The following is a 113,024-nucleotide window of genomic DNA, read 5'->3' on the forward strand; positions in this document are numbered from 1 at the left end:
TTGAACCTCCGGCCCGAACTGTACGTCGGCTTCTCCGTGTCGGCGCTGTGGAACTACTGGGGCATCATGTTCACTCATCTGGGGTTCGTCATCGAGGCGTTCCTCATCCCCCACTACGGGAAGACGACCCGCGGGGCGCTCGCGTTCGCGCTCGTCGCGCTCCTCGCGAACGACGTCTTCGACTACGGCTTCGGCTACTACCCGCCGCTTCGGTACGAACCGGGCCTCGTCCTCCCCGCGCTCACGGTCGCGCTGTCGGTCCTCGCCGTCGCGCTCGCGTCGCGGGTCTTCGACAGACTCGACCCGGTCTGAGCCCCACCGACCCGCCCGTTGTCGGCCGTCGCACAGTGACGCCGATTGAGTCAACCTTTTCAGCTTCAGTCGCCTAGCACGCGCCAATGGACTCCGCGGTTCTTCTAGACCTCTTGGGCAACGAGAACCGACGGCGTATCCTCCAGCTGCTGGCCCACAAGCCGTGTTACGTCACCGAGATCAGCGAGTATCTCGGCGTCTCGCCGAAGGCGGTCATCGACCACCTCCGCAAGCTCGAAGAGGCCGGCCTCGTCGAATCGCGGACGGACGACCAGCGGCGGAAGTACTTCCACATCTCCCGAGATATCCGCCTCGAGGTGAACGTCTCTCGCTACGGCTTCGGCGCCAAGAGCGCCTATCCGGCGAGTCCGAGCCTCGACATGTCGGGGCGGTGCCCACACGTCTCCATCGACGTGCCGACGGAGTCGGACGGCTCGCTCAGCACCCTCGCCGGCGAACTGGCGACGCTCGAAGACCTCGAGAACGAACTCTCGCTCGCGCAGCGATACGTCCACGGCCGGCTGACGGACGTCCTCGACCGGCTCAACGACCGCATCGGCGCGGACTCGGACTCGCGCTTCTACGCGGAGGTGCTCGCGGCCGTCGCCACGGGCGACAGGACGGCAGACAGCGTCGCGAGCGAAGTCGACGCCCCGCCCGCAGCCGTCGAACGCGCGCTCGGAGCCCTCGCGGAGCGAGGCCTGGTCGAAGAGCGAAGCGGCGAGTGGTTCATCACCGAGTGAGCTCAGAGGTCGCGGGTGAACCCGTCGCGGAGGTCACGACCGAAGTAGTGTCCGGCGAGCGCCGCGAGCGCGCCGACACCGGCACCGACACCCGCGATGGCGATGCCGTACTCAGAAAGCAACCGGACGGCGAAGGGGAAGAACGCCGCGGTGAGGGTGCTCACGACGAAGCCCGCTCCGGAGGCGAGCGCGCCCGCGAGGCCGACTTCGACGTAGTGGCGGTCGCTCGCGAGCACCCCGACGGCGAACAGCCCGACGAGACGGCCGACGAACCCGACGAGCGGAATCGCGCCGCCGGCGACGACCGCGACGAGCGAGAGGACGAGCGCGACGAGGAACGTCCGGACCGAGAAGAGCCCGCCGAGGCGGCCGCGGCCCGAGGAGTTCGACGCGTCGCGCGAGGCGGTGGGAGCCGACTGACGGCGGTCCGTGGACTCGTCGGTGTCGTCACCGGTCAACCGGTCGACGTCGGCGAGCAGGTCGTCGACCGACTGTTCGGCCTCGTCTGACCGTTGCATACGTGTGGGTGGGTGCGCGGGGGGTATGGCTCTTGTGTCGGTCGCGAGGTGGTGCGGTCGGGACGGGGGAGACGCCGTGGACGGGACACGGACGCAGTGACCCACGGCCTCGAACCTCCCCAGCCGGGTGCTCGCGCGAGTCGCTCACTCGCGCCCGCGCGCCATCCGCGAGGTGGTGACACGTGGCGTCGACGCGCTCGTCCCGCACCGTCGCTCGTTCGTGTTCGCGTCGTCGTGTCGTCGTGTCGTCGCTGGCCCTCACGACGGTCTCTCGCCCCCACACTGACGACCCGTGAGCGCAAACGCTGGGATTCAAGTCCGCCGCCGCGAAACCCCGGCGTATGAACCCCGGAGACCGCGTCCGCGTCACGCGCGCGGGCACCACGAACGAGGGCGTCCTCCTGCCCTCCTCGACCGCGGAGCACCTCGTCGTCAAGCTCGACGGCGGGTACAACGTCGGCATCAGTCGCGAGGAGAGCGACGTCGAGATACTCGAACGCGGCGTCTACGACATCGAGAGTGCACAGGACGGCGACTCGGTATCCGAAATCGGGTTCGACGAGGACCTCCCCACCATCTCGCTCATCTCGACGGGGGGCACCATCGCGTCGACCGTCGACTACCGGACGGGCGCGGTGACGGCGCAGTTCGACGCCGAGGACGTGCTTCGAGCGGTGCCGGACCTCGCGGGGCGGGCGAACTACCGCGGGCGTGTCGTGGCGAACATCCTCTCGGAGAACATGGAGCCGAGCATCTGGCAGCAGCTCGCGCGCGCCATCCACGACGAGGTCGAAGCCGGTGCCGACGGCGTCGTCGTGATGCACGGCACCGACACGATGCAGTTCTCCGCGGCGGCGGTGGCGCTGATGCTCGACACCCCGGTCCCCATCGTCTTCACGGGGAGCCAGCGGTCGGCCGACCGACCCTCCTCCGACAACGTGATGAACGCGGTCTGTGCGGTCGAGGCGGCCAAGAGCGACTGCGCGGAGGTACTCGTCTGCATGCACGCCTCCCAGTCGGACACGACGTGTGCGCTCCATCTGGGGACGAGGGTCCGCAAGAACCACACCTCGCGGCGTGACGCCTTCGAGACGGTCGGGGCGAAGCCGCTCGGCGAGATCGACTACGAGACCGAGGCGATCGAGTGGCGGCGCTCGTACACCGCCCGCGGCGACCGGGACCTCGCGCTCGCCGAGGCGCTGAACGAGAACGTCGAGTTGCTGAAGTTCACGCCGGGGATGGACCTCGACCGATACGCGGGGTTCCTCCGCGAGTCGGCCCTCGACGGGCTCGTCGTCGAGGGGACGGGGCTCGGACACGTCCACACGGACCTCATCCCCGCGCTCGGCGACCTGGTCGACGACGGCACCGTCGTGACGATGACGAGCCAGTGTCTCGAAGGCCGGGTCTGTGACCGCGTCTACGATACCGGGCGCGACCTCCTCGACGCCGGCGTCGTCGAGGCCGGCGACACCCTCCCCGGTACCGCGAAGGTGAAGCTGATGTGGGCGCTGGCGAACCACGAGAACCCCCGAACGGCGATGGGCGAGGACCTCGTCGGCGAACTCCAGGAACGGTCGGTCCCCTGGGAGTAGCGACGAGGACGAAGGCGTCAGAACTTTTTGCTCGTCTCTCTCAGAGGTCACATGGGACACCTCGAAGACGTCTCGCTCTCGGACCTCCAGCGGGCGCTCGAGCGCGTCGAGGGGAGGAAGCCGACCCAGCGGCTCATCACCGCCATCGCGTACAAACACGGGGTGACGCAGACCGAACTCGCCGAGTGGTACGGCGTCCAACGGCGGACCATCTACAACTGGCTCACCCGGTTCGACGACCAGCCCATCGAGGCGGCCGTCCGCGACGACGACCGGCCGGGTCGGCCGCGGAAGCTCGACGACGTACAGCGTCGTGCCCTGTACGAGACCCTCCGTGAGCCCCCCACGCGTGCGGGCTTCGACGAGGAGGCGTGGACGCCGGTACTCGTCCGCCAGTACGTCCGCGACCGCTTCGGCGTGACGTACTCGCTGTCGAGTTGTCGCCGCCTGCTACACGAGGCCGAGTGACCGACGTGTATGAGAACTCACTTCTCCCGCTCGGGGCGAGAATCGGACCCAACTGTCACCGGGGTCACGCGACGACAACCGATATACGGTTCGGCGTGAACGCACACACGATGCTGCACTGTGCCCGCGACGCTCGTCTCCGCCCCGCTCGACCAGCCCCGCGCACCGACCCTCGGACCCGACAGTCCCTCCGCTGATGTCGTCACCACCGACCCTCAGACAGGCACGGGCGAGCGACGACGAGGCCGTCGCGTCGTTCACGCGCGAGACGTGGGCCGAGCGAGCCGTGTCCGACTACATCCCCGACGTCTTCGCGGAGTGGGTCGCGAGCGACGGCGACGACCAGCGGACGTTCGTCGTCGACGTGCGCGACGACCCGTCGCCACCGGCCGAACCGGGCGACGTCGCGGCGATTGCACAGGGGCACCGGCTCACCTCGTGGGAGGCGTGGGCCTCGGGGATGCGGGTCGCCCCCGACCACCGAGGACGGGGATTCTCGGAGGCACTCTGCGACGCCATCTTCGAGTGGGCACGCGAGCGGGGCTGTGTCGTCTGTCGAAACATGACGTTCTCGTGGAACGGGGCGGGGCTGGGCTCCTCGCGTCGGCTGGGGTTCGACCCCTGCACCGAGATTCGGTGGGCGCATCCGACACCCGACGCTGACGGCTCGGGTGACTCGGCCGCGGTCGATTCGAGCCCGCACCCGGACGGGGCGTGGGCGTTCTGGTCCGACAGCGTCGCCCGCGACCGGTTGCGCGGGCTGGTGATGGACCGCGACGAGTCGTGGGCGCTGGCGACACTCACCCGTGACCGACTGCACCGCGCGGCCGACGAGGGCCGACTGGTGACCGTCGGGGCGGGAACGCGAGGGTTCACGGAGCGGATTCGGACGTTCGAGCGCGAAGAGGACGGCGAGCCCGTCGAGTACGCCGAGTACGCCATCGCCGCCTGGCCCGACGGTGACACCGAGGCGGCGGCGGCTGTCCTCGCGGGGGCCGCACGCGACGCCGCGGCGCTCGGCGTGGACCGAACCCGGGTGATGCTGCCCGAGGACGTCACGTGGGTCTCGGACGTGGCGGCGGCGCGCGTGGAAATCGCGGACGAACCGGCGTTCGTGCTCGCGGCACGGCTCTAACCTAGTCGACGACCGTACAGGTGCACGAGCGAAGCCCCACGGGCGTGTCGGCGAAGACCCGAACCACCTGGTCGTCGGGGTCCGCCGTCCAGAACAGGTCGGCGGCGTCGACGCCGAGGAGCCTCACCGCCGGACCGAGCGGCGAGTCGAGGACGGTGTCGAGGACGTCTTCGTTCGTCCACTCCCGACTCGCGGCGTCCGACGGGATGCCCGCGTCCCCGAGGACGCCGTACCCGAACTCGACGGAGCGCCCGCCGGTCAGCACGCCGCAGTCGACCGCGAACGTCGCGTCGCGAAGGTCCGCCGGAGCGACGGCCGTCGGCGGTTCGTCGGCGGGAACGTGCGGGGTGGCCAGCGGGTGCTGGTCGACGTTCCCCTCGAAGAGTTCGAGCGGGGCGTCACAGAGCGTGTCGACGTCGACGTCGGCGCAGGTCTCACTGAAGCCGTCACCGTCGGGCGAGGCGTAGTAGTTGCCGCCCACGAAGGCCCCCTCGACGACGTTCAGTTCGGGCCGCGGGTCGACGTTCCAGGCGATCTCGAGCGCCGGGTCGAGGGGGTCACCCGGGTCGACGACGGGGTCGTAGGACGGGTCGAAGAGGACGTTCTGGCGGTTCGAGAGGTGGTTGTCGAACACGACGGTCTGGCCGAATCGCTCGCCGACGACGAGACCGGCGTCGGCGTTGTCGACGACGCGGTTCCCCACGAGGGTGACGTCGGTCGACCCGGTGCGGAGCCAGATACCGACCTCGTTGTCCGCGACGTGGTTCGATGCGAACCGCGACCAGAGCATGTCGCTCACGGCGATGCCGCTCCTCGCGTTCCCCGAGAAGTCGCTGTCGACGACCGTGACGGTGTCGGAGACGCCGGCGCTCATCCCGTGCCGTCCGTTGTCCGCGGCGACGACGTTCCTGAACTCGAAGCTCCCGGAGATGACGAATCCCACCCCGTTCGCGCCGTTCCGAGAGAACTCGCTGTCGACGACGGTCCCGCTCGTCTGCGCCATCTCGAGCCCGCTCCGGTCGCTGTCGGTGACCGAGAGGCCGACGAACTCGACGACGGTCTCCTCGGTGAGGACTCCGGCACCGTTGTTCGAGAACGCACTGTCGGTGACGACGACCCGCCGAGCGCCGTCCGCGACGACCACGACGCCGTTGTCCGTGGCGACCACGTTCGACAGTTCCAGGGCGTCGACACCGCCGAGACGCGCCCCCTGCTTCTCGTCCGCCTCGAACGCCTGGGCCCAGCCGCTGACCGTGAGGTCGGTCACGACCGTCGTTCCGTCCTCACCGACCGAGACGGCGGTGTCCGACCGGTCCGACGAGCGAAGCGCGTGGCCGTCGCCGTCGATGCGGACCGTCGCGTCGGGGTCGTCGACGACGACGCGGAGACAGGCGAAGTCGGCCGGCGTCCCCGACGGGTCCGAGACGACGTCCCGTGTCAGGACGTACTCGCCCGGCTGGTCGATGACGCGGCAGCTATCGACCGGGGTCGGCGCGGACCGACTGGGGACGCCGAGAGCCGCGTCGCGACTGGCCGTCCCGGCCCCGACCGCGGTGTCGCCGGCTGCCGCCTGCCCCGGCGCGGGGGACTGACCCGGAACGGCGAGCGACGAGTCGACGACGAGGACGGACGCCGACGTGACGAGGAGGAAGACGACGACGGCGACGAGGAACGGTGGTGACATGCGAGGGTGAGGAGGACGGGCCACCCGATATCTATGCAGGTCCTGTTCCGGGTTAATTGACAGTTTCTGCGGCCGGTTCGACGTGCAGCGGCGGCGAGCGCGGCTGCTGGCGAGTGAGTAGGAGAGAGAAGCCGTCGCAGTCGCGGGCGCTCAGTCGGCCAGCGCGGGCTTCTTTGTCTCGGCGGCCAGCGCGAGCACGTCGTCGAAGAAGCCGAGCGAGTCGTGTGGACCGGGGTTAGCCTCGGGGTGGTACTGCCGAGTGATGACGTTCATCGCCTCGTGTTCGAGTCCCTCGGCGGTGTCGTCGTTGACGTTCACCTGCGTCACCTCGAGGTCACCGGGGTCCGCGACGGTGTAGCCGTGGTTCTGTGTGGTCATGACGACCTGCTGCGTGTCGAGGTCGAGGACCGGTTGGTTGACGCCGCGGTGGCCGAACGTCATCTTCTCGGTCGCGCCGCCGAAGGCGTTGGCGACGACCTGCTGACCGAGACAGATACCGGCGATGGGGAGTTCGCCCGCGAAGGCCTCGACGAGCGCCTGCGCTGCCTCGAAGTTCTCGGGGTCGCCCGGGCCGTTCGAGATGAACAGGACGTCCGCACCGGTCTCCTCGACGTCCTCCACAGTCGCGTCGTACGGGAGGAGGTGGACGTCCGCCCCACGAGCGGTGAGCGACGAGGCGATAGAGCCCTTCGCGCCGCAGTCGACGAGCGCGACCGTCACGTCGGAGCCGCCGTCGTCACCCGCGAAGAACTTCGGCTCGGGCGTGCTGACCTGCTTGCCGATGTCGACGTGTTCGGACATGCCCTTGCACTGTTTCAGCTCGGCCTTGGCGTCTTCGGGCGTGACGTCGTCGCCGACGGCGATTCCACACTTCATCGCGCCCTGGTCGCGGACGCTCGTGACGATGTCACGCGTGTCGAGATGGTCGATGGCGGGGACGTCCTCTGCGGCGAGCCACTCGACGACGTCGTCGGTGAACTCGCGTGCGATGGCGGCGCGGGGGTGGACCCGCGAGGACTCGAACCGCTCGTCTCGGACGCCGTAGTTTCCGATGAGCGGGTACGAGAACGTGAGGACCTGCTCCTCGTAGGAGGGGTCGGTCAGGCTCTCTTCGTAGCCGGTGTATGCGGTTGTGAACACTAGTTCGCCACGTGTGCGCCCCGGAACACGGCCACGCGCCTCGAAGACGCGGCCATCCTCCAGTGCCAGGTAGGCGTCCGACATTACGAGAATCACATGTACAACAGGGTAATAAGCCTTGCTTTCGAAGCCGAGTTACGAAATTCGTAATCGGTAAGGGGTGACACGCACTCTCCTCCCGTATGGACGACCTCGACCACCAGATCCTGTCGATACTGCGACGGGACGCGCGGACCCCCTACACCGAGATCGCCGACCGCGTCGGGACGTCGGAAGGGACCGTCAGGAACCGAGTCGATCGGATGACGCAAGACGGCGTCATCGAGCGGTTCACCGTCGCCACCCGGACGGGGAACATCAAAGCGATGGTGGAGGTCTCGGTGGCCGTGGACGTGAACACGAGTGAGGTCTCGAAGCAGATGGCCGAGTGGGACGACGTCGACTTCGTCTGGCAGGTCTCGGGCGAGCAGGACATCGTCCTCATCGTCGACACGGCGGACACGGCCGCCGTGAACGACCTCATCACGCGTGCGCGCGAACTGGACGAGGTGAAGAGTACGAAGACGCGACTGATCCTCGACGAGCGTCTCGGCTGAGAACCGACGTCGGCCTTACACTTACAGCGAGAACAGGAGGCCGGTCGCGAGGAGACTCGCGAGCACCAGTCCGACGATGGCGATTCCCGCCCGCGTTCGCGCGCGGGCGTCGTAATCCTTCGACGGGGTCGTCGTGTCGGGACGCCGCCGCCCCGTCAGCGTGTAGCGATCCCTGGCGTACTCCTGGCCGTACGGGTGCTTGACCAGTCCCCAGCGGACCAAGAGGCCGGTGAGTCGGTAAACAGCGCGGTGTCGGAGTACCATAGTGGAGAGGTCGGTTTTACAGTAATAAACGTTCGCCCCCAGATATCGGATTTGATATCCTACGAGAGTGATGGGAGGGACGCTCGCGTCGAGGCGGTCTCGACAGACCCACAGAGCCGTCACGCACCGAAGAGGCCTTGACCCCCCTCGCCGCACAACACGTGTATGAGTACGGACGAGGGTCGGTCCGCCTCCACGGAGTCGGACCCCGAGACCGATTCCGCCGAATCCGCCGCCGGTGCGCAGGGCGAAGTTCCCCACAAGAACGCACGACAGGACGTCATCGCCGTCGACGAGAACGACGAGGAGCAGGGTCTCGTCAACCGACTCGAGGCCCACACGGGCGACGGCATCCGCCACCGCGCGTTCACGTGCCTCGTCTTCGACGGGGACGGACGCATCCTCCTGGCGCAGCGCGCCCCCAACAAGCGCCTCTGGGACACCCACTGGGACGGGACGGTCGCCTCTCACCCCGTCGAGGGACAGAGTCAGAAGGACGCGACGAGACAGCGTCTCGAGGAGGAACTCGGCATCACCCCCGACCAGTACAGCGACCTGCGCGTCACGGACAAGTTCGAGTACAAGCGCTACTACGAGAACGCCGGTCTCGAGTGGGAGGTGTGCGCCGTCCTGAAGGTGACGCTCGACGACGCCACACTCGACCCCGACGAGGAGGAGATCGCGGGCATGCTCTGGGTCGACTACGACCACCTGCACGACCACCCCTCGTGGTACCGCCAACTCCGGCTGTGCCCGTGGTTCGAGATCGCGATGCGGCGTGACTTCGCCTGACCTTGTCTTCGAGACGGCGCTCGCCGAGCGCCTGCTCGACCACGCACGAGCCGGTGCGCCCGCGGAGGTGTGTGGCGTCCTCGGCGGGAGTGAGGGCACGGTGACACACGCCGAGCCCGTTTCGAATATCGCATCGACTCCGCGGACCAGATACGAACTCGACCCCGCAGAGACCGTCGAGGCCATCGAACGCGTCGAAGCGGGGGCCGAACACCTCGGCTTCTACCACTCACACCCGCAGGGACCGCCACGGCCCAGCGCGACTGACGAGGCAGAGGCGACCTGGCCCGACGCCGTCTACTGCATCGTCTCGCTCCCCGAGTCGCGGATTCGGGCGTGGCGGTGGACCGGTGACCGGTTCGACGAGTTGCGCGTCGAGACGGGGTAGTCAGGGCGAAGCCGAGCGGAGAGTGAAACGCCTTTTGCCGCCGACTGCCACCTCGCGAGTATGACGACAGGTGCCGGAGACGACGAGCACGAACCCGAACTGTACGACTCGCTCGGCGGGCAGGTCGCACTGGTGACGGGCGCGAACAGAGGCATCGGCGCGGAGGTCGCCCGCCGACTCCGCGACCTCGGGGCCACGGTCTACGCGGGGACGCGGAGCATGAGCAACGACGTCCCGGAGGGAACCGAACGCGTGCTGCTCGACGTGACCCAGGAGGGAGACGTCGAGGCGGCCGTCGACGGCATCTTCGAGGAGGTGGGTCGGCTCGACGTCCTCGTCAACAACGCGGGCGTCATCGGCCCGGACGGGGACATCGTCGCCGCCCCCACGTCGGAACTCGACAGGACACTCGCGGTCAACCTCCGCGGCCCGATGCTCCTCTGTAAGCACGCTGTGCCCCTCCTCCTCCAGCACGACGGCGGCCGCGTCGTCAACGTCTCGTCGGGGATGGGAGCCATCGGGGACGGACAGAGCGGCGGCACCTCGGCGTACCGAATCTCGAAGACCGGTCTGAACGGGCTCACCGCCTACCTCGAAGGCGAGTACGGCGACGACGGCCTCATCGCCAACTCGGTCTGTCCCGGCTGGGTCCGGACGGAGTTGGGTGGCGAGGACGCCCCCAGATCCGTCGAGGAGGGGGCCGAGACGCCGGTGTGGCTCTGTCGGTTCCGCCCGGGTGCCCCGTCGGGGAAGTTCTGGCGCGAGAAGCGAGTCATCGACTGGTGAACGCCGGACGCGACGGTCGCCGACGTCACGTCACGCCGCCACGCTGGTCACCGACCCGTTCGTACGCACGCTCGTCGATGATGTCGCGGAGTCGGTCGACGACGTGCCAGACGTCTTCGAAGCGGGTGTACAGCGGGGCCGGGCAGACCCGAACGACGTTCGGCGGTCGGTAGTCGACGACGACGCCGCGCTCGCGGAGCACTTCGGAGATGCGTGCCGCTTCGGGGTGCTCGACGGCGACGTGACCGCCCCGCTCCTCCCGGGCGCGCGGGGTGCCAACCTCGCACTCGGGGAGTCGCTCGTCGACGAGGTCGATGAGGTAGTCGGTGAGCGCCAGTGATTTCTCGCGGGCGACTGCGACTCCGCCCGCATCGTCGAGGACGTCGAGCGCACCGTCGAGCGGGGCCGCGGAGAGAATCGGGACCGTCCCGATCTGGAACGCGCCGGCGGTCGCAGCCGGTTCGTACGTGAGCCGCATCTCGAACATCGTCTCCTTGTCGTTGCCCCACCACCCCGCGAGCGCGGGTGTCGCACCGAAGTGCCGCTCGTTGACGTACAGCCCGGCGATAGCGCCCGGCCCGGCGTTGAGATACTTGTAGTGACACCAGACGGCGAAGTCGACGCCGGCGTCGGCGAGCTGATGTGGCACCACCCCGACGGAGTGGGCGAGGTCGAAGCCGGCGAGCGCCCCGGCGTCGTGTGCGGCTTCGGTGATCGCCTCGATGTCGAACAGCTGCCCCGAACGGTAGAGGACGGAGGGCAGAAAGACCATCCCGACGTCGTCGTCGACCGCGTCGAGGACGTCCTCGCGGGCGATGGTGCGTCCGTCACGGCTCTCGACGATACGGAGGGCGTCGTCGGGGTCGACGCCCCGACTTCGGAGCTGCGCGCGGATCGCGTAGTGGTCCGTCGGGAAGTCGAGGTCGTCGACGACGATTTTCGGCCCCCGTTCGGGGTCGTAGAAGGTCCCGACGAGCGTGTGGATGTTCACCGTGGTGGAGTTGGCGACGACGACCTCGTCCTCGCGAGCGCCGACGAGTGACGCGAGCCGTCGGCCGAGTCGCTCGCCGTAGGTGAACCAGTCCGGGTCGGCGTCGGTCCACCCGCGGATGGCGAGGTCGCGCCACTCCTCGACGGCCCTGTCGAGTGCCGCCTCGGCGTCCGCCGAGAGCGGGCCGAGCGAGTTACCGTCCATGTACAGGTCGTCCGGGAGGAAGAAGCGGTCCCGCAGGTGCGAGAGCGGGTCCTCGTCGTCGCGCTCGCGGGCACGGCCGAGCGCGGACTCGTCAGCGGTCATGGTCGTGGCACGAGCGGGTCGCGCAAGTAGCTTGGTGTTGGACGGGACGTCACCGTCGGTGAGGCCCGTTCGGAAGGCGAACAGCCGGCACTCCCCTCGCCACACGGTGTCGTGCCGGACAGCCGCGACCCACCGTGCGACGACGGGACGCTCGAGGTGGCGACGACGCCGTGGCTGTTTTGTTCGTCCGCCGCGCCCACCACGTATGACAGACGACACCGCCACGGGTGAGGCCCACGCGGCCGACGAACTCGACCCACAGGTACGACCGGTCGTCGACGAGGCCGCACGGCTGGGGCTCCCCGAGTGGTCCGCCCTCTCGGTCGAGAGCGCCCGCCGCATCGAAGACGAGCTGTTCGGGCCGACCGACCCGCCGACGGTGGCGCGAGTCTCGGAGGTCGCCATCGACGGCCCCGCCGGCGAGATGCCGCTTCGGGTCTACCACCCCGCCCCCGACCGGGAGCTTCCGGCGCTCTGTTTCTTCCACGGCGGGCTCTGGGCGCTGGGGACGCTCGACTCCATCGACGAGGTCTGTCGTCGACTCGCTCGGCGCGCGAACCGCGTCGTCGTGAGCGTCGACTACCGCCTCGCGCCCGAACACCCGTTTCCGGCGGGGCTCGAAGACTGCGTGGCCGCCGTGGAGTGGGTCGGCGAACACGGCGCGGGGGTCGGTGCCGACCCGACCCGGCTGGCAGTCGGCGGCACGAGTGCGGGCGGCAACCTCGCCGCGGCGACCTGTCTCTACACCCGGGCGTTCGGTGGTCCCTCCCTCGAGGGACAGCTCCTGTTGTATCCGATGCTCGACAGCAGGCTCGACGCACCCTCGCTCGACGAACGGGCCGACGGGCCGTTGCTCACCCGGCGCGACGTGGTCTGGGCGTACGACACCTACCTCCGCTCGCCGGTCGACCGGCACAACCCGTTCGTCTCGCCCCTCCGTGCGGACTCCCTCGCGGGGGTGCCCCCCGCGCTCGTCGTGACCGCGGGCTTCGACCCGCTCCGGGACGAGGGGGCCGCCTACGCGAGGGCACTCGCCGAGGCCGGCGTCCCCACGCGGCACGACCACGAACCGGCGATGCCGCACGGGTTTCTGAGCCTCGCCGACGACGTCGACGTCGCCGACGAGGCGTTCGACCGGGTCGCCGCGGTGCTGCGGGACGGCTTCGAGTACTGAGCACACTCACTGGTCGGCCGCCCGCTCGGCGAGCGCGGCGTACACCGGCCACGAGGAGTCCCCTCGCGGCTTCGTCGCCCGCTCACCGTCGAGGGTGACTCCCTCGCCGTCGGCGACGGTCCCCACGACGCCGACGGGCGTCCCCTGTCGGTCGAGTGCGTCGACCACGTCGTCGGTGTGTGTGGGGTCGACGGCGACGACGAGCGTTCCTGCGGTGGTTGCCGTCCAGGGGTCGAAGCCGAGTGCGTCGGCCGCCTCCCGCACACCGGGGCGCCACGGCACCTGCGAGGTGTCGACGTCGAACCGGACGCCGGCGGCACCAGCCATCTCGAAGAACGCGCCCAGGAGACCACCCTCGGTGGCGTCGTGCATCGCGTGGACACCGCCGTGTGTGGCCGCGCTGATGGCCCGTGCGTCGCGGACCGCCCCCGCCTCGTCGAGGCGGGCCTGCGCGGTGTCGAGGGCGTCGTCCGAGAGCGGCACCTCGTCGGGGAACAGTGACGTGAGCAGGCCCGTCGCCTCCACGGCCGGTCCCTTCGTGACGAGGACGTCGTCGCCGGAACGAGCGCCGTCGGGGCGGACCACGTCGTCGTGGTCGCCGACCGCGAGGGCGGTTGCGGCGCCGACCCAGGGGAACGAACAGTCCGAGTAGCGGGCGGTGTGTCCCGCCGCGATGGAGACACCCAGCGCTCGCGCCTCGTCGCTCCACGCCTCCCAGAAGGTGGCGAAGTCGTCGTCCCCGAAGTCGGGGGGGAGCGACAGCGAGACGGTGAGATGCGTCGGGGCGAGGCCCGAGACGGCGACGTCGGCGAGGACGATGTCGAGCGCGAAGCGTGCGGCCCGGTCGAACCCGAGTCGTGGGAGGACGGAGACGGGGTCGGTGGCGACGACCAGCGCCGTGCCGGCGACGTCGAGGACGCCGAAGTCGACGCCGTGAGTCGGTCCGAGCGTCACGTCGTCGCGGTCGGCCCCGAGGTTCGGATACAGGTACTCGGAGAAGAACGCCTGGTCGACTTTGCCGAGGTCCGCGTCGATGCCCTCGTCCATGCGCTCATTGACGCGGCGGCGCTCAAAGACGTGGCGTTCTGGCCGTCGACTCCGTCGGCGCTGAAAGGAGATGGCCGCGGCGAAGAGTGTCTCGCCGCGGCCGACTTCGCTCATGAAGGGCGCAGGTCTCCTGGTATCCCCGTGGACCAACCGATGGGTATCCGTCTCCTACGCCATCTCGAACTCTTCACTCGGGGGATATGAATCTCACTAAGTTCTCTCAGTACGCGACTCGAGACGAATATAGCAGGTAGGAGCGGCCGTCGAGCGCCGAGCGTCGTCAGTCGGCGGCGTCCGCATCTGCGTCGGCGTCGGCGTCGGTATCGCTGGCACAGCACTCGACGAGTTCCGCCGTGACGGCGTCGGCCTCCTCGTGTTGGACCCAGTGGGTGGCCGCCTCGAAGTACCGGAGCGACCCGTCGTCGCAGAAGTCGAGGCTCTCCTCGGCCATCTCCCGCTCGAGGAACTGGTCGCCGGCACCCCACAGGATGCGAGTGGGAACGCGCACCTGCGTCTCCCTTGGTTCGGGGCGTTCGCGGACGATGGCGCGGTACCAGTTCAGCATGGCCGTGTACGCGCCGGGCTGAGACCACGCGGTCCGGTAACGCTCGAAGTCCGTCGCCGAGAACGTCTCCGGGCGGGCGGAGTCCCGGAGGGCTCGGGTGGGAATCGCCCAGTCGTCGAGACGGGCCAGCCGTTCCGGCAGTGCGGGTAACTGGAAGAAGAGGACGTACCACGATTTCAACTGCTGACGGGGGTTGCGGGTGAGGGTGCGCCGGAACACCGTGGGGTGGGGGACGTTCATCGCGACGAGTCGGGTGAGCCTGTCGGGGTGATGGAGCGCCGTCCACCACGCGACGGCGGCCCCCCAGTCGTGACCGACGACGGCGGCCTTGTCGTACCCGAACGCGGAGAGCAAGCCGACCACGTCGCCCGCGAGGTAGTCGATGCCGTAGGCGTCGACGCCACTCGGTTTGGAGCTCAGGTTGTAGCCGCGCTGGTCCGGGGCGATGACCCGGAAGCCGGCGTCGGCGAGCGGTTCGATCTGTTCGCGCCAGCCGTACCAGCACTCGGGGAACCCGTGGAGGAGGACGACAGGGTCCCCGTCGTCGGGGCCGGCGACGACCGTGTGCAGCGTGACGTCGCCGACGTCGACGAATTCGCTCTCGGCGTCGAGCCCGACGCTCGCCGCGGTGAGCCCCGACGGAACGGAACGCGAGGAGTGGCCCATACCCGAGGGAAGGGGCTCGCGCTCAAATAGCCACGGGGAGGTCGATGACGAACACCGTCCCGCGCGGTTCGTTGTCGACGGCGTGGACCGACCCGCCGAAGCGGGTCACGAGGTCACGGACGAGAAAGAGGCCGATACCCGTCCCGTCGCTGTCGAGGCCGCGGGCGTCCTTCTCGAACACCTGGCGTTTCTGGTCGTCGGGGATGCCCGGCCCGTCGTCGGCGATGCGGACGCGGAGCCTGAGTCCCTCGCGCTCCGCGGTGACGGTCACTCGTGGCTCGTCGCCGTCGTTGTGAGAGACGGCGTTCGAGAGGACGTTCGCGAACACCGAGTGGAGCAGTTCGTTCCCGACGACGTCCGTCCCCGCGAGGTCGGCGTCGTACTCGACGGTGACGGTAGCGTCGTCGTACCGGTCGCGGACCTTCCGCACCTCCTCGTCGAGGACGTCGAGCACGTCGACCGGCTCCGTCCGCAATCCCTCACCCTGGCCGTCGGCGTCTTCGGCGAGGACGCGGACCAGGTCGTAGGCGGTGTCGGTGAGTTCGTCGACGTTCTCGCAGGCGCGCGTGACGCGTTCGAGCGCGTCCCGGCCCTCCTCGTCGACGTGGTCCTCCAGCACCGACGCCCAGCCGCGGGCGACCGCCATGTCGTTCGAGATGTCGTGGCGCATGATGCGCGTGAGTACCTCGAGCTGGTCGTTCACCGCGGAGACGCGGCGCTGGCGCTCTTCGAGGAGGTGTTCGCGTTCGTTTCGAGCGTGAGTCCACCGGTACACCCCCACGAGAACGACGAGGGTGCCGACGATGATACTCACCCCCTCGAGGACGATGCTGACGGCCGCCGGCACGACGACGAGTTCGTCGGCGACGTCGGTGACGGTGCTCACGCCGAAGAGGAAGAGGCCGAGAACGAGCGGCCAGCCGAGCCGCCGGTCGGGGGCGAGCCGGGTGATGAGGACGATTCCCGCGACGGGAAGCGCCGTGACGAGCAGTTCGACACCGACTCGGAACGGGACCACGTCGGCCTGTCGGGGGAACGAGAACGACTCGACGAGGCCGACGAAGAGCAAGACGAGGGCCACGACGGCGACCGGCGCGACGCCACGCGGAAGCGACGCTGACTCGTCTGTCATCGATACCTCCCCTCCCCTGTCAGCATTAAAATGCTTGTTGCATCGGCGCTCGACCCGCGAGCGACCTCGGCGGGCCGACAGCGCCGCTCAGCCGAACAGGCGTTCGCGCAGGCTCCGCTGGGTCTTCCGCTCCGCCAGGAGGACGGAGCACTCCACCTCGTAGAGGACGTCGAGGACGAGCGAACCGCGGACCAACCGGCCGAGGAGTCCGCGTTCCGTGGCCCCGATGATGAGCAGCGACGCGTCCTCGGCGTGGCGGGCGATGGCGCCCTCGACGTCACCGCTCTCGACGATGCAGTTCGCGTCCGCGAGGTCGTGGTCTTCGGCCCACTCGGTGAGGAAGGCCTCGCCGGCGGCGACGTCGTCCGCGACGTGCAGGAGGTCGATCTCCGAGCCGTACTCCTCGCGGAGCATCGCGGCGACCTCCGCGGAGAGGCCGGAGTCGGGGCCGCCTGCCGTGGGCACGAGGATGCGAGAGGCGTCGAAGCCACGGTCTTTCATCACGAGGAAGTCACACGGGAGCGAGTGTGCGAGTTCGTCGATGGCGGATTCGGCCCGCCCCGGCGACCCGTGGGCGTCCGGCCCCCACCCCATGACCGTGAGGTCGGCGTCGTACGTCCGTGCGGCGTCGAATATCTCCTCGAACGAACGGTGTGAGAGGACGGTGTGTGTCTCGACGGGCACCCCGAAGGTCTCGGCGTCCTCGCGAGCCTGCTCGAGGAGGCCGCGAGCCGCGTCGAAGTCGTCCTGCTGCCGGGCGGACTCGAGGGCGGTCTGGTCGGGCACCTGCACGATGTGGGTGGCGACGACCGTCCCGCCCCGCTGTTTGGCGATGGCGGAGGCGAGCGTGATGAGGTCCTTCTCGTGACCGGGGTTCGCGAGGGGGACCATCACGCGGTACTGTCCGCCGTCGGGCTGGACACTCGTGGCCGCGGAGACGGCCGCTTCCGGCATCTCCTCCGAACGGCTCAGGATGTACTCACTGAGGACGCCCTGTTTCTCCGTGCGCGAGCGAGCGTAGCCGAGGTACCACAGCGCCGCGAAGAGGACGAACGCGCCACTGAACGCGATGGTGACGCGTGGCTCGATGAACGCGATGAGCGAGAACGAGAGGATGCAGCCGACGATGGGCGTGATGGGGTAGAGCGGAACCGTGTAGGACGGGTCGTAGTCGGCGGCGTCGGCCTCACGCATCACGATGAGGGCGATGTTGAGCAGCCCGTAGATGACCAGGTGGAGGACGCTTCCCATCGTCGCCAGCGTGTTGATCGGCGCGAGGACGATGAACACGAGGATGAACGCGCCCGTGATGGCGATGGAGCGGTACGGCGTACCGAACCGTGGGTGGATCTCGTTGAGCTCCGGGGTGACGATGGAGTCACGACCCATCGCGAAGTTGATTCGCGAGGAGGCGAGAATGCTCGCGTTCGCGCTGGAGGCGGTGGCGAGCAGCCCACCGAACAGCATGGCGATGGCACCGACCGGGCCGAGCAAGAGCCGGGCGACCTCGACGACGGCGATGTTGCCCGCCGCTTCCTGCTGGGCGATGTACCCCTGTTCGACGGCGGCGCTCATGACGATGAGGACGAGCGCGTAGATGAGCGTCACGATGACGACGCTTCCGATGACCGCGCGGGGGAGGTTCCGGTCGGGGTCTTTGATCTCCTCCGCCACGGACGTGATCTGGACGAAGCCGAGGTACGAGACGAAGATGAGGCCGGTCGTCGTGATCATCGGGCCGAACCCGTTGCTCGGCGGGAGGTTGCCCGGTTCGGCGCGGAGCGCCCCCACCAGCGTGAACACGGCGAGGATGGCGACGAGGATGACGACGATGACGTTCTGGAGCTTCCCGGTCTCCTTCGCGCCGACGTAGTTGACGAAGACGAACAGCGCCGCGCCCGCGAGCGCGACGAGTTTGACCGGGTCCAGCGCGATTATCCCGAGGCTGACCGTCCCCAACCCGAGGATGTTCTGGATGTACTGGCCGAAGCCGACCATGTAGAACGCGGAGGCAAAGGCGAGCCCCATCCAGTTCGCCCACCCCGCCACGGAGCCGAAGAGCGGCCCGAGCGCCCGGTTGACGTAGAAGTATGCCCCGCCCGAGCGCGGCATCGCCGTCCCGAGTTCTGAGGCCGACAGCGCCGTCAACAGGGCGATGGCCCCGCCGACGACGAACGAGACGATGGCGAACGACCCGGCCTGCTGGATAGCCGTGCCGGGCAGGACGAAGATACCGGCACCGATCATGGTCCCGACGCCGATGGTCAGCGCAGCGAGGGGGCCGAGGTCTTTGGCGAGTTCTTCGTCACCCATGCAGGCTCACCTCCGGGTGAGCCACCGTGGGTGAGACAGAAACCGAGTCGCTCACGCGTCGTCACCCTCGTTCGTGTCCGTTTTCGTGTCAGCAGCGGCGTCGCCGTCGCGGGCTGCGGCCGGACTCGGCAACACCACCACGGGCAGGTCGCTCTCGTGGACGAGTGCGTCTGCGACGTCCGCGCTGAACAGGTCCCACCACCACTTGTGACCGCGCGGGGTGAAGACGATGGCCGACGCGTCGACCTCGTGAGCACCGTCGACGAGCGTCTCGGCGACGTCGGTGCCGTAGAGGAGTCGGGTCTCGACCTCGACGCCCGCGTCCGCGGCGCGTTCGCGGACGAGGTCGAACGCCGCCTCGGCGAGTTCCTCGCGTTGTTCCATCGAGGCCTTGTCGGGTGCGCCACCCGCTTTCTCGACGACGTGGGCGACGGTCATTCGGCCGCCCGCAGCCGCGACCCGGTCGAGGACCGCATCGAGCGTTATCTCGGCGTCCTCGACGCTCGCGACGGGGACGAACGGGGTGGAGAGCAGGTTCGACGGGGGTGCGTCGTCAGCCACGGCCGGGCCCCCCTGGGTCGACCGGTCGTACGAGTTGCCACTGTCTGTCGCTCGGTTTCGGGTTCATTGTCGGGCGCTATGGTTTCAGGTGTCTTAGGTCGTTCCCCTCCCGTCGGCTGTGGTTCGGACTGGCACGGCACAGGCACGAACCGGGCGCGCCTCACAGCGCAATCGGGTCACACGGCCCCGTCGTGACGGCTGGCACCGACGGGTCCTGCGGCTATATCTGCGTGACCCACGCCCGGTAGTCCTCGTCGCGGCCGTAGACGTGCTGGAAGACGTGGTCGACGAAGCCCGCGAGGCGGTTGGCGTCCGAGCGGGCGGTGATGCGGAGGTTCGTCCCGTCCGCCTCCTCCGGGGACGACAGTTCCTCGACGCGGAACTCGCGGAACTGGTCGAGGAGCGTCTCCAGCCGTGCGCGCTCGTCGTCGGTCACGTCGAGGTTGAACGTCTGCTCGGAGAACTGGACCCACGGCCCCGGCATGGGGTCGCCATCGTCGTCCGTCCCGTCGAGGGCCGGGTCGGCGTCGACCTCGATGGTGAGAAAGGCGCTGCCTCGGGTCCGGTGGGCCGTGACGGCCTCCGCGAAGAGCTTCCGGCGCTCTGCGGGTGTGTCGGCGTCGAAGCGAGTCATACGCGACCCGACGACGCCAGGGCACAAACCGGTGGCGTTCTGCGGAGGGCGAGTCACCGCCGTGTCCGCGTCGGCACAGGCGTCGGCAGTCAGTCGTCTGCGGTCGTCTCCGCCTGCGTGGACGCGTCGAGTTGCACGGGGCGGAGGGTGAGCGCTCCGACGCCGGCAAGGAGTAAGAGCGCCGCTCCGAGGTAGAACGACTGCGCCCAGCCGAGCGCCACGACGAGCGTGCCGGCGACGGTACCGCCGACGACGCCGCCGGGGACCTTCGCGGTGTAGACGGCCGCGTAGTTCTCCGAGGAGCGCGCCGCGCCGTAGTACTCGGCGACGAGCGTCGGGAAGATGCCGAAGACGGGGCTCCGGAAGAAGGCCGCGGCGGCGACACAGAGGACGAACGGTGTCGCGAACCCGCGCGCGCCGACGAAGACACCGGCCGCGAGCGCACAGCCACAGGCGACGAGCGAGACGCCCGCAGTGCGCTCGCCGCCGAAGCGGTCCGCGAGGCCGCTCACCACGAACACGCCGGCGCCGTCGGCGAGGGCGATGACCGAGGCGACGGTCGTCGCCGCGGCCGGCGACAGGCCGAGCCCGGTGGCGAACCCCACCGACTGTCCGACGAGCATGAGGCCGACGCCGTTGACCACCACCATCACGCCGTAGAGCACCCAGAACTGCCACGTCCGCACGGCGGTGCGCCAGCCGACGGCACGGGACCGTCCGGTCACGTGGGCTGGTGTCTGCTGGTCGTCGGCTGTCGCCTCGTCGGCCTCGTCGCGGGCGTCGTCCTCGCCGGGGCGGTCGGGGTCGCGGACGACCCACGCGCCGAGGAGGCCGCCGACACCCACGACCGCACCGAGACCGAGCAGCGTGGTCGTGAACGCCCCGTCGAGCGAGCCGCGGAGAAACGGGATGAAGAGGACGCTGGTCCCGCTGTACGCCATCGCCACGAGTCCGGTCGCGAGCCCGCGACGGCCATCGGCGGGAATCCACTTGGAGGGGGTGTTCACGGCGACCGTGTAGGCGATGCCGGAGCCGACGCCGCCGACGGCGTACGCGGCGGCGACGAACGGGAACGAGCGGGCGACGCCGACCCCGGCGTAGCCGACGAAGAGACAGCCAGCGGCGACCAGCAGGAGGGTTCGCGGGCCGTACCGGTCGCGGATGCGACCCGCGGGGAGCTGGGTGAGCGTCTGGGTCAGGACGAACAGGGTGAAGACGGTGCCGAGCGCGGGGGCCGACGCGTCGAACCGGGTGCCGACGACGCCGCTGACCGACGACCAGACGAACTGGTAGGTGCCGGCACCACCCATCACTAGCGCGGCAACGACGACGACCAGCCAGCGGCGGGAGGGACGGCGCATCAGCCCGACCAACAGGCAAGCGAGCCAAATGACTGTCGACTTCGCGGGCGGCCGGTCCCGGGACTAGAGCAAGAAGAGGACGGCCGCGAGCGTCAGCGCGCTCACGACGAGCAGGTGACCGAAGAGCGCGACGAGCGGGGCGACGCCGACGCGCCGCATCGAGTCGAGCCGGATGTCGAGGCCGAGGCCGACGAACGCGAGCGTGAACAGCGCGGTGGAACCGCTGTCAGCCAGCGCCACCAGGTCGGGGCCGAGCAGACCCGCGCTGGCGGCCGCGGCGAGGACGAGGAAGCCGAGGATGAACGGTGGGACGCCCGCCCGGAGGTGTGCCAGTCGCGACCGCGCGGGACCGGCGTGCTGTGTGGTTCGGAGGACGTAAAAGAGCGCGACGAGCCCCAGGAGGGCGTTACGGGCGAGTTTCGTGACCGTCGCCCACTGGCCGGCCGCAGGGCCGTACGCGAACCCGGCGGCCGTGACGGGGCCGGTGCTGAACATGCTCAGACCGGCCCAGACGCCGAACTGCTGTGCGGAGAGGTCGAGCAGGCTCCCGAGGACGGGGAAGGCCGCCAGGGTCACGGCGTCGAAGACGAGGATGGCCGCGACGACAGGCGTCAGGTCCGACGCCCGCGCGTCGAGGATGCCGGCGACGGTCGTCGCCGCCGAGACGCCACAGACGCTCGCGCCCGCGGCGAGCAACGAGGAGGGGGTCGCGTCGAGGCCGAGCCACCGGCCGAGGAACTCGCCGAGGGGCAGGCCGACGAGGACGACGCCCGCGACGAGGCCGACGAGGACGACGCCCGCATCGAACAGTTCGTTCACGGCGACGTTCGCGCCCAGGAGGACGATGCCGGCGTCGAGAAACCGTGAGTGTAACGCGGTGCCGTCGTCGACGGAGCCGGGGAGGTCGACGGCGTTGCCGACGAGGGCACCCAGCGCCACGGCGACGAGCAGCGGGCTGGTTCCGACGACACCCGCGAGGCTCCGCGCGGCGAGCGCCAACACGAGGAGCAACGAGAGGCCGGGGACGAGAGCCCGGAGCCGTTCGGAGAGCGACCGCATTCGTCGCAAACACGCGGGCGCGGGGTTCTGAACGTATCGGTTCCCTCGGAGATGACGGCAACTGATGCCGAAAATTCGGAGCGAGAGTCGGTGAGCGACGCCGTGGCCCGGCGGAGTTGGGGTGGTGCTGTCCGGTATCTCCCCGGCTCGCTGTCGCCCGGCCGTCGGGCGGTGTGCGCCGACCGTGTGAGTGTGTCGCATGGGGCGCGGCGCGGATTCTTTACTTCTTTAACCCCGGAGTCGGTCGAGAGAGATATGAGCAAGCACATCCTGCTCCTGGGCGCACCGGGCGCGGGCAAAGGGACGCAGTCGAAGCGACTGGCCGCCGAGTTCGACCTCGAACACGTCACGACGGGCGATGCGCTGCGGGCCAACAAGGACATGGACCTCGCACACATGGACACCGAGTTCGACACCCCGCGAGCGTACATGGAGGCGGGCGAACTCGTCCCCGACGCGGTCGTCAACGAGATCGTCAAGACCGCGCTGCAGGCGGCCGACGGCTACGTCCTCGACGGCTACCCGCGCAACCTCGACCAGGCGGAGTACCTCTCGGAGATCACCGACCTCGACGCCGCGCTGTTCCTCGACGTGAGCGAGGAGGAACTCGTCGAGCGCCTCACCGGCCGCCGGGTCTGCGCGGAGTGTGGCACGAACTATCACGTCGAGTTCAGCCCGCCCACAGAGGCGGGCGTCTGTGACGACTGTGGCGGCGAACTCGTCCAGCGCGACGACGACACCGAAGAGACCGTCCGCGAGCGGCTTCGCGTCTACCGCGAGAACACCGAACCCGTCGTCGAGCACTACCGCGAGCGCGGCGAACTCGTCGAAATCGACGGCGAGGGGACGCCGGACGAGGTCTTCGACGCCATCGTCGACGCGGTCGACGAGTAACGCCCGCACCGGCCGAACGCTCTTTTCACCCAGGTCCGAAGCACGAGGTGTAGATGCCCTCCAGCAGACGCACGTACTGCCGAAGAGCGGTCGGTCTCCTCGTGATGGCGGCCGGGTGTAGCGGCCGCCCCGGGTCGTCGTCCGCGTCGACGGCCGACACGCCCGTGACAGCGACAGGACGCGTGGACGAACGGACGTCCACCACGACAGCCACGGCCGCGGAGACGACGTCGCTTGTCCTGCACGGCGTCGACGCGGACGACCTGCCCCGTCGGGCACGAGTCGGCGTCGTCTCGCCCGAGGTGTGGGGCTGGGTGACGACAGCGGTCGAGACGGGTGCCGCGGACGTCGGGGTCGCAGACGGCTGGACGCCGACGTTTCCGTCCGAGGGGCCGACGCCGTCCGGACGACGTACCGCGCCGCCGAGGCAAGCTATCGGTTGAAGACGGAGCCGGTCGGCGCCATCGAGGAGGCGGACCCACCCGAGCCGACGGATACGGTCGCGAACGTGGCTTCGCTCCCACCCGCCCAGCGCCGAATCGCGCGGGCGGCCGTCCAGAACGAGGCCGGCTACGACGTCGGCTACCACGAGGAGCGGAGCGAGGCGTTCGAGGCGGTCAGCGAGTACGACGACCTCCGTTTCGAGGGGGAGACGTACTGGACGTTCACGGTCCACGGCGACAGGTTCCTCGTCCACACCACCCTGTGGGCGGAGCCAGTCGAGCAGGTCGGCGAGGACGACGTCGTCTTCGAGGTGAACCCTGTGATCCTCTCCGACCGGGGATTCGAGGCCGTCACCACTGCCATCGAATCGCCGGCCGCGACTGCCGAGACGGTTCCGGAGACGCTGGCCGACGCCACGGCGACGTACGACGCGCTGGCCACGACGATTGCACTGTACCGGGCCCGACTCCGCTGAGCGCCACGCTCGGGGCCTCGTCCGAACCGTGACGGGTCAGGGAACGAGCACGCCCTCGGGCGGCGTGACGTCGGACGCGAGCACGTTCGTCCGGAGATATCTGTCGAGTTCGCGTCGCACGCCAGCGTCGACGTCGTACATGCCGAGCGCCATCGCGGCGCCGGCGGTCCCGTTCGCGGTCACGAGGAGGTAGCTCGCGACGTCGTGGCTGTCGACGGGCTCGAACTGCCCCTGCGCGATGCCCTCTTCGAGGATGTCGACGAACAGGTCGATGACCGACTGCTCGTAGGCCGTGAGCCGCTCGTGGAAGCGTTCGTTGTGTGGGGCGTGTGAGAGCAGTTCCATCATCGCCACGTTGATGCCGCAGTCGACGTCGTCACGGGGGTCACCGACGAGGAAGTCGAGGGCGTCGTAGAGGCGGGTGACGGGGTCGTCGTCGAGTTCCGAGAGCTGGTCGCGGTTACGTTCGATAGCCCAGTCGAGAAAGGCGACGACGAGGTCGTCTTTCGTGTCGTAGTGGTAGAAGAAGAACGCCTCGCTCTTGTCCGATTCGGCGGCGACCTTCTTCGTCGTCAGCCCGGCGTACCCGTGGGTCGCCAGCGCGTTCTTCACCGCGTTGACGACCTCCGCGCGGGCCGTCGGGGAGGGGCTGTTGCTCATCTGCCCGGTCTCGGGTTTCGACTCATATAGGGATGTCCACTCCGCTCCCGGTGGCTGAGTGTTCACTCAAAAGAGTTATGTGTGTCGGGGCTGAGCATTCACTCAGCATGCGAACCACACCAACAGCCGACGGGCGCAGTCTCCGCTCGGGTCGTGGCCGGACGACGGTCGTAAGCGGCCTGACGACGCTAGTGATTCTCACGGTCGCCTTCGGCGCGATGGCACTCGGGGTGCCGTACTTCTGGGTCGTCTTCCCCGTCGGATTCGGCGGTGTCCTCCCCCTCGTCGTGGCCCACAGCCTCCGAACCGACCGCGCGTCGGGTGGGTCGCCGACCGCGCACCCCGACTCGGCCTCCGGCGGACACGACACACGGGACGAGGCGCTTCGGACGCTCAGAACGCGGTACGCGCACGGCGACCTGACCGACGAGGCGTTCGAGCGACGCCTTGAGAAGCTCTTACAGACCGAGACCGTCGCCGACGCCGCGGACTGGGCCCGGGGCGGAACTCGCGACACCGACAGCGATGGGGGTCCCTCCGGTGGTGACTGAGTACGGGTCGACCACCGTGTGGCGCCGGCGATACCACCGATACGCCCACCTCGCCCTGGCGACGTGGCTCGGGGTCGTCCTCTACTCGCCGCTCGGCGGCGACGCGCGGGCGCTCCTCGTCACGCGCACTGTCGTCTTTCCGTTGCTCGTCGTGTCGGGCCTCCTGCTCTGGCAGGCCCCGGCGCTCCGCCGGCGACTGCGTGGCTGACCGACCGGTTCCGCTGACGCGCTCTCCACTCGCCTCGGCCCTCCTCCACGTCCCGCTGACGCTCCCTCCACCCGTCGCGACCGCCACTCGGACGCCACGCCGCCCGCATCGAGAGTAAAAGGTTCATAACGGCTGATTGCTTATCAGCCCGCAATGGCACGGACAGAGCAGAAGGTGCGCGACCTCGTCGGCGGCGACGGCGAGATGCGCGATGCGGTCGAGACGGTCCTCGCTCACGTTGACGACAGCGAGACCGGTGAAGTCGCGTGGGTCGACGTGAAGGGCGACCTCACGAGCGGGCAGTGGGGCCGACTCATCGAGCGCGGCATCCTCGTCGAGGGCGACGCTGGGTTCCGACTCGCCGACACCGAGGCGGTGCGGAACGGACTCAACGGCGAGACCGACTCGACGTCGACCTCGAAATCGACCACCACGTCCAAGTCGGCGTCATCCGACGACGAGGGCTCCTCGTGGTCGAAGTACGACAAGGGTGCGGCGGTGGTGACCGTCGCCCTGTTCGCCGGGTACTCGTGGAAGCCACTTCGCGACATCATCGGTGGCGCAATGGACGTCGCGCTGGGGCCACTGGCGACGCTGATGCCGTTCTACGCCGTCGTGATGGTACTCGCACTGGCGACGGGGCTGTACTCGACGCTCCTGCAGGCGAACCTCATGGACATGGACAAGATGTCCAAGTACCAAGAGAAGATGAAGGACATCCAGGCGCGGCGCAAGCAGGCCAAAGAGGACGGCGACGACGACGAACTCGACCGCATCCAGGAAGAACAGATGGAGGCGATGGGCGACCAGATGGGCATGTTCAAAGAGCAGTTCCGCCCGATGGTGTGGATCATGTTCTTCACCATCCCCGTGTTCCTCTGGATGTACTGGGGCATCGGCATCGGCCCGAACGCGGAGTCACACGTCCCCCTGCAGAACCTCGTTCTGCCGCTGATGGGTGAAGTCGCGTGGACCGACCAAGTCCTCGGCCCCATCCAGGCGTGGATCGTCTGGTACTTCCTCTGCTCGATGGGCTTCACCCAGATCATCCGGAAGGGGCTCAACATCGACATGTCGCCCACCGCGTCCTGAACGGACGTCGACGACTCCCGCGGTTTCGACGCTTCGACGGCCGCCCTGCGCCCGCTGGACCGACAGTCTCTTTTAGCACGCCGGGCCGAATATCGATATGTTACTCACCGTTTCGGGGCCGCCAGGCAGTGGGAAGAGCACTACTGCCGCCGCGCTCGCGAAGGCGTTCGAACTCGAACACATCTCGGGTGGCGACATCTTCCGGTCGCTCGCGGCCGAGCGCGGACTCACGCCCGTCGAGTTCAACGAACTCGCCGAGACGGACGACCAGATCGACCGCGACCTCGACCAACGCCTCCACGAGATCGCGAAAGAACGCGACGACGTCCTCCTCGAGTCGCGGCTCGCGGGGTGGCTCGCGGGCGACGACGCCGACATCAAAGTCTGGCTCGATGCGCCGCTGAACATCCGCGCCGAACGGATCGCCGACCGCGAGGACAAGTCGTTCGAGACGGCCTACGAGGAGACCCACCGCCGCGAACGAAGCGAGGCCAAGCGGTACAGGGAGTACTACAACATCGACATCGACGACCGCTCTATCTACGACCTCGTCTACAACACCGCGCGGTGGAGCCCCGAGGGCGTGCTCGGGATGCTCACCACCGCCGTCGACTCGTACGACCCGAACTCCGACGAGGGGAAGGCCCCGGTCGACGGCGTCATCTACGACTTCTGAATGGCCCGAACACTTCGCGCCCCGCCCGACGACCGCCCGCTCGAGTCCCTCCTGCGTTTCGGCGTCGTCAACCTCGACAAGCCGCCGGGGCCCTCCGCCCACCAGGTGGCCGCGTGGGTTCGTGACCTCGCCGGCGTCGACCGCGCGGCCCACGCGGGGACGCTCGACCCCAAGGTGACCGGCTGTCTCCCCGTCCTCCTGGGCGATGCGACGCGGATGGCACAGGTGTTCCTCGAAGGCGTGAAAGAGTACGTCGCGGTGCTCGAACTCCACGGCCCCCTGCCGACGGACCTCGAGGCCGTCGTCGCGGAGTTCGAGGGGCCGCTGTACCAGAAACCCCCCCGAAAGAGCGCAGTCACTCGCCGCCTGCGCGTGCGCGAGATTTACGAACTGGACGTGCTCGACACCCGCGACCGGCAGGTGCTTCTCCGGATTCGGTGTGAGTCGGGGACCTACGTGCGCAAGCTGTGTCACGACCTCGGCCTCGCACTCGGGACGGGCGCGCACATGGGTCACCTCCGGAGAACGGAGACGTCGCCGTTCGACGACACCACGCTCGTGACGATGCACGCCCTCGCCGACGCTCTCGCTTTCGCCGACGAGGGCGACGAGACGACGCTCCGTGACGTGGTCGCGCCCGCGGAGCGCGCACTCGTCCACCTGCCCCGGGTGACGGTCGCCCCCTCTGCCGCCGAACAGGTCGCGACCGGCGCGCCCGTCTACGCCCCGGGCGTCATCGGTGTCGAACCGGCCCGCGAGCCCGTCCCCGAAGTCGGGACCGGCGCAGTCGAGGAGGGGGCGCTCGTCGCCTGCTACACGCCCGATGGGAGCGCCGTCTGTCTCGGCCGACTGGTCGGCGACCCCGACGCGGAGCGCGGCGAGGTCGTCTCGCTCGAGCGGGTCTTGGTCTGACTGGCGGGTGCGTTTCCCTCGCACGCCGCCGGGGAAACGAAGCGTTTAACCGGGGGACGGGCTTTCGTCGATATGCACCACGAGGGACCGTGGGGTAGTGGTATCCTCTGCGGATGGGGTCCGCAGGACTTGAGTTCGATTCTCAGCGGTCCCACTCCACCTTTTTACGTCGTCAGGTGCGCCTTCGGCGCACCGTTCCTCGCAAAAAGCTGGGACAAAAACGTGCCGCGACTCGCTTCGCTCGTCGCGGTACGGTACACCCGTGGAATGTATACCTCTGCCAGGAGTCGGCTTACAGGTTTTCAGCGATCCAGCGACACCACGTACGGAAGTCCTTCGCCCCGCACTGGTTCGCGATGGACTGGAGGGTCCCGGTCGGGATGTCACCGTGCATCGGCACCGTTACGACCCGTACCTCGTCGGAGTGTGGGCTCTCCCACCGTAGCTTGAGGTGGCTCCCCGTCCGGTCGACCGGACGGTATCCGTGGCTGGTCAGGACTGAAGCGACTTCACGACCGGAGAACGTCGTCCGGACCATCTACCGCAGGAACTCGGGGAGTTCCTCATCGTCAAACTCGTCGGGGTCGAGGTCCCACTCGTCGAGGTCCTCGTCGGTCACGGGTTCCCCGCCCCCTGCGTGGAGTTCGAGCGCCTCGGCAAGCATTCGGAGGGCCTCGGCCTTCGTCTCGCCGAACGACGCGACTCCGGTCTCACGGTCTCGAGCCGTGATGCGGCCGTCGTCCTCGTGGATGAAGTCGACGCCGTCGAGATGGTCGTCCCGAGTCGTGCTCGCCATTTCAGTTACATCCAGTCGTCGTGGCGTGTTAAGCGTTCGCCAGCGGAGCCCGAGCGACAGAGACGAGCACATGCAGACTTCGATCGATTATCCGGAGAACGAAGCCCGCTCACCTCAGCGGTCCCACTTTTTTACCGGAACATGGGACGAAGAGATGCCGGAGAGGGTAGCTCGGCGCTCCCGTTCCGTCGACGACGAACGGGACGAGTCCCGGGACGGCACATCCACTCACCGGCGTCGACGGCGAGGAACGCCACGACGGCGAATCGCCGGACGGTCGCCGACGTCGGCCTGCTCCACCTCCGGCGTCTCGTCGTCGGCCAGCCGAGCGAACCCGAAGCGGCCGAGCGTTCGCTCGACGGCGGAGCCGAAGCCACGACGCAGTCGCGCCCCGAGTTTCTTCGCGATGGCGACGATGAAGAGCGCCCGCTCGAAGACCGAGAGCACGCGGTCTGCGAGGCTCACGGGGTCGAGCGAGTTCCCGGCGGTCACCGTGTTGCCACCGGTTCGCGTGAGCGATTCGCCCGCCGTGCCGGCCGTCGACGAGCCAGTGGTCGCCCCCGGCGACCCGGTCGTTCCCACGGCGGCCGCGCCCGTCCCCGACGCAGTCGTTCCGGCGCTCCCGGCGGCGACCGCGCCGCCGCCGAGGACCTTCGTGCCGGCGACAGCCAGCGCGCCAGCACCGAGGAGCGCAACGGCACCGACGGCGACGGCCTGTCCCGGCGAACCGACCGCCCAGAGTCCGAGACTCACGAGCGCCCAGGCAGCCCGGTTCAACAGGCCGACGCCCTCGATGCGGACGTCACCAGCGGTGACGGCCGACTCGAACGCCGCGGCGCGGTCGGGGGCGGCAGCGATTCGCCCGACCGTCTCGGGGTCGGTGAACATCCGGACCGTCGCGTCGTCGCGCGGGCCGGCCCGGAAGTCGACGACGTGGAGGTCCGCGTCGGTCCGGAACGAGAACTGTGCGGACGAACCGTCCGTGTCCGTGACGGTGAGCGTGACTCGCTGGTCGCGGACGAGGCGGGCGGCGGGGCCGACGTCGAGGCCGTCGACGGCGGCGTTGTACCCGGCGACGACTCGTTCGAGGGCCGCTCCCGTCCCGTCGGCCCACGTCGGTTCACCCACCTGAGCGACGGCCCCTCCCCCGAGAACGCTGACGAGGAGCGCGACGGCGACGAGCCGGTTCACTCTTCCCGACGAATCCATGTGTGTTGTTGTCGTGTGTCGTGATAATTGCTCTCACGGTATTCGTGAACGACCACTTCGCCGACAGATTCGGCCACGTCGGCGCGCGGCCTCCGGGATAAACAGCTATATCAGCCGGTTTCCTCAACGGTGCCATGGAATCTCTCCCCGACGGCCGAATCTCGACGGGGATAACCGGCCTCGACGACGTGCTGTCCGGTGGTCTCATCCCCAGCCGGAGCTACATGGTGAGCGGCGACCCCGGGACGGGGAAGACGATTCTCGGTCTCCACTTTCTCACCGCCGGCGAGGGGGAGTCACTCTACGTCAACCTCGAAGAGCCCGCGGCGGAGGTGGCTCGGAACGCGGCGGCCGTCGGAATCGACACCGAGAACGTCACATTCCTCGATCTGAGCCCCGCCGCCGACGTGTTCGTCGAAGAGCAGGAGTACGACGTGTTCACCTCCGACGACGTGGAGGGGGCGTCACTGCGGTCGGCCATCGTCGAAGCCGTACGCGACAGCGAACCGACCCGGATGTTCATCGACCCGATGTCGGAACTCCAGCACCTCGCGCCCGACACGTATCAGCTCCGCCAGCAGGTCTCGTCGCTCCTGCGTTTCCTCCGCGAGCAGGACGTGACGCTGGTTTTCACCACGCAGGCGACGTCGGGTGTGCCCGACGACGACCTCCAGTATCTCAGCGACGGGTCGTTCGAACTCACCAACACGGACCGGGGCCGACGCCTCCGCGTCACGAAGTTCCGCGGGTCGAACACACAGAGCGGCGCTCACACCGTCCGAATCACGGACGAGGGTATCCAGGTCTATCCGGTGTTGGTCCCCGACGGCCACGCGGTCGACTTCCCCGACGAGACCATCTCCGCCGGAATTCCAGAGCTGAACCAGCTCCTCGGCGGCGGGTTGAGCCGGGGGACCGTCACCATCATCAACGGGCCGAGCGGGGTCGGGAAGACGACGCTCGGCGCACAGGTGATGAAGGAGGCCGCGGGACGGGGCGAGCGCTCCGTCATCTACATGTTCGAAGAGACCACCAGGACGTTCACCACCCGGTGTACGTCCGTCGACATCCCGGTCGACAGGATGGTCGACCGGGGGACGCTCAGAATCGAGGAGGTCCAGCCGCTCGTCCAGTCCCCGGCGGAGTTCGCGTCGATGGTACGGGCGGACGTCGAAGCGCGGGGAGCGAAAGTCGTCCTCATCGACGGCATCGACGGCTACCGCCTGTCGGTTCGGAGCGAGGACGCCGACTCGCTCCACCGCGAAATCGGCGCGCTCTGTCGGTATCTCCGGTCGCGTGGCGTGACGACACTGCTCGTCGACTCTGCCGAGACGGTCACGGGTGAGTTCCGCGCGACACAGGGCGGCGTCAGCTACATCGCCGACAACATCGTCTTCCTCCGGTACATCGAGGTGAACGGCGAGCTCCGGAAGGCCATCGGCGTCCTGAAGAAGCGAACGAGCGATTACGAGCGGGCCCTCCGGGAGTTCAAAATCACCGAGTACGGACTCAGCGTCGGTCAGCCGCTGCGGTCGCTGCGTGGCATCCTCGGCGGGATTCCCGAGGTCGTCGGAGACACCCCGTCGCTAGACCAGGACCGATGAACTCGCGTGACCGTTCGCACCGACAGCCGATGAAATGACAGACACCCCAGCGGACGACCAGTCGTCGAGTGACGTCGAAGCCGGCCGAGCCACGGGAGCTCCCGGAGCCGACGGCGACAGCGAACGAACGTCCCGTCACACCAGCAACGGTTCCGGCGGGACGGACCCGCCACACGTCCTCCTCCTCGCGGAGACGAACCGGAACCGCCACCTGCTCGCCGAGTTCCTCACGGCGGAGTTGACCGTCACTGCGACGGACGACGCGGCGGCGCTCACCGCCGAGGTCGACCTCTGTCTCGTCGATAGACGGCAACTCGACCGCCACCGGGACGCCATCCTCGCTCGGCGCGAGGCAGTCGACCCGGTGTTCCTCCCGGTCGTCCTCGTCGACTCGGGGACCGCACCGCTGTCCGAGGACGGGTGGGCGGTCGTCGACGATGTGGTCCAGACGCCCATCTCGAAGCCGGTTCTTCGCGCCCGAATCGAGAACCTGCTCGCACGCCGTCGACAGAGCTGTCGGCTCGCCGACCGGGAGGCGGAACTCGAAGTCGCCCTGACCGAACTCCGCGTCAGAGACCGTGCGATGGCCGAGGCACCGATCGGCGTCACCATCGCCGGGCCGTGGGCGGACGACACCCCGCTCGTGTACGTCAACGACGCGTTCTGCGAGCTGACGGGCTATTCGGAAGCCGAGGTCCTCGGGCGGAACTGCCGCTTCCTGCAGGGAGAGCGAACCGACGAGGCGACGCGCCGCACGCTGCGTGCGGCGCTCGCCGTCGCCGAGCCGGTGAGCGTCGACCTGGTGAACTACACTCGAGACGGCGAGCAGTTCTGGAACAAGGTCGACATCGCGCCCGTCCGCGACGACGACGGTGAGGTGACGCACTTCGTCGGCTTTCAGACGGACATCACGGCCCGGAAGCTCCACGAACAGCGCGTGGACGTCCTCAACCGGTTCATGCGTCACAACCTCCGGAACGAACTGAACATCATCGACGGCTATCGCGACGCGTTGCTGTCGGACGTCGGCATCGACCGCGAGACCGCCCTCGAGCGGATCGGCGAGTCGATCAGCCGACTCGTCGGACTGAGCGAGGAGACGGGCCACATCGAACAGGTGTTCAGCGGCGGCCCCGTCGCGGCCGACGTCGTCGACGAGATCGCCGACGAAATCGGCACACGCGACTCGGACGTCACTGTCCGTGTCGAACTCCCCGACGACCCGGTACACGTCAGCGCCAGGACGCTCGCGCTCGGCTGCGTCGACTACCTGTCGACGCTCCTCGACACCAACCGCTCCGAGTCGCCCGACCGGCGGGTGTCCATCGTCGTGAGCACCGACGACGGCGTCGTCGACATCGCGCTGAGTGACGACGGTGGGGGCCTCTCCGAGACCGACTGGCACGTAATCGAAGCGGGGTCGGAGACGCCGCTTCGACACACCGACCACCTCGGCCTCTGGGTCCTCCGCTGGGTGACGACGCGAAACGGCGGCGAACTGGTTCGGGCGGCTGACGGCACGCTCCACGTTCGGTTCCCGGTTCGAGCACCGCCCCCGCAGAGCCCAGCGCGCGAGCACGAACGGGGTACGTGAGTCCGACACTCGGTCGGCCGGCCGTCACAACCACTCGTACACGCGTTCGCGCCAGGCGTCGGGAACGAACCGCGAGAGGGTGATTGCGGCTCTGACGCGCCACCCGACGGGAAGCCGCGCGGGTGGGTCCGGTGAGACGGCCGCGGTGAAGACGGCATCGGCCACCTCGTCGGCTGTCGTCTCTCCGAACAGCGCCCCGCGCGTCGTCTCCCCGCGGTGGCGGTCGTAGACGTCGGTGTACGCCGCAGAGGGAGAGAGCGCGGCGAGTTCGCGCTCTCTGCGCGCTCGGAACCCCGTCTCGACCGGTCCCGGCTGGACGAGTACCACGTCGACTCCCCGGTCGAGCAGTTCGGCTCGCATGGCGTCGTGGTGGGCTTCGAGGGCCGCCTTCGACGCGCAGTACGCGCCCGCGCCGGGGAACGGCGCGTGTGCCGCGAGGCTCGACACGCTGACGACAGTGCCACCCGCGTCGCAGAGCGCGGGGAGGGCGGCACGACAGAGGCGGTGCGGGCCGGAGAGGTTGACCGCGAACTGGCGTCGGAGTCGCTCGACTGGGACGTCCTCGAGCGGGCCGTACTGCCCGAACCCGGCGTTGTTGACGAGACAGTCGAGCCCGTCGAGGAACGACAGGTCCGGGTCCTCGGTGACGTCCAGCGCGTGCGTCTCACAGCCCCGGGCTGTGAGGTCTGCGAGGTCGGTCGGGTCGCGCGCCGTCGCGTGGACGCGCCAGCCCGCCTCGTGAAAGCGGTTCGCCGTCGCCCGCCCGATACCCGACGAGGCACCGGTGACGAGAACCGCCGGGTCGCTCACACGCGACACGAGAGCCCGCCCGGGTCGAGGCAGCACACCGACGAGCGCACGGTTCGTCTGTCCATGACGACCGCCACGGCACTCGGACGGATGAATCTTGACGCTCCGCGTCGGAGCGTCACGCGACGCGGCCCGGGGCGGCCCGGTGGCGTGAGATTCCTCTGCGCTCCCGACGACGTCCGCTCCGGCGTCTCCGACCTCGGCCGCGCGCTCTCGGCGAGATATAATATGTGAATGTATGTGAGGAATCGGGGGCGGTTCCACCGCCCGATGGGGGTGACTGAGCGCGGAACCAACCGATTTTTATCGTCCTGCCTGACACGCTTCGGTATGAACGGACAGACAGTGCTGGTCACGGGGGGAGCGGGCTTTATCGGTTCGAATCTCGCGAACACCTTGGCCGCAGAGAACGAGGTCATCGCGGTCGACGACGAGTATCTGGGAACGCCGGAGAACCTCAACGAGGAGGTCGAGTACGTCGGAACGAGCGTCCTCGACGAGGACCTCCCCACCGAGGACGTCGACGTGGTGTTCCACCTCGCGGCGCTCTCCTCGTACGCGATGCACGAGGAGAACCCTCAGAAGGGCGTTCGGGTGAACATCGAAGGGTTCGTCAACACGGTCGTCCAGGCGCGCGACGACGGCTGTGACACGGTCGTCTACGCGTCGACTTCCTCGATCTACGGCAACCGCACCGAGCCCTCCCCGGAGGACATGGACGTCGAGACACACACCGGTTACGAGGCCTCGAAGCTGGGGCGTGAGCGCTACGCGGAGTACTTCTCACACCACTACGACATGACGATGGCCGGGATGCGCTTCTTCTCGGTGTACCAGGGGTACGGCGGCAACGAGGAGCACAAGGGCGAGTACGCGAACATCCTCGCACAGTTCGCCGACGACCTCGCCAACGGTCGCTCTCCCGAAATCTACGGCGACGGCACGCAGACGCGTGACTTCACCCACGTCGACGACATCGTTCGGGGGCTGGTCGCCGCCGCAGCGCACGAACTCGACGGCATCTACAACCTCGGGACGGGCGAGAGCTACGACTTCAACACCGTCGTCGAACTGTTGAACGAGGAGCTGGATACGGACGTCGAGCCGACCTACGTCGAGAACCCCATCCCCGAGTACGTCTACGTCCACGACACGATGGCGGACATCTCGAAGATGGTGGACGAGACGGGGTGGGAACCGCAGATTTCGTTCCGCGAGGGGCTCCGGCGTATCTGCGAACAGTACCGCTGACCGACCGGTCGACGGCCGGAAATCGGTTACCACCGAATCCCGTGCGGCCCACGCGCCGATGGAGCTGCGCGCCGTTCTGAACGGACTGTGGCTTCGACCCGGCGGAGGACGGGGCGCGAATCGAGACGTTTAATTGTCAGGAGCGTCGGCATAGTGGTGCCGGGGCTTGTTCCCCCCCCTCTCCCCAGAGTCTCTCCCCCTCACGAGTCCCGGTCTTTCCACCGACTGACCGCACGAGCCACGGCTACGGGAGTCGGACGACCCGGTCGGCGCCGGCCACGAGCGCGGCTAGCGCAGTCTGTTCCTGCCGGGAGACGGCGTCGTCGACGCCGAGTTCGTCGCTCTCGAGCGCGTTGAGGACCGCCGCGGTCGCCCCGGCGCAGTACGCGAGGAGGCGGTCGACTCGTCCCGTCGGATGCTGGAGCGCGATGGTCGCGTCGTTCACGAACACCGCGTGGGGGTCGGCCGGCGCGTGGTCGAGCAGTCGCGCCGCGCCCGCGGCGTTCTCGGCGGCGAGCGCGACGGCGTCGGCCTCACACTCGCTCGCCGCACGTGGGGCGTGCGCATCGAGGACTCCGTACCAGACCCCGTTCGGCCGAGTGACGGTCGTCCGCTCGCCCAGCGTGACCCCCTCCGACTCGTCGGTGAGCAGGTCGGTGACCCGGTTGAGGCGGCCACCGAGCACCCGGTCGCCTCGACGGAGTTCCGGAGCGAAGTCGAGGACCACGACCCCCGCGGGACCGTGGGTGTCGACCCACCGCTCCAGCGCCCGGGCGGTCCGCGTCGTCTTGCCGACGTTCGACGGCCCGAGGACCAGCGTCGTCCCCGTGAGCGGGAGCGGTTCGCGAGACGACATCGTCACCCGCTCGCCGGCGCGCGTCGCGTCGGGCGCGCGCGGACGAACTGCACGACGAGGACGAGGGTCGCGACCGCGAGGACGACGGCGAAGGCGACGACGAAGAGCGTCACGGGGTCGGTCAGGTCGCCCGCGAGGCGGCTCTGGACGAACGAGCCCGCCGTGGTGGCGGTGACGGCGACGAGGACGACGCCCGCGAGGTTGGCGACCCGTGAGTTCGGCTCGGGAACCGCCTCGGAGTTGAGCAACACGAGGACGACGACGAGGGCGAAGGGCGTGCCGACGAGGCCGAACGCGAGCACCAACACGAGGAGTGGGAAGAACGCGCCGCCGACGAAGGGGCCGGCCGCCGAGACGAGCGCGAACCCCGCCAGGAGCCCTCTGTATCGCGAGTCGGAGACGTCGGTCTCCCAGCCGAGTTTGTCGGCGACGAGGAACGGTGGGACGATGGTGTTGCCACCCAGCGTCGAGACGGCCGCCCCCCAGAGACCGACGAGGAAGAGCCACTGTGCGGCCGGACCGACGAGGGGACCGAGCGTCTGCGCGGCCGAGACAGCGGTGAGGTCGTTCGCTGCGATTCCCGGGGCGTGGAGCACGCTCGCGGCGACGAGGAAGATGGCGAGGCTGTAGAGGCCGAACGCGCCGAGCATCGAAGCACCGACGTCGAAGGTCGCGAGGTCGTAGTCGTCGCGGGTCCACCCGCGGGCGCGCATCGTGTACGAGTGCATCGTCACGAGCGTGATGTGGACCGCACCGCCGAGCACACCGGCCGCGACGAGCGCGCCGTCGACGCCCGCCGGGACCCGCGGGACGAGTCCCGAGACGGCGGCGACGGGGTCGATGGGAACCACGAAGAGCGAGGCGACGAAGGCGAGGACGACGCCCGAGACGAGCAGTTTGGCACCGAGTTCGACGAAGCGGTAGCCCCGCCCGGCGAGACCGAGCGCGAGGACGACCGCCCAGGTGACCCCCCAGACGCGCGCGTCGACGCCCGTGACCGTCGCGGAGACGTCCGCGAGGCCCTTCATGATGACCAGCTGGGCGAGGCCGGCCGCGAGGACGACGTCGACGACGAGGAGCCACGCCCACCGCTCGCCGAGGTGGTCCTCGACGACGCCGACGATGCCCCGTTCGGTGAGGAGCCCCAGTCGCATCGCGAAGTACTGCGCCGTCGCGCCGAAGGCGGCGGAGGCGACGACCACCCAGAGGAACGTGTAACCGAACGAGGCCCCGGCCGTGATGACCGAGGCCATCGTCGCCGGGCCCGCGGCGATGGCACCGGCGACCCAGGCCGGCCCCATCGCGCCGACCGACGAGCGGAGACGACTGCCGAGCGTGTCTGTCATACGTGGAGTTTTCTCGTCCCCCCACATATGATTTACTCAGTCATACCACCAGATAATATCTCGGTCGAGGAGCGCGGAGCCCCCCGAGCCCGTTCGAGACGCGGCGCTCGACGGCGGTCAGTCGGTCTGCTCGTCGGGGGCGTCGACGGCGCTCGTGTCGAAGCGCCGGACGACGACGGCGAGGCGGTCGAGGTCGTAGCTCGTTCCGGCGACCCGTGTGGCGAGGACGGCCACGAGCGTGGAGACGCCGGCCGCGCCGACGAACGCCCAGAGGAAGTCCGCGGGGGGCAGGCGGGAGCCGACGACCGGAAGCGCCACCGTCACCGACCGGACGACGGGCGACGGGAAGAACGCGAGGCCGACGGCGAGCCCCGCGAGACTGGCGACGAGCATGCCCGTCCCGGTCGCCCGACGCGAGTACAGCCCGTAGAGCAGCGGCACCATCACCGCCGCACCGAACAGATCCGCGAGGAGAAAGAGTCGAAGCACGCTCTGAGCGCGGAGGCTGACGAGGATGGCCGCGACTGCGACGACGACGGTGAGCACTCTGGCCCCCCAGGTGAGGGTCCGGTCGTCGGGGTCGGAGAGGACGCGCGGCAGGTCCGCCGTGACGACGCTCGCCAGCGCGTTGAACAGCGTGTCGGCGGTGCTCATCACGAGCAAGAGCGCGAGGAGGACGACGCCGATGACGAGCGGTTCGGGGAACGCCTCCTGGAGGAGCACGAAGAAGGCGACGCTCGCGTTGTACTCCGGCCCCGAGACCACGATGTCGGCGACGCCGCGGGCGAGGACGCCGAACAGCCCCGCGACGAGCACGACGCAGAAGTTGGTGACGGCGGCCCGGCGGAACCCCTTCTTCAGCGTCTCGGCATCGCGGGCCGCGTAGATGCGCTGCCACCACGTCTGGTTGATGAGTTCCGCGCCGAGGATGGCGATGGCGACCCAGAACCCGAAGCGGAGACCGGTGAAGAACGTCGGGTCGACGAGCGTCGGGTCGGTCGCCACCACGGCTTCGTAGGTCGCCGTCGGCCCGCCGAGGACGACGACGGCGCCGACGGCACTGAGGACGAGAAGCGGGAGCACGAGTACCGTCTGCACCGCGTCGGTGAAGATGCTCGCCGGCAGCCCCCCGTAGCTCGTGTACAGGAGGACGAACCCCCCGACGAGCACACCCGTCTGCCAGCGGGGGACGCCGGCGACGAGTTCGAAGGCGCTGGCGATCCCCGTCAGTTCCGCCGCGAGGAAGATGAACATGTAGAAGACGCTCACGAGCAGGACGAACGCGTACATCCCCTTCCCGTAGCGAGCGAGGGCGTACTCGGTGAGCGAGTGGCCCTCCGGGATGAGTTCACGGATGCGCGGGCCGAGTCGCGCGTACGCGAGCATCGGGATGGCCTCGCCGACCGCGTAGCCGAGGACGGCCGAGACACCGCCGAAGGCCGCGCCGGCCTCGACGGGAGCGAGGAGAATCCAGACGCCCATCACGCTGGCGACGAGCGTCGCCGTCGTCGCGCCGGTCCCCGCCGAGTTCCGCGCGCTGACGAACTCCTCGGCGTCGCGGATACCGCCGCGGCGGCGGACGTACCAGAGGCCCAGGCCGGTGAAGCACACGAGCGTGAGCACCGTCACCGCGAGCGTGGTCCGCGCGGTCACCATTACCGCTCCCCTCCGTGTCTCGGTCGCATCGGGCGAGCCTACACCGACGAACGAGATAAAACTTGGTTGTATTATTTAGTAATACCTGCCTGGAACACGACGCCGCGACCGGTCCGATGCCTCGCGCTCACGCGTCGTACGCCGCGTCGAAGAAGGCGACTTCGAGGTCGACCGCCCGGCGGAAGTGGCGGGCGACCCGCGCCTCCCGGCGGGCGGAGAGCGTCGGCCCCTCCCTGTCGAGTTCGGTACGGAGCCACCCGACGAACGACTCGAACGACGGCAGGGCGTGCAAGTCGACCCACTCGGCGAGGTAGAACCGGTCGAGGGCGGCGTCGGCGCTGGCGACGCCCCAGGTGCAGTAGACCCACTCGACGGCGGTGAGCGCCGCCAGCGACTCGGCGTAGCCGCCTTCGAGCGCGGCACGCGTGAGCAGGTCCTCGAACGCGTCGGTCGTGGCCGTCTTCTCGGGGGTGACCCGGTCCGCTTCGGGGACCGACAGCGCGTCGAACGAGCGCTCGAAGTAGTCGTCCTCCTCGTCGGTGAGCGTGCGCAAGAACCCCGCGAGTTCGCGTGTCGCCTCGACGGTCGGAGCGTCGCCCGCCGCGTGGCCGACGAGGTCCGCGAGCGTCGTGACGAAGGCGTAGTCCTGGACGAGATACCGGCGGAAGACGCCGTCCGGGATGGTGTCGTCGGCCAGTTCCACGACGAAGCGGTGTTCCGTCGCCTCGGTCCACGCCGGTTCGGCGGCCGCTCGGAGCCAGTCGGTGAAGCGGGGGTCGTCGCGGGTCCGCGCGTACGCGTCGTAGGAGTCGTGTGTGGTCACACTGCCACCTCCCACGTCTCCTCGCGCCAGGCGGCGTCCCAGAAGCGGTACTCGTATCTCCCGGACAGCACGAACAGGTCGCGGTAGCGGTCCCGTTCACGCGCGCTCGCGTCGGCCGCGACGTCGTCCATCAGGGCCAGACACCACTCGGTGAGTTCGGTGAACTCCTCGCCGGCGTACATGTCAATCCACGCGGCGTACCCCTCGTGGTCGGGACGCCCCCGCTCGTCGAGTCGTTTCGCCGTGGCGTTGAAGCCCCACATACAGGGCAGGAGTGCGGCGACGAGGTCACCGAACGTTCCGACGGCGGCGGTCCGAACCAGAAAGTCGGTGTACGCCCGCGTGGTCGGGGACGGTTCGGTCGCCTCCAGCGCCGCCTCCGTGATGCCGAACGTCGCGGCGTACTCTCGGTGGAGGTCCATCTCGGTGTTCACCGTCGATTCGAGGAGGTCGGCGAACGTTCCCAGCCTGGTGAGGTCGGGCGCTTTCACCGCGCCGAGCGCGAACACCCGACTGTACTCGACGAGGTAGACGTAGTCCTGTCTGACCCAGTATCGAAACGGTGCCTCGTCGAGCGTTCCCTCTCCCAGTCGAGCGACCATCGGATGGTCGACGATGGCGTCCCACAGCGACGTGGCGACCGGGTCGAGTTCGTCCGTGAACGACATGCCCGTGCATCCGCGAGCGACCACAAAAGTGTTATCACAGGATGGTATACCCAATTAATATGCACCACACACGCCAGCACAGCGCGGTTCGAGGGAGGGGCCGACCGTGAGCCGACGTGCCGTCCCCGACCGCCGGCCCGTCGCGCTCACCATCGCCGGCAGCGATTCGGGCGGCGGCGCGGGCATCCAGGCCGACCTGAAGACGATGGAGGCCCACGGCGTCTTCGGGACGAGCGCCGTCACGAGCGTGACCGCCCAGCACACTCGCGGCGTCGAGTCGACACACGTCCTGCCGGTCGAGGAGGTCGACGCCCAGGTCGCGGCCGTCCGCGAGGACTTCGACGTCCGGGCGGTGAAGACGGGGATGCTCGCGACGACGCCTATCGTCGAGCGGGTGACCGCACACCTCGGCGACTGGGACGTCCCGACCGTCGTCGACCCCGTGATGGTCGCGACCAGTGGCGACCGGTTGCTCGCGTCGGAGGCAGAAGCCGCCTACGCGGCGTTGCTCCGAGAGGCGACCCTCGTGACACCCAACGCCGACGAGGCGGGCGTCCTCACTGGAATCGACGTCGACGACGAGGCGGCGATGCAGCAGGCAGGGGAGGCCCTCGTCGAGACCGGCGTGGACGCCGCGCTCGTGAAAGGGGGGCACGTCGACACCGACCGCGTCGTGGACCTGCTCGTCACGGCCGACGGAACGCGTCGGTTCGAGGGCGACCGCGTCGACACGGTCGCGACCCACGGTTCCGGCTGTACGCTGTCGAGCGCTGTCGCGGCCGGCCTCGCTCAGGGTGCCTCGCTCGAGGAGGCCGTCGAGGCCGGCGTCACGTTCGTGCGCCGCGCGGTGCGCTACCCGCTCGACGTCGGCGAGGGTCCCGGCGCGGTCCACCACCTCGTCGACCTCCGCGACCGGGCCGCACGACACGCGACGAGCGAGGCCGTCGAGGGCGTCGTCGACCGACTGGTTGCGGCCCCCACCGCACGAGCCATCGTCCCCGAGGTCGGGTTGAACGTCGCCGGCGCGACGCCGTACGCCGAGGCACCCGCGGCCGTCGCGGCTGTCGAGGGCCGAATCACCAGAACGGTCTCGGGCATCCGCCCGAACCGGGGGGTGCGGTTCGGCGCGTCGAGTCACGTCGCTCGCTTCCTCCTGTCGGCGCGGGAGTTCGTCCCGGCCTATCGGTTCGCCGCGAACTGTCGGTACGACGACCGTGTCGAGCGGGCGCTCGAGGGGCTGGACTGGACGGTCGCCTCGTTCGACCGTGGCCGGGAGCCGACCGCCGACGAGGAGGCGTCGACGATGGGCTGGGGGGCGAAACGGGCGTTCGAGGGCGCGAGTGAGACCCCACCCGTCGCGGTGGTCGACGACGGCGACGTCGGGAAGGAGCCGATGACACGGGTGCTCGCAGCCGACGCCGAGACGCTCGGGGACCGACTCCTCGCGCTCGCGGCGGCGGTGGCCGACGCGTGACCCGTCACTGGAACAGCGTCGTGTGCGGCCGGACTGCGTCGTCGACAGACTGCTCCGCCTCGATAGACGGGAGGCGAACCGTCGCGACGGTGCCGGACGCCTCGTCCGCGTCGACCGCGGGTCGGAGCTGGAAGCTCCCGCCGTAGCGGGTGACGATCCAGTTCACCAGCCACAGACCGAGACCGTCGCCGTGTTCGATCGTCGTCTCGCGGCCGGCTTCGACCGCCGACGCCTCGACCGGGGGGATACCCGGGCCGTCGTCGGCGACGGTGAGCACGATGGCGTCGTCGACGTCGCGCGCCGACACTCGAACCCTCGGCGACGGGTTAGCGTCGTGCGTCAGTGCGTTGTCGACGAGTTCCTCGACCGCCCGCTCCAGTTCGACGCCCGCACAGATTCCTCGGTCGGTGGCGACGTCGACGTGGACGTCGACCGTCGCGTCAGGGTGGTTCGCCTCGACGTCCGCGACGACGCCGTACAGGAGGTCGGCGACGTCGAGCCGGGTCGGCTCGCGCTCTTGGCGGGCGATGGCTTCGAGTTCGCGGACCTGTTCGCTCACCGAGGTCAGCTTCGCGACGGTCTCTCGAACCACGCGGCCAGCGTTGGCCGTGGTGTCGGCGTCGGCGTCAGGGTCGCTCAGGAGTTCGCCGTACCCCGAGAGGACGTTCAGGTCGTTCCGGAGGTTGTGCCGGAGGACCCGGTTGAGCAGTTCGATGAGCCGCTGGGTCCGGACACGGTCCGTCGCGTCCTCCTGGAAGCCGACGAAGTGTGAGGTGTCGCCGGCCTCGTCTTCGACGGGGACGACGCGGACGTTGTTCCAGAACGGTGCGCCGTTCGCCCGGTAGTTAACGAGGTCGACCGAGACCGGCTCGCCGGCGTCGATTCCCGCCCGAAGCGTCTCGACGCGCTCGTCGTCGGTCGCCGGCCCCTGCAGAAATCGACAGTTCCGGCCGAGCACTTCGTCGGCCGCGTACCCCGTCAACTCCTCGAACGCGTGGTTCAGGTAGATGAGCGGATTGTCCTCCCGCGTCGCGTCGGCGATGGTGACGCCGACGGTGGCGTCGTCGATCGCCCGCGTCTTGAGCCGGAGTTCGGCCTCACGAGCGCGCCGGGCCGTGACGTCGCGGGCGACGCCCTGGACCGCCTCGACCGTACCGTCCTCGACGACGGGCGTCGCGTTGACCTCGATCACGGCTGACTCGTCCGTGGCTGTCTCGGCCGTCAGCTCGAGGTTCCTGACCGGTTCGGCGTCGAGCAGGCGCTCGAACGCGTCGACGGCCGCGGGCACCGACTGGGGGGCGATGTACTCGGTGAACGGCGTCCCGATGGCGTCGGCGGGGTCGTACCCGAGGATGGCGTGCAGTCCAGAAGAGACGTACGTCAACTGCGTGTCTGGGGTGATCCGGAACAGCAAGTCGAACGTGGTGTCGGCGATGCGCTGTGCGCGCTCGGTCTCCGTCCGGAGTCGCTCGTTTTGCGCCGTGAGGGTCTCCTCGTACTCACGGCGCTCGAGCGCCCCCCCGACGAGCCGGGCGAGGAGTTCGACGAACAACTGGTCGGCCTCGGGGAACGGTTCCGCCCGGGGTTCGGTGTCGGCGAAGCAGACCGTGCCGTGTACGTCGTCGCCAGTGACGACCTTCGCGCCGATGTACGTGTCCAGGCCGAACGTCTCGTAGGCGGCCTCGGAGACGTCCGACGAGGTCACGGCGTCTTGAACGCAGAGCGGGCTGTCCTGTCGGATCGTCTGTCGACAGTACGCCTGGTCGAGCGGACACGAGTCACCGACCGCGACCGAGTCGGCCGGTTCGGCGGTCTGGACGGCGGTGATCGTCTGTCGGTCGTCGGTGATTTCGGTCAGAAACCCGAGCGAGACGTCGAGCCGGTCGATGCCGGCATCGAGCGCCTGTGCGATGGCCTCCTCGACGGGTCTGTTCCGATCCGCGAAGGCTTCGTAGACTGCCTGCCGGGCGGACCGGTCGTCGCCGGGGGGAACGTGTTTGAGTGACATAGGGTCGAGACGGGAGTCTGCGGTAACGACTGTGCCTGGGGAGGAACAGCGATGAATCTGCTGTTGGTGTTATCACGACTGACAATCGAACACGGCGAGAGCCGGGGCCACAACGCAGTCGATGCCGCGGTGGTCAGCGACCGACCGCCCAGTCGTCCGCGCGTCGCGCGGAGCGGACCGTGTGTCGGGTGCACACCCACAGCGTGTTACGGTGGGCCGGCCGGCGGCACACAGTCGGCCGTGGAGCGCGACGCGCTGGCTGTCACTCGCGGGTAATCGACGCCTGTCCCTGCCGTTTCGCGGTCGCTCGGGTGGGGAGGCCGACGTAGAGGACGGCGGCAACTCCGGCCAGTGCGGCGAGGACGAAGAACGCCTCGTCGAACAGTCCGCGGTCGGCGAACGCCCCGACGAACGTCGACCCGCCGGCGCTCACGAGGAAGAACCCCGTTCGGAGGACACCCCAGGCGCTCCCCTGCACGCCGGGCGGGAGCACGTCGATGACGTACGCGTTCGAGACGGGAGCCATCGCGAGTCGGGTCCCGACGGCGCTCACCACGACGGCGGCGACGAGGACGCCGTCGACGAACGGAATCGCGGCCGCGGAGACGACGGCCACGGCGGCCGTCGCGGTGAGAACCCAGCGCTCGCCGATTCGGTCGGCGAGCGTACCCGCGAGGAGTTGTGACCCGGCCCCGGCGAGGAACAAAAGCGCGAACAGGCCGGTCGCCGTCGACTGGTCGAACCCCTTGACCTCGACGAGGTACGTGGGGAGGAACGCGGTGAGCCCCTGGAAAGCGAAGAGCAAGAGTGTCACCGCAGCGACGGCGCGGGCCACGGCGGGCGTCCGGACGGCCGCGAACACGTTCGCGAGGAGCGACCCGGTCGACGAGTCCGACCCCACCGACCGGACGGGGACCGCTCGCCACGCGAAGGCCGCGACGACGACGAACGGGACGACGAGGACGCCGAGGAGCAGTCGCCACCCGACGCGTCCGACGAGCGACCCGGCGAGGAACGGGAGGATGGCGGAGCCGAGACTCCCCGCGGCGAGGGTGGCTCCGATGGCCGCGCCGTCGTTTCGCGGGAACGACCGCGAGATGGTCGTTCCACGCGCCGGGCCGTACAGCCCCGTCGTGAGCCCGAACACGCCGCAGCCGACGAGGAACACCGGGTAGGTCGGCGCGAAGGCGACGACGAGCACGGCCGCGCCGGTAAGCGCGAGGCTCCCCGCGAGCAGCAGGCGCTCGCCGACCCGGTCGATGAGGACGCCGCCGGGGGCCTGCATGAGCGCGTAGGTGGCCCAGACGACGGAGACGGCCAGCCCCGCGCCCGCGTTCCCGACCGAGAACGTCGTCTTGACCTGCGGGAGGACGGCGGGCAGGAGGAAGCGGCCGCCGACGACGAAGAGCCAGCCGACGGCGACGGCGACGAGGACCGAGAGCCGACTGTCGGCGAGGAGGCGCGCCACTGCCGACCGGAGCCTGGTCGTCATAGCATTACCTCTCGACACGGGGATTTGTGTCTCGTGGTTTCGCGACCACACTCACGACGGAGAGACTGTCAGCGCGATAGAACTATACGGTCGGTCACCCAACTGACGTCGATGCGCCTCGGCTCTCGGCTCGTCTGTGCGCTGTTCGGCCACCGACCCCACGGCGGACGGGCGACCTACGATATCACGACGGGCTCGTTCGTCGACGTCTCGACGACGCAGTACGCGGTCTGTGCGCGCTGTGGCGACGTTCAGCCGGCCCCACTCACGGTCGTCGACGAGGCGGACGGTGACGAGACCGATGCGGCCGACGACGTCGAGACGGCGGACGAACGCGGGGCGGGCGAGCGGGACGACGGGACCGATGCGGCCGAGAGCGGTGTGGCGGACGGCACGATGGAACGGAGCGACTGTGACCGCACCGACGACCGTGACCGGACCGTCGCGGACTCGCGGTGACCGGTGGACGGACGCGAGGTGCGGTGGTGAGCCACCGCCGAAGCGTTCAGCCGACGGCCGCCGACACCGAAGAGACCGGCGGCACCACCGACGATGTCGGCGTCGCCGTCGCGTTCGCCTCGTCCGCCTCGCCGACGACGTAGCGCTGGCCGACCATCGGGTCGAGGAGGTCGTCGACGGGGGCCTTGTCGTCGCGCAGGACGGGGACGTCACCGGTCTCCTCGGTCCGACGGTACGTCCGGAGCTCCCGTGAGAGGTCGACGCCGATGGCGCGTTGGGTGTTCCGGGTGCGTAACTGGGCTTCGGTGACGACCGTCGCGTTCTTGGTCGCGACGAGTTCGATGTTCTGGACGTTGACGCCGTCGACGGTCGGGAAACTGTACACCTGCGGGTACACCTGCGCCATCGTCTTGTACTGCGCGCGGTAGAACTTCGAGGCCGGGCCGCTCGGGGCGGAGATGACGTTCGCGAAGAGCATACCGTCCGCGGAGAGCCGGTCGCGCGCGAGGCGCATGAACTCGACCGTCGTGAGTTCGAAGGGGACCTTGTCCTTCCGGTAGGCGTCGAGGACGATGAGGTCGTAGGTGTGGTCGGTCTCTCGGAGGTACTGTCGCCCGCCCACGTTGTGAATCCGCAGCTGCGGGGACTCGGAGACGCCGAAGTACCGCTTCGCCACGTCGATGACGACGGGGTCTATCTCGGCGACGTCGACGGTCACGTTGTACTCCTCCGCGAAGCGTTTCGGACCGGTGAACCCGCCGCCACCGATGAAGAGGACGCGGTCTATCTCCGCTTCGTCGTCGGCGAACAGGAGTGGCAGATGGAAGTAGGTGGTGTAGTCGAAGACGTGCCGCGAGGGGTCGTCGAGGTCCATCGCGCTGTGGGGCCGGCCGTCGAGATAGAGGGTTCGCCTGTCGTCGACGTCGATGACCTCGAGTTCCTGGTAGGGCGTCTGCGTCTGGTAGACGACGCGCCCCTCGACGGCGACGCCGACCGCGCCGCTCCCGACGGCGGCGACGAGCATCGCGGTGACGGCGACGACCGAGAAGACCCGCTCGCGGTCGAGGCGAGGGCGGAAGAGGACGAGCGCCGTCCCCACCGAGAGGAGGCCGAACACGAGGCCGATGCGCTCGATGCTCAGCGAGGGGATGAGGAGGTAGGTCGTAGCGAACGCGCCGACGATGCTCCCTACCGTCCCGAGGGCGTAGACGTGGCCGGAGGCCTCGCCGAGCCCCTCCTTCTCCGAGAGCTGTGCCGCGTAGGGGCTGATGAACCCGAGGAAGTACGTCGGCGGACCGAACAGGAGGGTGATGGCCGGCAGCGACGCGAACCGACTCGGCAGCGGGAAGCCCGAGGTCATCCGGAGGAGGATGTCGCCCGCGAAGACGAGGACGGCGACGTACACCGCGGTCAGGAGGAACAGCCGGGCCATCGTGTCGTTCGACGCTTCCGTCTTCGCGCGCTGACCGCCGCGGTGGTAGCCGTAGCTGAGCGCCGCGAGGAAGACCCCGATGATGCCGCCCCAGGTGTAGATGCTGCTCCCGAACTGTGGGGCGAGCATTCGTCCGGCGAGGATCTCCAGTCCCATGCTGGCGATGCCGGAGACCAGCACGGCCAGTTCGGGCCGCGACAGACGGACCCGCTCACTGACCGTCTTCGTGTCCATGATGGCCGGTCTTGGGTGGGTGGCCTGTTAAACCTTGGACCGACAGTGAGCAGTCGGCCCCCTCGGTCGGCGCGTCTCCCGCGTCACACCGACGACGACCCGTCGACGGACAGCCGAGAGTATTAGTCCGCGGAGTTCGGAGAGAGCGTATGCGCCTGTTTCGGTCGAGCGACCTCCTCGGAATCGCTCGGGAGACGATGGAGTTCATCCTGGAGGCGTGCGAGGACACCCACCCGAACGAGTACATGGGGTTCCTCCGCGCGGAGGACGCCCGGACGCTCGGCCTCGACCGGAGCGGCCAGGTCATCACGGACATCCTCGTGGTCCCGGGGACCGAATCGAGCCCGGTGAGCGCGACGGTGAAGTCGCACATGAAGCCGAACGACCTCAAGTCGGTGGGGTCGGTCCACTCACACCCGAACGGCGTGCTCCGACCCAGCGACGCCGACCTCGACACGTTCGGCCAGGGCGACGTCCACATCATCGTCGGCGCGCCCTACGGCTGGGGCAACTGGAAGGCGTTCGACAACCAGGGCGAACCGACCCACCTCGACGTCCTCGACGTCGAGTTGCCCGACGACCGCTTCTTCGACTTCACCCAGGAGGACATCGACGCCGAACTCGAGCGGGAGACGGGCGGGTTCTTCTCGTGGCTCCGGTAGCGCCGCTGGCCCGGCGGGGGTCGTGATTTCCTGCTGACGTTTATGTCCGCCGGGGGCCTCGGTGGACGTGATGCTGTCGACGACACCGAACCGCGGAGGTCGGAGCTGATGGCCCGGGTCGCAGTCGTCTACGGGACGACGGAGGGACAGACGGCGGCCATCGCCGAGCGGGTCGCCGGGGTGCTCTCGGACGCCGGTCACGACCCGGTGCTCCTCCACGCTGCGCACCTCCCCGCGGAGTTCTCACCGGACGGGTACGACGGCTGGGTCGTCGGTGCCTCCGTCCACTACGGCCGCCACCAACGGTACGTCGCCCGATTCGTCCGCGACCACGTCGCGACGCTGGACCGGGTCCCGTCGGCGTTCTTCTCCGTCTCGTTGACCGCCGCGACCGGGACGCCGGAGGCGGATGCGACCGCTCGCGAGCTGCTGGACGGGTTCCTCACAGAGACCGGCTGGACGCCCGACCTGACGGCCGTCTTCCCGGGCGCGCTGAAGTACAGCGAGTATGGCCTCCTCACCAGGTTCGTGATGAGGCGCATCGCCCGGAAGCACGGCGGCGGGACGGACGCGTCGCGTGACTACGAGTACACCGAGTGGGACGCTGTCGAGCGGTTCGCCGCCGAGTTCGCGGGACTGCTGGCGGAGCGGTGACCGAGGGAACGTTTTTCTCACTCGCCCCTGAGGCGAGCGTATGACCATCGGAGTCTGTTACTTTCCCGAACACTGGCCGCGGGAGCGCTGGGCGACCGACGCCGCCCAGATGGCCGCGGCCGGTATCGACGTGGTCCGCCTGGCGGAGTTCTCGTGGGCCGTCCTCGAGCCCGAACGCGGCGCGTTCGACTTCGAGTGGCTGGACGAGGCCGTCGCGACCCTCGCCGAGGCGGGCCTCGACGTCGTCCTCTGCACGCCGACGGCGACGCCACCGAAGTGGCTGGTCGACGAGCGCCCCGAGATTCGCCAGGCGGACCCCGACGGGACGCCACGAGCGTTCGGGTCGCGTCGGCACTACTGTTTCAACTCACCCGCCTACCGCGAGGAGACCCGACGCGTCGTCTCGCGGATGGCCGACCACTACGCCGACCGGCCCTCGGTCGTCGGCTGGCAGACCGACAACGAGTTCGGCGTCCACGAGACGATCAGGTGTTACTGCGACGACTGCGCCGACGCGTTCTCGGCGTGGCTCCGCGACTGCTACGACTCGGTCGACCACCTCAACGAGGCGTGGGGCACGACGTTCTGGAGCCAGCGGTACCCGTCGTTCGAGGCGGTCGACCCCCCGCGACCGACGCCGGCGGAACACCACCCGTCGCTCCGACTCGAGTACGCGCGGTTCGCTTCGGAGAGCGCCGTCGACTACAACCGATTGCACGTGGAACTCCTCCGGGAGGCGAACGACGAGTGGTTCGTCGCCCACAACTTCATGGGCGACTTCGAACCGCTCGACGCCCACGCGGTGAGCGACGACCTCGACCTGGTGACCTGGGACTCGTACCCGACCGGCTTCGTCCAGGACCGGAGACGGGGGACGCCGACGATGGACGAACTCCGGGCGGGCGACCCCGACCAGGTGGGGTTGAACCACGACCTCTACCGGGGAACGAACGACGCGCCCTTCTGGGTGATGGAGCAACAGCCGGGGGACGTGAACTGGCCACCCACCTGTCCACAGCCTGGCGAGGGCGCGATGCGGCTCTGGGCGCACCACGCCGTCGCCCACGGCGCAGCCTCCGTCCTCTACTTCCGGTGGCGACGCTGTCGCCAGGGCCAAGAACAGTACCACGCGGGGCTCCGAAAACAGGACGGCTCGCCCGACAGAGGGTACACGGACGCGGCGCGAGCGGCCGCAGAACTCGCGGACCTCTCCGAGGACGACCTCGCTCACGTCGACGCGCCCGTCGCGCTCCTCCATGACTACGACGACTGGTGGGCGCTCAGTGCCCAGCCGCACGCCCCCTCGTTCAGCTACTGGGACCACCTCCGAACGTACTACCGGGCGCTCCGCGAACGCGGCGTACAGGTGGACGTCGTCCACCCCGAGACCGCCCTCGACGGATACGACGCCGTCGTCGCCCCCAGTCTCCACCTCGCCGACGAGGAGGTGGCCGACGACCTCACCGCCTTCGTCGAGGGGGGCGGCGAACTCCTCGTCGGCGCTCGCTCCGGCGTGAAAGACCCGTACAACCAGCTCCACGCGACGCTCGCCCCGGGGCCGCTCGCGTCGCTGACGGGCCTCCGCGTCGACCAGCACGAGAGCTTCCCCGAACGGGTCGAGCGGGCGGTCACGTTCGCGGACGGGACCGACGAGCGCACGCTGTCGTGGCGGGTCTGGGGCGAGTGGCTCGACCTCGCGGCGGCGGTTCCCCTCGCGACACACAGCGACGACCTCGCGGAAGGGAAGCCGGCCGTCGCGCGCAACGACGTCGGCGCAGGCACCGTCGTCTACTGTGGTGTCTGGCCGGGGGCGGACCTCGCCGCGACCCTCGTCGACAGGGTGCTCGCGCGGGCCGGGGTGGCGACGACCCGGCGGCTGCCGGCGGGAGTCCGCGTCAACCGCCGCGGCGACCTGACCTGGGTGACCAACTTCTCGAGCCGGTCACACCGGGTCTCGGGCGGCGAGGCCGTGGTCGGACGGCGGACGCTCGGTGCGTTCGACGTGTGCGCGGTTCGGACACCGCTCGGCGACCTCGAAGTCGAAGTCGAAGCCGACGGAGACGAGCGAGCGTAACGGACGCACCGTCGCGCTCCGGCGGGCCGGTTGCACGCTGATATCGGGTACTCATTAAACAATCGTTATCTATAAGTATTGAAATTCAAACCATCCATAGACACTACCATGACCAATCATGCTGACACGATGCGGCGGCGGCGACTACTCGCCCTGCTCGGTGCCGGCGGCGTGGCGGGGCTCGCGGGGTGTGCGGGGACCGGCGAGGCACCGGGGACCGAGACGCAGTCGTCCGGCGGGTCGACGGACGCCTCGGGCGGGGCGTCGTCGACCGAGTCGGCGAGCCAGTCGACCCAGACCGGGCCGGCGATGGCCCAGGAGATAGAGGTGTGGGGCTGGGACGTCGCGGCGAAGTCGCTCGACCTCATCGACGAGCCGTACGAGGAGGCACACGGCGGGTCGGTGAGCATCAACCAGATCGGCCGGGCCGACCTGAAGGACAAGTTCAAGTCGACACTCCTGTCGGGGTCGGGCGCGCCGGCCGCGGCGATGATGGAGAGCGTCGACGCCGCCTCGTGGGTCGACACGGGCGGCCTGCGCGACATCTCCGGGTGGCTCGACGAGTCCGGCATCAAGAGCAAGTTCGTCTCCGGCAAGTGGGGCCCGCTCGAGAACGAAGGCGGCACGTTCGCCCTGCCGTGGGACATCGGTCCCGTCGGGACGTTCTACCGCCGCGACGTCATGAACGAGTACGACATCGACGTCTCCTCGGTCGAGACGTGGGACCAGTACATCGAGGAGGGAACGAAACTCCCCGACGACCAGTACCTCCTCAACCTCCCGTCGAACGACTACGACGGCCTCTGGCGGATGATGTTCCGACAGATCGGCGGGCAGCCGTTCACGGAGAACGGCGCGGTCAACATCCACTCCGATAAGAGCCTGCAGGTGGCGCGCATCCTGAAGCGCATCCGCGATTCGGGCGTCGCCAACGACCTCGCCTCGTGGTCGTCGTCGTGGTTCACGGCGTTCGGCCAGGGGACGACGGCCAGCCTCACCGCGGGTGCGTGGATGGAAGGCACGCTGAAGGCCGAGCTGGGCGATACGGCCGGGCAGTGGGGCGTTTTCGAGCCGCCGGCCATCGAGTCCGGTGGCTCCCGCGCGACGAACTGGGGCGGCTCGAATATCACCATCCCGGAGCAGGTCTCCGACGAGACGGCCCGCCGCGCCTGGGACTACATGGCGTTCACCCTCGGCCAGAAGGAGCACCAGATCACGATGTACAACGAGTTCGGCATCTTCCCCGCGCTCAAACCCGCGTACGAGAGCGACGCGTTCGACGACGGGAGCGCCTTCCTCGACGGACAGGCCGCCGGTCGGATGTTCGCCGAACTCGCCCCCGAAATCGCCCCGTACCGCTTCACCGTCGACACACCCGAGGTGACGAAGGCGATCAACACCCACTTCCGCGACATGATGACCGGGAGCAAGACGGCCAAGGAAGCCGTCGACGCGGCCGCACAGCAGGTCGCCGACCGAACCGAACGGGACCTCGCCTGAGGCGGTCACCATGGCTATCCGCGACGCGCCGTTCGGCGTCCCAGCGTCGCTGAGCGACAGGGCCCGGTTCCTCAGACAGGCGCTCTCGGCGCGGCTCCCGAGCGCGAGCGACAGCACTGTCGGCTATCTCTTCTTGCTCCCGGCCATCGCCCTGTTCGCCGTCTTCCTCGCGTTCCCCATCGTCTACACCCTGTATCTCTCCTTCTTCAGGTTCCAGGGTGTCGGCGGCGAGACGCTCTTTTGGATCAACACGGACCTCTTCTCGTATCGGCTGGTCTCCATCGCCCAACTGGAGTTCGTCGGCCTGCGGAACTACACGGCGATGTTCACGGACACCCTGTTCCATCAGGCGCTGTTCAACACCGTGTTCATCCTCGTCGTGCAGGTGCCGCTGATGGTGGCGCTGGCGCTTCTGTTCGCCGTCGCGCTTGACGCCTCGTTCGTCCGCCTGCGCGGGTTCTTCCGGACGGCGCTCGCCCTGCCGGTGTCGGCGAACCTCGTCGCGTACTCGACGGTGTTCCTCCTGATGATGCAGGACGCCGGCCTCGTCAACTACCTCCTGACGAGCGTCGGCCTGCCGGCGGTTCCGTGGCTCACCAGCGAGTTCTGGTCGCGCATGACCATCGTCGGGGCCGTGACGTGGCGGTGGACCGGCTACAACATGATCATCCTGCTGGCCGGTCTCCAGAACATCCCCCAGCAGCTGTACGAGGCCGCCGAGATCGACGGTGCCGACCGGGTCGAGAAGTTCCGGTACGTGACGGTTCCACAGCTTCGGCCCGTCCTCCTGTTCGTCTTCGTCACCTCCACCATCGGGACGTTCAAGCTCTTCTCCGAGCCCGTCATCATCAACGGAGGCGGCGCGCCGCTGGAGTCGACGATCACCATCGTGCAGTACATCTACCAGACGGCGTTCATCGACTTCCGCCTCGGCTACGCGAGCGCGCTCACCTACGTCCTCATCGGCGTGGTGAGCGTCCTCTCGATGGTCCAGCTCCGGGTCGGGGGTGAGGGCGATGCGTGAGGAGACCCGTCGCGAGGGCGTCTGGCAGTTCCTCACCTACACCTTCATCCTGCTGGGGACGGTCGTGACGCTGGTCCCGCTGTACTGGATCGTCGTCGCGGCGACCCTCCCCGAGTCGGAGTTCCTCTCCTCGACGGACCCGCAGTTGATTCCGGGCGGGGAGTTCCTCGGGAACTTCCAGTCGCTGCAGGCGCGCGAGAACGTCCAGTTCGTCGGCTCACTCGGCGAGATGCACGAGTACATCCAGCTCGGCCCGGTCTACTTCGCGTACGACGTCTGGCACCTGTGGAACCCCGGTGCCATCGAGAACAGCATCTTCATCGCCGTCACCTACACGCTGCTGTCGCTCGTGCTCTGTTCGATGGCCGGCTTCGCGTTCGCGAAGTACGAGTTCCGCTTCAAGAAGCCCATCTTCTACGCCATCCTCGCGACCCTCATCCTGCCCATCCAGCTGCTCGTCATCCCGCTGTTCCTCCTGATGAGCCAGCTGGACATGACCAACACCTACTGGGCCATCATCTTACCGTGGGCGGCCAACCCGCTCGGTATCTTCCTCATGCGGCAGAACATGAAGTCCATCCCGGACGCCCTCTTGGAGTCGGCGCGGATGGACGGCGCGACGGAGTTCCAGCTGTACTACAAGATCGCGCTGCCGACGATGAAGTCCTCGCTCGCGGCGCTGGCCATCATCCTCTTTCTGTTCCAGTGGAACCTCTTCTTGTTCCCGCTCGTCATCCTCGAACAGAGCAAGTACACTATCCCGGTCGCCATCAACCAGCTCGTCGGTGCCCAGCGCGTCTACTACGACCAGATCATGGTCGCGGCGACCCTCTCTATCGTTCCGATCTTCCTGCTCTTCTTGTTCCTCCAGAAACAGTTCGTCAGCGGTATCCTCGCGGGGTCGGTCAAGGAGTAACTCATGTCAGGAATCACACTCGAGACGGTACGGAAGGAGTTCGGTGACGGCGGCGAGACGGTCCTCGCCGTCGACGACGTCGACCTCGAAATCGCCGACGGGGAGTTCCTCGTCCTCGTCGGCCCCTCGGGGTGCGGGAAGACCACGACGCTTCGTTGCATCGCGGGGCTCGAAGACGTGACCGCCGGGACCATCTCCTTCGGCACCCGCGACGTCACGCCGCTTCGAGCGCGCGACCGCGACGTGGCGATGGTGTTCCAGAACTACGCGCTCTACCCGCATATGAGCGTGAAGAAGAACATCGGGTTCGGCCTCCGACTGTCGACGCAGCTCTCCTCCGCGGAGATCGACTCGCGCGTCGAGGAGACCGCCGAGATGCTCGGCATCTCCGAACTCCTCGGCGACAAGCCGAAGGAACTCTCGGGCGGCCAGCAACAGCGGGTCGCGCTGGGTCGGGCCATCATCCGCGAGCCGGAGGTGTTCTTGATGGACGAGCCGCTCTCGAACCTGGACGCGAAGCTCCGCGCGCAGATGCGGACCGAACTCCAGGAGCTCCAGCACCAACTGGGCACCACGACGGTGTACGTCACGCACGACCAGACGGAGGCGATGGCGATGGGCGACCGCATCGCCGTCATGGACGACGGTGTCCTCCAGCAGGTCGGCCGGCCCGAGGAGGTGTACCTCTCGCCGACCAACGAGTTCGTCGCCGACTTCATCGGGAGCCCCTCCATCAACCTCTTCACCGCCGACGTCGACGGGACGACCCTCTCGGGGCCCGGAGGGTTCACCTACGACCTCTCGGCGGCCTCGCTCGTCGATGGCCGCGACCGGGTCAGAGTGGGAATCCGCCCGGAGGACGTGACGCTCGTCCCCGAGGGCGGCACGCAGGCGACCGTCAACGTCGCCGAACACATGGGGAACGAGAACTTCCTCTATCTCGACCTCGCCGGGCGGGAACTCACCGCTCGGATCGACAGCGCCATCCGCCCGGAGGCCGGTCAGACGATTCAGTTCACCTTCGAGGAGGAGGCGCTGTACCTGTTCGACACGCGGACGGGGGAGGCGGTGAAGACGAAGACCGACGACGCCGACGCGGACGTCAGAGCGCTCATCTCGGGGTGAGCGCGCGGGGGACGGGAGTACCGGCAGTCCCGACAGCACACCACATCTGTTTTCCACCCCTCACGAGTGGCAGGGGTATGGACCTGGACTGGCAGACGGCACGGACGCGCCGGTGGCTGATGTGGGGCGTGCTCGCGCTCGGGTTCTTCCTCGTGAGCTTCAACCGCGTCACGACGGGCGTCCTCGCCGAGGACCTCACCCGGGCGTTCGGGCTGACGGCCACCGAACTGTCCGTCCTCCACTCCTCGTTCTTCTACATCTACGCGCTGCTGCAGCTGCCGGCCGGCGTGCTCGTCGACCGCTACGGCCCGCGCCGCGTCAGTTCGACGGGAATCGTCGTGATGAGCGTCGGCGTCTGCGGCTTCGCGCTCAGCGGCTCGCTCGTCACGGGCTTTCTCACGCGGACGCTCGTCGGCCTCGGCGGGAGCGTCATCTACCTCTCGGTCCTCCGGTTCGGCGCGAACTGGTTCCGCCCAAACGAGTTCGCGACCGTCGTGGGAATCAGCATCGCCGTCTCCGGAATCGGTGGACTCGCCGCGACCACGCCACTCGCCGTCTTCGTCGCCGCCGCGGGGTGGCGGGTCGCGACGCTCACCGCGGGCGTCGGGGGACTCGTTCTCGGAGTGAGCGTCTACCTGGCCGTCCGGGACTCGCCCGCCCACGCCGGCCTCGACGCGCCGACGGGCGTCGCGAGCGGGGCGGACGTGACCGGGGAAGTGAACGTCCTCGCGAACACGCGCCGTGTGCTGTCGAGCCTCGACGCGTGGCTCCTGGGGGTGATGCTCTTTCTCGTCATCGGGACCAACCTCACCATCCTCGGGCTGTGGGGCGTCCCCTACCTCGTGCACGTCTACGACCTCGGCGTCCCGCGGGCGTCGACGGTCGTCCTCGTGGGAACGCTCGGCCTCGTCGTTGGCTCGCCGCTGTTCGGCTGGCTCTCCGACCGCGCGGGCACCCGTCTCGGCTTCGTCTTCGCGGGCACCGTCGCGTTCACCCTCTGCTATGCAATCATCGCGGTGACCGGGCGGCCGCCGCTCGTCGTCGTCGCGGGCGTCTTCTTCTTCGCGAACTTCGTCAGCGGGGCGACGTCGCTGTCGTACACGCTGATCAAAGAGCGGTATCCGGCGTCGGCCAGCGGTGTCGCAACGGGGGCGCTCAACAGCCTCGGCTACGCGGGCGCGGCCGTCGTCCCCGCGGTGATGGGCGTGACGCTCGACGCGTACTGGACCGGCCAGACCGTCGCCGGCAGCCGCATCTACAGCCTCGCGGGCTACCGCCTCGCGTTCGGCTTCGCGACGCTCGCCGGCCTCGTCGGCGTCGCCTGCACCCTCCTGGTCGCCAGCCGGCGAGAGTGACCGAGCGGGGTCAGTCGACCGTCCCGCACCAGTCGACGGCCGTGAGCGCCAGCGCCTGGGCCGTCTCGACGAGCGAGTCGATCTCGACGTACTCGTCCGCGCCGTGGATGTTCGCCCCCGACGGCCCCATCGTCGGTGCCGGGATGTCGTAGTAGCGGTTGTAGAAGCGCTCGTCGAGGCCGGCGTCGCCGCCGACGAAGCTCCCCTCGCGGCCGGTGACGCTCTCGGCGTGTCGCGTGACGAGCCGGGTGATCTCCTCGTCGACGCTCACCTCGTGTGGGTCGGCGTTCCAGCCGAACCACTCGATGTCGGGGGGATGCGCCGAGAGCCACGGGTCGTCCTCGACGGCGGCGTCGATGGCGTCGAGTATCTGCTCGCGAATCTCGGGTCGCGTCTCGCCCGGCGGCCAGCCGATACGGCACTCGAAGACGGCCTCGCTCGGGACCGTCGACGGCCACTCGCCCGAGTGGAAGGTGCCGACGTTGAGGTTGGTCGAGTCGGCGTCTGGGTCGCGGTTCAAGATGGGCTGGTACCTGATTCGTTCCTTCCGCTCCCGGTCGAGCGCGACGAGTTCCTCGATGATCGGGAGGGCCTTCTCGATGGCGTTGACACCCTCGTGGCCGCGGGCGGCGTGCGAGGACCGCCCCCCGACCGTGACCCGGAAGTACATCGCCCCCGCGGAGGCGATGCCGACGTTGGGAATCTCCCACGGCTCGGAGATGATGGCCGCGTCGGGCTGGTAGCCGCGTTCGAGCGCCGAGAGGACGCCCCCGACGCCGCCGTCTTCCTCCTCGATGGTGGTCTGCAAGACGAGGTCGCCCGCGAGGTCGACGCCGAGGTCGTCGAGCATCTCGATGGCGTGGACGAACGCCGCGATGCCGCCTTTCATGTCGGCGCTCCCGCGACCGTAGAGCCGGCCGTCCGCGACCTCCGCTCCCCAGGGGTCGTACGTCCACTCGTCGGCGTCAACCGGGACCACGTCGACGTGGCCGCTGAGTCCGAGCGACCGCCCCTCGCCGGCCCCCTCCCGGACGGCGGCGACGTTCGGGCGACCCTCGTAGCCGTGTTCGACGAACGACGTCGTCTCGAAGTACGCCGGGTGGTCGCGGAGGACGTCGGGGTCCGGTTCCCACACGTCGGGGGTGAACCCCAGCGACTCGAACTTCTCGACGACGTGCTCCTGGACGGCGGCCTCGTCACCCGTCACCGACGGCGTGCGGACCAGCGTCCGGAGGAAGTCGACCATCCGGTCGCGTTCGTCGTCGATTCGCGCGCGGAGTTCCTGCCTATCGACGGTCATCGTGGCAAGAGCTCGCACACACATCGTAACAGTGGTTTCGGTCTCACACGACGGCCGCGTCGGCCCCAGACTGGCCGTCGGACGGCGCGATAAGTCCGGCTTAATCGGCGAATCGTCCGTGGGTCGCCCCGGCTTCGCTCGCCGGGGTCGCCGGACACCGTCACCGGCAGTCGTGATAGCGACACCGAAGGATAAGAGAGAGGATAACGCTGTGGCCGCGCTCGCTCGGCGGTGGAAACACATGGTTTACTTTCCCCGTTACTTGCCAACCGGGGTGTATGAACCGGCGAACGTTCGTCGTACTCCTCGGGACAGTCACCGGCTGCAGTGCGCTCCCCTCGCCCGACGGGTCCGGCGAGGCGTCGATGGGGACACAGACGGCGACATCGCGTCCCGACGCGACCACCGCAACCGAGACGCCGACGGCCGCACCGACGGAGACGGCGACCCGGACTGCCACGGAGGAGCCGCCGCCGACGGAGACCGAGACGCCGACGCCGACTGCGGCCGAAGAGCGGGGCGCGGCCGCACTGGACCGGGCCGAGCAGGCGCTGACCGACATCGTCGAGACGTTCACCGCCGAGTACGGCTCTGAGCTCACCGCCGTGGACGCGACGAGCGTCGAGTTCTTGAGCCTCGACTACGAGCTCCAGCTCGCGTTCGCCGATGCACAGGGTGCGTACACCGACGCGCGACAGGTGGCGGCGAACGCAGAACAGGAGCAACGAGCCGCCTGGATGAGCGACTGCTGGCAGTTCCTGCAGGGGGCGCGAAAGACGCAGACGGAGGTCGTCCAGGGGTACGTCCGCCTCGACCGCGCACGGGAGGCGTTCGAGGCGGCCGAGCCGGACCCCGCGCGGACCGCTATCGACGAACTCGCCACGCGGCGGCGGCGGGCGTCGACCCGCTACGAACAGCTCCAGGCCGAGTCGACGGCCGAGGCGGCCTCGGTCATCGGCCCGATCTCCGTCGAGGAGTACCGGAACAAGCTCGCACAGCTCGACGCAGACATCGACATCTACCACGAGTTGAACGGCACGCTCGACGAGTTCGCCGAGGGGATCAAGTGGTTCAAACTGGCCGAGATCGAGTTCGACGAGGAGAACCGGAACGTCCAGGACGCGGAGAACAAAGCCGAGACCGCGGAGGACATCCTCTACGACGTGACGAGCGACCTCCGCTCGATCATCAAGGCCGCCGACGACAACACCACGCTCGTCCCGATGGTCAAAGAGCTCCGGGCCGTCGCGCTCGACAAGGCCGAGACCGCGAGCGAGATGGACAACTGATACTGTTTACTGGAACCGTTTACCGGCGCTCCGCCGACCTGTCTTGGCGGAGCGCCGGTAACGACTTACAATAAAGAGTATGAGGCTGTCGGCGCGGAGCGGCCGCGGGCTCAGTCGCGTCGGTGGTCGACGAGCCCGACGCCGACGAGGCCGAGCGAAAGGAGGGTGACGAGCAGCTGGAACTCGCCGAACCAGATGGGCAGTCGCGGGACGACGGCCTTGATGCCGACGAGCAGGAGCGAGAGGCCGGGGATGTCGGCGGCGCTGAGCCCACCGCTCGACGCGGGCTGCTGGGTGGGCGCGGCTGCTGCCGACGTCGCAGGGCCGTCGCCGGTCCCGTCGGTGGACGCGCTCGTGTCCGTCCCGTTCGTCGTCTGCGCCGAGGACGCGGGGTCGCCGGCGACCTCGCCGAGGGGGATGGGGTCCGCCTCGTACGGGATGAGCGGCGTCGCGTAGCTCCACACGACCTCGCCCCCGGGCGTCACCTCGAAGACGCGGCGGTTCAGCGAGTCGGTGACGAGCGTGTTGCCGTTCTCGAGGCGGTCGGCGTCGCGGGGCCACTGGAGCACGAGGCCGCCCGCCTCCTCGAGCGTCCAGGCCTCCTCCCACGAGCCCGACTCGGTCCGGTGGAGTTCGACGACGCGGTCGTTCTCGCTGTCGGCGACCAGCACGCGGCCGTCGCCGAGCCACTGCGGGTTGTGCTGGTGGTTCATCACGTCGGGATTGCCACAGCGGACGTCGCCGTCGTCGTCGAAGTCGGCGAGCTGACCACCTTTCGTACAGGAGCTGTCGCTCCCGCCCGTGTCCTCGTTGATGACCTCGACGACGCCCTCGCCGCGCTCGACGACGAGCAACTGGTTGGCGTTGCGGACCGAGACGAGGAACCGTTCGTCGCCGAGGTAGTCGACGTCGTTGATGTGGAGCCAGTCGCGGCGGGTCACGTCCGGGGGCGCGTCGTAGAAGCCGCTCTCTTTCGCGTTCCACTCCCAGGTCACCTCGCCGTCGGCGACGATGGCGATGCGCTCGTACTCCATGTCGGCGAAGACGAACCGTCCGTCACCCATCGGCTCGACGTCGTGCACCTCGCTGTGGGTCGGGCCGCGGATGGGGAAGCTGTACTCGGAGACGACCTCCGGAGTCGAGCCGTTGGAGGGGTCTAACACCCGGTAGCCCGTCTTCGTACACGGTGGCTCGTAGGGGTCACACCCCGTCCGGTAGCCGTTGTGCATGAAGCCCGCGACGACGTTGCCGTTCGCCATCGTGGTCGCGTCGAAGTAGCTGTCGCGGTCGTTGATCTTCCAGACCACCTCCTGGTCGTCGAGGCGGTAGACGCTGCCCTGTTTCTGCCAGTTCGTGCCGCCGCCCTGTGAGCCGACGAGGACGTGCGGGCCGCCGGTCGTCGGAGCCGTCGCCTGGCCGTCCGTCGCCTGTGTGGCGGGGCCGGTCCCGACCAGGCCGGACTGGGCCGCGGTCACGCTACGAGACGGTGCCGTCGCCGCGCTGACGACGAGCGTCGACGAGAGGACCACGAGTCCGACGATGGCGAGGGTGACGCCACGGGAGAGTCTCATTGCGGCAGGGTAGACACCCCATGGGATGAAACCCTTCTGGTGTGTGGCGGCTGAGAGGTCGGGCTACGCCGACCCCGAGAGCCGGGGAAACGGCCGCGCCACGTCCTCGCCGGGCGGGGCGAACCGCTCGGGGTGGAGTACCCAGGCGAACGCCTCGAGCGTGTCGACGAGACGGGGACCCGGTCGGTTGACGTAGTGGTTCCCGTCGACGACGACGGCGCGGTCGTCACGGACGGCGCGCAACTCGTCCCACCCGGGGCGTGTCGTGAGGTCAGCGAGCGACGCGATGGTGCGGTCGACGCCGAACCCACACGGGGCGGCGACGAGCACGTCGGGGTCGGCGGTTCGTACCCGGTCCCACTCGACCGGACCCGACTCGTCACCCGCGGTCCCGAGTTCGAACCGACCGCCGGCGAGTTCGACCAGTTCGGGCACCCAGTGACCGCTGACCATCACGGGGTCGAGCCAGTCCAGCACGGTCGCCGTCGGTCGCTCGCCGTCGGGGACGGTCTCCCGGACGGCCGCCACCCGCTCGCGGAGGTCGGCGACGAGGGTCTGTGCCGCCGCGTCCCGGTCGAGCGCCCGGCCGAGCCTCGCGATGTCGTCGAAGACGTCGTCGAGCGAGTGGGGGTGGGTCGCGACGAGGTCGGCGTCGAGGTCGAGGTCCGAGAGCGCCCCGCGCACGACGGACTCGTCGACGGCGCAGACGTCACACAGCCCCTGGGTGACGACCACGTCGGGGTCGAGTTCGCGGAGGCGGTCGCGGTCGAGTTCGTAGACGCCCCCGTCGTCGAGCGAGTCGTGGACCCGGTCGTCGATGTCGCGACTCGACCCGTCGGTGTCGATGCGAGAGCGGACGACCGTCGGGACGTCCGCGACACGGGATGGGTAGTCGCACTCGTGAGTGACGCCGACGGGGTCGACGCCGAGCGCACAGCAGATCTCCGTCGCCGAGGGCAGGAGTGAGACGACACGCATGCGTGTTGGGAGGGAACACACGCTCAAAAGCCCGCGGGCCGCGGCGGTCGGTGAACGTGGCCGAGCAATGACAACTGATAAACTCCCCTGCGGGACACCGTACGGACATGCAGGACGTGTGCGGGCCACGAGGGGAACGGATACTCATCACGGGCGGAGCGGGGTTCATCGGGAGCCACCTCGCCGACGCGCTCGTCGCCGAGAACGACGTCCGCGTCCTCGACGACCTCTCGACCGGCTTCCGTGCGCAGGTGCCCGACGGGGCCGAGCTATTCGAAGGCGACGTCTGCGACCCGGACGCCCTCGACGCCGCGATGGACGGCGTCGACACCGTCTTCCACGAGGCGGCGATGGTGAGCATCCCGAAGACGGTCGCGGACCCGCTGGCCTCGAACGAGGTGAACGTCACGGCGACGCTTCGGCTGTTAGAGCGAGCGAGAGCCGAGTCCGCCCGGGTCGTCTGTGCGTCCAGCGCCGCCATCTACGGGAACCCCGACCGCGTCCCCGTCAGCGAGACGGACCCGCTGCGGCCGACGTCGCCGTACGGCGTCCAGAAGCAGACGCTGGACCACTACACCCGGCTCTACACCGACCTCTACGACCTCGAGACCGTCGTGCTTCGGTACTTCAACGTCTACGGCCCGCGCGCGGAGGCCGGCGAGTACGGCGACGTCGTCTCGGTGTTCTTCCGACAGGGGCGGGCGGGCGGTCCCATCACCATCGAGGGGTCGGGTGAGCAGACGCGCGACTTCGTCCACGTCGACGACGTCGTGCAGGCGAACCTCCGGGCGGCGACGACCGACGCCGTCGGCGAGGCGTACAACGTCGGCTGCGGCACCGAGACCACCGTCTCGGCGCTCGCCGAGAAGATTCGGGCGCTGACGGGTGGCGACGCGGAAATCACCCACGTCGACCGGCGGCCCGGCGACATCGACGACAGCCTGGCCGACATCTCGAAAGCCCGCGAGCGACTCGGGTACGAACCGACGGTCGACCTCGACGAGGGGCTCGACTCCGTCGTCTAGGTGGGCGCTCACCCCTCGCGTCGTCCGTGTTCGCGGAGGACGCCCGCACCGCCGCTCGCTCCGCGCCGCCGCGCGCCCCGTCCGGCCCCGATAATGACCTCTTAACGCTGGACACGGTCGGACGCCGTCGAGAACCGCCGGCTCGCGCCCTCGTCGGCCGGTTTACGCACTGTCGGGAGCCGTCGTGGACACGGGTCGACGCCGAATAGCTCGCCCGACGGCGCGGTGGCACGGACGCGGTTCGCCCGCCGTCTTCGTGTGTCACTGGTTAATCACTATTATAACAAACCCGATTCGGGCGAACCACCGAACACCGTCAGGGATGGCGGGAGTGATCCCATGTTACGTATGCGCCATCGGAGTCCGGACCGGTTCGTTCGTGAGACGACGTCGTTCGAGGGGGTGAGTCCCGGTGGCTGCGCGGCTCGGTGCTGACGCGACGGTAGACGACGACGTGCACCTCGGCTACGGGGACGGAGCGCCACCGGTCGTCGGCGACCGCGCGACGATTCGCGCCGGCAGTATCATCTACACCGACGTCGAGATCGGCGACGACCTCACCACCGGTCACGGCGTCCTCATCAGGGAACAGACGACGGTCGGCGACGACGTGGTCGTCGGGACGGACGTCGTCCTGGACGGCAACCTCACCGTCGGCTCCGGCGTCAGCCTCCAGACGGGCGTGTACGTCCCGCCGGCGACGACCATCGGCGACGACGTGTTCGTGGGGCCGCGAGCGGTCCTGACGAACGACCCCTACCCCATCAGGACGGACGTCGACCTCGACGGGCCGACGCTCGAAGACCACGTCTCCATCGGCGCGAACGCGACGCTCCTCCCCGGCGTCACCGTCGGCGAGGGCGCGTTCGTCGCCGCGGGTGCCGTCGTGACCGAGGACGTCCCGGCCGAGACCCTCGCCGTCGGCAGCCCGGCCCAGTCCCGCGACCTCCCCACGGAACTCGACGGGAGGAACCGAATCAGATGACCATCCCGATCGCGAACCCACAGGTCGGCGACGCCGAACGAGAGTACGTCGAGGCGGTCCTCGACAGCGGCCAACTCGCCGACGGTCCCGAGGTCCGCCGGTTCGAGTCCGAGTTCGCCGCCTACTGTGACACCGACGACGCCGTCGCGACCAGCAACGGGACGACGGCGCTGCACGCCGCGCTCCACGCGCTCGGCATCGGCGAGGGCGACCGGGTGGTCACGACACCGTTCACCTACATCGCGACGGCGAACGCCGTCTCCTTCTGCGACGCGACGGTCGAGTTCGTCGACATCGACCCCGAGACGTACAACATCGACCCCGCCGCGCTCGAACGACGGCTCCGCGAGGGGCCACCCGTCGACGCGGTCGTCGCGGTCCACCTCTACGGACTCCCGGCTGACATGGAGCGACTGGCCGAACTCGCCGGCGCGTACGACTTCGCGCTCGTCGAGGACGCCGCACAGGCGCACGGGGCGACGGTCGACGGCGACCGCGTCGGGTCGCTGGCCGACGCCGGCTGTTTCTCCTTCTACCCGACGAAGAACATGACGACCGGAGAGGGCGGGATGATCACGACGGACCGGTCAGACGTCGCCGACCGAGCGGCCCGGTTCGTCGACCACGGCCGGAGCGAGGGGTACGAGCACGCCGAAATCGGTCACAACTTCCGAATGACGAGTGTCGCGGCCGCGCTCGGTCGGGCCCAGTTACAGCGCCTGCCCCGGTTCACCTCGGCGCGACAGCTCAACGCGAGTCGGCTCTCGACGGCGCTCGAGCGGACGGCGGTCCGAACCCCGAGCGTCCCCGACAACCGAACGCACGTCTACCACCAGTACACGATTCGGACGACGGACCGCGAGGCGCTGTGTTCGCGCCTCGACGAGCAGGACGTCGGTTACGGGGTGTACTACCCGGTCCCGGTCCACGAGCAGGCCGCGTACGACCACGTCGACGCCGTCGCGCCGAACGCCGAGCAGGCCGCAGAGGAGGTGCTGTCGCTGCCGGTGCACCCCGCCCTCACGCGCGCCGACGTCGAGCAGGTCGCCACGGCCGTCCGCGAGTCGATGGAGGTGATCGCATGAGCGGCATCGACACCGTCGACGTGGGTGTCATCGGCGTCGGTACCATGGGCATCAACCACGCCCGCATCTACGACGAGTTCAACTCGACCCGGCTCGTCGGCGTCGCCGACACGGACGCGGCCCGGGCCAGTGAGGTCGCCGACAGATACGACACCCGGCCCATGTCGCAGTCCGCCCTGGTCGACGCCGTCGACGCCGTCTCGGTGGTCGTCCCGACCCGACACCACGCCCGCATCGCCCGCGAGACTATCCAGGCGGGCGTCCACACGCTCGTCGAGAAGCCGTTCGTCAGAGACCCCGAGGTGGGCCGAGAGCTCATGGCGCTGGCGGACGAGCGGGACGTCGTCCTCCAGGTGGGACACATCGAGCGGTTCAATCCGGCAGTCTCGGCGGTCATGGACATCACGGAGGAGATGGACCTCGTCTCGGTCAGCGCGAACCGCCTCGGGCCGCCCGTCGACAGGGACGGGAACGACGGCGTCGTGATGGACCTCATGATCCACGACATCGACATCCTGTTGACCCTCGTCGACGCGGCGGTCGAGTCGGTGTCGGCGACCGGGACCGACGACGGTCGGTACGGCACCGCACAGTTCGCGTTCGAGAACGGGGTCGTCGGCACGCTGACCGCGAGTCGGGTGAATCAAAAGCGCGCCCGGACGCTCGACGTCGCCGACCCCGAACAGCTCGTCGAGGTCGACTACTTCGACCAGTCGGTCCGGATTCACCGCCAGGCCGACCCCTCCTACGAGCCGACGAACGGGGGCGTCACGTACCGCAACGAGCGCGTCACGGAACACCCCTTCGTCGACACGCGCGAGCCGCTGAAGTGCGAACTCGAGGCGTTCGTCACGGCCGTGAACAACGGCACGGAGCCGCGGGTGACGCCCCGAGAAGCGCTGCGCGCGGTCGAGATGGCGCACACGATTCGCGACCAGATCGGAGACGGTCAGCCATGACGAACGCGCACAGTCTCTACGGCGGAACCGACGGACAGCTGACGGACGACATCGCGAACGGCCGGGTCCAGGTCGCCGTCTACGGCCTCGGCAAGATGGGGCTCCCGCTCGCCGCCGCGCTGGCCGAGCGCACCGGGGACGTCGTCGGCGTCGACGTCGACGAGTCGGTCGTCGAGGCGGTCAACGCGGGCGAGAGCCACGTCGCGAACGAACCCGGCCTGGCCGACCTCGTCCACGAGACGGTCGACGATGGCTCGCTCCGTGCGACAACGGACGGGGAGCGAGCGGCCGCGCACGCGAGCGTCCACGTCGTCGTGGTCCCGACGAAACTCCACGAGGGCGCGCGGCCGGACCTCGACATCGTCCGGGCGGTGACCCGACAGGTCGCGGCGGGACTCGACGCCGGCGACGCCGTCTTCCTCGAGAGTACCGTCCCGCCGGGGACGTGTCGCGACGTGGTCGAGCCGCTGCTCGCCACCGAGTCCGGGCTCGCTCCCGAGGCGTTCGGTGTCGCGTTCTGTCCGGAGCGCACCTCGAGCGGGCGCGCCCTCCGCGACATCCGGGGGGCGTACCCGAAGGTCGTCGGCGGGACGGACCCACGGGCGACCCGGACCGCACAGCGCTTCTACGAGGCGGTCACCGACAACGAGGTCATTCCGGTGAGCGACGCCGCGACGGCGGAGGCCGTAAAGGTGTTCGAAGGCGTCTACAGAGACGTCAACATCGCGCTGGCGAACGAACTGGGGCGGGTGAGCGAGCGGCTCGAAATCGACGGGCGGGAGGCGATCGACGTGGCGAACACCCAGCCGTACTGTGAGATTCACGACCCCGGGCCGGGCGTCGGGGGCCACTGCATCCCCTTCTACCCGCACTTTCTGATGTCGGCGGTCGACACCGACACGCCCCTCATCAGGACCGCCCGGTCCGTCAACGAGTCGATGCCCGGCTACACCGCTGGGCTCGTCTCGGACCTCCTCGAAGCTGCCGGGCGGCGGGTCGACGACGCCACGGTGCTCCTCCTCGGCGTGACGTATCGCCCGGGCGTCGCGGAGACGACACACACCCCGGCGCTCCCGCTCGCACGCCGGCTCGACCAACTCGGCGCGGCGGTGGCCATCGCCGACCCGCTCGTCGAGCCGGCGGTCCTCGACGAGAGCCCCGCGACGCACCTCCCGCTGGAGACGGTCGAGTCACTCGCACCCGACGCCGTCGTGGTCGTCACCCCGCACGAGGAGTTCGAGTCGCTCGACTGGTCGGCCTTCGGCGACGCGGTCGTCCTCGACGCGCGGGACGGCCTCGACAGCCCACAGGGGACCCACACGCTCGGGAACGGGCGGCGGTCCGACGGGGGACGTGACTGATGTCGCTCGACGTCCTCACCGTCGTCGGCGCTCGCCCCCAGTTCGTCAAGGCGTATCCGGTCTCGCGGGCGCTCCGCGAACGTCACGAGGAGACGCTCGTCCACACGGGCCAACACTACGACGAACTCCTCTCGGACGTGTTCTTCGAGGAACTGGCCCTCCCCACGCCGGACTACCACCTCGAAGTCGGCTCCGCCCCGCACGCCCAGCAGCAAGCGACGATGATGCGCCGCCTCGACCACGTCGTCGCCGCCGAGGAGCCGGACGCGGTCCTCGTGTACGGCGACACGAACTCCACGCTCGCCGCCGCACTCGTCGCGGCCAAGCGCGGCCCGGCCGTCGTGCACGTCGAAGCCGGCCTCCGGAGCGACAACTGGGAGATGCCCGAGGAGGTCAACCGCGTCCTGACAGACCACTGTGCGGACGTCTGCTGTGCACCCTCCGAGCGCGCGGTCGAGAACCTCCGTGCCGAGGGCATCACCGAGGGCGTCTCCCTGACGGGCGACGTGATGTACGACGCCGTCCTGGCGGTCCGCGAGCGCGCGCGAGAGCAGTCGACGGTCCTCGCGGACCTCGGCGTCGACCCCGGCGAGTTCGTCCTCGCGACGGTCCACCGCGCGGCGAACACCGACGACCCCGACCGACTCGTCGAAGTCGTCGACGGGCTCCTCGGGGTGTCGCTCCCGGTGGTGTTACCGGCGCACCCGCGGACCGTCGCGGCGCTGCACGAGCACGGGCTCTACGAACGGGCCAGCGCGTGTCTCCACCTCTGTGACCCGCTCGGCTACCTCGACTTCGTCCGACTCGTCGAGACCGCAGCCCGGGTCGCGACGGACTCCGGCGGCGTCCAGAAGGAGGCGTTCTACCTCGAGACGCCCTGTGTGACGCTGCGCGACGAGACGGAGTGGACGGAGACGGTCGACTGCGGCTGGAACACCCTCGTCGGTGCCGACGCGGGCGAGATTGTCCGGGCGCTCGAAGCGCCGTTCGAGGCGTCCGACCACCCGCCGGTGTACGGCGACGGCGACGCCGCGACACGCGTCGTCGACGCCGTCTCCGAGTTGGAAGCCGGTGTCCACGCGCGTCTCTGAGAGGGCCGTGGTGGTGTCGATGCGCCTCGCAGCGTTCGGCTCTCGTCGTCACGCCGGGACGTGCACGGTCGAGACACCCACTCGCTGTGGCGAGCGCGAGGCGGCTCGTGAGGAGGATACGTCGGCTAGTCGTGAACGGTCGGTCGGCTGGTCGTGTCGTTCCCTCCACGGGTCGTTCTGGACCACCGGCACCGTCCCCTCGACGTGTCGGCCGGTGTCTGACTCACGGGAACATCGTGGTGTTTCGCGGGACCGCGCGCGGCCGTCGCCGGTGGAAGGGAGAGACGGGCCGATTTCGTCCGCACGACGGGGGTCGGGGGAGACGACGGAGCCGCTCTAACCAGTGATTAGCAATGCCCGTGTGGGCCGACGGTCCACGGGATGACCGACCGAATCGCGTTCGTCGGGGCGGGAGCGAACCCGAACGACCCCGACACCGACGGGTACGCAATGGCGTACCGACACGCCGCGGGCTACCAGCGAATCGACGGCTGTGAACTCGTCGGCTGTGCGGACATCGTCAGGGAGAACGCCGAAGTGTTCGCGGACCGACACGGCATCCCCCCGAGCGGCGTGTACGAGTCGTACGAGACCATGCTGGACGAGACCGACCCCGACGTGGTGAGCGTCTGCGTCCCGCCGGCGGCGCACGCGGAGATCGTCGTCGGCTGTGCCGAGAGCGGCGTCCCCGACGCCATCCACTGTGAGAAGCCGATGGCGCGGACCTGGCGGGAGTGTCGGGAGATGGTCGACGTCTGCGGACGACGGGACGTCCAGCTGACGTTCAACCACCAGCGGCGGTTCGCGCGGCCGTTCAGGCGGGCGAAAGAACTCCTCGACGCCGACTACATCGGCGACCTCAGGCGCATCGAGGTCGGCGGCAAGAACCTCTACGACTACGGGACGCATCTGTTCGACTTCTGCACCGACGTCGTCGACGAGACACCGGCCGCGTGGGTCCTCGCACAGGTCGACTACCGCGAGGAGAACGTCCAGTTCGGCGTCCACAACGAGAACGGCGCGCTCGTCCAGTGGGAGTACGAGAACGGCGTCTCCGGGCTCGCGTCGACCGGTCGGTCGTCGTTCGTCGACTGCCACCTGCGGCTCGTCGGCACGAGCGGCACCATCGAAGTCCAGCCCGACGGCGGGCCGCCGCTCCGAGCCATCCGTGACGAAGACGACGGCTGGCGGACCGTCGACACCGACGGAGACGGCATCCACGGGCCGGTCGACGGCCGCGTCGGCGCTGCCCTCCGGAAGCTCGACGAACTCACCCCGACTGCGCTCACCGTCCCCGGCGTCACCACGGAACACACTAGCCGGTCGGTCGCGAACGTGGTCCACTGCTACCGGACGGGGACGGCGTCACCGCTCCGGGGTGAGGTGGCACTCCAGGGGACGGAGCTCATCTTCGCGGCGTACGAGTCTGCGCGGAGACGTGGCCGTGTCGACCTCCCGCTGGAGGTCGACGACCACCCGCTCGAGTCGATGGTCGACACGGGACTCGTCGCGGTCGACTCCGAGGCCGACTGACGGAGGCGAGAGGCGAGACGCTCAGGACTCGTTGTACCAGACGTCGACGTGGGTCGTCGGCGCGTACGACTTGCCGACGAGGTCAGGGCGTCCGTCACCGGTGAGGTCGACGGCCTTCGCCTCGTGCGTCGGGACGCCCCGGGAGATGCGCGTCTCGGTGAAGCCCGTCGAGTGCGGAGAGAAGACGACGATTTCGGCGTCGTCGTTGCCGCCGAGCCCCATCTCGGCGACACAGATATCCGGACGACCGTCTCCGTCGAAGTCGGCGACCTGGACGGTGTGAGGGTTCGAGAGGTCGTCTCTGAGCACTGTCCCCGACCAGTCTCGCGGGTCGAAGACGCCGAGTCGCCCCGGCACGTCGCCGTTGTACGGGCGGTCGCCCTCTGTGAGGACGATTTCGGGACTCCCGTCGTCGTCGACGTCCGCGACGGCGACGCGGGTCCACTCCCAACCGGGCGCGAACTCCTCGCGCACCCAGCGGCCCTCACGGCGGGCGAAGACGTTCGGCCCGGCGACGAGTTCGTTCTCGCCGTCGCCGTCGACGTCGGCGATGGCCGCCCCTTCCACGGAGAGGCCCTCCGCGACGACGTGGCGGTTGGCGACCGGCCACGGCTCTCGGCGCGGGTCCTCGGGAATGTCGTAGTAGAAGACTGTCTCGCTCTCCTGTGAGAGCGCGACCACCTCGTCGTCGCCGTCGTTGTCGACGTCGCCGACCACGACGTCGTGGTACTTCACGAAGTCGTCGGTGACGAGCCGTCGGGGCCAGGGGTCGCGGGAGTCCGCCGGCTGTTCGAACCAGTACAGGTCGGTGTCGAGGTTCTGCCCGGTCACGAGGTCCTGACTGCCGTTTCCCGTGAGGTCGGCGAACGCGCCGCCGACAGAGAGGTCCGGGGCGCGTCCGACGTCGTGTCGCGCCCAGCCCGAGTCGCGGTTCTCGTACCAGAACACGTTGGTCTCGAGGCGGTGGATGAGCTCGCGCGTGCCGGGGAGGTCCCGGAGCGAGAGCGTCTTGCCGACGACGGGAACCGTGACCGTCGGCTTCCCGCCGACCGCGCCGACGAGGACGTCGGGGAGCCCGTTACCCGTGAGGTCAGTCGTGAGACAGAACGACATCCGACCGGCGGGTGGGTCGGTGTCGATCCGCTCGTGGCGGAACTGCATACCACCCACTCGGGCAGGTCCCTCGTTAGTTATAGTCGGTGTAACGTCACGACGCGCCCGTGGCCACACAGCCTCCCGGGTGTGACGGCGTCCCGGGCGGCGGTTCGGCGTCGCTCACTCCCGCCGGGTCAACAGATACCCGAAGAGCGGGGCCACGAACGCGAGGACGACGACCGCGAGCGGGACCGGATAGCCGAACGTCGTCGACGTGACTGTGGGCGTCGCCGTCGGTTCGGGCGTCGTCCGTGTCGCCGTCGCGGCCGCTGTCCGTGTCGCCGTCGGCTCGGGCGTCGCTGTCGCGGCCGGCGTCCGTGTCGCCGTCGGCTGCTCGGTCGTACGAGTCACGGCGAAGAGACCGAACTCCGAGACGTTCGTCCGGAGTGTCACCGTCGTGTCCGTCGTCCGCGTCGTCCCGTCGACCGTGACCCAGTCGCCCGACTCCGGTCGATACCGCTCGACCTGCAGTCGGTCACTGTCGGCGTCCAGTCCCGACCGCGCGAGCGTGACCGTGAGCGTCCCGGGCTGGTCGGCGACGGCGTCCGGCGCATCGATGTCGAGGACGGTGACGACGGTGTCGTAGTTGCGGGGGTACTCGGTGTCGGCCGGCGGCCGGCTCAGTTCGGCGACCTCGTAGGGACCGGCCGTCTCCTCGGAGAAGCCCAGGTCGACGGTCGTGACGGTCGGACTCGCCCCGCCGAAGTCGGCACTCACCGCCGAGCCGCCGAGCATCGTGTTGGACACCGCGACGATGGTCCGCGGCCCGAGGAGACCGCCACCCCCACCACCTCCGCCACCGCCACTACTGACGACGGCGTCGTCATCGTCGTCGTCTTCCGGGGTCGCAGTCGGTGTTGCAGTCGACGTGGTTGTCGACGTTTCTGTCGATGTCGCCGTCGGCGTGGCGGTCGGTGTGGCTGTCGATGTGGCAGTCGATGTCGCCGTCAGCGTGGCTGTCGACGTTTCTGTCGGTGTTGCCGTCGGTGTGGCAGTCGGCGTCGGCGTCTCGGCCGACACCACCGAGACGGTCGTCCCGACGTACCGGTCGACACCGAGTTCGTTCGCCCCGCCGTCGGAGAGTTCGGTGTCGCCCTCCTCGAAGACGAGCGACGTCTGGCTCCCCGCCGCCCCGACGAGTTCGAGCGTGAGGCGGGCGAGGACCGGGTCGTCGGTGCCGGAGTCGCGGAGTTGGTTGAACGCGACCACTCCGGCGTCGGTGTCGACGCGAGAGACCGGTTCCGCGAAGTCGGCGGTCCCCGACACCGAGACCACCCGGACGACGTCGGGGTCGTACGAGAGGCTCGACTGGTAGCCGGCGACGTCCGAGGCGTTCGCCCAGACCGTCACGGTCACCTCGTCGCCGGGTCGTGCCGACACCGCGTCGGCAGTCGCAGACGGGGACGACCCGACGGTGATAGTTGGGGTGGCGGTCTGTGCCCCGACAGGCCCGACACCGTAAACGCCCGCCGTCACGACCACCAGACAGACCGCGAGGGCGGCACCGACCCGCAGGGCGAGGCGGGTCATCGGTCGCTCCGTCTGTCGTCGATTGCGACGGCGTCCGCGATGTCGACGTCACCGTCCCCGTCCACGTCGGCGGCCGACTCGTCGATGGCGTCGTCGTAACCGGCGAGGTGGCGCTGGACGAGTTCCACGTCGTCGGCGTCGACGTCGCCGTCCCCGTCTGCGTCGCCCGCGGTGGGTTCGTCCTCCGGGGCGGTGTACCTGACCGTGAGCGTCGGCGGGACCACCCCCTCGCTCGCCGCGAAGTCCCAGCCGTCGTCGCCGACGGGGAGGAACGCCCAGCCGTGATTCGGTGCGCCGTCGAGCCACGCGCCGACGCTCGCGGTCACGTCGAGCGCGGTCGGCCCCTCCGAGACCGACCCCGTGGTCGTCACCGGGTCGGCCGCCGCCTGCGTCCCGTCGGCCTGGACACCGTCGCCGAGGCGCTCCCAGGTGTCGTCGCCGTCCCACGGTTCGAGCATCCGGTGGACGGCCGCTCCGTCGCCGTCGTCCGTCGTCTCCAGCGTGAGCGTCGCGCTCACCACGGTCGCGCCGAGGGGTACCTGGCCGGCGTCGGCACCGACGACGTCGGCGAACCGTATCAGTGCGTGGACGGCCTGTCCGGTCCCCAGTGGCTCGTCGCCGTCGACGTTGAGTGTCGTGGCCGACGTCCCCGTCGACGTCGGCTCGGCCTCGCGGACGTCGGTGTCGGTCGTCCCGTCGTAGCCGTCCGTCCCCTGTCGGAAGGTGACGGACTCGGTCGTGTCGAACGGGCCGAACCGGGCGTCGAAATCGAGGTCGAACCCGAACTGGCTGCTCTCGTCGGTCGCGTACTCACCGCGGGTGGGCGAGTAGGTCTCGACGGCGAGGCGGTCGGCGTCGCCGCTCCCTCCGCCGGGTTCGAAACGGAGCAGTCGGAGCCAGCCGTCGCCGCCGCGGTCGTAATCCTGGTAGTTCGCGACCATCTCGTAGACGGCGAGTCCGGCGTCGTTCGTCGACGTCTGGTGGTACTCCCCCGTGGCCGTCCCCCCACGGTCGTGAAAGTGGCCGTTGAGGACGGCGAATATCTGCGGGTTCGGCGCGACGAGTTCGCGCCACACCGTCTCGCCCGCGTTGCCGTTCCCGTTCGCCTCCTGGACGACGTCGGCACGCTCGCCCGGTTCGTCTCGGAGGTACGAGTGCGTCGTGAGCATCGTCGGCCGGTCGGAGTAGCGGTCGAGGACCTCTTGTGCCCAGCCGAGCGTCGTCGAGGGGTCGTCGACCCGACCCGGAGGCTCCCACTCTAGGGCGAGGTGGAGAAAGTCGTAGCCGCCGCCCGAGAACAGCTGGTAGGTGCTGAGGCCGTCGTCGCCGGGTCCGTTCCCGCCGAACCAGCTCCGTCCCTCGAAGCGCGAGGGACCGAAGTACTGCTCGTAGAGCGCGGTCGACGAACCCCGGTCCCACAGCGTGGCGTAGTCGTGATTCCCCGTCACGACCGAGTACGGGAGTTCGCCGTCGAGCGTCGACATCGCATCGTCCATCCGCTCCCACTCCAGTTCCCGGTCGCCGTTGTCGACGATGTCTCCCTCGTGAGAGACGAACCGGATGTTCTCCGCCTCGCGGTTGTCGAGGATCCACTGCGTCTGTGCCGCCGGAATCGACGCGCGGCGCGCCCGCTCGGCGTACTTCTGGGTGTCGGGGAGCGCGACGACCGTCCACGGGTCGCCGGGGGCCGCCTCCGTCTCCCCGCTCGAAACCAGCGGTGCCGTCGACACTACACAGAGCGCCCGTAACAGCGTCCGCCTCGACAGTGTGCGCCCGCCCCCTCCCGTCCCGTCTTCGGACACGCCCCGGTCGGAGGCGTGCCCAGTCGGAGTCCCTGAAGCGAATGTCATGAGTTGAACGTCGCTCGGGGTGGTGTACCCGACGGACCAGTAAAATTATAGACCGGTTTCCCCACCGGACCCGTCCGCAGTGGCCGGCCGTCGCCGTCGTCCAGCCGCGGTGATGCGGCCGTCGTGGTCTCACGGCTGTGAGTGCCGTGTGGTCCCGTCGTGCGGAGAGGATGACCAGCGGGCGTCACCCGCGAGTGCCCCGGATAAACACGAGCTTATTCGAAGCGAGCGGTCGCGAGCGGTCAGTGCGAGGTGGGCCGCTCGCTCGACTCGACGCCACGCTCGAACCCATCGACTGCCGTCGGGTCGCTCGTGATGGGGTCGGTGCCGCGGTCGTAGTCGAGTCGCTCGTAGAGGGCCCTCGGTGGGCCGACCCACGCACCCAGTTCCAGCGCGTGTTCGACGAGACGGCGGTACAGCCGCCGATACCCCGGGAACTCCCGTTCGTTGAAGTATCGCGGGTGCCAGAGGACGGTCATCACCGCGTCGTTCCGGGCGGCCTCGACGAGCAAGTCACGACACGCCTCCCACGCGTCGACGAACCGTTCCCCGGGGTCGGGGAGGGCGACCTCCATCGCGGTCAGCGGGAAGACGACGAAGTCGTCGTCGAACGGGCGGCGCGGGCGATACCCCCATCGGAACCCGTACGAACTGCTCGATCCGAGGCTCGCGTCGTACCGGAGCCCGATGGCTCGGTGGTGGTGCCAGGAGTCCGCGCCGAGCCGGAGGTGGTGCTGTCGCCCGCCGACGACGGGTCGGTCGGTCATCGACTCGAGCACGCGTTTCTCCCGTCCGAGGCGTCCGGGGTCGCCCGGAGAGTGGTACGACCCGTGCAGTCCGACCTCCCAGCCCCCCGCCTCGAGTCTGTCGACGAGCGCGCGGATGTCGTCGGCGGTCACGTCGTACCGTCCGAGGTGTTCGAGCCAGTGAGTCGGCTCGGTCCACGCGCGCCACGGCTGGCGGAACAGGCTCGGCTCGTTGAGGAGGTAGAAGGCCGACCGGACACCGAGGTCCGATTCGAGCGCCGTGATATCGTCGAACTGCCAGAAGGGGTTGGTCCGCGGGGCGAACGCGCGAAGCGGGCGGAGCGAGCGCTCACGCAGCGCGTCGTACAGCGCCTGATACGTCTTGTACGGCCGGTCGACGTCGTGGGTCAGACAGAGCGCGAACGAGCCGTCCACGTCGGCGTGCATCGGTGGTCACCGTCCCCGAACGGGCCGCGGCGTCGGCCGGCCGGCACGGCGAGTCATCGCCCGCCGCCGTGCCGTCCGCTGGCGTCCGTCGGGCCGTGCTCGCGGCCGAGGAACGGATCGTCGTCCACGCGCTCGGTCGCGTTCTCGCGCCCACGCTCGGGTGCGCGTTCGTGCGTATCCCCGGAGGTGTGTTGGTCCTCGGAGCGGTCGTCGGACCGGACGCTCCCGTCGGTCCGTACGACTAGGTCCTCGTTTTGCTCCATATCGAACACGAGCGCCAGCACGAGGAACAGCGACCCAAGCAGGAAGACGGCGAACGAGAGGAACCGCTCGGAGTGCGCCCCCGAACGTGTGACGGACTCGCGACCCGGACGGAACGTCGCGAGCGCCCTGGCCGCGGACGACACCGTACCGACGACGCCGAGCACGTAACAGAGGACCGTCGGGTGGAAGTTCAACACGAGGTAGTTCGTCTTCAGCCGCCAGCAGAAGTCGCGGAGGAGCAACACCGACAGCTGTGGGACGAACGAGGCGTACGCGATGTCACTCTCCTCGTCACCGTAGACCGCCTCGTGCGGCACGTCGGCGATGCGGAGGTCGTTCACGTTGAGGTGGACGAGGAGGTCGTTGGCGAAGCCGTAGTCCTCGTAGAGGTCCTCGAGGGGGACCGTCTCCAGGGCGTGTTTCGAGATCGCCGTGTACCCGTTCTGCGGGTCGGACATCTCCCAGTAGCCGCTCGCGATGCGGGTCAAGAGCGTGAGGAGGCGGTTGCCGAACTGCCGCCAGCCGGACATCGACTCCCAGTGGTCGCGCCGCCACAGTCGGTTCCCTTTGGTGTAGTCGGCCCGACCGTCGATGATGGGGTCGAGGAACCGCTCGAGTTCGTCGGGGTCCATCTGGCCGTCGCCGGCCATGACCGCCGTCACGTCGACGTCGTCGTCGCGCGCCCGCTCGTAGCCGGTCTTGATCGCCCCGCCGACGCCGCGGTTCTCCTCGTGCGCGAGGGCGACGACGCGGTCGAAGCTCCCACCGGTCCGTGCGTTCAGGTCGGCGGCCGTCCGCTCGATCTCCCGCCGCGTATCGTCGGTCGAGCAGTCGTCGACGGCGTAGATGCGGTCGACGTACTCGGGGACGTCTCTGAGCACGTCCGCGATGAACGACGCCTCGTTGTACGCTGGTACCACCACCGCCACGCTACTGTTCCGGTACATGATGGGTCAGTCCGTCGGGTCCCGGCACGCGGTGTGCGTTGTGGTCTCGACCATCTGGCTGTCCGAATCATGTGTCCGCCCCATCATCGTTATGCGCCGTGTATACGGGCTCGGGCCGGGAGAACCGGAGAGGCGACCGGGAGCGATACCGACGTGACCGTCACTGGCGGCCGGGACGAAGCGTCGGGAACGGGCGTCCGTCGGCGACCCAGCGGACGACGGCCCCGCCGAGCAGCGTCGCCTCGAACAGCAGGTACGCGGTCGCCTCCGGCCGCGCGACTGCGGCCCGATACAGCGTCACGTACCCCTCGATTCGCCCGAACAGTTCGACAGACCGCGTCACGGTCTCGGGTGGGCGGACGAACGGCCAGAGCAGCGCGTCGACCGAGACGTCTCGGCCGAGCAGGAGCGGCCCGTAGAGGATGTCGCCCGGGAGGTGGAGCAGATAGCCGACGACGAACGCGGCGGCAGCGGCCGTCCACCCGTACCGGCGGGCGGCGACGAGGACGAAGACGGAGAGGGGGACGGCCACGAAAAGCGAGTGAGCCATCGACGTCCCGGAGCTCAGAACGGCGAAGACCCACGCGAGCGGCTTGTCGACCAGGTCCGGAAACTGCGTCCCGAGGGCGACGAGGAGACACTCCGCTCCCGTGGGCGGTCGGCGCAGCGTGAGGTGGACGAGCACGGAGAACGCGAGGTAGCCAATCGCGAGGTGTTCCCAGGGCCACATACTCAGACCGACGCTCCTGCGGTCACGTCGCCGAGACGTCTCGTCGTGCGGGCGAGTCGGCGGGCGCGGGCGGCGCTGAGGGGAGCCACGTGACCAACTGGTCCGTACGTCGGTGGGTGGTCCACTTCACTAATCCGCTGTTAACGCGACGGCCACGTCGGTCGTCGGGGTCGCTCGACCGCGCCGAGGAGTGGCCGAACGCACGACGAGAGTGGTCCCGCGCGTCCGTTCGCGGCCGCGAGCGGACGAGCGAACCCACGAACGGCGAAGTCGGGCGGGCCACGGACGGTGCGTCGAGCGCGCACGCACGGCGGTTCGTGCGGTCGGCGGCCACTATGTCCTCATTAACTAACCCGAACGGTTGTCAACTACGGCCACAGCAACATGAGCGGCCAGGAATCGAGCGGCGGCCGGCCGGTAACGATGGGCGAGGACCGCCGTCGGGTCGCGCTCAAACTCGTCCTCGCAGTCGGCTTCTTCGCCACGACAGTCGCGCTCGTCCTCGCGTATCTGAACCCCGCCGCTCGCTACGAGGTCGACCTCTACGCGGCGACACCGCTCGCGGTCTGGGTCGCCCTCGGCGTCGGCTTCGCCTGTGCGGTGAGCGTCTGGGTGTATCGGGACCGGACCCGCCTCGGCTCCGTCGCTGCGGTCCTCGCCATCGCCGCTGCGGCCACCGTCGCGGCGATGCCGTTGCTCCGTGGCTACTACTTCTACGGGACGGCCGACTCGCTGGTCCACCTCGCGTGGACCCGTGCGATGAACGCCGGCAGCATGCAGTTCGTCGACCTCGTCTACCCCGGCACACACACGTTCAGCATCTTCCTCTCCCACGCTGTCGGCTGGTCGCTCCGGCGGGCGATGGTCTTCGTCGTGTTCGTCTTCGCCCTCACCTTCCTCGTGTTCACGCCGATGGCGACGTACACCTACACGCAGGACCGCCGGGCGCTCGCAGTCGGCGTGCTGTCGGCGGTGCTGTTCTTCCCCATCACGAACGTCAACACGGTGCTGTTCTTTCACCCGTACTCGATGGCGATGCTGTTCTTCCCGATGGTGGCGTACGCAGTGCTTCGGCACATCACCTCTGACGGGGCGTCGTCGCTCTGGTCGGCTCACGGTGTGGTGGTGGTGCTCGCCGGCCAGGCCGTCGTGTTCTTCCACCCCCAGGTGGCGGTCAACGTCATCATCGTCCTGGCGGCCATCGCGACGGTCCAGTTCTGGCACCGACGCAGACAGGTCCGCGGCATCGACACGAGACACATCTACGTCCACGTGCTGGTCGTCGCCGCCGTCTTCTTCCTCTGGAGCACGAGCCACCAGGCGTTCTTCGACCACTTCGAACAGCTCGGCGACAACTACCAGACCCTGTTCGCCCAGGAGACACAGGCGGGCGAGATCGTCGGCGACAGACAGCAGTCGACGCAGTCGCTCGGGACGAGCCTCACCGAGCTGTTCTGGAAGATATACTCCGTCGGCGCGGCGTACGTCCTCGTGTCGGCGGGAGTGCTCCTGAGCGTCCTCTGGCGCCGCCGCTCCGACGACGTCCGGCTGTTCGTCGTCTACTTCGGCTTCAGCGGCCTCGCGCTGTCGCCGTTTTTCTTCCTGGTGTTCCTCGACGACACCTCTCACTACTTCTTCCGACACGTCGGCTTCGGGTTGACCGTCGCGGCGCTCATGGGCGCGGTGTCGCTGTATCTCCTGCTCCGTGACGTCGACGGGCCGGACCTCCCGGTCGACCTCCGACCGGCCGTCGTCGTCCTGGTGGTGGTGGTCATCGCCGTGTCGCTCGTCACCGTCTTCCCGTCGCCGTACATCTTCAAATACAACCAGCACGCGACGGAGGCCCAGTTGGACGGGTACGGGTCGGTCTTCGAACACCGCCAGGACGACCTCGTGGTCACCGGTATCCGGCGGGCACCGCTGCGGTACTGGGAGGTCGACCACAACTTCTCGCGGGTCCCGCGGGACATCATGGGCCCGGGGTACTGGGGGACCGACGTGGAAGACGAGTTACAGCCGAAACTCCAGGCGGACCACTACCTCGTCGTGACCCGGCTAGACCGCGAGCGGGAACTGGTCGCGTACCGCGGGTTCCGGTTCGACCGGGCCACCTTCGAACGGATCCAGACGACGCCCGACGTCCATCAGGTCAAATCGAACGGCGCGGTCGAACTCTACTACGTCGAGGGGGCGGAGCCGGGCGAACTCGACCCGCAGCCGAACGAACGGCTCCGTCCGCCGGCCACGGCCACAGGAGTGCGGTGATGCGCCGCCAGACACAGGTCGCGGCGGCAGCCGGCGGCAGTACCTCACCGCTCCGACTGCACGGGACGGACGGGACTCGCATCGACGCGACCCGCGGGCGAACGCTCTACCGGGCACCGCTGCGGGCAGACCACACCGTCCAGTCGGCGTTTCGCCGCGTCGGACGCCTCCCGAACCCCCGGGCGGGGGTCGACCGCCTGCGCTACGCGCTCGAGACGTCGCGGCGGTGGAAACCCGCACTCGGACGCGTCGTCGGCCGGTTCACGAAGACGAACGTCTTCCGCGTCGACGACCGGACCCTCGTCGCCACCGTCGGGACCGGCCTCTTCACGTCGCACGACGACGGCCGGACCTGGCGACACCGCACGGACCTCCCGGCTTCGGCGAGCCCGATGGGTGTCCTCCCGTCGGCGCTGTGTGTCGACGGCGACCGCATCTACCTCGGGGAGTACCCGTTCGACGACGACGTGACTCCCCGTATCCTCGTCTCCACCGACGCCGGCCGCTCGTGGTCCACCGCGGCGGCGCTCCCGTGGGCCAGACACGTCCACGCCGTCCAGCGCGACCCCTACACCGGGGACGTCTGGGTGACGACGGGCGACCGAGACGACGAGAGCCGACTCGGTCGCCTCCGCGACGGGAGGGTCGACCGGGTCGGCGGTGGCTCACAGCGATGGCGGGCCGTCGAACTCGCCTTCACCCCGACGGCGGTCCTCTGGGGGATGGACTGCGGCTACGCCACCGAGAACCACCTCTTCAGGCTAGACCGGGCGGCACTCGACGGAGACAGCGACGGTGACCCCGACCCGACGGTCGTCCACACGCTCGCAGACTCCGTGTACTACAGCGCGGCGTTCACGCACGACGACACCCGCTGGGTCCTCTTCTCGACGGCCGCGGAGTCGGGGACCGACAGCACCAACCCGGACGCGGAGACGTCGGTGACCGACCGGGCGCGGGTCGTCGTGGCGACCGCTCGGAGCGACTACACCGACTGGCACGAGGTGGCGACCTACCGGCGACGACGCGCCCCCACGGAGTCGGTCCCGCCGCTCTCGGCGCTGAGTTCGAACGCGTACGTGTTCCTCGCGGCGGCCGGCGACGCCGGCGTGCTCGTCAACCCGTTCAACACGGTCCGCGACGACGGCCACGTTCGCGCGCTCACCGTCGACCACCTCCGGACGTGCGTCTCGTGATGTCGGGGCGGACCATCGGGGGGTCACCGGTCGCGGGCCCGAGAAACGACCGATTAACCAACCCGAACGCGGGGGAACCGAGGGGTGTCACGACTATCTCATGCTGGTGAGCGTCATCATCCCGACGTACGGGCGGCCGGACCTGCTCTCGGACGCCATCGAGAGCGTCCGGGCACAGACGCACGACCCGGTCGAACTCGTCGTCGTCGACGACCACTCGCCGGTTCCCGTCGAGTCCGAACTCGACGTCGCCGCCGGCGACGACCTGCGACGGCTCCGATTCGTCCGCCACGACGAGAACCGCGGGGCGAACGCCGCGCGGAACACCGGGATTCGCGCGGCCGAGGGCGACGTGCTCGCCTTCCTCGACGACGACGACGTGTGGAAGCCGACGTTCGTCGAGCGGGTCGTCGGGGCGTTCGAGACGGTCCCGTCGGAACCGAACGTCGTGACGACGGGCGTCGAATCCGTCGACGGGAACGGCGAGCTGTTGAGCGTCATCCGCCCCTCGTTCGGTGACGACCCGCTCGACGACCTGCTCGCGGGGGAGCTGGCGGGGTCGTTCTCGCGGTTCGCCGTGCGGGCGTCGGTCGTCGAGGCGGCCGGCCTCCCCGACGAGCGATTCCCCTGCTGGCAGGACTGGGAGTGGCAGTTCCGGCTCGCCCGACACGGGGCGTTCCACGCCATCCCCGACGCGCTCGTCGTCCATCGAATCGGCGACCACGACCAGATCACCGACGACTACGAGGCGCGACGGGACGTCGCGTACCCGCTCTTCCTCGAGAAACACCGCGACCACGTCGCCGAACGGGGTCGCTGGGCCGAACGGCGGTTCCTCGCGCTGTTGTCGCGGTCGCTCGGACAGAGCGCGCTCCGCAACGGGTACCGCGGTGAGGCGGTCCGGCTCCTGGCTGCCTCGCTCCGGTGGAACCCGCTCGCGCCCCGGACGCTCCTGTTCTTCGGCTTCGCCGTGGCCGGGCGGTCGGGCCTCGAGACGGCCCGCAGCGTCAAGCAGGGCGTCGTCCGGCGACTGCACTGACGCGCCCGCGGCCTCGGTTTCTGGTCAGTCGTCGAGCACCATCCGGACGAACAGTTCGACGGTCGTGATGGCGGAGATAATCGGCGTGCGGTCGGTGCCTTCGTGGAACTGTTCGTGCCGCAGGCGATGGATGGTGCTCGCGTCGAACAGGTCGCGGTCGGCCGCGCCGAGGAGGAGGTCGTCGACGTAGCGGCGGAGCGTCTCGTCCGACTGAAGCCACCGGGTCCCGGTGGGCTGGGTCCCGACCCGGTCGATCGTCTCCTTGCAGAGGAACGCCGCCGTGTGGAGCGCGTGGGGTGCCGTCGGCGGCAACTGCGTCGCCTCGTACTTGATCTTCGAGAGGTCGGTGTCGAGTGCCCGGAGCAGTTGGAGCTTCATCGGAGCCGGCACCGACAGGACCGGGGTTCCGAGCGCGGCCGTGAACGGCACCCGTCGACGGCGACCCGACCGCGGGACCTGGTTCATCACTCGGAGCACCCGCTCGGTGGTGAGCGGCATCCGCGTGCCGACACGGGCGCGGGCGACCTTGTTGCCGAGGTAGTGGTTCTTGAAGTAGTAGTTCGTGTTGGTCGCGTGGAGGATGGTCTCCGCCCGCGTCTCGCGGCGGCACCGCACCGCCTCCTCGAAGAAGGTGTCTTTCGGCTCCACCTCGGGGGTGAGAAGCGCCTTCACCAGCCCGTCGGGGTGGCGGGCGTGCATCTCGTGGAGTGCGTCCGCCGGGTGGCTCACGCCCGAGAGTGCGTCCTGCGTGACGTGTGCGCCGATGAGCGGGTCCGAGGCCTCGAACACGGCGTCGACGGCCGACGGGTCGAGTTCGAAGACGGCCGAGACGTTCGCGAGGGGCCGCCAGGCGACCATCCCGTCGGTGAGTCGGACCAGCTCGTCCAGCCGCTCATGGAGCGACTCGGGGGTGATCTCGAGCGGTTCGTTCGGGACGGACAACGCGGTGGCGACCCGTTCGGCGAGGGTCCGGTCCGTCGCGAAGTGAGCCGAGTCGTACCCCATCGGGCGGCGGTACGTGTAGGTGACGAGGTCGTCTCGTGCCTTGCACATCCCGGCGGCCATGGTTCTGCTGTCCAACCCGCCGGACAGCCAGAGCCCGGGCGCACCCTCGACGGTGTCGAGCGTCGCCTCGATGGCCTCGGTGTAGGTGTCGACGAGGTCGGGAACGTAGCCGTCGTCCGTGCGCTCACCGAACGTCGGTGTCCAGTACGACTCGACGGAGACCTCGCTCCCGTCGTACCACAGGTAGCTCGCCGGGCGGAGCGCTCGGACCGTCTCGAGGAGTGTCCGTTCGCCCCACACGCACAGCATCGAGAGCATGTCGGCGACGGCCCGGACGTCGAGCGAGGGATCGTCGAGAAACGGGACGAGCGCGGTCAGTTCGGAGCCGAAGACCAGCCCGGACGCGTCCGGTTCGGCGTAGTAACACGCCCGCGTGCCGCGCTTGTCCGTCGCGACGAGGAGGCGGTCCGACGTCCTGTCTGCGACGACCAGCAAGAACGGGCCGTCGATGCGAGGCAGGACCTCCTGTGGCGACTCGAGGACGCCGCGGACGAGGTCGGGGAGGTCGTCCGTCGGGACCCGCGTGAGTGCCCCGTACACGAGGCCGAGCACGTCGGCCTCGTCGACGACCGTGTGTCCGCCGGGGTCGACGTCGCCGTGGTGGGTGAGGCCGAGCGCGCGCCCATCGAGGGCGAACCGCGCCGTCTCGTGGACGTCGCCCGCGTAGGTCTCGTCGGCCATCGTGCGTAGTTCATCGGGACCGACGGTCCCGCCGAACAGCCCTGGCATACTATCTGCCGGTACTCGTCCATCGGTGTTCGTTATCACCTACATAATACGGACGCGCGAACGAGGGCCGTCGTCGTGACGGGGCGGACAGCCCGAAAGCGAGCCGGCGTGGAGGAGTCGAGTCACGGGGCGCGGTCAGTGTCGGCAGGCGAACCATCCCACACGCCCGTCGCCGGGAGTCGTGACCGAAACCGGGTGGGACGCGAACGCGTCACCCGGACCCGGTCGCTCAGTTGTTGAACTCGACGCTCGCACCGCCGTCGACGTCGAGGCGAAGCAGGTCGCCCGAGAACCGGTAGGCGTCGACGTCGCTCCCGACGACGCCCTCGATGTCGCCGTCGCCGACGGCGTCTGCGGCCTCCGCCGAGGCGACGTCCGGACTCTTCTGGGCGTAGCCGGAGACCTCGAACAGGTACTCCGTCGACCCGTCCACGGACGAACCGTCGATGAGGAGGAGGTTGTCCAGCACCGTCGGCTCGTCGCTCGTGAGGCTCTCGGGGGCCACCTGCTTGCCGTTGTAGTAGACCGCGGCCGACCCCTCGAGAGTGAACGCCGAGACGTCGCCCGAGAACCGGTAGGTGACGCCGCTGTCGGCGACCGTCCCCTGGACGCTGTCCCCGACGACCGGGGCCTCGTCGACGGAGGGAGGCGACGCAATCCGGTCCGTGACCGTGACCTCGTACCGGGCGGTCTCACCGGTCGGCACGATGGAGAGGCTGTTCGGCAGGCCGAGGCTCGCGAGGTCGACCGTGCTGTCGTCGACCGAGGCCACGCCCTCGCCGCTGAAGCTCGCCGCGAGGACGTCGCCGGTGACGGTCCACGTGTCACCGGTGTTGTTCGTGACGCCGTCGACGACGGTCCCGGTCTCAAACGAGAGGACGTCGTCGAAGTCGCCGCCAGCGGCGGTCCCCTCCGTCACCGGTTCGACCGTCCCGTCGACGAGAAGCTGGTAGCGGAAGATGCTGGAGCCTTTCGCCGCGAACTTCAGCGTGAACGATTCCTCGGGAACCGGCGTCGGTTCGGGTGTGGGCTCCGGCGTGGGTTCCGGCGTCGGTTCGGGGGTCGCCGTCGGTTCTGGCGTCGGCTCCGGGGTCGGCTCGGGCGTCGCCGTCGGTTCGGGTGTGGGCTCCGGCGTCGGTTCGGGGGTGGGCTCCGGGGTGGGTTCCGGCGTCGGTTCGCTCACGGCGTACTCCTCGCCGTTCAACAGCACCGTCGCGTCGGCGTCGAGGGTGAGGTCCGCGAGCGTCCCCTGGACGTACCAGCCGTCGCCGTTGCCGTTGCTAGTCACGCCGTCGACGACGGTCTGGCCGTCGGCCTCGGTGACGTCGTCGTAGTCCCCACCCACGTACTCGCCCTCCGTCTTGGGCGTCACCGTCCCGTCGACGGTCATCGTGTACCGGACGACGGTGTCCGCCGGCGCGATGACCTCGAAGAGGTCGGTGACGACGGCGTCGGGGGCGACGGGGTCGCCGTTCAGGACGACGTCGGCGGCACCGTCGAGTTCGAACGCCACGGGGCGTCCCGAGAAGCTGAACTCGACGGGGTCGGCGTCGGTCAGCGTCCCCTGGACGAGTTCCGACGCCGCGGTGCTCGAGAAGCTGAAGTCGCCGTCGGTCACGGCCGCGAGGTCGCCGTCGACGCCGAAGGTGAAGTCCACGGCGTCGGTGCCGCCGCGGACGAGTTCGAGCGAGCCGTCGTACGGTGCGGTGGGAACCGGTTCGGGGATGTCGCTGTCGGGGAGCGGGCAGACCTCGCTGTTCGTGACCTGTCGGGTCTCGACCGTCGCGTTGTCGAAGACGGTCGCCTCACCGGGCACGTTGATGCTGGTGTTCTCGATGGTACAGCCGCCGGAATCAGCGATGCGCACGCCGTCCTGTCCGTTCTCGGACAGCTGGATGCAGCAGTTCCGGAGCACCGAGTCGGACCGCTTCTCGATTTCGACGGCCGAGTCGACGTTCGCGGTCCCGGTGATGCTGACGTTGTCGAGGACGACGCGGTACGGCGGCTCGTTGACCTTGTTCCCGCCGCTGAGGTCGACCGGCTCGGCGCGGAACGGCGGCACGTCGTCCTGTTCGGTGTAGATGCGGACGTCGCGGTAGGTCGCGCCCCCGTGGTTGTGTCGGACGCCGGTCACGAGCTGCGTCGGTGGTGCCGACTTGTAGACGATGTCGACGTTCTCGACGAGGACGTCGCTGTTCCCCCCGTTGAGACGCCTGCTCCCGCCGGACTCGTGGAGGATGGCGCGGGCGTTCTCGTAGCCGTTGTACTCCCCGCCGTAGGCGTCACCACCGGGGACTTGCTTGCCCGTCGCGTTCATCACGTCGACGACGACGGTGCAGTTTTTGACCCAGCTGTCCTTCTCGGGGTGGTCGCCGCCGTCGATGCGAATGTTGACGTTGTCGTTGTTCTCGAAGTAGCAGTTCTCGATGCGCGTACACCCGTCGTGCTGGGTGAAGTACATCGCCGACGAGCCCAGGTTCCGGATGTCGGAGTTGACGAGACGGAGTTCGCCCTCGTGGTCCGCTCCGAGGAAGACGCCGCCGCGGCGGTCCGGGTACGACCCGATGACGCCCCCGTCCTTCGTGACGAAGCCGTCGATGAGTCCGTAGCCGTCCGTGGTCTCGATCCGCGCGGCGAGACACCGCCCGTCGGCGTGGGCGAGCGGTGGGTGGAACCCCGCCCACTCGACGTCCTTGATGTACAGGCCGTCGTCCATCGGCAGGATCATGGTGGCCCCCGTCACCTCGTCCATCGTCTGCTGGACGGTGACGTTCTGCAGCACGAAGCCCTCTCCACCCCGTTTGATGAGCATGAAGAACCGGTCGGGGTCGCTCGCGCCGGCGTTGCCCTTCGGGAAGACGAACTCGACGTCGTTCTTGTCGTCTCCGAGCCCGACGATGCCGATCCGGTCCTCGCCGTTCTTGACCTGCGTCTGGGTCCAGAGGTACTGCCCCGGTGGGAACTCTAGTTTCGTCCCCGTGACGAGGTGGTCGTCGAGGATCGAGTCGATCGGCGTCGACCCCGTCGGGTCCGCGCCGAGGTCGTCGACGACGTTGAGCGTCCTGTCGAACTGCACGTCGGGGACGGGATGGGTCGACGAGGCCGCCGCCGCGGTCGAGACGGCGTCCGTGGTCCACGACAGCGTCGAGACGCCGGCGAGGGCCGTGACTCCCTGGAGGAACCGCCGCCGACCGACTGCCGCCCGCTCTCGGTTCGGTTCGCTGTCCGCACCGCTCTCGCTCCGCAGATTTGCTGGTTCGCGTGCCATTGCACTCGTTAAGTTCTAATTAACGTATATAACGATGTCGTCTTTGGTCTCCGTGAAGATAATTAGAATCAGTAAATAATCAACTAAAATAACGCTTGGTCGCGGACTATCCTATTCCTCATAGAATATATACTCTGAAAATAAGTTGATTGTCCAATTCTTATTCGTAGCAATCAGCAGTCATGTCTGATAATATGTCATCCAGTCGGTGACGGGTCCGCCGTCGCCGATGGCCGGACGAACACGTCACCCGACCGGATAATCGGCTCCTAGCTAAGGGACGCGGATTGGAAGGGCGTGTATGGGAACGAAACCGGACGTCCTGTTCGTCGTCCTCGACTCCATGCGGCGCGACCGGGTCTCCGCGTACGACCACCACCGACGGACGACACCCGAACTCGAGTCGCTCGCGACGGAGGCGACGCGGTTCGAGAACGCGTACACTCCCGCGCCGTGGACGCTCCCCTCTCACTGCTCGATGTTCACCGGCCTCACCCCGTCCGAACACGGGGTCACGAACGGGTTCACCGACCGGTCGATCGGACTGCCGGGGTCGCTGCAGACCACCGCGGAGACGCTGCGAGAGCGTGGCTACCGGACTGCCGGGTTCTCGAACAACCCCTGGGTCGGCCAGCTCTCGGGGCTGTCGCGCGGCTTCAACTCGTTCGTCGAGTGGGACCTCGAGGTGAGTCGCGACGACGAGACGACGTCCAACAGGCTTCGTGACGCGCTGTACTCGCGGGGGCACACACTCCTCGGTTACGCCTCGCGCCAGCCGCTCGCCCTGCTCAAACGCCCGTTCTTCACCAGCACCCTCGTCGACCGAGCGTCGCGCTGGCTGACCCAGCAGGCGGCCCGGCCGGAGCCGAGCTTCGCCTTTCTGAACCTGATGGAGGCACACAGCCCGTACTATCCGCCGAGTTCGGCCTTCCGTCGGCTCGACCTCGACCCGCCCAACTTCCTCGAATCACGGCTGCTCAACACGAACCTGCTGGCGTACACGATGCGGCGGACCGACCTGAGCGAGGCCCAGCGGGCCCGCACGCTCGAGTTCTACGACGCCTGCCTCCGGTATCAGGACCGACAGCTCGGCGTGCTCTTCGACGCGCTCCGGGAGGCGGGGACCTACGACGACACGCTGATCGTCGTCTGTTCGGACCACGGCAAGACCCTCGGCGACTTCGACCGCGACGCGGGTCTCACCCACTACATGCGAAGCATCAACACCAACGTCCCGCTGTTCGTGAAGTGGCCGGGGCAGGAGGAGGCCGGCCGCGTGACGGCGCCCACCGAACTCACCGCGATTCACGACGTCATCTCGCACCCCGACGTCGACGAGACGGCGGCGCTGACGGACGACGAGCCGGCGCTCACAGAGGACTTCATCCCCCACACGGGTAAGACGAGCGCGGAGACGACTCGCTGGCGGGCCGTGAGCGGTGAGTCACACCGATACCTCCGGAACACCGCCGGCGAGGAGTACGTCCTCGGGGGCCGCGGCCCCGACGAACACGTCGTCTCGCCGGAGGAGGAGGTGACGCGGACCCTCCGGGAACAGTTCGAAGCGCGGGTGTCGACGCTCGCCCCCCCGCCGACGGACGAGGCCGAGACGCCGTCCTCGCTCGGCCGAAGTGTCGAGGGCCAACTCGAAGACCTCGGATACCTCTAGGCCAGCGCGCGCGGTCACTCGCCACCCGTCTGCACGTCGACCGACGTCGGGTTCGACCGGGTCAACACGACGGGCTCGCCGGGGACGTTCACCAGGGTGTCCGAAATCTCACAGCCGTTACACTCCTGCAGGTGGATGCCGTTCTGGTCGTGGTCGTACAGGTGGAGGTAGCTGTCCCGTACCACGGACTCGTCCCGGCCGGTGACCGTGATGGCGTGCTCGACGTCGGCCGGTCCCACGACGTTGACGTCCTCGAGCGTGAGGTCGTACGGCTCCTTCGCCAGCCGTTCGTCGGCCTGTTCGGCCACGAACGGGGCGACGCCGTCGGCCCTGGTGAACACCTGGAGGTGTCTGAACGTCGCAGAGCCGTGGTTGTCGCGGACGGCCACGATGGCCGCGGCGGTGGAGTTGACCGGCATCGACTGGACGTGAACGTCGACGTCGTCGAACAGGACGCCGTTGTTGCCCCCGAACGAGCGATTCTCGCCCCCGGACTCACACAGGATGGCCCGCGTCTTCAGATACTGTTCGCCCTCCGGCACCCGTGCCGCGTTCTCCGTGTCGAGGAAGACCTGGCAGTTCTTGACCCAACTCTGCTTCTCGGGGTGGCTGCCGCCGTCGATGCGGATGTTCGTGTTGTCGTTGTTCTCGAAGTAGCAGTTCTCGATGCGCGCACAGCCACGGTGCTGGGTGAAGTACATCGCCGACGAGCCCATGTTCCGGATGTCGGAGTTGAGGAGGCGAATCTCGCCGCGGTGGGCGCTCCCGAGGTAGATCCCCCCTTTCCGCGCGGGGTACTTCTTTACGATGCCGCCCCCGCGGCAGTGGAAGCCGTCGATGACGCCGAGGCCGTCGGTCTCGGTGATTCGAACCCGGAGACAGCTCCCGGGGTCGTGTTCCTCGGCCGGGTTGAAGCCGGCCCACTCGACGTTGGTGATCGAGAGGCCGTCCCGGAGGGCGACGACCATCCCGACACCGGTGACCATGTCCTGTGTCTGCTGGACGGTGAAGTTGTCCAGCAAGACGTTCTCGCCGTCCCGGATGTTGAACATCAGGTAGTCGCCGGGGTCCTCCGACCCCTCGTTGCCCTCGGGGAAGACGAACTCGACGTCGCGTCGGCTCTCGCCCAGCCCGCGCATCCCGAACGTGTCGACCTCGAACAGGACGTGCGACTTCGTCGCCAGATACTGCCCCGGGGGGAACTCGATAAGCGTCTTCGGCTCGAGCGCGGCCTCGAGCGCGCCGTCGATGGGTTCCTCGCCGTCCGGGTCCATCCCGAGGTCCGCCACCGCATCGAGCGTCCGCTCGAACGCCTCCTCCGGGACGACCGGCTCGTCGACAGCCGTCGGCGACGGTGTCTCGGTCGACTGGCTCGCCGGCGTCTCGGTGCCCGTCGCGGCCGACACGTCCCCCGCCTTTCGGCCGCCGCACCCGGCGAACAGGCCGGCAGCGGTGGTACCCGCCGCCGCGCGCAGGAACGTCCGTCGCTTCATGCCTGGCCTCCGTCGGCGGTCCGGACGACGGTCTGCCAGTCCCGGCGCGCGCCGTCGTACGAGTACCGCTCTCTGATCGACGTCGCGTTCGCGGCCAGGCGGGCGTGTCCGTCCGCGTCGGCCGACAGCGCCGCGAGCGCCGCGGCGAGCGCCTCGCCGTCCGCGTCGGCGAGGACGCGTCCGGCGCGGGTCTGGTCGACCACCTCGGGAATCGCACCGACGCGTGGTGCGACACAGGGCAGGCCACAGGCCATCGCTTCGACCAGCGTGAGCGGGAGCGCGTCGCGACTGGACGTCAGGACGAACGTCGACGACGACTGGTAGTACTCGACGGGGTCGTCGACCCAGCCCGGGCGGTCGACCCGGTCGGCGATCCCGGCCGCCTCGAGGGCAGCGTCGACCTCCGCTTCGAGCGGGCCGTCACCGAGCATCACCGCCTCGAACGACCGCTCCTCGTCGAGTGCGGCGAGCGCCCTGACGAACGCGAGCGGCTGTTTCTCCGCACTGAACCGGCCGACCCAGATGTAGTCGTACTCGGTTGGGGTCTCGGTCGGTGCGGGCTCGTACTCGTCGACGTCGACCGGGTTCACGAGAACGACCGCGCGACCCTCGTCGACGCCCATCTGGATCAGTCGGCCGCGATACACCTCACCGGGCACCGAGACGACGTCGAACGCTCGGAACAGCCGAATCGTGAGCGGGCCGTACCATCGCTCGGCGTGGACGTCGATGTCCGAGCCCATCACGCCGAGATGGACCGGCGTCCCCGAGAGGCGACCGACCGCGAGGGCGAACAGGCCGTAGGGCACCATCGAGAAGGAGACGACGAGGTCGTACTCGTCGCGTCGCGCGAGCCAGGCGGCATACACGAACTGGACGAGGAGTTCGACCAGTTTGTGACCGACCCGCGGCACGTACCGGTAGGTGACGCCCGGGAGCCGCTCGTACCGCATCCGCGAGACGACCGAGAGGTGCGAGACGAGGTCGACGAGCGGGCCGACGTGCCGTGTGAACTTGTCGGGGTTGCGGGTGAAGCCCGTCACTGCCAGGACGGCCGTCTCGTCGGCCTCGTCGGCCTCGTCGGCCTCGCCGGTCGGTGTCGGGTTGGTGCTCATCGCGGCCGACACCGCCCGTGGGCGTCGCCGGAGCGGTCGGTCGGCACAGGGTGTGGAGGGACTGCTACGGTCATCGGAGTTGTGCGTGCTGTCGCGGTCGGAAGGGTATTGTTATACACGGGTTGACCTCCGTCGTCGCTCAGATGTACCCCAGGTCGGACAGTTGCTCGCGCATCTCGGGGGTGAAGTTGGTCTCGTCGGCGCTCGGTCCGGCCGTCGGGTGGGGGTTGTCGATCCGGCGCCCGAGTTCGGCCCGGAGGCGAGCGGCGGTGTGTGGGTAGTGCGCTTCGACGTCCTCGGTCTCGTCGGGGAGTCGGAACAGTTCGGTCCGGGCCTCGCTCTCGAGGTATTTGAACTCGCCCGTCCGGACTGCCGAGACGGGGTCGGCGTGGAACCGGTCGGTGTCGAACCCGGGGTCGACGTCGAGGTACGACTCGAACTGCGCGACCCCGCGCTGGGAGATGACGGTGTCGTACGGCGTCTCGGAGAGGGGCCGTCCCTGGAACTGTTCGTGGTCGCAGCCGAGGCGAGCGGCGACCGTCCGGGTGACGTCGATGTGCTGGACGAGACTCTCCGTGTCCACCTCGTCGGTGTCGAGGTTGTGGGTCACCAGCGGGACGTTCGTCAGGCCGTCGTCGAGGACGAGGTTGTGTCCGACGAGACCCTGTTCGCCGAAGAGGTCGCCGTGGTCGCCGGTGACGACGAAGACCGTCTCGCGTCCGTCCAGCGCCTCGACGGTGTCGAACAGTCGGCCGACGAGTTCGTCCGCGTAGGCGATTTCGGCGTCGTACAGCGCCTCGATGGTCCGCCACTCGCGGTCGGTGAAGTCCGCACCGTCGGCGATATTCTCGATGACTCGCTCCTGTGAGCCGTAGCGTTCGAACGAGAGGTCGAGGGCCGCCTCGGGCGCGAACTCGTCGTCGGTGAGATACCGGTCGATGTACTTCTCGGGGGGCGTGTAGGGGAGGTGGGGGTTCGGGCAGTGGACGTAGAGGAAGAACGGGTCGTCCCCGCGACCGAACGACTGCACCCACCGCTGGAGCACCCGCTGCATCACGTAGGTGAGGTTGTGTTCGTGGCCCTCCAGCGAGAAGCCGTGGGCGTAGGTTCGCAGTCGCGCGATGTACGCCAGCATCGGTAGGACCGTCTCACGGTGTTTGTACAGGTGTTTCAGGCTCAGCCAACTGAACTTCTCGAACCCTCTGTCGAGCCCGGTCGCGGCGCTGAGATACGGGTTCGAGGACAGACAGGCGGTGAAGTACCCGTTCTCCCCGAGGAGTTCGGGGACCGTGCGGAGGTCCGAACGCAACGGCTCCTCGGCGTTGCCGTCGAGGCCGACCCCGTGGCGGAACAGGTGCGTCCCGGTCAGCATCGAGGCGCTCGACGCCGGCGTCCAGATGGACTGCGAGAAACAGTTGCCGAAGCGCGCGCCGTCCGCCCTGGCCGCGATGCGCTCGAGGTTCGGTGTCGTGTCCCGCCCGTAGCCGTGTACGGACGTGTGGTCCGCCCGCACGCTCTCGAGCGTGACCCAGACGACGTTCGGTCGTGACTCCGTCATTCAGGGCGACCAACCACGTCCACGGGTAAAGATAATTCATCGATAAAACACGACGCAGCGACACGTCCTCGGTTAAGCGGGTGTTTACCCGGTCGGGACCGACGCGAGGACCCCCGGACGGGGACGGCTGCGGCAGTAGTCACGACGGTGTCACTCCGGCGGCGTGACCTCGACCCAGAGCGTGAGGGTCCGGTACGCCGAGTCCGTCCCTGGGTCCTCTGGAGGGGTGCCACGATAGACGAGGTAGGTGAGTCGGAGTCGGTCGCCGTACCGGTCGGGTCGGAGCGTGTGGCGGACGGTCCGGGTCTCACCGTCCGCGACGGCGACGTCCAGTCGCCTGAGCGTGCTGGTCTCGACGGGGTCGCCGGCTTCGGAGAGTCGCTGGAGTTCGACGACGACCGAGTACTCGACACGCGCGCCCTCGTGGTTCTCGAGCGAGAGCACGTACTCACCCGAGTCGCCGCCGGAGAACGTCGACTGGTACCCGCCGGCGACGAGTTCGCCCGCCTCGTTCTCCGTGAGGAGCGACGCCTGCGTGTACGTCGACCCGACCTCCGGCTCGACCACGGCGAAGGTGAAGGCGAACAGCGTCGAGACGGCGGCGACGACGAGGAGGAGGTTCACTGCCACCTCGACACGGTCGCCCGCGAACGCCGACTGGGCGCGCCGGGCGAGTCGGTCGGACGGGAGCGTGTACCGCTCGTCCGTCGCGAGTCGCGCCCGGCGGACGACGCCGAACAACAGCCCCACGACGATGACGCCGCCGACCACGAACACGACCGTGAGCGTCGTGAACGGCACTCCCGCGGCGGCCATCAACAGCCCCATCGGCGGGACGAGCGCGACGCTCAGCCCGAACGAGAGGACGAACCGCTCCCAGTCGGTTATCGCCGGACTGGTCAGTCGGTGGACCGGGGGCCCGCGACGACGAGCATCGCCGTCCGGGTCCCCGTCGTCGTCGGCTCCGTCCGAGGGGGTCCGCTCGGGAAACAGCGCCGTCGTGAGCGTGTACCCCGGGAGGAACAACAGCGCGACCACGGCGACGACGCCGCGCGGCAGTCCCGGCTCGAAGAGCGAGACGCTCACGACGAACAGGGCGACGAGCGAGAGAACGACGGCCGCTTCGACGACCATCGGTGCTCGGGGCGACGGCACGGGACCGGTGGCGTTCGTCGACGACATCTATCGGCCCACGCGACGGCGCTCGGCCGCGGGGACACTCGTGTGACACGACGGGGCAGGTGGGGTCATCCGGTTACCCGACGTACGGGGAGCGAACCCGTTTGTTATGGACGCTGTAACGAGCGCTCACGGGACGTGGCTGGTCGCGCAGCCTTCGTGAGCGTCGCCGACCGACGACGGTATAAGCGGTCCATAGTTAACCCGCCGTCTCGCGTCGTGGCGCGCACGGCCCCACAATGACGGAGTTAAGTGTAATAATACCGACACTGAAGCCCGAGGACGAGATCGAGAGCCTCAGGCGACTCGAACGGCTGGCGTTCGACGACTACGAGGTCATCGTCCGCGACGACGACCGCGCCACCACCGCGCGGAACGAGGGCATCGAGCGCGCCGAGAGCGACAAGCTGGTGTTTCTCGACGACGACTCGCTCCCCGCGGAGGGGTATCTCGAACGGGCCGCTGAACTGCTCGACCGCGAGGCCGCGGTCGCCGGGCGAGTGGTCCACCCGCGCGACGACGTGGTGAAGCGGTTCACCGGCCACTACGCGCTGGCGGACTCGGCGAAGTACGTGTCGCGGTTCTGGGGCTGTAACATGCTGGTGCGACGGGAGGTGTTCGAGGACGTCGGGATGTGGGACGAGGAGATCACGTGGGGCCACGAGGAGAAGGAACTCGCCGAGCGCGTCCTACACGAGTACCCCATCTACTACGACCCCGACCTGTTGGTGTATCACGCCTACGCGGACTCGATTGTGGACCTCTGGCGCAAGGCCTACCGGATGGAACGCCAGACGCCACACTACTGGGACCGGGTGGGCCGGCCGCGCTCGCAACAGTGGGTCGACACGGTGCGGTTGCTCCTCGACCCGTTCAAGTACGTGGGCTACTCCGCCCCGCACACGGTCGCCCGTGCCGGTCGCACCGTCGCTCGCGTCGCCGGTCGGACCAGTGGCCTGCTCGACTCGGCGTCGACGGGCGGTGGGCGACGGCGCGACCTCCCGTTCTTCTGAGTCGCCGTGGGGTCGATACAGACGCGCACTCGCTCAGGAAGCGTCGGGAGCGCCCGCCGCGATGCTCGGTCCGGTCGCCCGCTCGTCGGCGGCCAGCAGGTAGTGTGAGAGGGCGTGTGCCATCGTCGCCTGACACCAGCGCATGCACGTGATGCGTTTCGTGTAGTACCGCCGCTTCTCGAGGTAGAAGGCGCCGTCCCCGTCCGACAGGTTGGTCGTTCCCCAGTCGAGGATCCGCCGGGCGAACGAGAGGTCGCCCAGGTCGGTGAAGACGACGGCCCCTTCGGCGACCGCGTGGACGTCTCGCGGATACGGTTGCCGCTCGTCGTAGTTCGGCGAACCGTCGGCGTTGAACAGGTGCTCGCGGTGGAACGTCGCGGCCCGTTCGATGGTCCGCTCGAACCGGTCGTCGACGAGGTCGGCGTAGCGGAGGAACGTCTCGAGGACGAAGCCGTTGTGGAAGTTGTCCATCGAGAGGTGTGACGCCGACGGCGGGTCCATGTACTGCCACCCGCCGAGGTCGGTCTGCTGTGCGGCCACGTAGTCGAGAATCCGGGTCGCGCGCTCGCGGTAGCCGTCGTCGTCGAACCGCTGGGACAGTTCGAGCAGGAGGCGCGCGCCGAGCGCGTTCGCGTTGAGCGTGTACGCCTCGCCGCTGTCGTTCGGCGTGTACAGGATGCGCGCGCCGGGGCCGTCCGGGACGTCGTGGTACTGGAGGTCGTCGACGACGAACGCCGCGGCCGTCCGGGCGATGTCGGCGTAGTCGCGTTCGAGATGGCTGTCTGCGGCGAGCAGCGCGCGGACCGCGTAGGAGGTGCCGACGATTCCGGGGACGTTCGGGCCCGTCCGCGCTTCGAGGCCCTGAAGCGGGTGCTTGTGGCCGCCGCAGAAGCCGCTGTAGCCGTCGCTTCGGTGCTCGACGAGCCACGCTGTCAGCGCGCGGGCGTCGTCGAGATACCGTCGTTCGCCCGTCAGTTCGAACATCGCCGTGTTCGCGAGCACGAACATCGAGACGCCCATGAAGTTGCGTCGCTGTTCGACGAGGAGGAGCGGGCGAACGTTCACCGGGGCCCGCCTGACGAACTGCTGGAACGCCAGGTTCAGCCAGCGGTTGTCGACCGGTAGCCGCCGCAGCAGGGCGCTCGACTCGCCGTCGTAGAGGTCCCAGCCGGTGTAGTCGCGTTCGCGCGCGTACGAGAGGACGTCCGCGAGCGTGGAGCGTGTCGGCTGCATCTATTCGAGGTAACCGAGGTCTTCGAGCCGGCGCTTCAGTTCGTCGCTGTCGTCCGCATCGCCCGCCGGGCCCGGCTGGAGCGGTGGTCGCGTCCGCCGCCGACCCAGTCCGTCGGCGAACGCGTCCGTGACCGCCTCGCCGTCGACGTCGTCGGGGACGGGACAGTCCAGATACCGCAGGACGGTCGGCATGACGTCGAGCAACGACCGCTCGGCGAGCGTCCCCGGTTCGACCTCGTCGCCGTGAAGGAGCAACATCCCGCGCGGGTGGTTCCCCGACGTCCAGGAGGTGACCTGCGTCTCGAACACCGACGGCGTCACGCCGCCGTAGATCTCCCAGCCGTCGGCCGCAACGAGCACGAGGTCGGGCGCGTCGTCGACGTACTCGCCCGTGTAGACCTCCTCGGCGGGGGAGACGTGGTCCAACACCGGCTCGCCATCGACGGTGAGTGCCGAGAGTTCCGCGGCGAGGTCGTCGCGGAACGACTCGTAGCGGTCGCCGAGCGCCTCGCGGTTGAGATAGACGGGGCCCTGGCTCACCGCGAGCGCCGTCGTGTGCTCCCAGTCGACGCGAGCGGACAGCTCCGACGTCGGCACCGGGTAGCCGGAGGTCACGAGGTCGTCGTACACCGACGCCGGGAGCACTGCCTTCGCGAGCTTCGCCATCCGCCGCGGGGAGAGCGAGAGGCGTTTCAACAACGAGTAGGCCCCGCCGCTCGCGCTGTCGGACAGCCCCGTGTCGAACGAGAGGTACCCGTTCTCGATGAGATACCGGTTGACGACGAAGGTGCGGTCGACGGTGTCGTGGCCGTGGTCTGAGTAGAGTATCGTGAGGACGTCCTCGTCGTCGAGTCGGCCGAGGTGTTCGTCGATGCGGCGCCAGGCCTCTCGCGTCTCCGGGCCGTCCCCGTACTTGTGCTGGAGGACGTTGATGTAGAACACCGTCAGGTGGAGGTAGTCGTAGTCCGCTTCGAGGAGGTCGCCCAGCAGCTCGAACCGCGAGTCGATGAGGTCGTACGCCCGCTCCAGCCCCTCCGCCGTGGTGACGTCGTCGACGCCGATGTCCCAGTCGTATTCGGCCGCGAGTCGCTCCTGGACGTCCGGCGGGTGCGTGATGCTCCGGTCGAGGTCGACGCCGAACGGAGCGCCGAAGCCCGAGACCATCAGCCCGTCGACCGGCTCCGGGGGGTAGGTCATCGGGACGTTGACCACGGCCGACCGCTTGCCCTCCGCGGCGAGGTAGTCCCAGACGTCCGCCGTCGCGAACGACCGCGCGTCGGGCGAGGTCAACTCGCCGCTCGCCCGGTCGAGGTTCAGCCACCAGTAGACGCCCAGTTTCCCCGGGTTCTTCCCCGACGTCGAACAGCGCCACGCCGGACAGGTGACCGGGGGGTCGACCGACCGAAGCGGTGCGCGCGCGCCCTCCTCAACGAGTGCGGCCAGATTCGGCAGGTCGCCCGCCGCCATGAGACGGTCGAGTTTGTGCCACGCGGCACCGTCGAGCCCGATCGAGAGGACCTGTGTCATCGGAGCCTCCGGTAGACGCCGGATGCCATGTTCATCGTCCGTGTTCCGCGCTCGATCTCGTAGTACTCCGCGAGCGTCGGGTTGAACCGCGATTTGTACGTAGCGATCCGCTGGGTGTTCGCCCCCACGAGGTCGTACGTCTCGACCCCGTCCTCGATGGCGTCAGTGATGATGCGCCAGTGGATGAGGTCGTTGATCGGCAGCGACGTCTCGGGCTTGACACCGCCCTGCCAGTAGTGGGCCCTGTCGCCGAGTCGAGGGACGATGATGCCGCTCTCGCGGACCCCGTCGACCTCGCCGACGTACGGCTTGAGGTCGCCCTCCGGAAACGCCTCGTAGAGGTCTTTCACGTACGCGGCGTCGACGGGGAACGTCTTCTCCTGCGCCTCGTACCGCTCGCGGACCTGCCCGATGATGAACTCGATGGCGTCGGTCCCGCCTCGGGTGATGCGGTAGTCGGCGTCGTCGTGCCCGCGGACGTTCGACCGGAGGTCGCTCTTGAACCGCCCGAGGACCTCGTCGGGACCGCCCGAGAGGTCGACCTCGTAGGTGTACTTCGGCGTCACGTCGAACTCCCGCCAGAGGAACGGTCGGGCGTCCCCGTAGTGGACGCTGGTCTCGACGTGGGTGTACTTCGGGCCGATGGCGTCGGCAGCCCAGTCGAGTACGCCCTCGACGAACCGTCGATTCAGGCGGTCTCGCTTCCGCTGTTTCAGCTTGCGGTAGTTCGTGAGGACCGGCCCGAGCGTCGGCACACCCAGCCGCGGCGGCGGCGAGAAGACCGTACTCACCGGCCCCTTCGAGAGTTCGAACAGCGGGAACAGCCCGACGACCTCCTGTCCTTTGTATCCGACGAGGGGGTAGAGCGTCGAGTCGGAGTGGGCTTCGAGGACGCGTAGCACCGCCAACCGGTGGAACGCCGTCCCCATCGGCGACCGTGCGACGTGGTCGTCCCACGACGCGAGCGCGGCGTCGTCCGCGCGTTCGACTTGGATGCTCATCTGTCTGACCCGCGCCCATCGTGACCCACGGTCGTCGACGCGACGGTCCCCGCGGTGCAACTGCCATCCAGACGCATTGTGCCACGATGCACATGCCGGAGATTTGTTATAAACGGCATAATCGTCGACGGACCGGATACGGCAGTGGCGTCGGGGCGACCAGTGTGTCGGACGCGCCCTGTGGGCCCGCCTCGCGGCGCGACGGTACGACGAGTCGGACGCTCGTTGGGCGCTCGCACCCGTCCGCGCGTCGACGCGGGCGGAGGGGACGCCGCACGCCGTTAACTCGTGGTTACTAATGGCCTCACGCCACGGTACGCCTCGTATAGCCCAGATGAGATACCTGTTCTTCACAAACACGCCCGCGCACGTGCACCTCTACCGGCACGCAGCGACGTCCCTCGAGCGGCAGGGACACGAGATACTCGTGCTCGCGCGCGATTACGGCTGTACGGAGGACCTGCTCAGTTACTACGGACTTCCGTACCAGATTTACGGCGTGTGTGACACGACGAAGGGGTCGTTCTTCCGGTCGCTCCCGGGCCACTACGCCTCGATCTTCCGGAAGACGCTCCGGTACGACCCGGACCTGGTGTTCGGGATCGGCGGCTACGCGGCCCACGCGGGGGCAGTGGCGCGGACGCCCGCGGTGTTGATCCACGACTCCGAGCCGACGACCCTCGACCACCTCGTCTCGCGGCCCTTCGCGAGCATGATCTTGACCCCCCACGCGTTCCAGAAGGACCTCGGCGAGAAGCATTACCGGTTCACCGGCTTCAAAGAGACGGCGTATCTGCACCCGGACGTCTACGAACCGGAGGGCGACGTCAGGGCGCAACTCGGCGTCGACGCGTCGGAGCCGTACGCCATCGTCCGACTCAACGCGTTCGGGTCACACCACGACGTCGGTCACGGCGGGTTCACGGCCGACCAGCGACGCACGCTGATCGAGCGCCTCAGCGAGCACACCACCGTGTTCGTCTCGGACGAGGGGGGCGACCTCGACCTCGCAGGGCTCGACGCGCAGGCGTTCGACGTCCACCCCGCGTTGATGCACGACGCACTGGCCGGAGCCACCGTCGTCGTCGCCGACACCCAGACCGTCGCGACCGAGGCGGCCCTCCTGGGGACGCCGGTCATCCGGTCGAACTCCTTCGTCGGCGACGACGACATGGGGAACTTCATCGAACTCGAAGCACAGGACCTCATCCGGAACCTCGAGACGTTCGATTCCGTGCTCGACACCGCCGTCGAGTTCGCCCGCGACGACGACGTCGGGCGACGCTGGGAGCGGCGACGACGGGCGTACCTGGGCGACCTGGTGAACCTCACCGAACTCATCACTACCCTCGCGACGGAGATGGACTCCGCTCGGACACTCGACCGCGTGCTCGATACGAGCCTGCGCGGCGACCCCTCGAGCGCCACCTGACACGCGCCGTTCGCGCTGCACTGCTGGGCGGGTGTGTCGGTGCCTCGTTCCGGTCGACCCCCTCTCGGAGTGGGTGTCAGTCGCTGAAGCTCGACCGCACGAGGTCGACGTTCTGCTTGATGCCGACGTCGAACAGACTCTCGAACAGCCCCATCAGCCCGAGGTAGAGAGCGGCGCCGACGAGGACGCTCAGCGCGAGGCTGAACGGGGGGGACAACGCGAGGGTGGAACGGACCGCCCAGACGCCGCCGGCCATGAGGACCCCCGCCACGAACGGGTAGACGGCTTCGCCGAGGATGTCGCCGTACCCCGTGCCGATCTCTCGCTTCATGACGTAGATGTCGAGCGGGACCATCGGGAAGACGTACAGCCCGGTGATGAGCCCGGCGGTCCCGACGGTGCCGAACCGCTGGGTGAGCGGGAAGATCAACAGCGCGATCAGCACGACCCGTACGGCGGAGAGTTTCGTGACGTAGTCGGGACGGCCGACCGCCTTCCACACCGACCCGAACACCTTGGTGAACGCCCGCATCATCCCGTACATCGCCAGGATCTGCATCACAGGGATCATCGGTGTCCACTCGGTGCCCAGGAACGTCCGCACGAAGTCGGGGGCGACGACGACGATGCCGAACGAGACGGGGAAGGCGACGAGCGCGTTGATGCGGATGGTCTTGAGAAAGGCGTCGCGGAGGACGCTCAGGTCGTCTTGCATCTTCGAGAACGTCGGGAACATCACCGAGGAGACGACCTGGGTGAGTTCCGTCGCGGGCGCGTTCGACAGGCGGTAGGCGTACTGGTAGAAGCCGAGGGCGGCCGGGCCGAGAAACCAGCCGACGAACGCGTCGTCGCCCTCGCTGTAGAGGAAGTAGAGGATGGACGTGCCGGTGAGCCACTTGCCGTAGCCGACGAGGTCCGCAGCGACGTCCCGGTCGAACGACAGCCGGGGGCGGTAGTCGTGGATGAGATACGAGACGAGCGCGCGGAAGACGTTCGAGACGACGTAGGCGACGACGAACGCCCACGCCGTTGGCCACACCAGCGCGTAACCCACCGCGATGACGAACTGGAGCACCTCGCCCGAGATACGGTAGACGAACTGTTTGTGGAACTCGAGGTTCTTCTGGAAGTAGACGACGCCGGGGTTCTTCAGCCCCAGAACCAGCGGCGAGACGGCGAGGACGCGAATCATCGCCGTCGTTTCGGGTTCGCCGAACAGGGTCGCGACGAAGGGAGCCGCGAGGACCATCGACAGGGCGATGATGGCCCCTCGCGCACCCATGAGCACCCAGGCAGTGCTGAGATGGCCGTCGACGTTCTCCTCGCGCTGTTGGACGAGTGCGGCGTTGAAGCCGAGGTTGGTGAACTGCTTGAGCGCGCTGAGCGTCAGCAGGACGATCCCGATCAGCCCGACCTGCGCCGGCCCGATGAGCCGCGCGAGGATGACGAGCATGACCAACTGGATGACGCGCCCGACGGCGTTCTGGCTCAGCACCCAGAGCCCGCTCTTGACGGTACTTTCGACGACGTCTCCACTGGGAACCATCCGCGCGAGGAGTCGCTTCAGTTTCGAGCGTGCCATTGGGGTGGATGCCGTGTTGGGGCGGGGGTGGAAAAACCGGTGAGCGGATTGATACGTTCTACGTGCTATGTCATTCATCCAATCCTATGTATAGTTTGTCATGACTGGTGGTCGAACACGCCGGGTCAGGCCCGCCCGCCGCCCGGGGTGGGCCGCGTACCGACGACCTGACCCGACGCGGTCGGTCGCCGACGACACGCCGACGGCGATAGCGGCCGCAGAACCCCCCGATAGCTCCGAATAATATGATAAAAATAGCCGAGACTATCGGTGGTCGAACAGTCCAGTCACACGGCAGGAACGACAGATTCCGCCGTCAACGTGGTTCTGCGGGCGGGACAGCCGGGACGGTGTCGACGCCCGACCTCGACAGGCGGGTCTGGCAGGTCGAGCGGACACGGATGCGCGGGGACGAACCGGCGTACGACGTCGACTCGCGCGGCGAGATGCTAACCAGCTTATAATTAAGCCCGACGCTTCCGCACGGTTTGCTGACGATGCAGCCGGGACGGACGGGACGACCCCGACAGTCACCGCGCGCGACTGACGGTCCGCCCTGTCCGCGACCGCAGCACACCCGATCATGTTAGACGAGCCCTCGAATCACGGACGTGGACGAACGGCCGCCCACCCCGAGTCACAGTCGCACCGAGTTCGCCGTTCGAGTTCGATCAACACTGGCCATCGTATCGAACGAAGGAGAGTCGTCTGATGCGGTCGACGAGCTACGACTTCTTCGACACGCTCACACTGAGCATCCGGGGTACCGGTGGACGTGCCGTCACGCAGTTACGCGAGATGTACGACCACTTCGAGGTGCCGAGCGTCGACGACCCCGACGTCGTCTGCGAGCTCACGACGGTCGAACCCGACCCCGAGGCGGTCCTCGGCGGGCCGGAGAACTACTACGGCCGCGAGGGTGACGCGTTCGTCATCCGAACCCCGTCGGGGTTTCTGCGGACCGACACCGACCTGACACGGATTCAGACGTCGCCCAACTGGGAGCCCTTCTGGACGATTTATCTCGTCGAGTTCCGCATCCGACGACGGCTGGCCGATCGGAATCGGGCGCTCGTCCACGCCTCCGGGGTCGAACTCGACGGCCACACGACCCTGTTCCCCGCGTGGCGCGGGGCCGGAAAGACGAACACGCTGTTGTCGCTGTTGCGGGCGGGCGGTGACTACCTGTCCGACGACCGCCTCTGGGTGGGCGCGGACGGGAGCGTCCAGGGGTATCCGCTGTCGGTCAACATGCAGCCGTACAACCTCGAGTCGTTCCCCGACCTCACGCTCGACGACGAACCGGACGAGGGGATTCGCCAGCGGGTCAGCGACTACATCGACGCCAACTGTGAGGTGGGTGGCTCGGTCGTCGAGAAGGGGCTGGTGTTCCTCAACCGATACTACCTCGAAGCGGACGGTCGCAGTTTCGTCGACGTCGAGGAGATGCTCCCCCACACGACGTACGTCGATACCGGCACCGTCGACGACGTGGTCGTCCTCCAGGCGGCGCCAGACGCCGACAGCGTCTCCGTCGAACCCATCTCGCCGCGGGAGGCGGTCACGGAGACGGCGACTATCTCGTCGTACGAGTGGAACGCCCGCCTCCGCGAGTACTTCATGGCGCTCGACAGTCTCTTTCCCAGTCAGGACCGGGCGGGCGAACTGGAGACGCTCATCGACACCGAACGGCGGGTCTTCGACACGCTGTACGAGCAGACCGGCACGTACCGAGCGTCGATTCCGCGCGACCGGGACTGGAACACGACGGGCATCAGCCGACAGGTCGTCGAGGCGGTCCGCCGACTGAACACGCAGGCCGACGACGCGACGGTCAGCCGACAGCACTGATTCTGCCACCCTCGCTCCCGGCACGCCGGCCCGAGACGCCGTCAGGTGTCGACCTCGGCGAACGAACCCTGCGTGTCGTCCTGGGCCGCCCGATAGCTGTCGTGCAGCTGTTCGAGGGTCTCGTCCCCCATCGAGAGCGTCACGGTCGCGGTCCCCTCCTCGAAGGAGAACTCGGCTTCGCTCACGTCGACGCAGTCGAGAAAGATCGAGAGCGCGGCGTCGAGTTCGTTCTCCGCTCGGCGGACGTCGAACCCGTTCGAAGAGAGCACGAGGACGAGCGCGCGGACGTCCGTCCGATAGCCGGTCTCGGACGACGGCCCCTCGCGGACGTCGGTCACCTCGCGGATGAAGCCGAGGTCGGCGAGGCGGTTGAGGCGTCGGTACACCGTCGCCGGCGCGACGTCGAACGAGTCGGCGAGCGTGCTCGCGGTGACGACCTCCGTGGTCGCCCGGGTGAGCACCTGCCGAGACAGTTCGTCACCCAGTGTCGCGAAGACGTCCTCCATCACTCCCCCCGTCCTGTCATCGGAAGACATTGTTCTCCTTGTCAATCATGTGTACAAAAAAATGTTTTGATGAATACACTTTTCTCGACAGCGACGGCCGTCCGTGGACCGGGCGGACAGTCGAAGCCAGAGGGCCGCTGCGCCTGAACCAGGGCGCGTGGTGTCTGCCGTCGGCGAGTCACGACGGTCGTCGCGTGCGGTGGTCAGTCGTGGAGGACCGCCACGCCGTCGGCCCACAGCGACGGGAGCACGTCGACCGTCTCGATCGCGGCGAACGTGACCGCCGCGGCCCCGCCGATGACTCCGACCGGGGGGAGACCCGCGATGCCGGCCACGGAGAGGGCCGCGAGCAGACAGAGCGTCCATCCCAGCCCCAGTTTCACCGTGGTGTTCACCGTCCAGGGGGTCGTCTCTTCGGCCGTCGTCTCGCCGGCCGACTCCTCCTCGTCGTCCTCGTCGTCGATGTAGGCGAACAGTTGGTCCGCCTCGGGGCGGAGCCTCACACCTCCACTTCGCTTTTCGAAGTCTATCACGCGCGCGTCGTCCATCTTCGGCAGGTGGCACTGATAGAGGCCGATGTACACCCGCTTGCGCTCGTCCGACGAGAGCAGGCGGCGTTCGACCCCGTTCTCCTTCGCCGCGATGAACTCGGCAAGGTCGCTCAGCGTCGACTCGTCGTCGTTCTCGCGGAGGTACCGCAAGATGTCTCGGCGACGTCGGTTCTTCAGCATCCCGAACTGCGTGTCTTTCGAGATGGGTTTCGGTTCCTCGTCGTCGGTCTCGTCTCCCGTTGAGTTCCCGTCGGAAGGCGTCAACGTAGACCCGTTCTCAGTACTCATTGGTGGGACCGTGTCCACACCTGGTGGACTCGTTGTCTGGGCATCCTTACTCCTCTCCGGGTGGCAGAAAGAGAGACAGTGTCAAATAATTCATCTTTATTCACTGACAGCGAAACCACGCCTCGGTGATTTTTAAAATTCATGTAATATAATTATTATAGAAAATACGGTCGTCGAGAGGTGTAACTCGCGTTCGAGCCAGTTCGAGCGCGAGAGCGGGCTATCGACGCCGATTCGACGTGCGGCTGTCGCTCGGGACAGGGGGACGCAGCGGCCCGGCGAAACGACCGGTTCGGGCTCAGACGAGGTCGTCGACCGAGAGGTACGAACCCTCGTCGTCGCATCGCCGCATCGAGCGCGTGTGGGCGACGACGACCCCTCCGAGGCCCGTGAGAGCGAACAGCGAGACCATCCCCAATCCGGCAGCGCCGTTCAACAGCCAGGCCACCCCCCCGACGAGGAGGCCACCGAAGGAGAAGACCGCGTAGTAGCGGTTCCACTGCGGCGGTGCCAGTTCCTCCGAAGGGACGATCGCGTGGTCGGCGTGCGGCGTCAGCGAGATGGTCCGCTCGTCGGTGTCGTACTCCACGAGCCCGAAGCTCGTGAGTTTCGGAAGGTGGGTCTGGTACAGCGAGATGTACATGCTCTGGCTCAGGTCGTCGTCGATGTCGTCCGGAGGGGTACCCGTCTCGTACGACGCGACTTTGTCCACGAGGACCGGGAAGGCGAGTTCGCCCCCGTTCCGATAGAGGGCGTACAGCACGGACCGACGTCGGTAGTTACTCAAGAGCGTGAACACCTCGTCACGGTCGTTCTCGGCGCACAGGGCGTCGACGTCTAGGTAGTGTGGTGTGTCCGGCATCGGTGACCAGTTCCGGGCGTGATGCGTGTACCCACAAGATGTTCGTACTTTGTTACGAGCGGGTTATCGGCGACGTTCGAATCGTCGTTCGGTTTCTCGTCGGGGGCGTCCGGGACACGAACGTCTGCCGACAGGAACGCTCGCCCCACCCGGCTGACGTCCGCCCCGACAGACGGCGGCCGGCGACGTCGCACTGCCGTTCGCCTGCGACGCCGTCGTTCGAATCGACCGGGGGGTCGCGGCGGAATTAAACATCAATTATCCGGGTAGTACGGGAGTTAACAAAGTCGATTGGTGGTGTGTTAGGGCGTAGCGGATGTTCCAGCTCACCGGCTTCCAACGTGACCTCCTGTACGTTATCGCCTCACTCGACCGGCCGTCCGGACAGGCAGTCAAAGAACTCTTCGAGGAGGACGTCGGCGAGGTCAACCACGGCCGACTCTATCCGAACCTCGACACCCTCGTGAACCGCTCGCTGGTCGACAAGGGACAGCTCGACCGACGGACCAACTACTACGAGATCACGGACCGGGGGCTCGAGATGATACGCGAACGACGAGCGTGGGAGAACCGCATGGTCGACTTCCTCGAGTGACTCGTCGACGGGGAGCGGGCATCCGGCCGCTGTCGTGGCCTCCGAACAGCGCGTCGTCTGTTCTCGACGACTGCTGAGCCATCACCGGTCGTGCCGACGACGACGGAGAGCGAGTTCTGTGCCGACGACGACGGCGAAGAACAGTCCCCACATCGCGAGCGACCGTCGCGGGTCGTCACCGGGGTCAGAACGGTCGATGAGCCGGTGGAACCAGAACACGTCCGCGAACGCGGAGTCGTGAAGCGCACGCCACTGCGTCTGGAGCGTCGGAACCCTGTCGAGCGCGTGGTGGCCGTCGGGGAGAACAGCCCAGAACGCGCTCGCGACGACGACGACACCCCGGTACCGCGTCCCAGGCGCGACGAGGAACAGGACGAGCACCGTCGTGATACCCGCGACACCGACGTGAACACCCCACAGAGACACGAGACGTCATTCGCTCCCGGGACACATAAGCGGACGGCACCGCGGTCGGCTCAGTCCTGTCCGACCCGCTCGCCCTGGTCGGGGCGGTAGCCACGACTCACCGCCTTCCAGGTGCCCGCGCGGAAGCGGGCGTAGTTGACGACCATCGGAACGAACGTCTCGGCGACGAGCGCGGCCATGAGTCCGAGGACACCCCACGCCGTCACCGTGCCGAGCCACGCGAGCGGCAGGGCGACGAGATAGAGCCCGCCGAGCGTCGCGAGGAACGGGACCCGCGTGTCGCCGGCCCCGCGGAGCGTTCCGGTGACGGAGCCGTCGATGCCGAGTGCGACGACGCTCACGGCGGCGACACGGACGAACCGGGTGGTCGTCGCCACCCCCTCACCGTCGACGAACACCCGGGCGATGGGTTCGGCGAAGCCGAGGACGAGGACGGCGACGGAGACGTAGACGAGACACGAGAGCTTGGTTATCTCCCAGCCGTACGCGGCCGCGGTAGCTTCGTCGCCGCGGCCGAGCGACTGGCCGACGAGGGTCGAGGTGGCGATGGAGAACCCCCAGCCGAAGCTGTCGAGGAGCGCGCGGACCTGCCGGGCGACACCGATTGCAGCGACCACGAGCGGGCCGAAGACGGCCGCGAGGGCCAACAGCGGGAAGACGACGGCGGCCTGGGCGATGCGGCGTGCGACGAGCGGCGTCGCGATGCTGAGGAGCTGCCTGAAGAGGTCACGGTCGGGCCGCGCGTCGAACCGGACGGGGATGGGGCTGGCGCCGCTCACTCCCTGTCGTGGGAGGTACGCGCGCCCGGACATCCCCCAGGCGAAGGCGACGGCGACGAACACCGTCGAGAGCGTCGTCCCGATGGCGGCCCCGGCGACGCCGTACCCGAGGCCGAGGACGAGCCCCGCACTGAGGACGATGTTGAGCACGGCTCCCGTCGCCCGGAGCGCCATCGGCGTCAGCGTGTCACCGACGCCCGCGTAGGTCCGCGAGGCGACGAGGTTGAGCGCCTCGAACACGAGTCCGGGCGCGACGACCGCGAGGTACGTCGCGCCGTAGGTCAGCGTCCGCGCGTCGTTTCCGAGCAGTTCGACGAGCGGGCGCGCACCGAACACGAAGAGGACGACGAGCGGGAGCGAGGCGACGGTGGCGACGATGAGGCTGGCTTCGACGGCGCGGGCGGCGCGGGTGGAGTCGCCCCCGCCGTAGTTCTGTGAGACGAGGGCGATGGTGCCGCCGGACAGCCCGATGAACGCGAACTTGCCGACCGTCCAGTAGGCGTTGGCGACGGTGAGGCCCGCGACGGCCGTCGGCCCGATGGCGAGGCCGACGACGGCCAGGTCGACGGTCCGCTTCGACATGATGGCGAACCCCGTGAGGATGCGCGGCCACGCGAGGTCCGTCGTCTCGCGGAGCCGCGTCTCCTCGATGACGCCCGCGCGGGCGAGCAGACCGGCCAGCACGGTCAACAGTCGGTGGAGGGCGCTCACGACAGCGTGTTCGAGAGGAGCGTGAAACCGGTTTTCATCCGTCGGTCCGGTGGCCGTTCGACGGCGACGTCGACCGGTTCGTCCGCGACCGCCGATACGGACAAGTCGGTCCCCGCCCTCGTTCGGACGAGGAGAGCCGATGAATCACGTCCCGAACGAGGCGCTCGCCGCGCTCGAGCGGTTCGGCGACGGCGTCCTGACCGGCGCGGTGCCCCCGGTCGCCGTCCGCCTCCGCTCTGACCTCCGCCTTCGCGTCGACGGCGGCCCGGCGGTGCTGGAGACGGGGACGGCTCGCGTCGCGTTCCACCTCGACCACGGCCGCCGTGAGGCGACGCTGCGGGGGTACGGCTCGTTCGTACAGACCATCGCCGACGGTGTCGACGAGACGCTCCGGGCGTGGGGCGTCGAGCCCCCGCCGGCGTATCGTCTCGAGGGGACCGACGGTGGGTGGCTCGTCTTCGCGGGTACCGCACAGGTACTCGCCGTCTCGGACTGAGGCCGGTCACAGCGGGCAGGCGGCGCGCCGTCGTGTCTCGACAGAGACACGTCTCGGCAATCAAGGGATTGATACGGGGTGAGCGGGATAGCCCAAGCGATGAAAGCTGTCGTACTCGCCGCAGGGAAGGGGACTCGTCTGCGACCGCTCACCGACGAGAAGCCGAAGGGGATGGTTGAGGTCGACGGAAAACCGATTCTCACCCACTGTCTGGACAAACTCATCGACCTCGGTGCCGAGGAGTTCGTCGTCGTCGTCGGCTACATGAAAGAGAAGATCATCCAGTACTACGGCGACGAGTATGAGGGTGTGCCCATCACCTACAGCCACCAGCGCGAGCAGAACGGGCTCGCCCACGCGTTGCTCACCGTCGAGGACCACATCGACGACGACTTCATGCTCATTCTCGGCGACAACATCTTCAACGCGAACCTCAAGGACGTCGTCCGCCGGCAGCAAGAAGACCGCGCCGACGCGGCGTTCCTCGTCGAGGAGGTGCCGTGGGAAGACGCCTCTCGGTACGGGGTCTGTGACACCAACAAGTACGGCGAGATCGTCGAGGTCATCGAGAAGCCCGACGACCCGCCGTCGAACCTGGTGATGACCGGATTCTACACCTTCACGCCCGCCATCTTCCACGCCTGTCACCTCGTCCAGCCCTCGAACCGCGGCGAGTACGAGATCAGTGAGGCCATCGACCTGCTCATCCGCTCGGGGCGGACCATCGACGCCATCAAACTGGAGGGGTGGCGGATGGACATCGGCTACCCCGAGGACAGAGACGAGGCCGAGAAGCGACTCCAAGAGGCGCGCGAGGCGGAGTAACGCCGACGTCGTCGCATCTCCCGCACCAGCGCAGCCAGGTTCGCTCCGGGTCGTTCCACACCAGGCGTCACGCGTCAGCCACGGCGCTGGCGCGACGCCACGCCCAGACGCCGAGACCGAGCGCGCCGACGCCGGCCACGCCCGCCGCGGCACCGAACACGCCGCGAACGCCGACGAGCGGGACGAGCGGGCCGAAGAGAAGCGGCGAGAGGAACTGCCCGGTGTACCCGAACGACGCGATGTACGAACTGAACTGCCCCGTCTTCTCGGCGGGCGCGAACCGCTCGACCCAGGCGAACGTCGACGGGAACACCAGTCCGACGCCGAGTCCGAGCAGGACGACGGGGACGACGGCCCCGGCGCGCGTCTCGACGACTGCGGCGAGGGCGAACCCGACAGTCCAGCACACGAGCGCGACGAGAACCAGTGTCGAACGGGCGGCGCGGTCGACGAGTCGATCGTAGCCGACGGCCGCGACGCCACCCGCAGCACCGTTCGCGGCGAGGTAGAGGCTGATCGCGAACGAGGACGACACGCCGACGCGGGAGAGGAACTGCGGGTAGAACACCACGACGACGTACAGTAACGCGTTCGCGCCGAACGCGAGGAGATACACGAGCGGCAGCCCTGGTCGGTCGCGGAACGTCGCGAGCGTCGCGGCGAGCCGCGTCGACAGGCTCGCTCTGGACCCCGCGCTGCCTCCGGCTTCGCTCGTCCCGTCCGGTGTCGACCGCGTCTCGGGGACCGTCGCCGCGGCGACGAGTCCGAGCGGGAGCGCGACGAGGTAGATACCGAACGGGACGTTCCACGCGACGACACCGGCCGCCCCGCCCACGAGCGGCCAGACGGCCGCACCGAGGCTGTTCGCGCTGCTCCGGTAGCCGAGGGCGCGTTCCATCGCCTGCCCCTCGTACAGGTCGTAGATGAGGACTGTCACCGCGGTGTAGACGGCCGCTGTCCCGACGCCGAGGACGACGCGAGACGCGAGCAGCGGGCCGAAGCCGTCGGCCACGAACCCCGCGCCGCCGCCGAGTCCGTAGACGACGAGGCCGCCGACGAACGGGCGACGGGGGCCGACCCGGTCGACGAGCGCACCCACCAGCGGGCTCGCGAGGACAATCACCCCGCCGTGTGTCGTGATGATGAGGCCGGCCGCCGTCCCCGAGACACCGAGTTCGCGCTGAATCTGCGGGACGACGGGCGCGACGATAGCGCCGGCCATGACGGTCAGCGTCGCAGCCGCGACGATGACCCACAGCTCTCGTCCGTGTGTCGTCGAGGGAGCCACACGCGACGGGTGGGAGGCGATCGGCTGGAGTGTTACGATTCACGCACGGCGACGGGCCAGGACCCACCGCGAGCCTTCCGGTGGAGTCTCCGAGCCGCTCCGGTCATCAAGCGTGATAGCCGGCGGCGAACGCTTACAAGGGTCCGCGAGGTCACCCCGGTAGGGATAGCGGACGGGCGCCACTCGAAACGAGGACGTTTCGACTGACGACCATGCATCGTTCGCCCCACGCTGTCCCGCTCGGCTCACCCTGCCGAGTCACCGCTCAGAGACCCCGTCGAGGTCAGTCTTTCCCCGGTGCGGGCCATCGCGGCGTCTTCGGTGCCTCGATCCGTTCGAGCTGGTCGTCGGTGAGGTCGACCTCGACGGCCGCGAGGTTCTCGTGGAGGTGCCGCTCGGTGCGGGGGCCGACGATGGGCGCGTCGACGACGTCTTTGTGGAGGAGCCACGCGAGCGACACCTGCGCAGGCGTGGCGTCGACCTCGTCTGCGACCTCCCGGATCGCGTCGAGGACAGCCCAGTTCTCGTCGGTGAATCGGTTCTCGGTGTACTCGTCGGTCTCCGCGCGCGTCCCGTCGGGGATGTCGGCGTCACGGCTGTACTTGCCGGTGAGGAAGCCGCCGGCGAGCGGCGACCACGGGATGACGCCGACGCCCTCGCCCGTACAGACGGGAAGGAGGTTCGCCTCTTCGTGTCGGTCGACGGCATTGTACTCGGGCTGCATACAGGCGAAGCGCTCGTACCCCTCGACGTCGGCGGTGTACAGTGCTCTGGTGAACCGGTACGCCGACATGGTCGAAGCGCCGAGATACCGCACTGTTCCCGACTCGACGAGGGAATCGAGCGCTGAGAGCGTCTCTTCGATCGGGACCGCGGAGTCCCACCGGTGGATCTGGTAGAGGTCGATGTAGTCCGTCCCGAGTCGGTCGAGAGAGCGCTCGACCTGGTCGAGGATGTGTTTGCGGGAGAGTCCCGACTTGTTCGGCCCCTCACCCATCGGGAAGTACACCTTCGTCGCGAGGACGAGTTCCTCGCGGTCGTACCCCTCGATTGCCTCCCCGACGATCTCCTCGGACTCCCCTCGTGAGTAGGCGTTCGCCGTATCGAGGAAGTTCACCCCCGCATCGAGCGCCTCGCGGATGAGGTCGATGGACCGCTCGCGGTCGCCGATCATCCACTCCTGGCCGGAGCCGAAGTTCATACAGCCGAGACAGAGCCGTGAGACCTCGAGGCCGGTGCGTCCGAGTCGCGTGTACGACATGTCGACGGCATCCGCGTCAGTCATACCACGGCCGTCGCGCGCCGTCCGCAAAACTGTGTGTGTCGGTCTCGGCTGGTCTGTTCGGCTCGAATACGACAGCGAGCGTGCTCGGCTGGTGCGTCGCTGTCGGCAGTGTGAGCGCCCTATCGTCGACTCCCGGTTTGTTCCGAAACGACCAGGGGACACAGAGGCCGGCCACCTCACTCGCCGG

101 protein-coding genes, 1 tRNA gene and 1 pseudogene (2 of these 103 cut by a window edge) are annotated in these 113,024 nt (G+C 68.6%); 50 read left to right on the forward strand and 53 right to left on the reverse strand.

The genetic code is table 11. The annotated features are described in order from the left end of the window. Together E6N53_RS10860 and E6N53_RS10865 are read left to right on the forward strand one after the other, a co-directional pair. Nucleotides 1–312, forward strand: partial view of a DUF1405 domain-containing protein gene (locus E6N53_RS10860; RefSeq protein WP_142859193.1) — the 3' portion only. The gene continues 342 nt to the left of window position 1, outside the view; only the last 312 of its 654 coding nucleotides appear in the window; the start codon falls outside the window, past its left edge; it ends in the stop codon at nucleotides 310–312. A gap of 86 nt (nucleotides 313–398) precedes the next feature. Next, entirely contained in the window at nucleotides 399–1,055 is a 657-nt protein-coding gene (locus E6N53_RS10865; protein WP_142859195.1) for an ArsR/SmtB family transcription factor, read from the forward strand. Between the two features lie 2 nt (nucleotides 1,056–1,057). Here the strand turns inward: E6N53_RS10865 and E6N53_RS10870 are convergent, their stop codons facing one another. Then, a complete protein-coding gene (locus E6N53_RS10870; RefSeq protein ID WP_142859197.1) occupies nucleotides 1,058–1,573 on the reverse strand; it encodes a hypothetical protein in 516 nt (171 codons plus the stop codon). A 341-nt stretch (nucleotides 1,574–1,914) separates the two neighbouring features. On the opposite strand from E6N53_RS10870, the gene gatD reads away from it, so the two are divergent. The 3 genes and pseudogenes from gatD (at nucleotide 1,915) to E6N53_RS10885 (ending at nucleotide 4,771) form a co-directional block, all read left to right on the forward strand. Beyond that, nucleotides 1,915–3,168, forward strand: coding sequence for a Glu-tRNA(Gln) amidotransferase subunit GatD (gene gatD, locus E6N53_RS10875; RefSeq protein ID WP_142859199.1), 1,254 nt, complete (start codon nucleotides 1,915–1,917; stop codon nucleotides 3,166–3,168). A 51-nt stretch (nucleotides 3,169–3,219) separates the two neighbouring features. Beyond that, nucleotides 3,220–3,630, forward strand: a pseudogene (locus tag E6N53_RS10880) (helix-turn-helix domain-containing protein); the annotation flags it as partial. Nucleotides 3,631–3,832: 202 nt separating this feature from the next. Continuing rightward, a complete protein-coding gene (locus tag E6N53_RS10885; protein WP_142859203.1) occupies nucleotides 3,833–4,771 on the forward strand; it encodes a GNAT family N-acetyltransferase in 939 nt (312 codons plus the stop codon). A 1-nt stretch (nucleotide 4,772) separates the two neighbouring features. On the opposite strand, the gene E6N53_RS10890 is transcribed toward E6N53_RS10885, so the two are convergent. Both E6N53_RS10890 and carA read right to left on the reverse strand, forming a co-directional pair. Then, nucleotides 4,773–6,455, reverse strand: a complete 1,683-nt coding sequence (locus E6N53_RS10890; protein ID WP_142859205.1) for a NosD domain-containing protein — start codon at nucleotides 6,453–6,455, stop codon at nucleotides 4,773–4,775. A 150-nt stretch (nucleotides 6,456–6,605) separates the two neighbouring features. Next, nucleotides 6,606–7,679: a glutamine-hydrolyzing carbamoyl-phosphate synthase small subunit gene (gene carA, locus E6N53_RS10895; protein ID WP_136601682.1), complete on the reverse strand. Its 1,074-nt coding sequence runs from the start codon at nucleotides 7,677–7,679 to the stop codon at nucleotides 6,606–6,608. 98 nt (nucleotides 7,680–7,777) lie between these two features. Here carA and E6N53_RS10900 point away from each other — a divergent pair, with 98 nt between their 5' ends. After that, nucleotides 7,778–8,191: an Lrp/AsnC family transcriptional regulator gene (locus E6N53_RS10900; protein WP_136590372.1), complete on the forward strand. Its 414-nt coding sequence runs from the start codon at nucleotides 7,778–7,780 to the stop codon at nucleotides 8,189–8,191. 21 nt (nucleotides 8,192–8,212) lie between these two features. On the opposite strand, the gene E6N53_RS10905 is transcribed toward E6N53_RS10900, so the two are convergent. Next, on the reverse strand, nucleotides 8,213–8,455 hold the full coding sequence (locus E6N53_RS10905) for a hypothetical protein (RefSeq protein WP_136590373.1): 243 nt from the start codon (nucleotides 8,453–8,455) through the stop codon (nucleotides 8,213–8,215). 165 nt (nucleotides 8,456–8,620) lie between these two features. Between E6N53_RS10905 and E6N53_RS10910 the strand changes: the two genes are divergently transcribed. Genes E6N53_RS10910 through E6N53_RS10920 form a run of 3 tightly spaced genes read left to right on the forward strand, consistent with a single transcriptional unit; the run spans nucleotide 8,621 to nucleotide 10,421 of the window. Next, the gene (locus E6N53_RS10910; protein WP_136601681.1) at nucleotides 8,621–9,247 is read left to right on the forward strand and encodes an NUDIX hydrolase; all 627 of its coding nucleotides are present in this window, start codon (nucleotides 8,621–8,623) and stop codon (nucleotides 9,245–9,247) included. Further along, nucleotides 9,234–9,635, forward strand: coding sequence for a desampylase (locus tag E6N53_RS10915; RefSeq protein ID WP_142859207.1), 402 nt, complete (start codon nucleotides 9,234–9,236; stop codon nucleotides 9,633–9,635). Before E6N53_RS10910 ends, E6N53_RS10915 begins: the two co-directional genes overlap by 14 nt. A gap of 60 nt (nucleotides 9,636–9,695) precedes the next feature. Continuing rightward, nucleotides 9,696–10,421: an SDR family NAD(P)-dependent oxidoreductase gene (locus tag E6N53_RS10920; RefSeq protein WP_142859209.1), complete on the forward strand. Its 726-nt coding sequence runs from the start codon at nucleotides 9,696–9,698 to the stop codon at nucleotides 10,419–10,421. 25 nt (nucleotides 10,422–10,446) lie between these two features. Here E6N53_RS10920 and kynU read toward each other — a convergent pair whose 3' ends face one another. Next, nucleotides 10,447–11,718, reverse strand: coding sequence for a kynureninase (kynU, locus tag E6N53_RS10925; RefSeq protein ID WP_142859212.1), 1,272 nt, complete (start codon nucleotides 11,716–11,718; stop codon nucleotides 10,447–10,449). Nucleotides 11,719–11,923: 205 nt separating this feature from the next. On the opposite strand from kynU, the gene E6N53_RS10930 reads away from it, so the two are divergent. Further along, nucleotides 11,924–12,892, forward strand: a complete 969-nt coding sequence (locus E6N53_RS10930) for an alpha/beta hydrolase (RefSeq protein WP_142859214.1) — start codon at nucleotides 11,924–11,926, stop codon at nucleotides 12,890–12,892. A 6-nt stretch (nucleotides 12,893–12,898) separates the two neighbouring features. On the opposite strand, the gene E6N53_RS10935 is transcribed toward E6N53_RS10930, so the two are convergent. The 8 genes from E6N53_RS10935 to E6N53_RS10970 form a co-directional block, all read right to left on the reverse strand. Beyond that, nucleotides 12,899–13,939, reverse strand: coding sequence for an AIR synthase family protein (locus E6N53_RS10935; RefSeq protein WP_136602011.1), 1,041 nt, complete (start codon nucleotides 13,937–13,939; stop codon nucleotides 12,899–12,901). Between the two features lie 280 nt (nucleotides 13,940–14,219). Then, nucleotides 14,220–15,170, reverse strand: a complete 951-nt coding sequence (locus tag E6N53_RS10940; protein WP_142859216.1) for an alpha/beta fold hydrolase — start codon at nucleotides 15,168–15,170, stop codon at nucleotides 14,220–14,222. Nucleotides 15,171–15,192: 22 nt separating this feature from the next. Then, complete coding sequence (locus tag E6N53_RS10945; RefSeq protein WP_142859218.1) at nucleotides 15,193–16,302, reverse strand: sensor histidine kinase; 1,110 nt, start codon at nucleotides 16,300–16,302, stop codon at nucleotides 15,193–15,195. A gap of 87 nt (nucleotides 16,303–16,389) precedes the next feature. Beyond that, nucleotides 16,390–18,615, reverse strand: coding sequence for an amino acid permease (locus tag E6N53_RS10950; RefSeq protein ID WP_142859221.1), 2,226 nt, complete (start codon nucleotides 18,613–18,615; stop codon nucleotides 16,390–16,392). 51 nt (nucleotides 18,616–18,666) lie between these two features. Further along, nucleotides 18,667–19,176 carry a universal stress protein gene (locus tag E6N53_RS10955; RefSeq protein WP_201741119.1) on the reverse strand — a complete coding sequence of 170 codons (510 nt, stop codon included), beginning with the start codon at nucleotides 19,174–19,176 and terminating at the stop codon, nucleotides 18,667–18,669. A 220-nt stretch (nucleotides 19,177–19,396) separates the two neighbouring features. Further along, entirely contained in the window at nucleotides 19,397–19,810 is a 414-nt protein-coding gene (locus E6N53_RS10960; RefSeq protein ID WP_142859223.1) for a DUF7975 family protein, read from the reverse strand. Between the two features lie 89 nt (nucleotides 19,811–19,899). Beyond that, complete coding sequence (locus tag E6N53_RS10965) at nucleotides 19,900–21,171, reverse strand: MFS transporter (protein WP_142859225.1); 1,272 nt, start codon at nucleotides 21,169–21,171, stop codon at nucleotides 19,900–19,902. 63 nt (nucleotides 21,172–21,234) lie between these two features. Continuing rightward, nucleotides 21,235–22,230 (reverse strand): YeiH family protein, encoded by a 996-nt coding sequence (locus E6N53_RS10970; protein ID WP_136590384.1) that lies wholly within the window; start codon nucleotides 22,228–22,230, stop codon nucleotides 21,235–21,237. Between the two features lie 255 nt (nucleotides 22,231–22,485). Between E6N53_RS10970 and E6N53_RS10975 the strand changes: the two genes are divergently transcribed. The 3 genes from E6N53_RS10975 to E6N53_RS10985 are packed head-to-tail and all read left to right on the forward strand — an operon-like array spanning nucleotide 22,486 to nucleotide 24,043. Continuing rightward, nucleotides 22,486–23,124, forward strand: coding sequence for an adenylate kinase (locus E6N53_RS10975; RefSeq protein WP_142859227.1), 639 nt, complete (start codon nucleotides 22,486–22,488; stop codon nucleotides 23,122–23,124). Between the two features lie 53 nt (nucleotides 23,125–23,177). Further along, nucleotides 23,178–23,567, forward strand: a complete 390-nt coding sequence (locus E6N53_RS10980; RefSeq protein WP_142859229.1) for a hypothetical protein — start codon at nucleotides 23,178–23,180, stop codon at nucleotides 23,565–23,567. Then, nucleotides 23,564–24,043 carry a DUF7979 domain-containing protein gene (locus tag E6N53_RS10985; protein ID WP_142859231.1) on the forward strand — a complete coding sequence of 160 codons (480 nt, stop codon included), beginning with the start codon at nucleotides 23,564–23,566 and terminating at the stop codon, nucleotides 24,041–24,043. Before E6N53_RS10980 ends, E6N53_RS10985 begins: the two co-directional genes overlap by 4 nt. Nucleotides 24,044–24,079: 36 nt before the next feature. Here E6N53_RS10985 and E6N53_RS10990 read toward each other — a convergent pair whose 3' ends face one another. Further along, on the reverse strand, nucleotides 24,080–24,703 hold the full coding sequence (locus E6N53_RS10990) for a TetR/AcrR family transcriptional regulator (protein ID WP_142859234.1): 624 nt from the start codon (nucleotides 24,701–24,703) through the stop codon (nucleotides 24,080–24,082). 107 nt (nucleotides 24,704–24,810) lie between these two features. On the opposite strand from E6N53_RS10990, the gene E6N53_RS10995 reads away from it, so the two are divergent. The 6 genes from E6N53_RS10995 to E6N53_RS11020 all read left to right on the forward strand — a co-directional run bounded on the left by E6N53_RS10995 (nucleotide 24,811) and on the right by E6N53_RS11020 (nucleotide 28,296). Continuing rightward, nucleotides 24,811–25,254 carry an SHOCT domain-containing protein gene (locus E6N53_RS10995; RefSeq protein ID WP_201741120.1) on the forward strand — a complete coding sequence of 148 codons (444 nt, stop codon included), beginning with the start codon at nucleotides 24,811–24,813 and terminating at the stop codon, nucleotides 25,252–25,254. Continuing rightward, entirely contained in the window at nucleotides 25,247–25,462 is a 216-nt protein-coding gene (locus tag E6N53_RS11000) for a hypothetical protein (RefSeq protein ID WP_142859238.1), read from the forward strand. The genes E6N53_RS10995 and E6N53_RS11000 overlap by 8 nt, the downstream gene beginning before the upstream one ends. Nucleotides 25,463–25,615: 153 nt before the next feature. Next, on the forward strand, nucleotides 25,616–26,554 hold the full coding sequence (locus tag E6N53_RS11005; RefSeq protein WP_142859240.1) for a DUF106 domain-containing protein: 939 nt from the start codon (nucleotides 25,616–25,618) through the stop codon (nucleotides 26,552–26,554). 97 nt (nucleotides 26,555–26,651) lie between these two features. Then, nucleotides 26,652–27,230 (forward strand): (d)CMP kinase, encoded by a 579-nt coding sequence (cmk, locus tag E6N53_RS11010; protein ID WP_142859242.1) that lies wholly within the window; start codon nucleotides 26,652–26,654, stop codon nucleotides 27,228–27,230. Continuing rightward, nucleotides 27,231–28,142 carry an RNA-guided pseudouridylation complex pseudouridine synthase subunit Cbf5 gene (locus E6N53_RS11015; protein WP_142859244.1) on the forward strand — a complete coding sequence of 304 codons (912 nt, stop codon included), beginning with the start codon at nucleotides 27,231–27,233 and terminating at the stop codon, nucleotides 28,140–28,142. Nucleotides 28,143–28,225: 83 nt separating this feature from the next. Continuing rightward, a tRNA-Pro gene (locus E6N53_RS11020) sits at nucleotides 28,226–28,296 on the forward strand. A 138-nt stretch (nucleotides 28,297–28,434) separates the two neighbouring features. On the opposite strand, the gene E6N53_RS11025 is transcribed toward E6N53_RS11020, so the two are convergent. The 3 genes from E6N53_RS11025 to E6N53_RS11035 form a co-directional block, all read right to left on the reverse strand. After that, entirely contained in the window at nucleotides 28,435–28,680 is a 246-nt protein-coding gene (locus tag E6N53_RS11025) for a type II toxin-antitoxin system HicA family toxin (RefSeq protein ID WP_142859247.1), read from the reverse strand. Further along, the gene (locus tag E6N53_RS11030; RefSeq protein WP_142859249.1) at nucleotides 28,681–28,938 is read right to left on the reverse strand and encodes a type II toxin-antitoxin system HicB family antitoxin; all 258 of its coding nucleotides are present in this window, start codon (nucleotides 28,936–28,938) and stop codon (nucleotides 28,681–28,683) included. It lies immediately after the preceding gene. A 228-nt stretch (nucleotides 28,939–29,166) separates the two neighbouring features. Further along, nucleotides 29,167–30,147, reverse strand: a complete 981-nt coding sequence (locus E6N53_RS11035) for a hypothetical protein (protein WP_142859251.1) — start codon at nucleotides 30,145–30,147, stop codon at nucleotides 29,167–29,169. Between the two features lie 134 nt (nucleotides 30,148–30,281). Here E6N53_RS11035 and E6N53_RS11040 point away from each other — a divergent pair, with 134 nt between their 5' ends. Then, nucleotides 30,282–31,751, forward strand: a complete 1,470-nt coding sequence (locus E6N53_RS11040; protein ID WP_142859253.1) for an ATPase domain-containing protein — start codon at nucleotides 30,282–30,284, stop codon at nucleotides 31,749–31,751. Between the two features lie 34 nt (nucleotides 31,752–31,785). Further along, entirely contained in the window at nucleotides 31,786–33,345 is a 1,560-nt protein-coding gene (locus E6N53_RS11045) for a PAS domain-containing protein (protein WP_142859255.1), read from the forward strand. Between the two features lie 24 nt (nucleotides 33,346–33,369). On the opposite strand, the gene E6N53_RS11050 is transcribed toward E6N53_RS11045, so the two are convergent. Next, on the reverse strand, nucleotides 33,370–34,155 hold the full coding sequence (locus E6N53_RS11050) for an SDR family oxidoreductase (RefSeq protein ID WP_142859257.1): 786 nt from the start codon (nucleotides 34,153–34,155) through the stop codon (nucleotides 33,370–33,372). A gap of 330 nt (nucleotides 34,156–34,485) precedes the next feature. Between E6N53_RS11050 and E6N53_RS11055 the strand changes: the two genes are divergently transcribed. Beyond that, nucleotides 34,486–35,406, forward strand: a complete 921-nt coding sequence (locus E6N53_RS11055; RefSeq protein WP_142859259.1) for an NAD-dependent epimerase/dehydratase family protein — start codon at nucleotides 34,486–34,488, stop codon at nucleotides 35,404–35,406. A 244-nt stretch (nucleotides 35,407–35,650) separates the two neighbouring features. On the opposite strand, the gene E6N53_RS11060 is transcribed toward E6N53_RS11055, so the two are convergent. The 5 genes from E6N53_RS11060 to tenA form a co-directional block, all read right to left on the reverse strand. Continuing rightward, the gene (locus E6N53_RS11060; protein ID WP_142859261.1) at nucleotides 35,651–36,262 is read right to left on the reverse strand and encodes a hypothetical protein; all 612 of its coding nucleotides are present in this window, start codon (nucleotides 36,260–36,262) and stop codon (nucleotides 35,651–35,653) included. Between the two features lie 2 nt (nucleotides 36,263–36,264). Continuing rightward, complete coding sequence (locus E6N53_RS11065) at nucleotides 36,265–37,608, reverse strand: NRAMP family divalent metal transporter (RefSeq protein ID WP_394344751.1); 1,344 nt, start codon at nucleotides 37,606–37,608, stop codon at nucleotides 36,265–36,267. A 117-nt stretch (nucleotides 37,609–37,725) separates the two neighbouring features. Next, a complete protein-coding gene (locus tag E6N53_RS11070) occupies nucleotides 37,726–39,264 on the reverse strand; it encodes a sodium:solute symporter family transporter (protein ID WP_142859263.1) in 1,539 nt (512 codons plus the stop codon). 127 nt (nucleotides 39,265–39,391) lie between these two features. Further along, complete coding sequence (locus E6N53_RS11075; RefSeq protein WP_236642335.1) at nucleotides 39,392–40,087, reverse strand: TenA family protein; 696 nt, start codon at nucleotides 40,085–40,087, stop codon at nucleotides 39,392–39,394. Then, a complete protein-coding gene (tenA, locus tag E6N53_RS11080; RefSeq protein WP_136590400.1) occupies nucleotides 40,084–40,755 on the reverse strand; it encodes a thiaminase II in 672 nt (223 codons plus the stop codon). The genes E6N53_RS11075 and tenA overlap by 4 nt, the downstream gene beginning before the upstream one ends. A 106-nt stretch (nucleotides 40,756–40,861) precedes the next feature. On the opposite strand from tenA, the gene thiD reads away from it, so the two are divergent. Then, a complete protein-coding gene (gene thiD / locus E6N53_RS11085) occupies nucleotides 40,862–42,229 on the forward strand; it encodes a bifunctional hydroxymethylpyrimidine kinase/phosphomethylpyrimidine kinase (protein WP_142859267.1) in 1,368 nt (455 codons plus the stop codon). Between the two features lie 4 nt (nucleotides 42,230–42,233). On the opposite strand, the gene E6N53_RS11090 is transcribed toward thiD, so the two are convergent. Beyond that, on the reverse strand, nucleotides 42,234–44,237 hold the full coding sequence (locus E6N53_RS11090; RefSeq protein WP_142859269.1) for a PAS domain-containing protein: 2,004 nt from the start codon (nucleotides 44,235–44,237) through the stop codon (nucleotides 42,234–42,236). A 262-nt stretch (nucleotides 44,238–44,499) separates the two neighbouring features. Continuing rightward, nucleotides 44,500–45,729 (reverse strand): MFS transporter, encoded by a 1,230-nt coding sequence (locus E6N53_RS11095; RefSeq protein ID WP_142859271.1) that lies wholly within the window; start codon nucleotides 45,727–45,729, stop codon nucleotides 44,500–44,502. A 111-nt stretch (nucleotides 45,730–45,840) separates the two neighbouring features. On the opposite strand from E6N53_RS11095, the gene E6N53_RS11100 reads away from it, so the two are divergent. Then, a complete protein-coding gene (locus E6N53_RS11100; protein ID WP_142859273.1) occupies nucleotides 45,841–46,188 on the forward strand; it encodes a hypothetical protein in 348 nt (115 codons plus the stop codon). Between the two features lie 46 nt (nucleotides 46,189–46,234). On the opposite strand, the gene E6N53_RS11105 is transcribed toward E6N53_RS11100, so the two are convergent. After that, a complete protein-coding gene (locus tag E6N53_RS11105) occupies nucleotides 46,235–47,854 on the reverse strand; it encodes a spermidine synthase (protein WP_142859275.1) in 1,620 nt (539 codons plus the stop codon). Nucleotides 47,855–48,003: 149 nt separating this feature from the next. Here E6N53_RS11105 and E6N53_RS11110 point away from each other — a divergent pair, with 149 nt between their 5' ends. From E6N53_RS11110 to E6N53_RS11145, 8 genes are all read left to right on the forward strand, one after another. Further along, on the forward strand, nucleotides 48,004–48,516 hold the full coding sequence (locus tag E6N53_RS11110; protein WP_142859278.1) for a Mov34/MPN/PAD-1 family protein: 513 nt from the start codon (nucleotides 48,004–48,006) through the stop codon (nucleotides 48,514–48,516). Between the two features lie 108 nt (nucleotides 48,517–48,624). Beyond that, nucleotides 48,625–49,170 (forward strand): flavodoxin domain-containing protein, encoded by a 546-nt coding sequence (locus tag E6N53_RS11115; protein WP_142859280.1) that lies wholly within the window; start codon nucleotides 48,625–48,627, stop codon nucleotides 49,168–49,170. Between the two features lie 40 nt (nucleotides 49,171–49,210). After that, a complete protein-coding gene (locus tag E6N53_RS11120) occupies nucleotides 49,211–51,244 on the forward strand; it encodes a beta-galactosidase (RefSeq protein ID WP_142859282.1) in 2,034 nt (677 codons plus the stop codon). A 108-nt stretch (nucleotides 51,245–51,352) separates the two neighbouring features. Then, on the forward strand, nucleotides 51,353–52,744 hold the full coding sequence (locus E6N53_RS11125; RefSeq protein ID WP_136590407.1) for an ABC transporter substrate-binding protein: 1,392 nt from the start codon (nucleotides 51,353–51,355) through the stop codon (nucleotides 52,742–52,744). Between the two features lie 10 nt (nucleotides 52,745–52,754). After that, nucleotides 52,755–53,768 (forward strand): carbohydrate ABC transporter permease, encoded by a 1,014-nt coding sequence (locus tag E6N53_RS11130; RefSeq protein WP_142859284.1) that lies wholly within the window; start codon nucleotides 52,755–52,757, stop codon nucleotides 53,766–53,768. Then, the gene (locus E6N53_RS11135) at nucleotides 53,761–54,684 is read left to right on the forward strand and encodes a carbohydrate ABC transporter permease (protein ID WP_136601652.1); all 924 of its coding nucleotides are present in this window, start codon (nucleotides 53,761–53,763) and stop codon (nucleotides 54,682–54,684) included. Before E6N53_RS11130 ends, E6N53_RS11135 begins: the two co-directional genes overlap by 8 nt. A gap of 3 nt (nucleotides 54,685–54,687) precedes the next feature. Next, nucleotides 54,688–55,809 carry an ABC transporter ATP-binding protein gene (locus tag E6N53_RS11140; protein ID WP_142859286.1) on the forward strand — a complete coding sequence of 374 codons (1,122 nt, stop codon included), beginning with the start codon at nucleotides 54,688–54,690 and terminating at the stop codon, nucleotides 55,807–55,809. A 77-nt stretch (nucleotides 55,810–55,886) separates the two neighbouring features. Continuing rightward, complete coding sequence (locus E6N53_RS11145; RefSeq protein ID WP_142859288.1) at nucleotides 55,887–57,164, forward strand: MFS transporter; 1,278 nt, start codon at nucleotides 55,887–55,889, stop codon at nucleotides 57,162–57,164. A gap of 10 nt (nucleotides 57,165–57,174) precedes the next feature. Here E6N53_RS11145 and E6N53_RS11150 read toward each other — a convergent pair whose 3' ends face one another. Beyond that, entirely contained in the window at nucleotides 57,175–58,464 is a 1,290-nt protein-coding gene (locus E6N53_RS11150; RefSeq protein ID WP_142859290.1) for an ArgE/DapE family deacylase, read from the reverse strand. Nucleotides 58,465–58,742: 278 nt separating this feature from the next. Here E6N53_RS11150 and E6N53_RS21035 point away from each other — a divergent pair, with 278 nt between their 5' ends. Further along, on the forward strand, nucleotides 58,743–59,753 hold the full coding sequence (locus E6N53_RS21035; protein ID WP_201741121.1) for a hypothetical protein: 1,011 nt from the start codon (nucleotides 58,743–58,745) through the stop codon (nucleotides 59,751–59,753). A 110-nt stretch (nucleotides 59,754–59,863) separates the two neighbouring features. Here E6N53_RS21035 and E6N53_RS11160 read toward each other — a convergent pair whose 3' ends face one another. Together E6N53_RS11160 and E6N53_RS11165 are read right to left on the reverse strand one after the other, a co-directional pair. After that, nucleotides 59,864–61,324 (reverse strand): aryl-sulfate sulfotransferase, encoded by a 1,461-nt coding sequence (locus E6N53_RS11160; RefSeq protein ID WP_142859292.1) that lies wholly within the window; start codon nucleotides 61,322–61,324, stop codon nucleotides 59,864–59,866. Nucleotides 61,325–61,387: 63 nt separating this feature from the next. Next, entirely contained in the window at nucleotides 61,388–62,302 is a 915-nt protein-coding gene (locus tag E6N53_RS11165) for a cobalamin-binding protein (RefSeq protein ID WP_142859294.1), read from the reverse strand. A 107-nt stretch (nucleotides 62,303–62,409) separates the two neighbouring features. On the opposite strand from E6N53_RS11165, the gene E6N53_RS11170 reads away from it, so the two are divergent. The 7 genes from E6N53_RS11170 to E6N53_RS11200 all read left to right on the forward strand — a co-directional run bounded on the left by E6N53_RS11170 (nucleotide 62,410) and on the right by E6N53_RS11200 (nucleotide 70,341). Then, on the forward strand, nucleotides 62,410–63,327 hold the full coding sequence (locus E6N53_RS11170; RefSeq protein WP_142859296.1) for an NAD-dependent epimerase/dehydratase family protein: 918 nt from the start codon (nucleotides 62,410–62,412) through the stop codon (nucleotides 63,325–63,327). A gap of 412 nt (nucleotides 63,328–63,739) precedes the next feature. Beyond that, nucleotides 63,740–64,312, forward strand: coding sequence for an acyltransferase (locus tag E6N53_RS11175; RefSeq protein WP_142859299.1), 573 nt, complete (start codon nucleotides 63,740–63,742; stop codon nucleotides 64,310–64,312). Then, nucleotides 64,309–65,397, forward strand: a complete 1,089-nt coding sequence (locus E6N53_RS11180; RefSeq protein ID WP_142859301.1) for a DegT/DnrJ/EryC1/StrS family aminotransferase — start codon at nucleotides 64,309–64,311, stop codon at nucleotides 65,395–65,397. The genes E6N53_RS11175 and E6N53_RS11180 overlap by 4 nt, the downstream gene beginning before the upstream one ends. Continuing rightward, nucleotides 65,394–66,356, forward strand: a complete 963-nt coding sequence (locus tag E6N53_RS11185) for a Gfo/Idh/MocA family protein (protein ID WP_142859303.1) — start codon at nucleotides 65,394–65,396, stop codon at nucleotides 66,354–66,356. The genes E6N53_RS11180 and E6N53_RS11185 overlap by 4 nt, the downstream gene beginning before the upstream one ends. Continuing rightward, nucleotides 66,353–67,717 carry a nucleotide sugar dehydrogenase gene (locus E6N53_RS11190; protein ID WP_142859305.1) on the forward strand — a complete coding sequence of 455 codons (1,365 nt, stop codon included), beginning with the start codon at nucleotides 66,353–66,355 and terminating at the stop codon, nucleotides 67,715–67,717. Before E6N53_RS11185 ends, E6N53_RS11190 begins: the two co-directional genes overlap by 4 nt. Further along, entirely contained in the window at nucleotides 67,714–68,808 is a 1,095-nt protein-coding gene (gene wecB, locus E6N53_RS11195; protein ID WP_136601641.1) for a non-hydrolyzing UDP-N-acetylglucosamine 2-epimerase, read from the forward strand. Before E6N53_RS11190 ends, wecB begins: the two co-directional genes overlap by 4 nt. A 381-nt stretch (nucleotides 68,809–69,189) precedes the next feature. Continuing rightward, entirely contained in the window at nucleotides 69,190–70,341 is a 1,152-nt protein-coding gene (locus E6N53_RS11200; protein ID WP_142859308.1) for a Gfo/Idh/MocA family protein, read from the forward strand. Between the two features lie 21 nt (nucleotides 70,342–70,362). Here the strand turns inward: E6N53_RS11200 and E6N53_RS11205 are convergent, their stop codons facing one another. From E6N53_RS11205 to E6N53_RS11230, 6 genes are all read right to left on the reverse strand, one after another. Then, the gene (locus E6N53_RS11205; protein ID WP_142859310.1) at nucleotides 70,363–71,502 is read right to left on the reverse strand and encodes an FG-GAP repeat domain-containing protein; all 1,140 of its coding nucleotides are present in this window, start codon (nucleotides 71,500–71,502) and stop codon (nucleotides 70,363–70,365) included. Between the two features lie 114 nt (nucleotides 71,503–71,616). After that, nucleotides 71,617–73,026 carry a cohesin domain-containing protein gene (locus E6N53_RS11210; RefSeq protein ID WP_142859312.1) on the reverse strand — a complete coding sequence of 470 codons (1,410 nt, stop codon included), beginning with the start codon at nucleotides 73,024–73,026 and terminating at the stop codon, nucleotides 71,617–71,619. Continuing rightward, nucleotides 73,023–74,876 carry a DNRLRE domain-containing protein gene (locus E6N53_RS11215; RefSeq protein WP_142859314.1) on the reverse strand — a complete coding sequence of 618 codons (1,854 nt, stop codon included), beginning with the start codon at nucleotides 74,874–74,876 and terminating at the stop codon, nucleotides 73,023–73,025. Before E6N53_RS11215 ends, E6N53_RS11210 begins: the two co-directional genes overlap by 4 nt. Nucleotides 74,877–75,118: 242 nt before the next feature. Beyond that, nucleotides 75,119–76,069 carry a polysaccharide deacetylase family protein gene (locus E6N53_RS11220; RefSeq protein ID WP_201741123.1) on the reverse strand — a complete coding sequence of 317 codons (951 nt, stop codon included), beginning with the start codon at nucleotides 76,067–76,069 and terminating at the stop codon, nucleotides 75,119–75,121. A 53-nt stretch (nucleotides 76,070–76,122) separates the two neighbouring features. Beyond that, on the reverse strand, nucleotides 76,123–77,280 hold the full coding sequence (locus tag E6N53_RS11225; RefSeq protein WP_142859316.1) for a glycosyltransferase family 2 protein: 1,158 nt from the start codon (nucleotides 77,278–77,280) through the stop codon (nucleotides 76,123–76,125). Nucleotides 77,281–77,440: 160 nt separating this feature from the next. Further along, entirely contained in the window at nucleotides 77,441–78,010 is a 570-nt protein-coding gene (locus E6N53_RS11230; protein WP_142859318.1) for a metal-dependent hydrolase, read from the reverse strand. 384 nt (nucleotides 78,011–78,394) lie between these two features. On the opposite strand from E6N53_RS11230, the gene E6N53_RS11235 reads away from it, so the two are divergent. The 3 genes from E6N53_RS11235 to E6N53_RS11245 all read left to right on the forward strand — a co-directional run bounded on the left by E6N53_RS11235 (nucleotide 78,395) and on the right by E6N53_RS11245 (nucleotide 82,510). Then, nucleotides 78,395–80,275, forward strand: a complete 1,881-nt coding sequence (locus tag E6N53_RS11235) for a hypothetical protein (protein WP_142859320.1) — start codon at nucleotides 78,395–78,397, stop codon at nucleotides 80,273–80,275. Further along, nucleotides 80,275–81,471: a WD40/YVTN/BNR-like repeat-containing protein gene (locus E6N53_RS11240; RefSeq protein ID WP_142859323.1), complete on the forward strand. Its 1,197-nt coding sequence runs from the start codon at nucleotides 80,275–80,277 to the stop codon at nucleotides 81,469–81,471. Before E6N53_RS11235 ends, E6N53_RS11240 begins: the two co-directional genes overlap by 1 nt. A gap of 100 nt (nucleotides 81,472–81,571) precedes the next feature. Beyond that, nucleotides 81,572–82,510, forward strand: coding sequence for a glycosyltransferase family 2 protein (locus tag E6N53_RS11245; RefSeq protein WP_142859325.1), 939 nt, complete (start codon nucleotides 81,572–81,574; stop codon nucleotides 82,508–82,510). Nucleotides 82,511–82,534: 24 nt separating this feature from the next. Here the strand turns inward: E6N53_RS11245 and E6N53_RS11250 are convergent, their stop codons facing one another. Together E6N53_RS11250 and E6N53_RS20730 are read right to left on the reverse strand one after the other, a co-directional pair. Then, nucleotides 82,535–84,304 carry an asparagine synthase-related protein gene (locus tag E6N53_RS11250; protein WP_142859328.1) on the reverse strand — a complete coding sequence of 590 codons (1,770 nt, stop codon included), beginning with the start codon at nucleotides 84,302–84,304 and terminating at the stop codon, nucleotides 82,535–82,537. A 229-nt stretch (nucleotides 84,305–84,533) separates the two neighbouring features. Beyond that, nucleotides 84,534–87,572: a hypothetical protein gene (locus tag E6N53_RS20730; RefSeq protein WP_161596545.1), complete on the reverse strand. Its 3,039-nt coding sequence runs from the start codon at nucleotides 87,570–87,572 to the stop codon at nucleotides 84,534–84,536. Nucleotides 87,573–87,873: 301 nt separating this feature from the next. On the opposite strand from E6N53_RS20730, the gene E6N53_RS11260 reads away from it, so the two are divergent. Next, complete coding sequence (locus E6N53_RS11260) at nucleotides 87,874–89,241, forward strand: sulfatase (protein WP_142859330.1); 1,368 nt, start codon at nucleotides 87,874–87,876, stop codon at nucleotides 89,239–89,241. 14 nt (nucleotides 89,242–89,255) lie between these two features. Here the strand turns inward: E6N53_RS11260 and E6N53_RS11265 are convergent, their stop codons facing one another. From E6N53_RS11265 to E6N53_RS11280, 4 genes are all read right to left on the reverse strand, one after another. Then, entirely contained in the window at nucleotides 89,256–90,734 is a 1,479-nt protein-coding gene (locus E6N53_RS11265; protein ID WP_142859333.1) for a right-handed parallel beta-helix repeat-containing protein, read from the reverse strand. Beyond that, nucleotides 90,731–91,849: a glycosyltransferase gene (locus E6N53_RS11270; protein WP_142859335.1), complete on the reverse strand. Its 1,119-nt coding sequence runs from the start codon at nucleotides 91,847–91,849 to the stop codon at nucleotides 90,731–90,733. The genes E6N53_RS11265 and E6N53_RS11270 overlap by 4 nt, the downstream gene beginning before the upstream one ends. Before the next feature lie 139 nt (nucleotides 91,850–91,988). Beyond that, nucleotides 91,989–93,407 carry a sulfatase gene (locus E6N53_RS11275; protein WP_142859338.1) on the reverse strand — a complete coding sequence of 473 codons (1,419 nt, stop codon included), beginning with the start codon at nucleotides 93,405–93,407 and terminating at the stop codon, nucleotides 91,989–91,991. Nucleotides 93,408–93,557: 150 nt separating this feature from the next. After that, entirely contained in the window at nucleotides 93,558–94,589 is a 1,032-nt protein-coding gene (locus tag E6N53_RS11280; RefSeq protein ID WP_142859340.1) for a DUF1616 domain-containing protein, read from the reverse strand. A gap of 236 nt (nucleotides 94,590–94,825) precedes the next feature. On the opposite strand from E6N53_RS11280, the gene E6N53_RS11285 reads away from it, so the two are divergent. Then, entirely contained in the window at nucleotides 94,826–95,599 is a 774-nt protein-coding gene (locus E6N53_RS11285; protein WP_142859342.1) for a glycosyltransferase family 2 protein, read from the forward strand. A gap of 33 nt (nucleotides 95,600–95,632) precedes the next feature. Here E6N53_RS11285 and E6N53_RS11290 read toward each other — a convergent pair whose 3' ends face one another. The 3 genes from E6N53_RS11290 to E6N53_RS11300 are packed head-to-tail and all read right to left on the reverse strand — an operon-like array spanning nucleotide 95,633 to nucleotide 99,360. Further along, nucleotides 95,633–96,832, reverse strand: a complete 1,200-nt coding sequence (locus E6N53_RS11290; protein WP_201741124.1) for a prenyltransferase/squalene oxidase repeat-containing protein — start codon at nucleotides 96,830–96,832, stop codon at nucleotides 95,633–95,635. Next, the gene (locus tag E6N53_RS11295) at nucleotides 96,833–98,359 is read right to left on the reverse strand and encodes an alkaline phosphatase family protein (RefSeq protein WP_142859345.1); all 1,527 of its coding nucleotides are present in this window, start codon (nucleotides 98,357–98,359) and stop codon (nucleotides 96,833–96,835) included. Then, on the reverse strand, nucleotides 98,356–99,360 hold the full coding sequence (locus tag E6N53_RS11300; RefSeq protein ID WP_142859348.1) for a lipid II:glycine glycyltransferase FemX: 1,005 nt from the start codon (nucleotides 99,358–99,360) through the stop codon (nucleotides 98,356–98,358). Before E6N53_RS11300 ends, E6N53_RS11295 begins: the two co-directional genes overlap by 4 nt. 334 nt (nucleotides 99,361–99,694) lie before the next feature. Here E6N53_RS11300 and E6N53_RS11305 point away from each other — a divergent pair, with 334 nt between their 5' ends. Further along, nucleotides 99,695–100,792, forward strand: coding sequence for a hypothetical protein (locus E6N53_RS11305; protein WP_236642337.1), 1,098 nt, complete (start codon nucleotides 99,695–99,697; stop codon nucleotides 100,790–100,792). Nucleotides 100,793–100,868: 76 nt separating this feature from the next. Here the strand turns inward: E6N53_RS11305 and E6N53_RS11310 are convergent, their stop codons facing one another. Beyond that, the gene (locus E6N53_RS11310) at nucleotides 100,869–102,374 is read right to left on the reverse strand and encodes a lipopolysaccharide biosynthesis protein (RefSeq protein WP_201741125.1); all 1,506 of its coding nucleotides are present in this window, start codon (nucleotides 102,372–102,374) and stop codon (nucleotides 100,869–100,871) included. 711 nt (nucleotides 102,375–103,085) lie between these two features. Between E6N53_RS11310 and E6N53_RS11315 the strand changes: the two genes are divergently transcribed. Then, entirely contained in the window at nucleotides 103,086–104,225 is a 1,140-nt protein-coding gene (locus E6N53_RS11315) for a hypothetical protein (RefSeq protein ID WP_142859350.1), read from the forward strand. Between the two features lie 41 nt (nucleotides 104,226–104,266). On the opposite strand, the gene E6N53_RS11320 is transcribed toward E6N53_RS11315, so the two are convergent. The 3 genes from E6N53_RS11320 to E6N53_RS11330 form a co-directional block, all read right to left on the reverse strand. After that, nucleotides 104,267–104,761, reverse strand: a complete 495-nt coding sequence (locus tag E6N53_RS11320; protein WP_142859352.1) for a helix-turn-helix domain-containing protein — start codon at nucleotides 104,759–104,761, stop codon at nucleotides 104,267–104,269. Nucleotides 104,762–104,934: 173 nt separating this feature from the next. Then, on the reverse strand, nucleotides 104,935–105,570 hold the full coding sequence (locus E6N53_RS11325; RefSeq protein WP_142859354.1) for a DUF7344 domain-containing protein: 636 nt from the start codon (nucleotides 105,568–105,570) through the stop codon (nucleotides 104,935–104,937). Between the two features lie 298 nt (nucleotides 105,571–105,868). Next, nucleotides 105,869–106,432 carry a DUF7344 domain-containing protein gene (locus E6N53_RS11330; protein ID WP_136590443.1) on the reverse strand — a complete coding sequence of 188 codons (564 nt, stop codon included), beginning with the start codon at nucleotides 106,430–106,432 and terminating at the stop codon, nucleotides 105,869–105,871. Between the two features lie 316 nt (nucleotides 106,433–106,748). Here E6N53_RS11330 and E6N53_RS11335 point away from each other — a divergent pair, with 316 nt between their 5' ends. Further along, a complete protein-coding gene (locus tag E6N53_RS11335) occupies nucleotides 106,749–107,027 on the forward strand; it encodes a PadR family transcriptional regulator (protein WP_136590444.1) in 279 nt (92 codons plus the stop codon). A gap of 81 nt (nucleotides 107,028–107,108) precedes the next feature. Here the strand turns inward: E6N53_RS11335 and E6N53_RS11340 are convergent, their stop codons facing one another. Continuing rightward, the gene (locus E6N53_RS11340) at nucleotides 107,109–107,453 is read right to left on the reverse strand and encodes a hypothetical protein (protein ID WP_142859356.1); all 345 of its coding nucleotides are present in this window, start codon (nucleotides 107,451–107,453) and stop codon (nucleotides 107,109–107,111) included. A 50-nt stretch (nucleotides 107,454–107,503) separates the two neighbouring features. Then, nucleotides 107,504–108,943 (reverse strand): MATE family efflux transporter, encoded by a 1,440-nt coding sequence (locus E6N53_RS11345; RefSeq protein ID WP_142859358.1) that lies wholly within the window; start codon nucleotides 108,941–108,943, stop codon nucleotides 107,504–107,506. A gap of 139 nt (nucleotides 108,944–109,082) precedes the next feature. Here E6N53_RS11345 and E6N53_RS11350 point away from each other — a divergent pair, with 139 nt between their 5' ends. Together E6N53_RS11350 and aglF are read left to right on the forward strand one after the other, a co-directional pair. Beyond that, on the forward strand, nucleotides 109,083–109,439 hold the full coding sequence (locus tag E6N53_RS11350) for a hypothetical protein (protein ID WP_201741126.1): 357 nt from the start codon (nucleotides 109,083–109,085) through the stop codon (nucleotides 109,437–109,439). 99 nt (nucleotides 109,440–109,538) lie between these two features. Then, on the forward strand, nucleotides 109,539–110,264 hold the full coding sequence (gene aglF / locus E6N53_RS11355; protein WP_136601616.1) for a UTP--glucose-1-phosphate uridylyltransferase AglF: 726 nt from the start codon (nucleotides 109,539–109,541) through the stop codon (nucleotides 110,262–110,264). Between the two features lie 67 nt (nucleotides 110,265–110,331). Here aglF and E6N53_RS11360 read toward each other — a convergent pair whose 3' ends face one another. From E6N53_RS11360 to E6N53_RS11370, 3 genes are all read right to left on the reverse strand, one after another. Further along, complete coding sequence (locus tag E6N53_RS11360) at nucleotides 110,332–111,552, reverse strand: MFS transporter (protein WP_142859360.1); 1,221 nt, start codon at nucleotides 111,550–111,552, stop codon at nucleotides 110,332–110,334. 283 nt (nucleotides 111,553–111,835) lie between these two features. Continuing rightward, entirely contained in the window at nucleotides 111,836–112,813 is a 978-nt protein-coding gene (locus E6N53_RS11365; RefSeq protein WP_142859656.1) for an aldo/keto reductase, read from the reverse strand. Between the two features lie 200 nt (nucleotides 112,814–113,013). Continuing rightward, nucleotides 113,014–113,024, reverse strand: the end of a protein-coding gene (locus E6N53_RS11370) for a DUF7992 family protein (RefSeq protein ID WP_142859362.1). Its footprint extends 451 nt past the window's final position; only the last 11 of its 462 coding nucleotides appear in the window; its start codon lies off the right edge, out of view; its stop codon occupies nucleotides 113,014–113,016.

The sequence above is a fragment of the Salinigranum halophilum genome (assembly GCF_007004735.1).
GTDB lineage: Archaea > Halobacteriota > Halobacteria > Halobacteriales > Haloferacaceae > Salinigranum > Salinigranum halophilum.

What these genes read in the sequence shown, in the direction of transcription:
- E6N53_RS10995 (WP_201741120.1), top strand. Translation starts at nt 24,811, where the DNA reads ATGCGAACCACACCAACAGCCGACGGGCGCAGTCTCCGCTCGGGTCGT.
- E6N53_RS11130 (WP_142859284.1), top strand. Translation starts at nt 52,755, where the DNA reads ATGGCTATCCGCGACGCGCCGTTCGGCGTCCCAGCGTCGCTGAGCGAC.
- E6N53_RS11035 (WP_142859251.1), bottom strand. Translation starts at nt 30,147, where the DNA reads ATGGATTCGTCGGGAAGAGTGAACCGGCTCGTCGCCGTCGCGCTCCTC.
- E6N53_RS11150 (WP_142859290.1), bottom strand. Translation starts at nt 58,464, where the DNA reads ATGACCGTCGATAGGCAGGAACTCCGCGCGCGAATCGACGACGAACGC.
- E6N53_RS11135 (WP_136601652.1), top strand. Translation starts at nt 53,761, where the DNA reads ATGCGTGAGGAGACCCGTCGCGAGGGCGTCTGGCAGTTCCTCACCTAC.
- E6N53_RS11325 (WP_142859354.1), bottom strand. Translation starts at nt 105,570, where the DNA reads ATGAGTACTGAGAACGGGTCTACGTTGACGCCTTCCGACGGGAACTCA.
- E6N53_RS11190 (WP_142859305.1), top strand. Translation starts at nt 66,353, where the DNA reads ATGACGAACGCGCACAGTCTCTACGGCGGAACCGACGGACAGCTGACG.
- E6N53_RS10970 (WP_136590384.1), bottom strand. Translation starts at nt 22,230, where the DNA reads ATGCGGTCGCTCTCCGAACGGCTCCGGGCTCTCGTCCCCGGCCTCTCG.
- E6N53_RS11305 (WP_236642337.1), top strand. Translation starts at nt 99,695, where the DNA reads ATGAGATACCTGTTCTTCACAAACACGCCCGCGCACGTGCACCTCTAC.
- E6N53_RS11330 (WP_136590443.1), bottom strand. Translation starts at nt 106,432, where the DNA reads ATGCCGGACACACCACACTACCTAGACGTCGACGCCCTGTGCGCCGAG.
- kynU (WP_142859212.1), bottom strand. Translation starts at nt 11,718, where the DNA reads ATGACCGCTGACGAGTCCGCGCTCGGCCGTGCCCGCGAGCGCGACGAC.
- E6N53_RS10980 (WP_142859229.1), top strand. Translation starts at nt 23,178, where the DNA reads ATGCCCTCCAGCAGACGCACGTACTGCCGAAGAGCGGTCGGTCTCCTC.
- aglF (WP_136601616.1), top strand. Translation starts at nt 109,539, where the DNA reads ATGAAAGCTGTCGTACTCGCCGCAGGGAAGGGGACTCGTCTGCGACCG.
- E6N53_RS10920 (WP_142859209.1), top strand. Translation starts at nt 9,696, where the DNA reads ATGACGACAGGTGCCGGAGACGACGAGCACGAACCCGAACTGTACGAC.
- E6N53_RS11145 (WP_142859288.1), top strand. Translation starts at nt 55,887, where the DNA reads ATGGACCTGGACTGGCAGACGGCACGGACGCGCCGGTGGCTGATGTGG.
- E6N53_RS11290 (WP_201741124.1), bottom strand. Translation starts at nt 96,832, where the DNA reads ATGCAGCCGACACGCTCCACGCTCGCGGACGTCCTCTCGTACGCGCGC.
- E6N53_RS11300 (WP_142859348.1), bottom strand. Translation starts at nt 99,360, where the DNA reads ATGAGCATCCAAGTCGAACGCGCGGACGACGCCGCGCTCGCGTCGTGG.
- E6N53_RS11320 (WP_142859352.1), bottom strand. Translation starts at nt 104,761, where the DNA reads ATGTCTTCCGATGACAGGACGGGGGGAGTGATGGAGGACGTCTTCGCG.
- E6N53_RS11180 (WP_142859301.1), top strand. Translation starts at nt 64,309, where the DNA reads ATGACCATCCCGATCGCGAACCCACAGGTCGGCGACGCCGAACGAGAG.
- E6N53_RS11210 (WP_142859312.1), bottom strand. Translation starts at nt 73,026, where the DNA reads ATGACCCGCCTCGCCCTGCGGGTCGGTGCCGCCCTCGCGGTCTGTCTG.
- E6N53_RS10940 (WP_142859216.1), bottom strand. Translation starts at nt 15,170, where the DNA reads ATGGGCCACTCCTCGCGTTCCGTTCCGTCGGGGCTCACCGCGGCGAGC.
- E6N53_RS11310 (WP_201741125.1), bottom strand. Translation starts at nt 102,374, where the DNA reads ATGGCACGCTCGAAACTGAAGCGACTCCTCGCGCGGATGGTTCCCAGT.
- E6N53_RS11110 (WP_142859278.1), top strand. Translation starts at nt 48,004, where the DNA reads ATGCGCCTGTTTCGGTCGAGCGACCTCCTCGGAATCGCTCGGGAGACG.
- E6N53_RS21035 (WP_201741121.1), top strand. Translation starts at nt 58,743, where the DNA reads ATGAACCGGCGAACGTTCGTCGTACTCCTCGGGACAGTCACCGGCTGC.
- E6N53_RS10885 (WP_142859203.1), top strand. Translation starts at nt 3,833, where the DNA reads ATGTCGTCACCACCGACCCTCAGACAGGCACGGGCGAGCGACGACGAG.
- E6N53_RS20730 (WP_161596545.1), bottom strand. Translation starts at nt 87,572, where the DNA reads ATGGCACGCGAACCAGCAAATCTGCGGAGCGAGAGCGGTGCGGACAGC.
- E6N53_RS11240 (WP_142859323.1), top strand. Translation starts at nt 80,275, where the DNA reads ATGCGCCGCCAGACACAGGTCGCGGCGGCAGCCGGCGGCAGTACCTCA.
- E6N53_RS11030 (WP_142859249.1), bottom strand. Translation starts at nt 28,938, where the DNA reads ATGGCGAGCACGACTCGGGACGACCATCTCGACGGCGTCGACTTCATC.
- E6N53_RS11015 (WP_142859244.1), top strand. Translation starts at nt 27,231, where the DNA reads ATGGCCCGAACACTTCGCGCCCCGCCCGACGACCGCCCGCTCGAGTCC.
- E6N53_RS11115 (WP_142859280.1), top strand. Translation starts at nt 48,625, where the DNA reads ATGGCCCGGGTCGCAGTCGTCTACGGGACGACGGAGGGACAGACGGCG.
- E6N53_RS11220 (WP_201741123.1), bottom strand. Translation starts at nt 76,069, where the DNA reads ATGCACGCCGACGTGGACGGCTCGTTCGCGCTCTGTCTGACCCACGAC.
- E6N53_RS10960 (WP_142859223.1), bottom strand. Translation starts at nt 19,810, where the DNA reads ATGACTCGCTTCGACGCCGACACACCCGCAGAGCGCCGGAAGCTCTTC.
- E6N53_RS11245 (WP_142859325.1), top strand. Translation starts at nt 81,572, where the DNA reads ATGCTGGTGAGCGTCATCATCCCGACGTACGGGCGGCCGGACCTGCTC.
- E6N53_RS10900 (WP_136590372.1), top strand. Translation starts at nt 7,778, where the DNA reads ATGGACGACCTCGACCACCAGATCCTGTCGATACTGCGACGGGACGCG.
- E6N53_RS11025 (WP_142859247.1), bottom strand. Translation starts at nt 28,680, where the DNA reads ATGGTCCGGACGACGTTCTCCGGTCGTGAAGTCGCTTCAGTCCTGACC.
- E6N53_RS11125 (WP_136590407.1), top strand. Translation starts at nt 51,353, where the DNA reads ATGACCAATCATGCTGACACGATGCGGCGGCGGCGACTACTCGCCCTG.
- E6N53_RS11230 (WP_142859318.1), bottom strand. Translation starts at nt 78,010, where the DNA reads ATGTGGCCCTGGGAACACCTCGCGATTGGCTACCTCGCGTTCTCCGTG.
- E6N53_RS11260 (WP_142859330.1), top strand. Translation starts at nt 87,874, where the DNA reads ATGGGAACGAAACCGGACGTCCTGTTCGTCGTCCTCGACTCCATGCGG.
- E6N53_RS11250 (WP_142859328.1), bottom strand. Translation starts at nt 84,304, where the DNA reads ATGCCAGGGCTGTTCGGCGGGACCGTCGGTCCCGATGAACTACGCACG.
- E6N53_RS11350 (WP_201741126.1), top strand. Translation starts at nt 109,083, where the DNA reads ATGAATCACGTCCCGAACGAGGCGCTCGCCGCGCTCGAGCGGTTCGGC.
- carA (WP_136601682.1), bottom strand. Translation starts at nt 7,679, where the DNA reads ATGTCGGACGCCTACCTGGCACTGGAGGATGGCCGCGTCTTCGAGGCG.
- E6N53_RS11185 (WP_142859303.1), top strand. Translation starts at nt 65,394, where the DNA reads ATGAGCGGCATCGACACCGTCGACGTGGGTGTCATCGGCGTCGGTACC.
- E6N53_RS10910 (WP_136601681.1), top strand. Translation starts at nt 8,621, where the DNA reads ATGAGTACGGACGAGGGTCGGTCCGCCTCCACGGAGTCGGACCCCGAG.
- E6N53_RS11280 (WP_142859340.1), bottom strand. Translation starts at nt 94,589, where the DNA reads ATGTCGTCGACGAACGCCACCGGTCCCGTGCCGTCGCCCCGAGCACCG.
- E6N53_RS11285 (WP_142859342.1), top strand. Translation starts at nt 94,826, where the DNA reads ATGACGGAGTTAAGTGTAATAATACCGACACTGAAGCCCGAGGACGAG.
- E6N53_RS11005 (WP_142859240.1), top strand. Translation starts at nt 25,616, where the DNA reads ATGGCACGGACAGAGCAGAAGGTGCGCGACCTCGTCGGCGGCGACGGC.
- E6N53_RS11140 (WP_142859286.1), top strand. Translation starts at nt 54,688, where the DNA reads ATGTCAGGAATCACACTCGAGACGGTACGGAAGGAGTTCGGTGACGGC.
- E6N53_RS11225 (WP_142859316.1), bottom strand. Translation starts at nt 77,280, where the DNA reads ATGTACCGGAACAGTAGCGTGGCGGTGGTGGTACCAGCGTACAACGAG.
- E6N53_RS10950 (WP_142859221.1), bottom strand. Translation starts at nt 18,615, where the DNA reads ATGGGTGACGAAGAACTCGCCAAAGACCTCGGCCCCCTCGCTGCGCTG.
- E6N53_RS10930 (WP_142859214.1), top strand. Translation starts at nt 11,924, where the DNA reads ATGACAGACGACACCGCCACGGGTGAGGCCCACGCGGCCGACGAACTC.
- E6N53_RS11275 (WP_142859338.1), bottom strand. Translation starts at nt 93,407, where the DNA reads ATGACGGAGTCACGACCGAACGTCGTCTGGGTCACGCTCGAGAGCGTG.
- E6N53_RS11055 (WP_142859259.1), top strand. Translation starts at nt 34,486, where the DNA reads ATGAACGGACAGACAGTGCTGGTCACGGGGGGAGCGGGCTTTATCGGT.
- E6N53_RS11170 (WP_142859296.1), top strand. Translation starts at nt 62,410, where the DNA reads ATGCAGGACGTGTGCGGGCCACGAGGGGAACGGATACTCATCACGGGC.
- E6N53_RS11045 (WP_142859255.1), top strand. Translation starts at nt 31,786, where the DNA reads ATGACAGACACCCCAGCGGACGACCAGTCGTCGAGTGACGTCGAAGCC.
- E6N53_RS11215 (WP_142859314.1), bottom strand. Translation starts at nt 74,876, where the DNA reads ATGACATTCGCTTCAGGGACTCCGACTGGGCACGCCTCCGACCGGGGC.
- E6N53_RS11120 (WP_142859282.1), top strand. Translation starts at nt 49,211, where the DNA reads ATGACCATCGGAGTCTGTTACTTTCCCGAACACTGGCCGCGGGAGCGC.
- E6N53_RS10990 (WP_142859234.1), bottom strand. Translation starts at nt 24,703, where the DNA reads ATGAGCAACAGCCCCTCCCCGACGGCCCGCGCGGAGGTCGTCAACGCG.
- E6N53_RS11315 (WP_142859350.1), top strand. Translation starts at nt 103,086, where the DNA reads ATGCGGTCGACGAGCTACGACTTCTTCGACACGCTCACACTGAGCATC.
- E6N53_RS11200 (WP_142859308.1), top strand. Translation starts at nt 69,190, where the DNA reads ATGACCGACCGAATCGCGTTCGTCGGGGCGGGAGCGAACCCGAACGAC.
- E6N53_RS11235 (WP_142859320.1), top strand. Translation starts at nt 78,395, where the DNA reads ATGAGCGGCCAGGAATCGAGCGGCGGCCGGCCGGTAACGATGGGCGAG.
- E6N53_RS11095 (WP_142859271.1), bottom strand. Translation starts at nt 45,729, where the DNA reads ATGACGACCAGGCTCCGGTCGGCAGTGGCGCGCCTCCTCGCCGACAGT.
- E6N53_RS11070 (WP_142859263.1), bottom strand. Translation starts at nt 39,264, where the DNA reads ATGGTGACCGCGCGGACCACGCTCGCGGTGACGGTGCTCACGCTCGTG.
- E6N53_RS11060 (WP_142859261.1), bottom strand. Translation starts at nt 36,262, where the DNA reads ATGTCGTCTCGCGAACCGCTCCCGCTCACGGGGACGACGCTGGTCCTC.
- E6N53_RS10965 (WP_142859225.1), bottom strand. Translation starts at nt 21,171, where the DNA reads ATGCGCCGTCCCTCCCGCCGCTGGCTGGTCGTCGTCGTTGCCGCGCTA.
- E6N53_RS11160 (WP_142859292.1), bottom strand. Translation starts at nt 61,324, where the DNA reads ATGAGACTCTCCCGTGGCGTCACCCTCGCCATCGTCGGACTCGTGGTC.
- E6N53_RS11270 (WP_142859335.1), bottom strand. Translation starts at nt 91,849, where the DNA reads ATGAGCACCAACCCGACACCGACCGGCGAGGCCGACGAGGCCGACGAG.
- E6N53_RS11040 (WP_142859253.1), top strand. Translation starts at nt 30,282, where the DNA reads ATGGAATCTCTCCCCGACGGCCGAATCTCGACGGGGATAACCGGCCTC.
- E6N53_RS11205 (WP_142859310.1), bottom strand. Translation starts at nt 71,502, where the DNA reads ATGCAGTTCCGCCACGAGCGGATCGACACCGACCCACCCGCCGGTCGG.
- E6N53_RS11265 (WP_142859333.1), bottom strand. Translation starts at nt 90,734, where the DNA reads ATGAAGCGACGGACGTTCCTGCGCGCGGCGGCGGGTACCACCGCTGCC.
- E6N53_RS10905 (WP_136590373.1), bottom strand. Translation starts at nt 8,455, where the DNA reads ATGGTACTCCGACACCGCGCTGTTTACCGACTCACCGGCCTCTTGGTC.
- E6N53_RS11165 (WP_142859294.1), bottom strand. Translation starts at nt 62,302, where the DNA reads ATGCGTGTCGTCTCACTCCTGCCCTCGGCGACGGAGATCTGCTGTGCG.
- E6N53_RS10935 (WP_136602011.1), bottom strand. Translation starts at nt 13,939, where the DNA reads ATGGACGAGGGCATCGACGCGGACCTCGGCAAAGTCGACCAGGCGTTC.
- E6N53_RS11365 (WP_142859656.1), bottom strand. Translation starts at nt 112,813, where the DNA reads ATGTCGTACACGCGACTCGGACGCACCGGCCTCGAGGTCTCACGGCTC.
- E6N53_RS11100 (WP_142859273.1), top strand. Translation starts at nt 45,841, where the DNA reads ATGCGCCTCGGCTCTCGGCTCGTCTGTGCGCTGTTCGGCCACCGACCC.
- E6N53_RS11105 (WP_142859275.1), bottom strand. Translation starts at nt 47,854, where the DNA reads ATGGACACGAAGACGGTCAGTGAGCGGGTCCGTCTGTCGCGGCCCGAA.
- E6N53_RS10890 (WP_142859205.1), bottom strand. Translation starts at nt 6,455, where the DNA reads ATGTCACCACCGTTCCTCGTCGCCGTCGTCGTCTTCCTCCTCGTCACG.
- E6N53_RS10975 (WP_142859227.1), top strand. Translation starts at nt 22,486, where the DNA reads ATGAGCAAGCACATCCTGCTCCTGGGCGCACCGGGCGCGGGCAAAGGG.
- E6N53_RS11295 (WP_142859345.1), bottom strand. Translation starts at nt 98,359, where the DNA reads ATGACACAGGTCCTCTCGATCGGGCTCGACGGTGCCGCGTGGCACAAA.
- E6N53_RS10870 (WP_142859197.1), bottom strand. Translation starts at nt 1,573, where the DNA reads ATGCAACGGTCAGACGAGGCCGAACAGTCGGTCGACGACCTGCTCGCC.
- tenA (WP_136590400.1), bottom strand. Translation starts at nt 40,755, where the DNA reads ATGTCGTTCACGGACGAACTCGACCCGGTCGCCACGTCGCTGTGGGAC.
- E6N53_RS11090 (WP_142859269.1), bottom strand. Translation starts at nt 44,237, where the DNA reads ATGTCACTCAAACACGTTCCCCCCGGCGACGACCGGTCCGCCCGGCAG.
- E6N53_RS11335 (WP_136590444.1), top strand. Translation starts at nt 106,749, where the DNA reads ATGTTCCAGCTCACCGGCTTCCAACGTGACCTCCTGTACGTTATCGCC.
- E6N53_RS10945 (WP_142859218.1), bottom strand. Translation starts at nt 16,302, where the DNA reads ATGACAGACGAGTCAGCGTCGCTTCCGCGTGGCGTCGCGCCGGTCGCC.
- gatD (WP_142859199.1), top strand. Translation starts at nt 1,915, where the DNA reads ATGAACCCCGGAGACCGCGTCCGCGTCACGCGCGCGGGCACCACGAAC.
- cmk (WP_142859242.1), top strand. Translation starts at nt 26,652, where the DNA reads ATGTTACTCACCGTTTCGGGGCCGCCAGGCAGTGGGAAGAGCACTACT.
- E6N53_RS10865 (WP_142859195.1), top strand. Translation starts at nt 399, where the DNA reads ATGGACTCCGCGGTTCTTCTAGACCTCTTGGGCAACGAGAACCGACGG.
- E6N53_RS11065 (WP_394344751.1), bottom strand. Translation starts at nt 37,608, where the DNA reads ATGACAGACACGCTCGGCAGTCGTCTCCGCTCGTCGGTCGGCGCGATG.